The sequence below is a fragment of the Streptomyces sp. NPDC048718 genome, from assembly GCF_043198875.1.
Classification (GTDB): Bacteria; Actinomycetota; Actinomycetes; order Streptomycetales; family Streptomycetaceae; genus Streptomyces.
Genome location: NZ_JBICVG010000009.1, coordinates 18,528 through 133,870 on the forward strand (window position 1 = coordinate 18,528; position 115,343 = coordinate 133,870).

General features: G+C 72.2%; 92 protein-coding genes, 2 tRNA genes and 1 pseudogene. 33 read left to right on the top strand and 62 right to left on the bottom strand.

What is annotated here, in order from left to right:
- Window positions 1–162: 162 nt before the first annotated feature.
- Together ACGFRB_RS18475 and ACGFRB_RS18480 are read right to left on the bottom strand one after the other, a co-directional pair.
- Window positions 163–2,733, bottom strand: coding sequence for an ABC transporter permease (locus tag ACGFRB_RS18475; RefSeq protein WP_393244202.1), 2,571 nt, complete (start codon window positions 2,731–2,733; stop codon window positions 163–165).
- A complete protein-coding gene (locus ACGFRB_RS18480) occupies window positions 2,730–3,518 on the bottom strand; it encodes an ABC transporter ATP-binding protein (RefSeq protein ID WP_393244204.1) in 789 nt (262 codons plus the stop codon). The genes ACGFRB_RS18475 and ACGFRB_RS18480 overlap by 4 nt, the downstream gene beginning before the upstream one ends.
- Before the next feature lie 345 nt (window positions 3,519–3,863).
- Here ACGFRB_RS18480 and ACGFRB_RS18485 point away from each other — a divergent pair, with 345 nt between their 5' ends.
- Window positions 3,864–5,729, top strand: a complete 1,866-nt coding sequence (locus ACGFRB_RS18485) for an MFS transporter (RefSeq protein WP_393244206.1) — start codon at window positions 3,864–3,866, stop codon at window positions 5,727–5,729.
- Between the two features lie 45 nt (window positions 5,730–5,774).
- Window positions 5,775–6,044: a hypothetical protein gene (locus ACGFRB_RS18490; RefSeq protein WP_393244208.1), complete on the top strand. Its 270-nt coding sequence runs from the start codon at window positions 5,775–5,777 to the stop codon at window positions 6,042–6,044.
- A 28-nt stretch (window positions 6,045–6,072) separates the two neighbouring features.
- Here ACGFRB_RS18490 and ACGFRB_RS18495 read toward each other — a convergent pair whose 3' ends face one another.
- The 6 genes from ACGFRB_RS18495 to ACGFRB_RS18520 all read right to left on the bottom strand — a co-directional run bounded on the left by ACGFRB_RS18495 (window position 6,073) and on the right by ACGFRB_RS18520 (window position 12,872).
- Window positions 6,073–6,468, bottom strand: coding sequence for a VOC family protein (locus ACGFRB_RS18495; RefSeq protein WP_393244209.1), 396 nt, complete (start codon window positions 6,466–6,468; stop codon window positions 6,073–6,075).
- 123 nt (window positions 6,469–6,591) lie between these two features.
- Window positions 6,592–6,954, bottom strand: coding sequence for a hypothetical protein (locus ACGFRB_RS18500; RefSeq protein WP_363003104.1), 363 nt, complete (start codon window positions 6,952–6,954; stop codon window positions 6,592–6,594).
- 377 nt (window positions 6,955–7,331) lie between these two features.
- Window positions 7,332–7,799: a DUF5709 domain-containing protein gene (locus tag ACGFRB_RS18505; RefSeq protein ID WP_393244211.1), complete on the bottom strand. Its 468-nt coding sequence runs from the start codon at window positions 7,797–7,799 to the stop codon at window positions 7,332–7,334.
- A 96-nt stretch (window positions 7,800–7,895) separates the two neighbouring features.
- A complete protein-coding gene (locus ACGFRB_RS18510) occupies window positions 7,896–8,921 on the bottom strand; it encodes a cellulose-binding protein (protein WP_393244213.1) in 1,026 nt (341 codons plus the stop codon).
- 161 nt (window positions 8,922–9,082) lie between these two features.
- Window positions 9,083–11,863, bottom strand: a complete 2,781-nt coding sequence (locus tag ACGFRB_RS18515) for an SUKH-4 family immunity protein (RefSeq protein ID WP_393244215.1) — start codon at window positions 11,861–11,863, stop codon at window positions 9,083–9,085.
- Window positions 11,864–11,870: 7 nt separating this feature from the next.
- A complete protein-coding gene (locus ACGFRB_RS18520; protein ID WP_363003096.1) occupies window positions 11,871–12,872 on the bottom strand; it encodes an SMI1/KNR4 family protein in 1,002 nt (333 codons plus the stop codon).
- Between the two features lie 302 nt (window positions 12,873–13,174).
- Between ACGFRB_RS18520 and ACGFRB_RS18525 the strand changes: the two genes are divergently transcribed.
- Together ACGFRB_RS18525 and ACGFRB_RS18530 are read left to right on the top strand one after the other, a co-directional pair.
- The gene (locus ACGFRB_RS18525) at window positions 13,175–13,756 is read left to right on the top strand and encodes a YwqJ-related putative deaminase (RefSeq protein ID WP_393244217.1); all 582 of its coding nucleotides are present in this window, start codon (window positions 13,175–13,177) and stop codon (window positions 13,754–13,756) included.
- 10 nt (window positions 13,757–13,766) lie between these two features.
- Window positions 13,767–14,267: an SUKH-3 domain-containing protein gene (locus tag ACGFRB_RS18530; protein WP_393244219.1), complete on the top strand. Its 501-nt coding sequence runs from the start codon at window positions 13,767–13,769 to the stop codon at window positions 14,265–14,267.
- 70 nt (window positions 14,268–14,337) lie between these two features.
- On the opposite strand, the gene ACGFRB_RS18535 is transcribed toward ACGFRB_RS18530, so the two are convergent.
- Window positions 14,338–15,741 carry a sensor histidine kinase gene (locus ACGFRB_RS18535; RefSeq protein ID WP_393244221.1) on the bottom strand — a complete coding sequence of 468 codons (1,404 nt, stop codon included), beginning with the start codon at window positions 15,739–15,741 and terminating at the stop codon, window positions 14,338–14,340.
- Between the two features lie 155 nt (window positions 15,742–15,896).
- Between ACGFRB_RS18535 and ACGFRB_RS18540 the strand changes: the two are divergent.
- The 8 genes and pseudogenes from ACGFRB_RS18540 to ACGFRB_RS18575 all read left to right on the top strand — a co-directional run bounded on the left by ACGFRB_RS18540 (window position 15,897) and on the right by ACGFRB_RS18575 (window position 22,869).
- Window positions 15,897–16,809: pseudogene (locus ACGFRB_RS18540) on the top strand (hypothetical protein).
- Between the two features lie 12 nt (window positions 16,810–16,821).
- Window positions 16,822–16,895 (top strand) — tRNA-Gln (locus ACGFRB_RS18545).
- Between the two features lie 107 nt (window positions 16,896–17,002).
- On the top strand, window positions 17,003–18,451 hold the full coding sequence (gene glmU / locus ACGFRB_RS18550) for a bifunctional UDP-N-acetylglucosamine diphosphorylase/glucosamine-1-phosphate N-acetyltransferase GlmU (RefSeq protein ID WP_393244223.1): 1,449 nt from the start codon (window positions 17,003–17,005) through the stop codon (window positions 18,449–18,451).
- A 122-nt stretch (window positions 18,452–18,573) separates the two neighbouring features.
- The gene (locus ACGFRB_RS18555) at window positions 18,574–19,548 is read left to right on the top strand and encodes a ribose-phosphate diphosphokinase (RefSeq protein ID WP_361238375.1); all 975 of its coding nucleotides are present in this window, start codon (window positions 18,574–18,576) and stop codon (window positions 19,546–19,548) included.
- Window positions 19,549–19,942: 394 nt separating this feature from the next.
- Entirely contained in the window at window positions 19,943–20,524 is a 582-nt protein-coding gene (locus tag ACGFRB_RS18560; protein ID WP_393244225.1) for a 50S ribosomal protein L25/general stress protein Ctc, read from the top strand.
- A gap of 139 nt (window positions 20,525–20,663) precedes the next feature.
- A complete protein-coding gene (pth, locus tag ACGFRB_RS18565; RefSeq protein WP_363003082.1) occupies window positions 20,664–21,260 on the top strand; it encodes an aminoacyl-tRNA hydrolase in 597 nt (198 codons plus the stop codon).
- Between the two features lie 78 nt (window positions 21,261–21,338).
- On the top strand, window positions 21,339–21,779 hold the full coding sequence (locus tag ACGFRB_RS18570) for a hypothetical protein (protein ID WP_393244227.1): 441 nt from the start codon (window positions 21,339–21,341) through the stop codon (window positions 21,777–21,779).
- Window positions 21,780–22,032: 253 nt separating this feature from the next.
- Window positions 22,033–22,869, top strand: coding sequence for an LPXTG cell wall anchor domain-containing protein (locus ACGFRB_RS18575; protein ID WP_393244229.1), 837 nt, complete (start codon window positions 22,033–22,035; stop codon window positions 22,867–22,869).
- Window positions 22,870–23,082: 213 nt separating this feature from the next.
- Here ACGFRB_RS18575 and ppc read toward each other — a convergent pair whose 3' ends face one another.
- A complete protein-coding gene (ppc, locus tag ACGFRB_RS18580; RefSeq protein ID WP_363003076.1) occupies window positions 23,083–25,812 on the bottom strand; it encodes a phosphoenolpyruvate carboxylase in 2,730 nt (909 codons plus the stop codon).
- 243 nt (window positions 25,813–26,055) lie between these two features.
- Between ppc and ACGFRB_RS18585 the strand changes: the two genes are divergently transcribed.
- Both ACGFRB_RS18585 and ACGFRB_RS18590 read left to right on the top strand, forming a co-directional pair.
- Complete coding sequence (locus ACGFRB_RS18585) at window positions 26,056–27,048, top strand: fatty acid desaturase (protein WP_363003074.1); 993 nt, start codon at window positions 26,056–26,058, stop codon at window positions 27,046–27,048.
- Entirely contained in the window at window positions 27,048–27,725 is a 678-nt protein-coding gene (locus tag ACGFRB_RS18590; RefSeq protein ID WP_363003276.1) for a TetR/AcrR family transcriptional regulator, read from the top strand. Before ACGFRB_RS18585 ends, ACGFRB_RS18590 begins: the two co-directional genes overlap by 1 nt.
- Window positions 27,726–27,825: 100 nt before the next feature.
- Here ACGFRB_RS18590 and ACGFRB_RS18595 read toward each other — a convergent pair whose 3' ends face one another.
- Together ACGFRB_RS18595 and ACGFRB_RS18600 are read right to left on the bottom strand one after the other, a co-directional pair.
- Window positions 27,826–28,290 (bottom strand): glyoxalase, encoded by a 465-nt coding sequence (locus ACGFRB_RS18595; protein ID WP_363003072.1) that lies wholly within the window; start codon window positions 28,288–28,290, stop codon window positions 27,826–27,828.
- On the bottom strand, window positions 28,281–29,126 hold the full coding sequence (locus tag ACGFRB_RS18600; RefSeq protein WP_363003070.1) for a trans-aconitate 2-methyltransferase: 846 nt from the start codon (window positions 29,124–29,126) through the stop codon (window positions 28,281–28,283). The genes ACGFRB_RS18595 and ACGFRB_RS18600 overlap by 10 nt, the downstream gene beginning before the upstream one ends.
- Window positions 29,127–29,277: 151 nt before the next feature.
- On the opposite strand from ACGFRB_RS18600, the gene ACGFRB_RS18605 reads away from it, so the two are divergent.
- Window positions 29,278–29,775 (top strand): MarR family transcriptional regulator, encoded by a 498-nt coding sequence (locus ACGFRB_RS18605; RefSeq protein WP_363003068.1) that lies wholly within the window; start codon window positions 29,278–29,280, stop codon window positions 29,773–29,775.
- Between the two features lie 71 nt (window positions 29,776–29,846).
- On the opposite strand, the gene ACGFRB_RS18610 is transcribed toward ACGFRB_RS18605, so the two are convergent.
- The 8 genes from ACGFRB_RS18610 to ACGFRB_RS18645 form a co-directional block, all read right to left on the bottom strand.
- Window positions 29,847–30,530 (bottom strand): response regulator transcription factor, encoded by a 684-nt coding sequence (locus ACGFRB_RS18610; RefSeq protein WP_363003066.1) that lies wholly within the window; start codon window positions 30,528–30,530, stop codon window positions 29,847–29,849.
- A gap of 277 nt (window positions 30,531–30,807) precedes the next feature.
- Window positions 30,808–31,965, bottom strand: coding sequence for a galactokinase (gene galK, locus ACGFRB_RS18615; protein WP_393244233.1), 1,158 nt, complete (start codon window positions 31,963–31,965; stop codon window positions 30,808–30,810).
- A gap of 9 nt (window positions 31,966–31,974) precedes the next feature.
- On the bottom strand, window positions 31,975–32,943 hold the full coding sequence (gene galE, locus ACGFRB_RS18620; protein WP_393244235.1) for a UDP-glucose 4-epimerase GalE: 969 nt from the start codon (window positions 32,941–32,943) through the stop codon (window positions 31,975–31,977).
- Window positions 32,940–33,974: a galactose-1-phosphate uridylyltransferase gene (galT, locus tag ACGFRB_RS18625; RefSeq protein WP_393244237.1), complete on the bottom strand. Its 1,035-nt coding sequence runs from the start codon at window positions 33,972–33,974 to the stop codon at window positions 32,940–32,942. Before galT ends, galE begins: the two co-directional genes overlap by 4 nt.
- 189 nt (window positions 33,975–34,163) lie before the next feature.
- Window positions 34,164–34,955: a response regulator transcription factor gene (locus tag ACGFRB_RS18630; protein WP_363003058.1), complete on the bottom strand. Its 792-nt coding sequence runs from the start codon at window positions 34,953–34,955 to the stop codon at window positions 34,164–34,166.
- Window positions 34,956–35,157: 202 nt separating this feature from the next.
- Window positions 35,158–37,008, bottom strand: a complete 1,851-nt coding sequence (locus ACGFRB_RS18635; protein WP_393244239.1) for a hypothetical protein — start codon at window positions 37,006–37,008, stop codon at window positions 35,158–35,160.
- 248 nt (window positions 37,009–37,256) lie between these two features.
- Complete coding sequence (locus tag ACGFRB_RS18640) at window positions 37,257–39,275, bottom strand: hypothetical protein (RefSeq protein WP_393244240.1); 2,019 nt, start codon at window positions 39,273–39,275, stop codon at window positions 37,257–37,259.
- 186 nt (window positions 39,276–39,461) lie between these two features.
- Complete coding sequence (locus ACGFRB_RS18645) at window positions 39,462–41,288, bottom strand: ABC-F family ATP-binding cassette domain-containing protein (RefSeq protein ID WP_393244241.1); 1,827 nt, start codon at window positions 41,286–41,288, stop codon at window positions 39,462–39,464.
- Between the two features lie 270 nt (window positions 41,289–41,558).
- On the opposite strand from ACGFRB_RS18645, the gene ACGFRB_RS18650 reads away from it, so the two are divergent.
- The gene (locus tag ACGFRB_RS18650; protein ID WP_393244243.1) at window positions 41,559–42,089 is read left to right on the top strand and encodes a Uma2 family endonuclease; all 531 of its coding nucleotides are present in this window, start codon (window positions 41,559–41,561) and stop codon (window positions 42,087–42,089) included.
- Here ACGFRB_RS18650 and ACGFRB_RS18655 read toward each other — a convergent pair.
- The 8 genes from ACGFRB_RS18655 to rsmI all read right to left on the bottom strand — a co-directional run bounded on the left by ACGFRB_RS18655 (window position 42,086) and on the right by rsmI (window position 53,393).
- The gene (locus ACGFRB_RS18655; RefSeq protein ID WP_393244244.1) at window positions 42,086–43,387 is read right to left on the bottom strand and encodes an acyltransferase; all 1,302 of its coding nucleotides are present in this window, start codon (window positions 43,385–43,387) and stop codon (window positions 42,086–42,088) included. The genes ACGFRB_RS18650 and ACGFRB_RS18655 overlap by 4 nt on opposite strands.
- Before the next feature lie 212 nt (window positions 43,388–43,599).
- Window positions 43,600–47,067, bottom strand: coding sequence for a hypothetical protein (locus tag ACGFRB_RS18660; RefSeq protein WP_393244246.1), 3,468 nt, complete (start codon window positions 47,065–47,067; stop codon window positions 43,600–43,602).
- Between the two features lie 238 nt (window positions 47,068–47,305).
- A complete protein-coding gene (locus tag ACGFRB_RS18665; protein WP_393244248.1) occupies window positions 47,306–48,205 on the bottom strand; it encodes a 4-(cytidine 5'-diphospho)-2-C-methyl-D-erythritol kinase in 900 nt (299 codons plus the stop codon).
- A complete protein-coding gene (rsmA, locus tag ACGFRB_RS18670) occupies window positions 48,202–49,107 on the bottom strand; it encodes a 16S rRNA (adenine(1518)-N(6)/adenine(1519)-N(6))-dimethyltransferase RsmA (protein WP_393244250.1) in 906 nt (301 codons plus the stop codon). The genes ACGFRB_RS18665 and rsmA overlap by 4 nt, the downstream gene beginning before the upstream one ends.
- Window positions 49,108–49,550: 443 nt before the next feature.
- Window positions 49,551–50,699, bottom strand: a complete 1,149-nt coding sequence (locus ACGFRB_RS18675; protein WP_393244252.1) for a ubiquitin-like domain-containing protein — start codon at window positions 50,697–50,699, stop codon at window positions 49,551–49,553.
- Window positions 50,700–50,836: 137 nt separating this feature from the next.
- Window positions 50,837–51,706, bottom strand: a complete 870-nt coding sequence (locus ACGFRB_RS18680; RefSeq protein WP_393244254.1) for a TatD family hydrolase — start codon at window positions 51,704–51,706, stop codon at window positions 50,837–50,839.
- 156 nt (window positions 51,707–51,862) lie between these two features.
- Complete coding sequence (locus ACGFRB_RS18685) at window positions 51,863–52,300, bottom strand: hypothetical protein (protein ID WP_363003038.1); 438 nt, start codon at window positions 52,298–52,300, stop codon at window positions 51,863–51,865.
- A gap of 214 nt (window positions 52,301–52,514) precedes the next feature.
- Window positions 52,515–53,393 carry a 16S rRNA (cytidine(1402)-2'-O)-methyltransferase gene (gene rsmI, locus ACGFRB_RS18690; protein WP_393244256.1) on the bottom strand — a complete coding sequence of 293 codons (879 nt, stop codon included), beginning with the start codon at window positions 53,391–53,393 and terminating at the stop codon, window positions 52,515–52,517.
- 258 nt (window positions 53,394–53,651) lie between these two features.
- Here rsmI and ACGFRB_RS18695 point away from each other — a divergent pair, with 258 nt between their 5' ends.
- The 4 genes from ACGFRB_RS18695 to ACGFRB_RS18710 all read left to right on the top strand — a co-directional run bounded on the left by ACGFRB_RS18695 (window position 53,652) and on the right by ACGFRB_RS18710 (window position 59,052).
- Window positions 53,652–55,409, top strand: a complete 1,758-nt coding sequence (locus ACGFRB_RS18695; protein ID WP_393244258.1) for a dolichyl-phosphate-mannose--protein mannosyltransferase — start codon at window positions 53,652–53,654, stop codon at window positions 55,407–55,409.
- A gap of 323 nt (window positions 55,410–55,732) precedes the next feature.
- Entirely contained in the window at window positions 55,733–57,406 is a 1,674-nt protein-coding gene (locus ACGFRB_RS18700) for a penicillin-binding transpeptidase domain-containing protein (RefSeq protein WP_393244260.1), read from the top strand.
- 213 nt (window positions 57,407–57,619) lie between these two features.
- On the top strand, window positions 57,620–58,174 hold the full coding sequence (locus ACGFRB_RS18705; RefSeq protein WP_393244262.1) for a YbaK/EbsC family protein: 555 nt from the start codon (window positions 57,620–57,622) through the stop codon (window positions 58,172–58,174).
- On the top strand, window positions 58,171–59,052 hold the full coding sequence (locus tag ACGFRB_RS18710) for an EamA family transporter (protein WP_393244264.1): 882 nt from the start codon (window positions 58,171–58,173) through the stop codon (window positions 59,050–59,052). Before ACGFRB_RS18705 ends, ACGFRB_RS18710 begins: the two co-directional genes overlap by 4 nt.
- Window positions 59,053–59,145: 93 nt before the next feature.
- Here ACGFRB_RS18710 and ACGFRB_RS18715 read toward each other — a convergent pair whose 3' ends face one another.
- The 3 genes from ACGFRB_RS18715 to ACGFRB_RS18725 all read right to left on the bottom strand — a co-directional run bounded on the left by ACGFRB_RS18715 (window position 59,146) and on the right by ACGFRB_RS18725 (window position 64,492).
- On the bottom strand, window positions 59,146–60,141 hold the full coding sequence (locus ACGFRB_RS18715) for a formyltransferase family protein (RefSeq protein WP_393244266.1): 996 nt from the start codon (window positions 60,139–60,141) through the stop codon (window positions 59,146–59,148).
- Window positions 60,138–62,480, bottom strand: a complete 2,343-nt coding sequence (locus ACGFRB_RS18720) for an FAD-dependent oxidoreductase (protein WP_393244268.1) — start codon at window positions 62,478–62,480, stop codon at window positions 60,138–60,140. Before ACGFRB_RS18720 ends, ACGFRB_RS18715 begins: the two co-directional genes overlap by 4 nt.
- Window positions 62,481–62,740: 260 nt before the next feature.
- Entirely contained in the window at window positions 62,741–64,492 is a 1,752-nt protein-coding gene (locus ACGFRB_RS18725) for a hypothetical protein (RefSeq protein WP_393244270.1), read from the bottom strand.
- A 262-nt stretch (window positions 64,493–64,754) separates the two neighbouring features.
- On the opposite strand from ACGFRB_RS18725, the gene ACGFRB_RS18730 reads away from it, so the two are divergent.
- Window positions 64,755–65,411 (top strand): YdcF family protein, encoded by a 657-nt coding sequence (locus ACGFRB_RS18730; RefSeq protein ID WP_393244272.1) that lies wholly within the window; start codon window positions 64,755–64,757, stop codon window positions 65,409–65,411.
- 73 nt (window positions 65,412–65,484) lie between these two features.
- Here the strand turns inward: ACGFRB_RS18730 and ACGFRB_RS18735 are convergent, their stop codons facing one another.
- The 5 genes from ACGFRB_RS18735 to ACGFRB_RS18755 form a co-directional block, all read right to left on the bottom strand.
- On the bottom strand, window positions 65,485–66,282 hold the full coding sequence (locus ACGFRB_RS18735; protein ID WP_363003016.1) for an SDR family oxidoreductase: 798 nt from the start codon (window positions 66,280–66,282) through the stop codon (window positions 65,485–65,487).
- A 7-nt stretch (window positions 66,283–66,289) separates the two neighbouring features.
- Window positions 66,290–67,540 (bottom strand): serine hydrolase domain-containing protein, encoded by a 1,251-nt coding sequence (locus ACGFRB_RS18740; protein ID WP_393244274.1) that lies wholly within the window; start codon window positions 67,538–67,540, stop codon window positions 66,290–66,292.
- 194 nt (window positions 67,541–67,734) lie between these two features.
- Complete coding sequence (locus ACGFRB_RS18745; protein ID WP_393244276.1) at window positions 67,735–68,547, bottom strand: energy-coupling factor ABC transporter ATP-binding protein; 813 nt, start codon at window positions 68,545–68,547, stop codon at window positions 67,735–67,737.
- Window positions 68,544–69,305, bottom strand: a complete 762-nt coding sequence (cbiQ, locus tag ACGFRB_RS18750; protein WP_393244278.1) for a cobalt ECF transporter T component CbiQ — start codon at window positions 69,303–69,305, stop codon at window positions 68,544–68,546. The genes ACGFRB_RS18745 and cbiQ overlap by 4 nt, the downstream gene beginning before the upstream one ends.
- Window position 69,306: 1 nt before the next feature.
- Complete coding sequence (locus ACGFRB_RS18755; protein WP_393244280.1) at window positions 69,307–70,551, bottom strand: energy-coupling factor ABC transporter permease; 1,245 nt, start codon at window positions 70,549–70,551, stop codon at window positions 69,307–69,309.
- 161 nt (window positions 70,552–70,712) lie between these two features.
- On the opposite strand from ACGFRB_RS18755, the gene ACGFRB_RS18760 reads away from it, so the two are divergent.
- Window positions 70,713–71,282: an SsgA family sporulation/cell division regulator gene (locus ACGFRB_RS18760; protein ID WP_393244282.1), complete on the top strand. Its 570-nt coding sequence runs from the start codon at window positions 70,713–70,715 to the stop codon at window positions 71,280–71,282.
- A 135-nt stretch (window positions 71,283–71,417) separates the two neighbouring features.
- Here the strand turns inward: ACGFRB_RS18760 and ACGFRB_RS18765 are convergent, their stop codons facing one another.
- Together ACGFRB_RS18765 and ACGFRB_RS18770 are read right to left on the bottom strand one after the other, a co-directional pair.
- Window positions 71,418–73,694 carry an MMPL family transporter gene (locus ACGFRB_RS18765; protein WP_393244284.1) on the bottom strand — a complete coding sequence of 759 codons (2,277 nt, stop codon included), beginning with the start codon at window positions 73,692–73,694 and terminating at the stop codon, window positions 71,418–71,420.
- Window positions 73,695–73,875: 181 nt separating this feature from the next.
- Complete coding sequence (locus ACGFRB_RS18770; RefSeq protein WP_363003003.1) at window positions 73,876–74,448, bottom strand: TetR/AcrR family transcriptional regulator; 573 nt, start codon at window positions 74,446–74,448, stop codon at window positions 73,876–73,878.
- A 302-nt stretch (window positions 74,449–74,750) separates the two neighbouring features.
- Between ACGFRB_RS18770 and ACGFRB_RS18775 the strand changes: the two genes are divergently transcribed.
- Window positions 74,751–78,776, top strand: coding sequence for a S41 family peptidase (locus tag ACGFRB_RS18775; RefSeq protein WP_393244286.1), 4,026 nt, complete (start codon window positions 74,751–74,753; stop codon window positions 78,774–78,776).
- Here ACGFRB_RS18775 and ACGFRB_RS18780 read toward each other — a convergent pair.
- The 5 genes from ACGFRB_RS18780 to ACGFRB_RS18800 form a co-directional block, all read right to left on the bottom strand.
- Window positions 78,719–79,270 carry a GNAT family N-acetyltransferase gene (locus ACGFRB_RS18780; protein ID WP_363002999.1) on the bottom strand — a complete coding sequence of 184 codons (552 nt, stop codon included), beginning with the start codon at window positions 79,268–79,270 and terminating at the stop codon, window positions 78,719–78,721. The two genes, ACGFRB_RS18775 and ACGFRB_RS18780, sit on opposite strands and share 58 nt — an antisense overlap.
- Window positions 79,271–79,485: 215 nt before the next feature.
- A complete protein-coding gene (locus ACGFRB_RS18785; protein WP_393244614.1) occupies window positions 79,486–79,665 on the bottom strand; it encodes a hypothetical protein in 180 nt (59 codons plus the stop codon).
- Between the two features lie 279 nt (window positions 79,666–79,944).
- A complete protein-coding gene (locus ACGFRB_RS18790; RefSeq protein ID WP_363002995.1) occupies window positions 79,945–80,826 on the bottom strand; it encodes an SDR family oxidoreductase in 882 nt (293 codons plus the stop codon).
- Window positions 80,823–81,887, bottom strand: a complete 1,065-nt coding sequence (locus ACGFRB_RS18795; protein ID WP_393244288.1) for an alpha/beta fold hydrolase — start codon at window positions 81,885–81,887, stop codon at window positions 80,823–80,825. The genes ACGFRB_RS18790 and ACGFRB_RS18795 overlap by 4 nt, the downstream gene beginning before the upstream one ends.
- Window positions 81,884–83,443, bottom strand: coding sequence for a flavin-containing monooxygenase (locus tag ACGFRB_RS18800; protein ID WP_393244290.1), 1,560 nt, complete (start codon window positions 83,441–83,443; stop codon window positions 81,884–81,886). The genes ACGFRB_RS18795 and ACGFRB_RS18800 overlap by 4 nt, the downstream gene beginning before the upstream one ends.
- Before the next feature lie 327 nt (window positions 83,444–83,770).
- On the opposite strand from ACGFRB_RS18800, the gene ACGFRB_RS18805 reads away from it, so the two are divergent.
- A complete protein-coding gene (locus ACGFRB_RS18805) occupies window positions 83,771–84,385 on the top strand; it encodes a MerR family transcriptional regulator (RefSeq protein WP_361229853.1) in 615 nt (204 codons plus the stop codon).
- A gap of 110 nt (window positions 84,386–84,495) precedes the next feature.
- Here ACGFRB_RS18805 and ACGFRB_RS18810 read toward each other — a convergent pair whose 3' ends face one another.
- Window positions 84,496–85,299, bottom strand: a complete 804-nt coding sequence (locus ACGFRB_RS18810) for an exodeoxyribonuclease III (protein WP_363002989.1) — start codon at window positions 85,297–85,299, stop codon at window positions 84,496–84,498.
- 60 nt (window positions 85,300–85,359) lie between these two features.
- Here ACGFRB_RS18810 and ACGFRB_RS18815 point away from each other — a divergent pair, with 60 nt between their 5' ends.
- Window positions 85,360–85,854 (top strand): GNAT family N-acetyltransferase, encoded by a 495-nt coding sequence (locus tag ACGFRB_RS18815; protein WP_393244292.1) that lies wholly within the window; start codon window positions 85,360–85,362, stop codon window positions 85,852–85,854.
- A 78-nt stretch (window positions 85,855–85,932) separates the two neighbouring features.
- Here the strand turns inward: ACGFRB_RS18815 and ACGFRB_RS18820 are convergent, their stop codons facing one another.
- The 9 genes from ACGFRB_RS18820 to galU all read right to left on the bottom strand — a co-directional run bounded on the left by ACGFRB_RS18820 (window position 85,933) and on the right by galU (window position 93,700).
- Entirely contained in the window at window positions 85,933–87,132 is a 1,200-nt protein-coding gene (locus ACGFRB_RS18820) for an MFS transporter (RefSeq protein WP_393244294.1), read from the bottom strand.
- Between the two features lie 72 nt (window positions 87,133–87,204).
- The gene (locus ACGFRB_RS18825) at window positions 87,205–87,807 is read right to left on the bottom strand and encodes a TetR/AcrR family transcriptional regulator (RefSeq protein ID WP_363002983.1); all 603 of its coding nucleotides are present in this window, start codon (window positions 87,805–87,807) and stop codon (window positions 87,205–87,207) included.
- A gap of 279 nt (window positions 87,808–88,086) precedes the next feature.
- Window positions 88,087–88,160: transfer RNA gene (locus ACGFRB_RS18830), tRNA-Ala, on the bottom strand.
- Between the two features lie 95 nt (window positions 88,161–88,255).
- Entirely contained in the window at window positions 88,256–89,389 is a 1,134-nt protein-coding gene (gene glpR / locus ACGFRB_RS18835) for a gephyrin-like molybdotransferase receptor GlpR (RefSeq protein ID WP_393244296.1), read from the bottom strand.
- Window positions 89,390–89,535: 146 nt separating this feature from the next.
- On the bottom strand, window positions 89,536–90,159 hold the full coding sequence (locus ACGFRB_RS18840) for a GNAT family protein (RefSeq protein ID WP_363002979.1): 624 nt from the start codon (window positions 90,157–90,159) through the stop codon (window positions 89,536–89,538).
- On the bottom strand, window positions 90,156–90,731 hold the full coding sequence (locus tag ACGFRB_RS18845) for a molybdenum cofactor biosynthesis protein B (protein ID WP_393244616.1): 576 nt from the start codon (window positions 90,729–90,731) through the stop codon (window positions 90,156–90,158). Before ACGFRB_RS18845 ends, ACGFRB_RS18840 begins: the two co-directional genes overlap by 4 nt.
- A 65-nt stretch (window positions 90,732–90,796) precedes the next feature.
- Complete coding sequence (moaC, locus tag ACGFRB_RS18850) at window positions 90,797–91,282, bottom strand: cyclic pyranopterin monophosphate synthase MoaC (RefSeq protein ID WP_363002975.1); 486 nt, start codon at window positions 91,280–91,282, stop codon at window positions 90,797–90,799.
- A 57-nt stretch (window positions 91,283–91,339) separates the two neighbouring features.
- Window positions 91,340–92,623 carry a gephyrin-like molybdotransferase Glp gene (gene glp, locus ACGFRB_RS18855; RefSeq protein ID WP_393244618.1) on the bottom strand — a complete coding sequence of 428 codons (1,284 nt, stop codon included), beginning with the start codon at window positions 92,621–92,623 and terminating at the stop codon, window positions 91,340–91,342.
- 177 nt (window positions 92,624–92,800) lie between these two features.
- On the bottom strand, window positions 92,801–93,700 hold the full coding sequence (gene galU, locus ACGFRB_RS18860) for a UTP--glucose-1-phosphate uridylyltransferase GalU (RefSeq protein WP_393244299.1): 900 nt from the start codon (window positions 93,698–93,700) through the stop codon (window positions 92,801–92,803).
- Between the two features lie 226 nt (window positions 93,701–93,926).
- Here galU and ACGFRB_RS18865 point away from each other — a divergent pair, with 226 nt between their 5' ends.
- The gene (locus tag ACGFRB_RS18865; protein WP_393244619.1) at window positions 93,927–94,493 is read left to right on the top strand and encodes a 5-formyltetrahydrofolate cyclo-ligase; all 567 of its coding nucleotides are present in this window, start codon (window positions 93,927–93,929) and stop codon (window positions 94,491–94,493) included.
- A gap of 84 nt (window positions 94,494–94,577) precedes the next feature.
- Here ACGFRB_RS18865 and ACGFRB_RS18870 read toward each other — a convergent pair whose 3' ends face one another.
- The gene (locus tag ACGFRB_RS18870; RefSeq protein WP_393244301.1) at window positions 94,578–97,484 is read right to left on the bottom strand and encodes a penicillin acylase family protein; all 2,907 of its coding nucleotides are present in this window, start codon (window positions 97,482–97,484) and stop codon (window positions 94,578–94,580) included.
- Window positions 97,485–97,743: 259 nt separating this feature from the next.
- Here ACGFRB_RS18870 and ACGFRB_RS18875 point away from each other — a divergent pair, with 259 nt between their 5' ends.
- The 5 genes from ACGFRB_RS18875 (at window position 97,744) to ACGFRB_RS18895 (ending at window position 103,121) form a co-directional block, all read left to right on the top strand.
- Window positions 97,744–99,297 carry a potassium/proton antiporter gene (locus ACGFRB_RS18875; RefSeq protein WP_361229863.1) on the top strand — a complete coding sequence of 518 codons (1,554 nt, stop codon included), beginning with the start codon at window positions 97,744–97,746 and terminating at the stop codon, window positions 99,295–99,297.
- A 384-nt stretch (window positions 99,298–99,681) separates the two neighbouring features.
- Entirely contained in the window at window positions 99,682–100,989 is a 1,308-nt protein-coding gene (locus tag ACGFRB_RS18880; protein WP_363002969.1) for an MFS transporter, read from the top strand.
- A 68-nt stretch (window positions 100,990–101,057) separates the two neighbouring features.
- Window positions 101,058–101,366 (top strand): FmdB family zinc ribbon protein, encoded by a 309-nt coding sequence (locus ACGFRB_RS18885; protein ID WP_363002967.1) that lies wholly within the window; start codon window positions 101,058–101,060, stop codon window positions 101,364–101,366.
- A 140-nt stretch (window positions 101,367–101,506) separates the two neighbouring features.
- Window positions 101,507–102,367: an S-methyl-5'-thioadenosine phosphorylase gene (locus tag ACGFRB_RS18890; protein ID WP_363002965.1), complete on the top strand. Its 861-nt coding sequence runs from the start codon at window positions 101,507–101,509 to the stop codon at window positions 102,365–102,367.
- A 217-nt stretch (window positions 102,368–102,584) separates the two neighbouring features.
- On the top strand, window positions 102,585–103,121 hold the full coding sequence (locus ACGFRB_RS18895) for a hypothetical protein (protein ID WP_393244303.1): 537 nt from the start codon (window positions 102,585–102,587) through the stop codon (window positions 103,119–103,121).
- A 299-nt stretch (window positions 103,122–103,420) separates the two neighbouring features.
- Here ACGFRB_RS18895 and ACGFRB_RS18900 read toward each other — a convergent pair whose 3' ends face one another.
- The 8 genes from ACGFRB_RS18900 to pflB all read right to left on the bottom strand — a co-directional run bounded on the left by ACGFRB_RS18900 (window position 103,421) and on the right by pflB (window position 112,289).
- The gene (locus ACGFRB_RS18900) at window positions 103,421–103,636 is read right to left on the bottom strand and encodes a hypothetical protein (RefSeq protein WP_361229693.1); all 216 of its coding nucleotides are present in this window, start codon (window positions 103,634–103,636) and stop codon (window positions 103,421–103,423) included.
- A 57-nt stretch (window positions 103,637–103,693) separates the two neighbouring features.
- A complete protein-coding gene (locus ACGFRB_RS18905) occupies window positions 103,694–104,125 on the bottom strand; it encodes a hypothetical protein (protein WP_393244305.1) in 432 nt (143 codons plus the stop codon).
- Window positions 104,122–104,772: a Rieske (2Fe-2S) protein gene (locus tag ACGFRB_RS18910; protein WP_393244307.1), complete on the bottom strand. Its 651-nt coding sequence runs from the start codon at window positions 104,770–104,772 to the stop codon at window positions 104,122–104,124. The genes ACGFRB_RS18905 and ACGFRB_RS18910 overlap by 4 nt, the downstream gene beginning before the upstream one ends.
- Window positions 104,769–105,368 (bottom strand): 4Fe-4S dicluster domain-containing protein, encoded by a 600-nt coding sequence (locus tag ACGFRB_RS18915; protein ID WP_361229698.1) that lies wholly within the window; start codon window positions 105,366–105,368, stop codon window positions 104,769–104,771. Before ACGFRB_RS18915 ends, ACGFRB_RS18910 begins: the two co-directional genes overlap by 4 nt.
- An 8-nt stretch (window positions 105,369–105,376) precedes the next feature.
- Entirely contained in the window at window positions 105,377–107,674 is a 2,298-nt protein-coding gene (locus tag ACGFRB_RS18920; protein ID WP_393244309.1) for a molybdopterin oxidoreductase family protein, read from the bottom strand.
- Complete coding sequence (locus ACGFRB_RS18925; protein WP_393244311.1) at window positions 107,671–108,813, bottom strand: MFS transporter; 1,143 nt, start codon at window positions 108,811–108,813, stop codon at window positions 107,671–107,673. The genes ACGFRB_RS18920 and ACGFRB_RS18925 overlap by 4 nt, the downstream gene beginning before the upstream one ends.
- Before the next feature lie 68 nt (window positions 108,814–108,881).
- Window positions 108,882–109,691: a pyruvate formate-lyase-activating protein gene (pflA, locus tag ACGFRB_RS18930; RefSeq protein WP_393244313.1), complete on the bottom strand. Its 810-nt coding sequence runs from the start codon at window positions 109,689–109,691 to the stop codon at window positions 108,882–108,884.
- 348 nt (window positions 109,692–110,039) lie between these two features.
- A complete protein-coding gene (gene pflB / locus ACGFRB_RS18935) occupies window positions 110,040–112,289 on the bottom strand; it encodes a formate C-acetyltransferase (protein WP_393244621.1) in 2,250 nt (749 codons plus the stop codon).
- 964 nt (window positions 112,290–113,253) lie between these two features.
- Between pflB and ACGFRB_RS18940 the strand changes: the two genes are divergently transcribed.
- The gene (locus ACGFRB_RS18940; RefSeq protein ID WP_393244315.1) at window positions 113,254–114,453 is read left to right on the top strand and encodes a low temperature requirement protein A; all 1,200 of its coding nucleotides are present in this window, start codon (window positions 113,254–113,256) and stop codon (window positions 114,451–114,453) included.
- A 184-nt stretch (window positions 114,454–114,637) separates the two neighbouring features.
- A complete protein-coding gene (locus ACGFRB_RS18945; protein WP_393244317.1) occupies window positions 114,638–115,180 on the top strand; it encodes an SDR family oxidoreductase in 543 nt (180 codons plus the stop codon).
- Window positions 115,181–115,343 lie beyond the last annotated feature (163 nt).

Consider the following 115,343-nt stretch of genomic DNA (forward strand, 5'->3'; position numbering starts at 1 on the left):
TGCCCCGCCCCCCCCCCCCCCCGCCCCCCGCCCCCCCCCCCCCCCCCCCGGCCCCCGCCCCCCCGCCCCCCGCCGGGGGGGGGGGCGCGCGCCGGCGCCCCGCCCCCCCCCCCCCCCCCCCCCCCCCCCCCCCCTCACTCTCTTGGCCTCTCTTGGCCGAGGTCAGTCCGTGGCGATGGCCGTGAGGACGTTCAGGCGGCCCGCGCGGAAGGCGGGGATCAGGGCCGCGAGGAGGCCTACCAGGGCCGAGCCGGCGAAAACGGCGAGGATGGTGGGCCAGGGGATGTCGAGGACGCGCAGGCCCTCCAGGGCGAGGAGCTTCTGGGCCGCGACGCCCCAGCCCATGCCCAGGCCGAGGCCCAGGAGGGCGCCGAAGAGGGCGATGACGACGGATTCCAGGCGGATCATGCGGCGCAGCTGGCGGCGGGAGAGGCCGATGGCGCGCATAAGGCCGATTTCGCGAGTGCGTTCGACGACCGACAGGGCGAGAGTGTTCACGACGCCGAGGACGGCGACGATGATCGCGAGGGCGAGGAGCCCGTACACGATGTTGAGCAGCTGCCCGACCTGGTCCTGGAGGGTCTTCTTGTAGTCGGCCTGGTTGGCGACCTGGTACTGGGGATACGGCTTGAGCGACTTCTTCAGCGCCTGGTACGCCGCCTCCTCCTGGCCGTCCTTCGCCGCGGCGAAGAGGATCAGGCTGGGCATCGTCTCGGCGGACACGTACTTCCGCGCCGTGTCGATGCTGACGTACATCGCGCCCCGGTCGATGTTGTTCTCGTCGGACGTGATCGCCGCGATCCGCAGCTTCGTCCGCTTCCCGCCCGGGAAGTCGACGGTGAGGGTGTCGCCGACGGTGACGTGGTGATCGGCGGCGTACTTGCTGCCGACGGACATGGCGCCCGGACCGTACGCGTCGGCCAGCTTGCCCGCCGTGGTGTCACGGCGCAGGTCGGTCGCGTACGTCGGGTCGGCGGCGACGACACCGTTCTTCTCCGCCTTGCCGTGCGGGTCGGTGACGGTGGTCGCGACCGCCTTGTAGCGGGTGATGTGGTCGAGCCCGGCGGTCTTGGCGACGGCTGCCTCGGCCTGCGGCACCACCGGCTGGCCGTTGGTGGTCTGGATGATGAAGTCGGTGCCGACGGTCCGGTCGAGTTCCTCGGTGGCCGAGGCCACCATCGACGAGCCGACGACGGACAGGCCGGCCACCAGCGCGAGGCCGATCATCAGAGCCGCTCCGGTGGCTCCGGTGCGGCGCGGGTTGCGCAGGGCGTTGCGTTCGGCCATCCGGCCGATCGGGCCGAAGACCCGCAGGACGACCGCGCCGAGGACCCTGATCACGCCGCCCGCCAGAAGCGGGCCGACCACGACGAATCCGAGGAGGGAGAGGACCACACCGAGACCGAGGAGCCCCGAGCCCGGGCCGGCCTCTTCGGCGCGCGAGGCGAGCCACAGCAGGCCCCCGCCGGCGGCGGTCAGGAGCAGGCCGAGGACGGCGCGGACCCGGCCGGACCTGGCGTCGGCCGGAGTGCCGGCGTCACGCAGGGCGGCCATCGGGGAGACCTTCGCGGCCCGGCGGGCCGGGACGAAGGCGGCGAGGAGGGTGACGACGACGCCGAGGGTGAGGCCGATGACCGGGGTCGTCCAGCGGACGGTGAGATCGTCGGTCGACAGATCCATGCCGACGGAGGACATGATCTTCATCAGGCCGACGGCGAGACCGACACCCGCCGCGACACCGGCGACCGAGCCGACCACGCCGAGCAGCAGCGCCTCGACGAGCACGGAACGGTTGATCTGGCGGCGGCTGGAGCCGATGGCCCGCATCAGGCCGATCTCGCGGGTGCGCTGGGCCACCAGCATCGAGAACGTGTTGACGATGAGGAAGATGCCGACGAGGAACGCGATCCCGGCGAAGCCGAGCAGCGCGTACTTCATGACGTCGAGGAAGGAGCCCATGCTCTCGCGGCTCGCGTCGGCGGACTCGGCGGCCGTCTGGAGGCGGTAGCCGGAACCGACCTTCTCGGCGATCCGCTTCTTCAGCACGTCGTCGCTCACGCCGGGCGCGGATTCGGCGGTGATGTGGGTGAACACACCTTCCTTGCCGAGGAGTTCACGCTGTGCGGTGGCGCGGTCGTACCAGACGACGGCGGCACCGGGGTTGGTCACCTTGAACGCGGCGATACCGGAGATCTTCGCCGTGAAGTCGCCGGTGACGGCGATGGCGCGCAGCTCGTCACCGATCTTCAGGTGGTGCTTCTCGGCGGTCGTCTCGTCCACGACGACATCGCCCCGCCCGCGCGGCTCGTGGCCGGAGGCTATCTCGAACGAACGCAGGTCGTGCGACGACCAGTTGCCCGCGATGGTCGGCGCGCCGGAGGTCGGGCCGACGTTCTCGCCCTTGGAATCGACGAGGGTCACGGCCGTCGAGCTGACGACGCCCTCGACGTCACGGGCGCCCTCGGCGGCTCGGACCTTGTCGACGAGCGACGCGGGCAGCGTGTCGGGGCGGCCGGTGAGCCGGCTCGCGTCGTCGTCCTTCGACTTCCCCGGCTGGATGGTGACATCGGCGGCGACGGAGGCGAAGAGCTTGTCGAACGTGGTGTTCATGGTGTCGCTGAACACCAGCGTGCCCGACACGAACGCCACGGAGAGGAGGACGGCGACGGCGGACAGCGCCATGCGGCCCTTGTGCGCGAGGAAGTTGCGCAGCGAGGTCTTGAGTACGGTCACGACGTCCGCCCGCGCGCGTCGAAGTCCTTCATCCGGTCGAGCACCTGGTCGGCGGTCGGCGCGTACATCTCGTCGACGATCCGGCCGTCGGCGAGGTAGAGGACGCGGTCCGCGTACGAGGCGGCCACCGGATCGTGGGTGACCATGACGATCGTCTGGCCGAGCGCGTCGACGGACTGGCGCAGGAAGCCCAGCACCTCCGCCCCGGCACGCGAGTCGAGATTTCCGGTCGGCTCGTCGCCGAAAATGATCTCGGGGCGGGCGGCGAGCGCCCGGGCGACCGCCACCCGCTGCTGCTGACCGCCGGACAGCTGGTTGGGCCGGTGCTTCAGCCGCTCGGTCAGACCGACCGTCTCCACCACCTGCCGCAGCCACTCCGGATCCGGCTTGCGGCCCGCGATGTCCATGGGGAGCGTGATGTTCTCCAGGGCATTGAGCGTGGGCAGCAGATTGAACGCCTGGAAGATGAACCCGATCCGGTCCCGCCGGAGTTGGGTGAGCTTCTTGTCCTTCAGGCCGGTGATCTCGGTCTCGTCCAGGAAGATCTGGCCGCCGCTGACCGTGTCCAGACCCGCGAGGCAGTGCATGAGCGTGGACTTGCCGGAACCCGAGGGCCCCATGATGGCGGTGAAGCGGCCCCGGGCGATGTCCACGTCGACATGGTCGAGTGCGACCACCCGGGTCTCCCCCGAGCCGTACGCCTTCACGACCTGACGCGCCCGCGCGGCGACGGCCGTACTCTCTCCGCTTCCCCCGAGCCTGGGGATGGTCACAGCCGAAGTCACGGTCGTTCTCCTTGGGGGTGTCTTGGTCGGTGGTTTTGATCGGTGGTCTTGATCGGTGGTCTTGATCGGTGGTCTTGATCACGGCTTTTGACGGAGCGTCAAGAAGGCGTGTGCGGCGTGGGATGCGATGCGCTCACCACGTAAGAACAAGCTAAGGAGAGTGACCGGCCTCCCTCGTCCTCCGGCGGGACGAACGGCCCCTGGCCTTACTGGGGGAGCCACCCCTAGGGGTTCCTCAGCCCCTGGTACCGGTGAGAGGCTGCCCCTGCCCCTTTCGATGTACGAAGCACCGACCGGCGGCGTTCGGGCGGGATGCGGGGGCGGGGGCGGAAGGGGCGGCTGAGGATGTCCGGGGCGAGCACACCGGGACCGGGACCGGGACCTGCGATACGGCGTACGGGGCCCGGTGGCGGCGGAGGCGCCGCCGGCGACACGCGGCGCGGGCCCGTCGTCGCCGCCTTGATGCTGGGCATGGCACTCGCCGCCCTCGACGGCACCGTCGTCTCCACCGCCGTCCCCCAGATCGTCGGCGACCTCGGCGGACTGTCCGTCTTCTCCTGGCTGTTCTCCGGCTATCTGCTCGCCGTGACCGTCACCCTGCCGGTGTACGGGAAACTCAGCGACACCTTCGGCCGCAAACCCGTACTCGTCACCGGAATCGCCCTGTTCCTCGCCGGCTCCGTCCTGTGCGCGTCCGCCTGGGACATGGGCTCGCTCATCGCCTTCCGCGTCATCCAGGGCCTCGGCGGCGGCGCCCTCCAGGGCACGGTCCAGACGATCGCCGCCGACCTCTACCCACTGAAGGAACGCCCCAGGATCCAGGCCCGGCTCTCCACCGTGTGGGCCACCTCCGCCGTCGCCGGACCGGCGGCCGGCGGACTCCTCGCCGGATACGCGGACTGGCGCTGGATCTTCCTCGTCAACCTGCCGGTGGGCGGGGCGGCGCTCTGGCTGATCGTCCGATATCTGGTGGAACCGGGACGGATCGGAGTGGCGGGAGGGGTGAGAGCGGCGACCCTGAGAGGGGCCGTCGAACCCCTAGGGGTCGGGGGACGCGGAGAGGTCGAGGGGGAGGGGGAGGGGCCAGGTGGCGAAGGGACCGCGCCAGGGGCCGGCCCGGGAGCAGATCCGGGAGCGGGTCCGGGAGCGGGTCCGGGAGCGGGCAAGCTCGCAGGTGAGAAGCGGGGGTGGGCTCGCGGTCGCGGTCGGGCGCGGGTCTCCGTCGACTGGGCCGGGGCCCTCGGCGTCTTCGCCTCCGGGACCCTCCTCCTGACCGCCCTCGTCCAGGGCGGGGTCGCCTGGCCCTGGCTGTCCGTACCGTCCCTCGGCCTGTTCGGCGGAGCCGCCGTCCTCACCGCCGTGACCGTCGTCATCGAACGGCGCGCCACCGCCCCCATCATCCCCGGCTGGGTCTGGCGCCGCCGCACCATCGCCGCCGTCAACCTCGCCCTCGGCGCGCTCGGCCTCCTCATGGTCGCCCCGACCGTCTTCCTCCCCACGTACGCCCAGGCCGTCCTCGGCCTCGGACCGATCGCGGCCGGCTTCGTCCTGTCCGTGATGACCCTGAGCTGGCCGGTCAGCGCCGCCCTGTCCAACCGCGTCTACAACCGCATCGGCTTCCGCCGGACCGCCCTCCTCGGCATGACCCTGGCCCTGCTCGTCCTGCTCGCCTTCCCCCTCCTCCCGTTCCCCGGCGAACCCTGGCAGCCCGCCCTGCTCATGCTGTTGCTCGGCGGCGCGCTCGGACTCTTCCAACTGCCGCTGCTCGTCGGCGTCCAGTCGACCGTCCCGTACGAGGAACGCGGTACCACCACCGCGTCCGTCCTCTTCGTCCGCCAGATCGGCCAGAGCATCGGCGCCGCCCTCTTCGGGGCCATCGCCAACGGCGTACTGACCGCGCGGACCGGCGGCGCCGACCTCGACGGCCTCCTCCACTCCCTGAAGACCCCCGGCGCCCTCACCGCCCCGGCCGCCGACCACCTGCGGCGCGCGGTCGCCGCCGCCGTCGACTACGTCTACCTCGGCGCGGCGGGCGCCGCCGCCCTCGCCCTCCTGGTCCTCCTCACCCTCGCCCCGCGCCGCTTCCCCGTCCTGAAGGAGCACGAGGAAGAGAAGGGGGAAGAGGGGACGGGGGAAGAGGGGGAGGCGGCCGACGGGGAGGCTGCCGCCGGGGAGGTGCGGGTTCAGGAAGGGCCCGGGACGGTCCGGTAGGACATCGCCACCCGCTACGACAAGACCTCCGAGAATGGATGTGCCATGACCGACGCCTCGCTCTCGCGTTTCCTGCGCGTCGTCCTGCGGGCCGACTCCTTCGCGACGTCGTCGGCCGGGACGATCATCCTGAGCGCGGCCGTGTTCGCGCTCGTCGGCACCGACACCGTCGCGGGGATCGCCGCCGCCGTCGTCCTCTTTGCCGCCTGGGTCGCCGTCGGCTGGACCGGCCGCAGGCATCAGCGGCTCAGCACCTCGGCAGGAGGAACCGGATGGCTGAAGACCGATGACGTCCACGATGGGCCGTCCCATTGATCGCGACCGAAGACAGTCCCTGGTAGGGCTACTCGGGCACGGCCAGGGTGCGCAGGACGTCGAACTCGTTGCCCTCGGGGTCCGCCATGACCACCCAGCTCCGGCCCGGGCCCTGCCCCACGTCCACCGTGGTGGCGCCAAGGGCGAGCAGCCGCTCCACCTCCTCGTCCGTGCTGCGGTCGATCGGGCTGACATCGAGGTGGAGCCGGTTCTTCGCCGTCTTGCCCTCGGGCACCCGGATGAACACCAGGGTCGGCGGCATCTGCCGGGCCCGGACCGCCTCGACGGTCGGCACCCAGGAACCGATCTCTACCTTGTCCTCGCCCCGGTCGATCACCTCGAAGTCCAAAACCGCGCACCAGAAGGCCGCGAGGCGCTCCGGATCGTGGCAGTCGACGGTCAGTTCGGTGAAGCGGCTGGTCATGAATCCCCCGGATCGCGTGGACGGGCCCCCACCCTAGGGGTCCCCTCTCCCGCCCGGAAGATCATTGATCGGTGAGAGTTGATCGGTAATCGGTGATCGGTGATTCCTTGTCGCAGCGCGGCCCTACGCGGGGTCGCCGACCTCGAAGGAGCCCGCGTTGGGGTCCGGGTCCGCGTTCCGGCCGGGGCCGGGGTTCGGGCCCGGGCCGGACTCGAAGCTCGCGGCGAGGCGGCGGGCCACCGTGACCGGGCCGACGACCGTGAGCGGGATGCGCAACGCCTCGCAGAGCCGGCGGGTCCGGGACAGCGCGCCCAGGCTGGCGGGCGACGGATCGAATGTGGGGAGCTGGACCCTGACCCGCCGGGGACGGTGGACATGGACCAGGAGCTCGGTCTCCAGGGCCGCCACGGGCCGACCGGTGACGTCGAGATCATGCGGGAGCGACACGTGCAGGACGCCGTCCTCGAAGGAGTGGCGGATGAGCATGGCGATCGGTCTCCTTCCTCCGCTCGGCAAGGGCGCGGACCACCGCGCGCGAGAAACGGCGGGGGCACGGCCCATGCGATGGCGGGCGGATCTCCGGGCTCCGGAACGTACCGCCGAACAGCCCAAGGGCCGTCCGGGGGAACCTCACCGGCCTCGTACCGCCTCAGGCTAGGCAACCGTCCGGACTGATCGCACCCCGCTCCGGCCCGCCCCCGCCCCGCCCACCGGGCCCCGTACGGCCCCACATCACGGGCCTGCGGGGCCCGACGGCGTTGCGCCACTGGAGTGACGGCCGGACGGTGGCGAGAGCCGGAGCGACCGAGCGGGCGACGAGGAGACGGGCCGCGACCCGCCGGACAGGATCCGCCGGACAGGCTCTACGGACCATCGATGCCGGTGTCGCGGTGCATCGCGGCCTCCTCGGCCGGGGCCGTACCGTCGTCCGTCCCCACGTCCACGGCGCTGACGCCGTCGTCGGAACGCCAGGCCAGCCGTCCCGCCCGGCGGGCGCCGGACTCCTCGTCCAGCGGTTCGCCCTCGCCGCCCGGCAGATCGCCCATGCCGTCCCCGAGCCACGCGTCGCCCGGGTCTTCGGGGCGCTCCTCGGCAAGCCTGTCGTCGAGGGACGCGCGCTCGCGCTGCTCGCGGGCGGTCGTCCCGTGGCGGGCGACCCCGCGCGGCCGCTCGGGCGGGGAGTAGCCGGGTTCGGCCAGGTCCTCGGTCGGGTCGGTGTCGAGCGCGTTGCCGGGGTCGTACGGGCCGCTGGGCCGGTTCGCGCTGTCCGAGCCGGCCGGCTGGTAGACGTCGTCCCCGAACGCCTCCGCAGAGGGGGTGTTCTCGCTCATCTCCCCGTTCCTCTCGTATCCGCGCGTATGCCGCACCCACCCCCGCCGCCCACGCGACTACCCACGGAACGGGACCGCAGACATTCCCCCGCCGGATTACTCCTCGACCGCGCGCTCGGGACGCCCGGCCTCCTTCGCGTCCCCGGAGTCCTTCGCGTCCCCGGGCTCCGCCGCGCCGCCGGCCCCGGGCTCCGTGGCCTCCGCCGCGTCCCCGTCCTTCGCCGTGTCCTCCGCCGTGTCCTTCGCCCCGTCCTTCGCGCGGCGGCCCGGGCGGCCGCCCGTGAGGGCCGCCAGCGAGGCGCGGATGTGCTCCATGTGGGAGCGGATCTCCTCGCGCTCCTCCTCGTCCTCGCGCAGCACCCGTTCCGTCGTCCGCTCGACGCGCTCCTGCTCGACGCGCGCGGCGGCGAGGATTTCCGCTCCCCGCGCCTCCGCGTCCTCCTGCCCGTGGCGGGCGGCCTCCTCGGTCCTGGCGAGGGCGCGGCGGGCCTCCTCCAGGCGCTCCTCGGCGCGCGCGATCATCTCCTCGTGCCGGGCCCGCTGCGCGGCGAGGGCTGCCGTCTCCGCGCGGTCGGCCTCCTCCTCCGCCACCCGCTGCCGCTCGGCCTGATCGGCGAGGAGCGCCGCGGCCTCGCGTTCGGTGGTCTCGTAGGCCTGCCGGGCCTCGGCGCGCTGCTCGCGGGCGTCACGGCGGGCCTCCTCAAGCAGTGCGTCGGCCCGCTCACGGGCCGTCTTCAGGGTCTCGCGGGCCGCCTCATCGGCACCCGTACGGACCTCCTCGGCGTAGGTGGCGGCCGCGTCCGCCAGCTCCGCGACGGCCGCCTCCGTCGTCTCCGCGAGCGTCTGCGCCTCGGCCTCCGCCGCCCGTACCAGCGCCTCGTCCTCGGCCTCCGCGTCCGCCAGGATGCGCCGCGCGCGCTCGCTGAGGGAGTCGTAGCGCTGCGGGGGCAGCGTCGCGGCCAGCTCGCGCAGCCGGGCCGCCTCCGTCTCCATCTCCTTGGCCAGGACGGTCAGCCGCGCGGCCCGTTCCCAGGCGGCGTCGCGCTCCGCGGAGATGTCCGCCAGCCGGCGGTCGACCTGCTCCGGACGGTAACCACGCCCGCGACCCACGGAGAAAAACATCGACGCCCCTTCGACTGCTTTTGACATCAAAAATTAAGGATGCGCCATGTAAACGAACAAAAGGCGCCCGATGTGATCGCACATCGAGCGCCCTTTGTCACACCAGCTGAATCTTCACACGAATGCCCGCTCGGAACGGAACCCCGCGCGGGCCGTGTGGCCTACAGCAGGCCGTCCCACATCTGTTCGAGCAGGACCGACCACCAGTTCTCCGGCGACGACAGCGCCGCCGGGTCCAGCATCGCCAGCTGTGCCTGGAAGTCGACCGTCCAGCGGCCCGCCTGCTCCGGGTTCAGCCCGAACCGCAGCCGCCACATCCGCCCGAGCAGCGCCAGACAGCGCACGAACTCCGGCACCCCGGTGTTCACGAACTGCGGCGGCGCCGACTGCCCGCCCGGACCCGGCTCCACCGGCACGGCCACGATGTTCGCCGTCCCGTACTGCACACAGATCGCCCGGCCGAAGTCCGACCCCAGCACCAGATACGACCCCGCGTCCGACGCCGGCTGGATCTGCCGCTGCTGCGCCAGCTCCGCGAGCGTCGGCACCACCGGCATCGGCGGCTGCGCCCAGAAGAACGGACCGAAGTCGGCCGGCAGACCCGCCCACACGAGCGTCACCGCCACCAGCTCCGGCACCCCCTGCCGGGACACCGCGCGCTGGTCGAAGCGCAGGATGCCCGGGCCGAACGCCCCGGCCAGCTCCTGCGCCACCCCGTCCGGCGGCAGCGGCGGCGCGGGCTGCACCTGCGGCAGCGGCGCCCGCACCGGCGCGGGGCGCGCCGGGCCGTCCGCGACCTGATGCAACTCGCCCTGATGGGTGAGAAGTTGATGCATACCCTGACGGCGGCCCGCGTGCTCACGGCCGTACGGCGCGATGTTGGTGATACGCGCCTGCGGCCACGTCTCCCGGATCATCCGCGCGCAGTAACCGCCCGGCAGCTCGCACGACTCCAGCTCGGTGTGGAGTTCGAGCACCTGCTGCGGCGGCACGTTCATCGCCCGCAGCTCGTGCAGCATCTGCCACTCCGGGTGCGGGGTGCCCGGCGCGGAGCGGCGGATGAGCTGCTGCTCCGAACCGTCGGGCGCGCGGTAGCGCAGCACGGCCTGGTAGCCCGGGCCGACGGTCGGCTGACCGTTCGGCTGCGGGTAGCCGTACGCGCCACCGGGGCCCGCGGCGGGCCCGGGCGCGGGCGCGGGTCCCGGCGGCGGGGGCGGTCCGGCCGGGCCACCGGGGCCACCGGGGCCGGGCTGCGCCAGCATCGTCGCCGCGTGCGCGACACCACCGGGCGGGGTGCCGGGGACACCCGGCGGCGGAGGCGGGGGCGGCGGCGTGTTGCCGCCCTGGCTGGGCTGACCGGGCCGGCCCGGCTGACCCGGACCCATCTGGCCGGGGTGCGCCAGCATCGTCGCCGCGTGCGCGACACCGCCCGGAGGCGTGCCGGGGACACCCGGCGGCGGAGGCGGGGGCGGCGGCGTGTTGCCGCCCTGGCTCGGCTGACCGGGCTGCCCCGGGCCCATCTGTCCCGGACCCATCTGGCCCGGGTGCGCCAGCATCGTCGCCGCGTGCGCGACACCACCGGGCGGGGTGCCGGGGACACCGGGCGGACCGGGCGGGGCCGGCGCACCGGGAGGACCGGGCGGGCCGGGCGGGCCGGGCGGGGTCGGCGCACCGGGCGGGCCCGGGGGCCGCGAGCCGTCGGGGCTGTGCGGGGTCACCGGCCGCGTCGGCGAGTAACGGCCGGGCGGCGGCGTCGCCTTGCTCGTCGCGGCGTCGGCGATGTCCGCGGCCCCGGGCGCCCTCGACGGCGGCGTCGGCCCGCCCGACGCGGCGGGCGGCACCGGCGGACCCGGGGGCGTCTGCGGGACAGGCGGGCCCGGAGGCGCCTGCGGGACAGGCGGGCCCGGAGGCGCCTGCGGGGCAGGCGGCTGCGCGGGCGACGGGATCGGGGCCGGCGGCGGGGATACGGGCGGGGGCGAGGGCCGGGACGCCGGGTTCGACGCCGGGTTCACGGCGGGCGCGATCGCCGTCGAGGGCAGCGCGCTGCCCCCGTGCATCAGCGCGGTCGGCGCGTCCGCGCCCACCACCGGCGGCGGCGCGTCCTCGTCGTCCGCCCCCGACAGCGGCGGCGCGAACACCGTCGCCGGCAGCGGGACGGCACCGTCCGCACCGCCCGCGCTCGCGTTGGCGTCCGCCCACGGACCGTTCACGGGCACCCCGTCGGACGCCGTCGGCACATAGTCCTCCGGCATCTCGCCGTCGGAAGCGGACGCACCGGTGCCGGAGGGGGTGGCACCGGATACGGCCGCGGACGGCGCGGAAGCCGGGACGGAAGCGGGGGGCGCGGGCGCCGCCGCGGAAGGCGCCGGAGCGGCGGGCTCGGCAGGCTCCTCGCCCACGGCCGGACCACCCGGAGCAGCCGGGGCACTCGGGGCGTCCTGACCACTCGGAACACCTGGAGCACCCGAAGCGCCCGGTCCCGCCGACTCGTCCGACCCCGCCGGAGACGTCGTCTCCTGCGAGGCGTCCGCCGTCGCCTGCGACGCGTTCGACGCCACCGGCGGCAGCCCGATCTTGTCCGCCGCCTCCTGCAACCACTCCGGCGGACTCAGCAGGAACGACGTCTGGTTCAGATCGATCCGCGCCGCCGCCGGAGCCGCCTCCACGGGCGCCCCGTCCGCCACCGCGCCGTACTCCTCCTCGTACCGCCGGATCACCTCGCCCACCGGCAGCCCCGGCCACAGCGTCGCCTCACCGCTGTCCCGCGCGACGACCAGCCGCAGCCGGTCCCCGTCCGAGGTCGGCGCCTCCTCGCGGTCCTCGGCCCAGACCACGAACCCGAGCCCGAACTCCCGTACCCGCACCTCACGATGGAGATACGCCGGCACATCGCCGTTGATCCACTCCTCGGCGCGCTCCTGCGCCTGCGCGAACGTCACCACAACCAGTTCACTCCCCCACCGGGACCACGGGCACGGCACGCGCGAAGCCGCCGTCCACCATCAGATTCGCCACCGTCTCCAACTCCGGCGGACTGCCCGCGAGACGCTGGAGGAACGCGTCGAAATCCGCGCCACAGGGCAGCAGCAGCCGCTCCACCCGCTCGGCCACCGACCAGGCCGCCGCCTGCTCGCCGCCGTCCCGCGCGTCGTCGTACGCGCAGAACCACACCGACCCGACCGCCTCGCCCCGCACCTTCAGCGCCAGCAGGCCACCCTGGACGAAGGCCACCCCCAGGTAGTCCTTCGTCAGATGGTCGCGCAGGCACTTGTTGACATAGACCAGGTCGTTGATCCCCGCCTCCTCACGCACCGTGAAGAACGGCTGGTCGACCAGCAGCCCCAACTCCGCGTCCAGCGCCGTGCCCACCGGAGCGCAGCCGCCCGCCGCCTTCAGGAAGGACCGGTACGCGCCCGGCAGGCGGTACCCCAGATCCTCCTCGACGCCCTGCACCTGCTGCTCCGACACCGCGACCCCGCGCTTCGGCAGCCCGAAGTGCGCCGGCCGCGTCTCCTGCAGCGGACGCGTGCCCCGCTTCGACTGGTCCACCGACGCCGCCGTCACCACACCACCGTGATGCCGCAGCAGCGCCTTCACCTCGACCGGAATCAGCTCCAGCCGCCGCGAACCCACCACGTGATGCCACGTCCAGCCGTGCGGCGTCGCCACCGCCGGGATCGTGTCCCACAGCTCGTGCCCCGTCGCGGCCAGCGCCGCGTTCGCCGACACGTAATCCGTCAACCGCAGTTCGTCGACACCGAAACCGTCCGGCGGATCGGCGATCTCCGCCGCCGCGCGCGCGTACGAAGAGAAATCCGGGTAGCCGTGCTCGTCCATCCGCACCCCGCGGGGATGACGGGAGGCCCGGACCGGATCCGGGAAATGCACGACCTGCCCGGCGTACGCCGCGTTCGGCGGCACGGTGTGCTGGCCGAGCCGACCTGTCGTCATGGCGATTGCCCCCAAAGTGGCGTTCCGTGGCTTCTGCCGAGCTGCGGCCTCGTCCTGCGTCCGACCGGCCCGGGCCCACAGCCTAAGCGCTGCCACAAGACCCCTACCGGCCCGTCCCGGCCCCGGCCGACCGCCCCGCCCCCGCCTCGTTGCAGTGACGATCCGTCACCCAGGCGTCACCCCACTCACCCCCGTCACGACACACCCCCCACCGTTTGACCGCCCCAGCTTTCCCATCGGGCACCGCATTTGGCAGGCTGTTCACGCAACTCGGGGGGATTGCGGAGGGGAAGACCAGCGCCATGAACACACGAACCACACCGGCACCAGCGCCCACACAGGGTGACCCGCGTCTCGCCTGGGGCAACGACGCCGTCACCCAGCACGCGCCCACCCTGCGCCAGCGCCGCGACGGCATCCTGCCGACCGTCGGCGCCGCCCTCTCCGTCCGCGGCGAAACACTCACCTGCACCGCCGCCCGCGGCGAGACGGCACCCACCCTGCACCCACTGGTCCAGGACTTCCTCGACACCCTCACCAGCGGCCAGAGGGAACGCTTCACCGGCCGCTGCCCCGAGGCGATCCTGCTCTCCCGGCACCTGACCGCCACCGAGAACAGCCGTTCCAAGCGCGCCCAGCGCAAACCGCTCACCGCGAGCGAAGCCCGGCGCGCCCTCAAGCACGCCAAACTCACCGCGCGCCGCATCCGCGAGGACGGCGACCCCCTGCACGGCAGCTACGCCGCGCCCTGCCGCTCCTGCGCCGCCATGCTGGCCCACTTCGGCGTCCGTACGGTCGACCTCACCGCCCCCGGCGGCGCCACCGGCACCACGCGCACCACCGGCACCACCACGCGCCCCACGATCCCCACGCAGAACGGCTGAACGCGCCCGCATGCCCGACCTCACCAGCACCCGCTTCCCGGTCAACGTCGACGCCGCCCTCCGCGAGGCCGGCTGGCAGCCCGGCCGCTGGGACATCCAGCGCGCCGAACAATGGGCCGACACCCTCCGCGCCCACACCTCACCCGCGGGCCACCGGCACCACGTCTTCCCCGCCGTCGTCGAAGCCTGGGCCGAATTCGGCGGACTGCGCGTCACACCCCCCGGACACGGGCGGCAGATAGCCCCCGCCCCCCTGCTCTTCGACCCGCTCGCCGGACTCCACCTCGCCCGCACCCTCGGCGACCTCGGCCGCGCCCTCGGCACCGAACTCGCCCCCCTCGGCGAAGAAGGCGAGAACAGCGAACAGCGCGCCGTCCTCGCCATGGACACCGAAGGCCGCGTCTACAGCATCGACCACACCGGGGACTGGTACCTCGGCCGCGACATCGACGCCGCCCTCGCCACCCTCGTCACCGGCACCCAGCCCACCCGCCTGACCGCCGGCCCCTGAGAGCGCCGGCTCCTGAGAGCGAGGGACCACGGGGAGACCGAGGGGCCACGGGCCCCCGGCCTCAGGACACTCACACCCCCGTCGGCGCCGGCAGCACCGCGCTCACCCGGAAACCGCCCGCGTCCGTCGGACCCGACACGAACACCCCGCCCAGCCGGGTCACCCGCTCCCGCATCCCCACCAGACCATTGCCCCCGCTCGGCAGATCCGCGGCCGCCGCCGACGCGTCCGACGGACCGTTCTCCACCTGCATCGCCACCTCCGCCCCCCGATGCGCGAGCCGCACCACCACCTCGGCACCCGCCGCGTGCTTGTGCACGTTCGTCAACGCCTCCTGCACCACCCGGTACGCCGTCCGCTCCACCGCCGCCGCGTACACGCGCACCTCCCCCATCACCACGAACTCCACCACCGCACCCGCCTGACGCGACTGCTCCACCAACGCCTCCAGCGCGTCCAGCCGCGGCCCGTCGCCCGCCTCGGCCGAACCCTCCACAGCCCCCTCGGCACCCGGATCCCCCGGATACCCCTGCTCCACCGGAACCCCCGACACCGCCGCCTCCGCCGCCGCGGCGGCAGCCCGGCCCACCGCCTCCAACGGCGGCACCGCCGGACCCGCCACCGGGGCCTCCGCCCGCAGCACCCCCAACATCTCCCGCAGCTCCGTCAACGCCTGCCGGCCCATGTCCCCCACCAGCGCCGCGTTCCGCACCGCCTTCTGCGGATCCTTCAACGCCACCGCCTGCAACGCCGCCGCGTGCACCACCATCAACGACACCCGGTGCGCCACCACGTCGTGCATCTCCCGCGCGATCCGCCGCCGCTCCTCCTGCCGCGCCCACTGCGCCCGCTGCTCCGCCCGGTCCGCGAGCAACGACAGCTCCTGCTCCAGACTGTCCGCCCGCTCCCGCAACGACTCCATCAGCCGCCGGCGCGCACCTATGTAAAGGCCGAGCAGCACCGGCGGAGCGTTCAGGCCCAGCGTCATGAACAACGACACAACCGGCACGTACCAGCCGCTCGGATCGAAATCCCGCTGATCCAGATCCGCCTGCGCGACGTCCTCGCGCATCCGGGACACCATCACGACGAACATCGCGACCGTCGACATCACCGCCAGCGACGCCGTGAACCGCCGCGGCACCTCGGACGCGGCCAGCGTGTACAGACCGACGATCCCCATCAGGAAACCCATCTCGGCCGGCGCCATCGCCACCGAGAACAGCACGACCGTTATCGGCCACCGGCGCCGCACCACCAGCACGGACCCCACGGCGAGACCGATCAGCACGCCCAGCGGCACCGGCAACGACACCCGGTGCGCGAACGCGACCCCCTCCACCCCGCACTCCAGCGCCGACACCACGGCCAGCGCGAGATCCAGCGCCACACTGCGGCGCTTCCCCCACCACCACCAGCTGCGCGGGACGCCCCGGGCGCCCGTCACGTCCTGATCTGCCCCCGTTGCGGTCATGGCACCCACCCTACGGGCGGGTGCCACCGATTTTCCCCCCGCCGACGCGCCCTGGAACGGCACCCGTCAACCCCGTGCGCACACCCGTCCCTCGAACTAACGAATCGCCCGAATTTTCGACCCGGACCCCTACATTCCGGGCGAACCTGAGCCTCATGACCCCCCTGACACCCCCACCGCCCCCGACGCCCACACCACCCGGCCCCCGCCACCCCACCGACTTCGAAGACCTCCGCCGCCAAGCCGTCGCCCTGCGCCGCGAGGGCCTCAGCCTCCGCCAGATCCGCGACCGCCTGAAGATCCACAACAACGACCTCCTCAACCGCCTCGTCAAAGGCGAACCCCCACCCGACTGGACCCGCCGCCCCAACGCCAAGGACGACACTCCGCGAGCGCGCCCGCGCACTGCGCCTGGAGGGCAGGACCTACGACCAGATCCAGCTGGAGCTGGGCTGCTCGAAAAGCTCGATCTCGCTGTGGGTACGGGACCTGCCGAAACCGGAGCGGAAACGGACACGGGAGGAGGCGTCGGCGATCGCCAGGAAGGGGTGGGAGGCAAGGCTGCGACTGCGCGAGGACGAACGAAATCAAGCCAAACGAAGCGCGGCGGAGGAAGTGGGCGCGCTGTCGCCGCGCGAGCTCTTCTTGATCGGTGTGGCGCTCTACTGGGCGGAGGGAGCCAAGGACAAGCCGTACGCGCGCCGGGAGGACGTCCTCTTCGTCAACAGCGACCCGGGCATGATCCGCGTCTACCTCGCCTGGCTCGACCTGCTCGACGTCGCGCCCGCCCGCGTCCGCTACCGCGTCATGATCCACGCGACCGCCGACATCGAGGGCGCCGAGCGCTACTGGGCCGACCTCGTCGGGACGGAGGTCCACCGGCCCCAGAAGACCACCATCAAGAAGCACAACCCCAAGACCGTCCGGAAGAACGTGGGCGAGGACTACCGGGGCTGCCTGGTGATCCGCGTGACACAGTGCGCCGACATGTACCGTCGCATCGAAGGGGCTTGGTACGGCATAGTGGGTGCCGCTGGATCAACAGGGCAGGAGAAATGTCCGTATTGACCCAGAAAACTATCCCCTGTGGTGTAATGGCAGCACTGGGACCTTTGGAGTCCTATGTCCGGGTTCGAGTCCTGGCAGGGGAGCCACTCGGTAAGGGCCACGACCACTCCAGGTCGGGGCCCTTACTCATGCCCCGCCCAATACCCCCCGGTATCCTGCGGACGTCCGACACCCGAAGCCGAAGGGCATATCCGTGAGCGCCAATCGCCCGGCAGCCGTCGTCGTCCTCGCAGCGGGTGAGGGCACCCGCATGAAGTCGAAGACTCCCAAGGTCCTCCACGAGATCGCCGGGCGTTCGCTCGTCGGGCACGTCGTGTCCGCCGCCCGTGAACTGGAGCCCGAGGACCTGATCGTGGTCGTCGGGCACGCGCGGGAGCGGGTCGCCGCGCACCTGGAGGAGGGGTACCCGGGGACGCGTACCGCCGTACAGGACAAGCAGCTCGGCACCGGGCACGCGGTGCGGACCGCTCTGGAGGAGCTGGGCCGTACGCCCGAGGGGACCGTGGTCGTGGTGTGCGGTGACACGCCGCTGCTGTCCGGCCAGACCCTGAAGGCGCTGGCGGCGACGCACACGGCGGACGGCAACGCGGTGACGGTGCTGACGGCCGAGGTGCCGGACTCCACCGGGTACGGGCGGATCGTGCGCGACGCCGCGACGGGTGCCGTGACCGAGATCGTGGAGCACAAGGACGCGTCGGACGAGCAGCGGGCGATCCGGGAGATCAACTCCGGGGTGTTCGCGTTCGACGGGGCGCTGCTCGCGGACGCGCTGGGCAAGGTGCGGACGGACAACAGCCAGGGCGAGGAGTACCTCACCGATGTGCTGGGGATCCTGCGCGAGGCCGGTCACCGGGTGGGCGCGTCGGTCGCCGGCGATCGCCGGGAGATCCTTGGGATCAACAACCGGGTGCAGCTGTCCGAGGCGCGTCTGCTGCTGAACCGGCGCCTGCTGGAGCGGGCGATGCTCGCGGGTGTGACGGTGGTGGACCCGGCGTCGACGCATCTCGATGTGACGGTGACGTTCGAGCCGGATGTGACGGTGCTGCCGAACACGCTGCTGCTGGGTGCCACGCATCTCGGCGAGGACGCGGTGGTGGGCCCGAACACGCGGCTCACGGACACGACGGTGGGCCGCGGGGCGCGGGTGGACAACACGGTCGCGGATTCGGCCGTGGTGGGCGAGGGCGCCTCGGTGGGTCCGTACGCGTATCTGCGGCCGGGTACGGCGCTTGGCGCGAAGGCCAAGGCGGGTACGTATGTCGAGATGAAGAACGCGACGATCGGTGAGGGGACGAAGGTTCCGCACCTGTCGTACGTGGGTGACGCGACGATCGGCGAGTACACGAACATCGGTGCGGCGAGTGTCTTCGTGAACTACGACGGCGAGGCGAAGCACCACACGACGGTGGGGTCCCACTGCAAGACGGGGTCGGACAACATGTTTGTGGCTCCTGTCACTATCGGGGACGGTGCTTACACCGCCGCCGGGTCCGTGATCACGAAGGACGTGCCGGCCGGCGCGTTGGCCGTCGCCCGTGGCCAGCAGCGGAATATCGAGGGTTGGGTGGCCCGGAAGCGGCCGGGGAGCGCGGCCGCTCAGGCCGCTTCGACGGCCGGGGAGAAGGCCTCGGGCGAAAGCTGACCGGAAACGAGCGCGCCGGACACGGCGTACCGTGATACGTGCACATAAATTCGGCTGGCTCGCACACACGCGCATCGAGCGCGGGGATCAGCGGCCAGAGAACCCGTCGAGGAGACAGTGCTGTGACCGGGATCAAGACGACCGGCGAGAAGAAGCTCATGCTCTTCTCCGGCCGCGCCCACCCCGAGCTGGCCGAGGAGGTCGCGCACCAGCTGGGTGTCGATCTCGTTCCCACCAAGGCGTTCGACTTCGCCAACGGTGAGATCTACGTCCGCTTCCAGGAGTCCGCGCGCGGTGCGGACTGCTTCCTGATCCAGAGCCACACGGCTCCGATCAACAAGTGGATCATGGAGCAGCTCATCATGGTCGACGCGCTGAAGCGGGCTTCGGCCCGCAGCGTCACCGTGATCATCCCGTCCTACGGCTACGCCCGTCAGGACAAGAAGCACCGCGGTCGTGAGCCGATCTCGGCCCGCCTGATCGCCGACCTGATGAAGACGGCCGGTGCGGACCGCATCCTGACCGTGGACCTGCACACGGACCAGATCCAGGGCTTCTTCGACGGCCCGGTGGACCACCTGTCGGCGCTGCCGGTCCTCGCGGACTACGTGGGCACCAAGGTGGACCGCAAGAAGCTGACGATCGTGTCCCCGGACGCCGGCCGGGTCCGGGTCGCGGACCGCTGGTGCGACCGTCTGGACGCGCCGCTGGCGATCGTGCACAAGCGCCGTGACAAGGACGTCGCCAACCAGGTGACGGTCCACGAGGTCGTCGGTGACGTGAAGGGCCGCGTCTGTGTCCTGGTCGACGACATGGTCGACACGGGCGGCACGATCTGCGCCGCCGCGGACGCGCTGTTCGCGCACGGTGCGGAGGACGTCATCGTGACGGCCACGCACGGCATCCTGTCCGGTCCGGCCGCGGACCGGCTGAAGAACTCCAAGGTGAGCGAGTTCGTGTTCACGGACACGCTGCCGGACCCGGGTTCGCTGGAGCTGGACAAGATCACCGTGCTGTCGATCGCTCCGACGATCGCGCGCGCGGTGCGCGAGGTCTTCGAGGACGGTTCGGTGACGAGCCTCTTCGAGGAGCACTGAGCCTCCTCCGGATCGCCCGACGGTCTGATGGCCTGATCGTCTGATGGCCTGATCGTCCGATCCACAGGGTTCGAGCGTGGGGCCCGCTTCCTTCGTACGCGTCTTTTGTGCGCGCACGAAGGAAGCGGGCCCTTTCGCGTGGCCGCGGGCGGTTCCGCAGGCGGTGTCGCGGGCGGTGTCGCAGGGGGTTCCGAGCCTCCCCCGGGTGATCCATTTGGGCGGGTCGGAGGGGGACGGCTAGACTGTCGAGGTTGCTCGGCGAGGGAGGCCGGAGTCGTACGCGTGTCGTGCGAGGTTCCGGCGGTCCGTTATCGACGCGCTCTTCGTAGCAGGCCATCGTGCAGGTCGTGGCCGGGTGACAGTCGTATCCGTCACCTTTCTACGAGGAGTGCACATGTCCGACGTGAAGATCTCCGCCGCCCTCCGCACCGAGTTCGGCAAGGGCGCCGCCCGCAAGATCCGTCGTGCCGACCAGGTCCCCGCGGTCCTCTACGGCCACAAGACCGAGCCGGTCCACATCACCCTCCCGGCCCACGAGCTGACCATGGCGCTGCGTACGCCGAACGTCCTGCTCACCCTGGACATCGAGGGCAAGGGCTCCGAGCTCGCCATCCCGAAGGCCGCCCAGCGCGACCCGCTGAAGGGCTTCCTCGAGCACGTCGACCTGCTCCTGGTCAAGCGTGGCGAGAAGGTCACCGTCGAGGTCCCGGTCGTCGCCGAGGGCGAGCTGGCCGTCGGTGGCAACCTGCTGGAGCACGTGCTGAACACGCTCTCCGTCGAGGCCGAGGCCACCCACCTGCCCGAGGCCCTGACGGTCTCCATCGCGGGCCTGGAGGCCGGTGCCTCCATCCTGGCGAAGGACATCGCGCTGCCGAAGGGTGTCACCCTGGCGACCGAGGCCGACACCGTCGTCCTGCAGGTCCTGGCCGCGCAGGCCGAGGAGCCGGCCGCCGAGGCCGAGGGCGACGAGGCCTGAGCCGTAGGCTCTGCCTGACGTGACGGGGTGAGGGGCCCAGCGGGCCCGTCACCCCGTTTCTTTTGCCCCGCACGCACGACGGCATATGCCGGTGTGTGCGGGGTGCGCGCATTCGAGGACACGAGGAGACGAGACGCATATGACGGACGACGCGAACGCCCCCTGGCTGATCGTCGGCCTCGGCAACCCGGGCCCGGAGTACACGGGCAACCGGCACAACGTGGGCTTCATGGTGGCGGATCTGCTGGCCGGGCGGATCGGCGGGAGTTTCAAGCGGGCGCAGAAGGCGCAGGCGCAGGTCCTGGAGGGGCGGATCGGTCCGATGGGGCCGGGCAGCCGCCGGGTGGTGCTGGTCAAGCCGATGTCGTTCATGAATCTGTCGGGTGGTCCGGTGACGGCGCTGCGGGACTTCTACAAGGTGCCGACGGCGCGGGTGGTGGCGATCCACGACGAGCTGGACATCGACTACGGGGTGCTGCGGCTGAAGCTCGGCGGCGGGGACAACGGTCACAACGGTCTGAAGTCGATGACGAAGTCGATGGGGCCGGACTATCACCGGATGCGGTTCGGGATCGGGCGTCCGCCGGGCCGGATGCAGGTGGCGGACTTCGTGCTGAAGGACTTCTCGTCGACGGAACGCAAGGAGCTGGACTACTTCGTGGACCGGGCGGCGGACGCCGTGGAGTGCCTGGTGACGGAGGGTCTGGAGCGGGCGCAGTCGGCGTACAACGCGTAGCGGGTCCGGGATCCTTAAGGGTGCGGCCGCCGGTGGAGCGCCCGGGGCCTCGCGGGTACGACTGTACGATCGCGGGTCATGACGTTCGCTCGTAATACCGCTGTGGCCCTCGTCGTTCTGCTTCTGCTGGTGGCGGGGGCGTGGACCTCGTGGGGCTCGGCACAGCATGTGCTGTTGTCGGGACGTGAGCACGGGACGCTGACGGTGACCGGCTGTACCGAGGACGTGTGCAGTGGTCGTTTCGTGTCGGATGTCGCGGGGTCGTCGCTGCACGCGCTGACGATCGCTCATACGGTGGCGGCGGAGCGGGGCGAGACGCTGTCCGTGGTGGTGAAGCCGGGGACGGCCGAGGCGGTGCGGGCGGGCTGGGGCGGTGGTCTGCACGCGTGGCTGCCGTTCGGGGGCGCGTTGTTGCTGGCGGCTCCGCTGGTCGGGGGCGGGATGCGGCTGGTGCGGACGGCGTGGTCGTTCGCTGCCGCGGGTGCGGCGGTGCTGCTGGGGGCGTTCTTCCTGCTGTGAGGGGGCCGGCGGGGAGCGTTCGGAGAGCTTCCGGGGAGCGTTCCGCGGGCGTTTCGAAGGGCGTTGGGACGCGTTCCGGGGCCGGTGGGGCCGGTTTCACGCGCGTCGCCGGGGTGTTTCGCGGGCAATTGTGATCTTTTGACCGCTTGGTGAACGACCCTTGGGGTTAGCGTGACTTTATGTGATGGATAGGCTGCCCCCGCCGCCCCTCACGGCACCTCTCCCATTCGTCTCTCAGATGGACAGCAGCCCTATGCGACGCATCCTCATATCCGCCGCCACGGTGGTCAGCTCGGTCACCGCGGCTTCCCTGCTGCTCGCTCCGGTGGCCTCGGCCACCGGCAAGGCCAAGGGCGACAACGGCACCGTGAAGATCCACGATGCCAAGACCGGCGAAGAGCTCATGCAGAACGAGCCGCACGTCTGCGCGTTCTACCTCGACGGCTTCAAGTTCGACGCCGCCCAGAAGGTCTCCTGGTCGATCAAGGGCCAGGCCCCGACCAAGGACCTTCAGGGCACCTCGGGTTCGCTCACGATGGACGCCTCCGGCCACGGCCGCACCGACGACCTGAAGCTGCCCAACGGCCACTACAAGCTCACCTGGAACTTCGCGGGCGAGAACGGCAACGGCAAGCACAAGGCCTTCTGGGTCGACTGCGAGGACACCGAGCCGGGCGAGCCCGGTACGCCGGTCGAGCCGACCCCGGGCGAGACCCCCGGCACCCCGAGCGAGACCCCGAGCACCCCGGGCGAGACCCCCGGCACCCCGAGCGAGACCCCGAGCACCCCGGGCGAGACCCCCGGCACCCCGGGTGAGACCCCGGGCACCCCGGGCGAGACCCCCGGCACCCCCGGCACCCCGGGCGAGACCGCGGGCACCCCGTCGCCCTCCGCCACCACTCCCGCGACCGGCTCCACCGGTGGCGACAACGGCACGGGTTCCACCGGTGGCGAGAACGGCAGCACCGAGGGCGACCTGGCCCAGACCGGTTCCAGCGCCCCCGTCGGCATCATCGCCGGTGTCGCCGTGGTCCTCGCGGCCGCCGGCGCCTTCCTGGTGAGCCGTCGCCGCAAGGCCCAGCAGGGCTGAGTCCCGGCAGGAGCGGCGGTGATGGCGGCACATCACCCCGAAGATCCGGGATGACCCGTCGTCCGTCACCCGCCGCCCTTCGCTGAAAGAAAAGCCCCCGTGGAGCGATCCACGGGGGCATTTCTCGTATCCGTGAAGCGGCGTATCCGTGACGCGGCGCGGTCCGCAACACGCCCCGGCCCGTAACGCGCCCGGTCCGTAACGCGCCGGACGTCAGCCGGTGTTGCGCAGTCCGGCCGCCACTCCGTTGACGGTGAGCAGCAGGGCGCGGGCGAGCAGCGGGTCGGGTTCCGCTCCCGCCTCGGCGGCGGCGCGCTGCCGGTCGAGGAGGGCGACCTGGAGGTAGGAGATGGGATCCAGGTAGGCGTCGCGGATGGCGAAGGTCTGCTGGAGGACGGGGTTGGAGTCGAGCAGCCGCTCGCCGCCGGTCACCTTGAGCACCTCGGCGACGGTGCGGGCGTGTTCGGTCTCGATGGTCTCGAAGACGTGCCGCAGTTCGTCGGGGACGAGGGTATCGACGTAGTGGCGGGCGATCCGCAGGTCGGTCTTGGCCAGCGTCATCTCGACGTTGGAGATGAAGTTGCGGAAGAAGTGCCACTGTTCGTACATCTCGCCGAGGACGGCGTCGAGGCCGGCCTCGCGCAGGGCCTTCAGGCCGGAGCCCACGCCGTACCAGCCGGGGACGATCTGCCGGGACTGGGTCCAGCCGAACACCCAGGGGATGGCGCGCAGTCCGTCAAGTCCGGCGCCGGAGTCGGGGCGGCGGGAGGGGCGGGAGCCGAGGTGGAGGTCGGCGAGCTGGTCGACGGGGGTGGAGGCGAAGAAGTACGCGGGCAGGTCGGGGTCCTCGACGAGCCGCCGGTACGCGCCATGAGCGGCGTCGGAGACGGTGTCCATCGCGGCGTCCCAGCGGGCGAGGGCCTCGTCGGACTGGCGCGGCGCGGTGTGCAGGGCGGAGGCCTGGAGGGTGGCGGCGACGGTCAGTTCGAGGTTCTCGCGGGCGAGGGACGGGATGAGGTACTTGTCGGAGATGACCTCGCCCTGCTCGGTGACCTTGATCTCGCCCTCCAGGGTGCCCCAGGGCTGGGCGAGGATCGCGTCGTGGGAGGGGCCGCCGCCGCGGCCGACGGTGCCGCCGCGGCCGTGGAAGAGGCGCAGCCGTACGCCGTAGCGGTGGGCGACGTCGCGCAGCCGGCGCTGGGCGCGGTGGATCTCCCACTGGGAGGTGGTGATGCCGCCGAACTTCGAGGAGTCGGAGTAGCCGAGCATGACCTCCTGGACGTCGCCGCGCAGGGAGACGAGCCGGCGGTAGGAGGGGTCGGCCAGCATGTCGTTCAGGATGACGTCGGCGGCCCTGAGCTCGTCGGTGGTCTCCAGGAGGGGGACGATGCCGATCTTCGCCCAGCCGGCGTGCAGGTCGAGCAGGCCGGCCTCGCGGGCGAGGACGGTGGCGGCGAAGACGTCGTCGGCGCCCTGGCACATGGAGATGATGTACGACTCGATGACGTGGGGGCCGAAGACCTCCAGGGCACGGCCGACGGTCCCGAAGACGCCGAGGGTCTTTCGTCCGGCGGCGTCGAGCGGGGCCGGGGTGGGGGCGAGGGGGCGGCGCGAGCGGAGTTCCTTGGCGAGGAGCTTCTGCCGGTACTCGCGGGGCATGTCGGCGTAGCGCCAGGATTCCTCGCCGAGCCGGTCGAAGAGCTGGCCGAGGGCGTGGTGGTGGGCGTCGGCGTGTTCGCGGACGTCCATGGTGGCGAGCTGGAGGCCGAAGGCGGCGAGGGTGCGGATGGTGCGGTCCATCCGGCCGTCGGCGAACAGGCCGCCTCGGTGCTCGCGCAGGGAGGTCTGGACGAGGGTGAGGTCGCGCAGCAGCTCGTCGGTGCCGAGGTAGTCGCGGCCGTCCTGGTGGGGGGTGCCCTTGGCGAGGCGGTCGCGGGTGTTGAGGAGCTTCTGGCGGACGCAGGTGACCTTGAGCCGGTAGGGCTCCTCGGCGTTGAGGCGCTTGTAGCGGGGGCTGATCTCGGGGAGGCGTTCGAGGTCGGCCTGGAGCGATTCGAGGAGTTCCTCGGTGGCGCCCGCGTACCGGATGGAGTTGGAGAGCAGTCCGCGCAGGAAGTCGACGAGTTCGAGGGCGTCGGTGATGCCGTGCTCGTGCTGGAGGATCAGGACGTCCCAGGTGACCTGCGGGGTGACGTTGGGGTTGCCGTCGCGGTCGCCGCCGATCCAGGTGCCGAAGGTGAGGGGGCGGGTGCCGGCAGGCAGTTCGAAGCCGACGCGCTCCAGTTCGGCGGCCAGGTCCTCAAGGACGTCGCCGACGGCGTCGGCGTGCAGTTCGTCGAGGTAGTAGATGGCGTTGCGGGCCTCGTCGGAGGGCTCGGGGCGCACCACGCGGAGCTCGTCGGTCTGCCAGATGAGGTCGATGTTCTCGGCGAGCCGCAGGTCGTGGCGGCGCCGGTCGGCCTCGATGACGGGGGTGTCGAGGAGGGCGGCGATGCGGCGCAGCTTGTTGAGGACGGAGCGGCGGGCGGCCTCGGTGGGGTGGGCGGTGAAGACCGGCCGCACGTTGAGGTTGCGGATGGTGGCGCGTACGTGGTCGGCGTCGCCGTCCTTGAGCATGTCGGCCGTACGGGCGAGCAGTCCGCCCTCGGCGGCCCTCTTGTCGCGCAGTTCGCGGCCCCGGTGCACCTGTTCGGTGACGTTGGCGAGGTGGAAGTAGGTGGAGAACGCGCGCACGAGCTGGGCGGCGGTCTCCAGTTCGACTCCGCGCAGCAGCTCGGCGGCGGCGTCGCCGTCCTCGCGGGTGAGGCGGCGCACCTTCTCGACGAGTTCCAGGAGCGCGGGGCCCTCCTGGCGGACGAGGGTCTCGCCCAGCAGGTCGCCCAGTCGGCGGATGTCGGAGCGCAGCTCGGAGCTGGCGGTGGAGGTCTGGTCGGCACTGCTCACAGGTGTGGCTCCTTGCAGTGTTTGAGCACGTCTGGAGGGGTTCTGCAGGCTTGCGGACCGCGCTGTCCGGCGCACCCAGGATAGGTGTCCGGGTGTGCGGCACGGGCCATGCCCCGGTTTGCCGGTCTTGCCGGGCGGGAAGGCGCTGCCATACTTACGATGCCGTAGGTTACGGAGGCGTAGCCATGCCGCCGGACAGCCCCCAGGCACTCCCACCCCTCACTCTCTCCCCAAGGGACATCCATGACCACAACCTCCGAGGTGACCTCCGCGACCGAGCGGACCGCCCCGCCCGCTGCCGGCCAGGCCGGGCCGTCCGCCACGCTGGGCGGGGACAGCAAGCGTTCGATCGAGCAGATCACGCTGCTGCTGTTCATCTTGGTGCCCTTCCTCGCCCTGCTCGCGGCGGTGCCGCTGGCCTGGGGCTGGGGGGTGAGCTGGCTGGATCTGGGGCTGATGACGGCGATGTACTACATCGGCTGCCACGGCATCACGATCGGCTTCCACCGCTACTTCACGCACGGCGCGTTCAAGGCGAAGCGTCCGCTGCGGATCGCGCTGGCGATCATGGGGTCGCTGGCGGTCGAGGGCCCGGTCGTGCGCTGGGTGGCGGACCACCGCAAGCACCACCGATTCTCGGACGCCGAGGGCGATCCGCATTCGCCGTGGCGGTACGGCGAGACGGTGCCGGCGCTGATGAAGGGCCTGTGGTGGGCCCACGTCGGCTGGATGTTCGACGAGGAGCAGACGTCTCAGCAGAAGTACGCGCCCGATCTGATCAAGGACCCGGCGATCCGCCGTATCTCCCGCCAGTTCGTGATGTGGACGATCGTGTCGCTGCTGCTGCCGCCGCTGGTGGGCGGGCTGGTCACGATGTCGTGGTGGGGCGCGTTCACCGCGTTCTTCTGGGGCTCGCTGGTGCGGGTGGCGCTGCTGCACCACGTCACCTGGTCGATCAACTCGATCTGCCACGCGGTGGGCAAGCGTCCGTTCAAGTCGCGGGACCGTTCGGGCAACGTGTGGTGGCTGGCGGTGCTGTCGTGCGGCGAGTCCTGGCACAACCTGCACCACGCGGACCCGACGTCGGCGCGGCACGGGGTACTGCGCGGCCAGATCGACTCCAGCGCCCGGCTGATCCGCTGGTTCGAGCTGCTGGGCTGGGCGTCCGACGTGCGCTGGCCGGGTAAGGACCGGATCGACGCCCGGCGCCGGACACCTGCCGCAGACCCGGCATGATGGACGACGTGGCGATCGACGGCGGTACCAGCGGTACGAACGAGCAAAAGCCCCGGCGCGGCCGCCGGGTGAGGATGACGGGCGCGGAGCGCCGTGAACAGCTCCTCGACATCGGTCGCACGCTCTTCGCGGCGAAGGGCTTCGAGGGCACCTCGGTGGAGGAGATCGCGGCGAAGGCCGGGGTGTCCAAGCCGGTGGTGTACGAGCACTTCGGCGGCAAGGAGGGCCTGTACGCGGTCGTGGTCGACCGGGAGATGCGCCAGCTGCTCGACATGGTGACGGGGGCGCTGACCGCCGGGCATCCGCGCGAACTCCTCGAACAGGCGGCGTTCGCGCTGCTCGACTACATCGAGCGGTACACGGACGGTTTCCGGATCCTGGTGCGGGACTCGCCGGCGGGGCAGTCGACGGGCACGTTCGCGTCGCTGATCAGCGATATCGCCACCCAGGTGGAGGACATCCTGGGCCTGGAGTTCAAGGCCCGGGGCTTCGACCCGAAGCTGGCGCCGCTGTACGCGCAGGCGCTGGTGGGCAGTGTGGCGCTGACCGGTCAGTGGTGGCTGGACGTACGCAAGCCGAAGAAGGCGGAGGTCGCCGCGCATCTGGTGAACCTGGCCTGGCACGGGCTCGACGGTCTGGAGCAAAAACCCCGGCTGATAGGGCATCGCAAGAACTGAGCGTGGAGCGCCGGGCGCGGAAGCCGGGCGCGGAAGCCGGGCGCGGAAGCCGGGCGCGGAGGGGCGTCGCACCGAGAGAGGTGCGGCGCCCCTGGCCGTATCAGCGCACCGGTCCGGCGGGTTCGGGGGACGCGTCCGGCCCTTCCGGCGCTCCCTGCCCGTCCGGCTCGTGGGGCGCGACCGGCTCCAGGAACTCCAGCCGGTTGCCCACCGGGTCCTCGGAGTAGAACCGCCGGTGCCCGGGGAGGTTGTCGTCCCAGACGACGGCCCCGCCGTAGCGTGCGACACGCGCGGCGAGGTCGTCGATGTCACGGACCCGCAGCCCGGCGTGGGCCTTCCTGGCCGGCCGACAGTGACATTTTCCGCCTCCGGCGGGGGCGTGCTCCACCCCCACGTGCACCTGGACCGCGCCGCCGGCCGCCGCGAACCAGCAGCCGCCCCGGGCGGCGAGGACGGGCGGCTTCGGGATCTCGCTCATCCCGAGCACGCCCTCGTAGTAGGCGCGCAGGAGCGGCTCGCTGCCCGCGGGGGCGGCGAGCTGGACGTGGTCGAGCGCTACGAGCATGTCTGCGCGGCCTTCCGGACGAGGGCGAAGATCCTGCGGAACGGGAAGGCGGTGCCGTGCGGGCCCCGCGGATAGACCTCGCGCAGCCGCTCCCGGTACGCGCGGAGGAAGGCGTCGACCGCGGCCGGGTCGTCGCCGAGGGCGGTGAGCACGGGCCGCAGGGCGGTGCCCTTCACCCAGTCGAGGACGGCGTCCTCGCCGGACAGCATCTGGTGGTACGTGGTCTCCCACACGTCGACGCCGTCCCCGAGGTCCGACAGCCGGTGGAGGTACTCGTCGGGCTCCAGGATGTGGACGAACCGCCGGCCCTGGTCGCCGACCCGGCCGCGCCACTCGGGGGTCTCGCACAGCTCGCCGAGCAGGGCGTGGCTGGGCGCGGTGAAGTTGCCGGGGACCTGGAAGGCCAGCACTCCGCCGGGTCTGAGCCCGTCCATCCACAGCGGGAAGGACTCCGGGTGGTTGGGCACCCATTGGAGGGCGGCGTTGGAGATGATCAGGTCGTACGGCTCCTCGGGCGTCCAGTGCGCCGCGTCGGCCAACCGGAAGTCGAGCCAGCCGCCGCCGGCGGTGGTGCCGGACCAGTCCTTCTCTGCCTGCTCCAGCATCTCGGGCGACAGGTCGAAGCCGGTGATGTGGGCGTCGGGCCAGCGGTCGGCGAGCAGCGCGGTGACATTGCCGGGGCCGCACCCGATGTCGGCGATCCGGGCGGGCCGGTCATGGCTGGGCAGACGCGGTATTCGCGCGAGCAGATCGAGGAACGGACGGGTGCGGTGTTCCGCATGCCGCAGATACTGCTGCGGGTCCCACGTCGGTGCGGCGGAGTCCACGGAACGCATGGGTCGAAGCCCCCTCGCTGGAACGGATGACCGAAACGGAACGGGTAGTCCCGGCCCGGTCTCTTCCCCATAGCCCACCAGACTATATCTTGACATCAAGATACTCGACCTGAAGAGACTTTATATCAACAGACCCTCTACACTGATCGTCATGGAGGACGAGGTCGACCGACTGGTCGCTGCATGGCGCCGCGAGCGCCCCGACCTCGACGTGGAACCGCTCGAGGTGCTCAGCCGCGTCTCCCGCCTGGCCCGCCACCTCGACCGCGCCCGTCGGCTCGCCTTCTCCGAGCACCACCTGGAGCCCTGGGAGTTCGACGTCCTCACGTCGCTGCGCCGCGCGGGCGCCCCCTACCAGCTCTCCCCGGGCCAGCTACTTACCCAGACCCTGGTCACCTCGGGCACGATGACCAACAGGATCGACCGGCTCACCAAGAAGGGCCTGGTCGAACGGCTCCCCGACCCCAGCGACCGACGCGGCGTGCTGGTCCGCCTCACCGCCGAGGGCCGCGACCGCGCCGACCAGTCGCTGGCCGGCCTGCTCGCCCAGGAGCGCGCCATCCTGGCCCGCCTGTCCCCCACCGAACGCACCGAACTGGCCACCCTGCTCCGCCAGTTGACGGCCCCGTTCGACAACGTCCCCGGCTGAGCGCCCCGGACCGAACACCCCGGGCTGAGCCCGCGCACTTCGGCGCGGGACCGGCCACGGCGGACGACGGCCTACGAGGCGGCTTCCTCCACGGGCCCGACACCGGCCCGGCGGGCGAGCGCGACGGCGGCGAGGGTGGAGTGCACACCCAGCTTCCCCAGCACGTTCTGCATATGCGTCCGCACCGTGTGCGGGGACAGGAACAGCCGCTCCGCGACCGCCTTGCGCCCGAGCCCGGCCACCATGCAGCGCAGCACCTCCTGCTCGCGCGGGGTGAGCGACTCGACGAGCCGCTCACTCTCCGTACGGTGCCGGCGGGCCTCGGTCAGCTCCCGCAGCACCCCGGTGAGCAGGGCGGGCGGCAGATGCGTCTCGTCGCGCAGCACCCCGCGCACGACCGCGAGCAGCCGCTGGAGCGAGCAGTCCTTGGCGACCCAGCCGGACGCGCCGGCCTGGAGGGCGAGCGCGGCGCGCGGGGCGTCGTCCTTCTCGGCGAGCACCACCACCCGCAGCGCGGGCCGTCCCTCGCGCAGCTCCGCCACCAGCGCGACCCCGTCGGCGCCGCCCAGGTCGGCGTCGACCAGGAGGACGTCGAACCGCCGCCCTTCCGCCGCGGCCCGGTCCAGCGCCCGCCGCGCGGCGGCGCCGCTGCCCGCGGCGGCCACCTCGACATCGGGCTCCGCCGCGAGGGCGGCGGCCAGCGACTCGGCGAAGACGCGATGGTCGTCCACCACCAGAACCCGGATTCGGGCCAATGGAAACCCCCAAGAGTGGATGAGGCAGGCCCGGCGCGAGTACGGCGCCGGGGGGCGGGCCCGTCGACGCGCACGGCCGCCGCCGTGCCCTGACAGTTACCCCGCCCCGGGCGCCGTACCCGGCGGGTCTCGATACCCCTGATCGGCACCGGCCCCCACCGCTGCCACGAACCAACGTACAAGCAGCCCGCCCCCGCACGAGGCGAATTCCCCGAAGTCCCCCACCCCTCCCCCACATACCCCCCACCCCCACCCGTACCAAGAGGGGCAACCCACCTCAACCGACCCGCCGCGCCCCCGCAGACGCCACCGCCTCGAACACCCCCGGCACCCCGTACCCCGCCAAGCCGAACGCCTCCCCCACCGCCTTCGCGACCGCGTCCACCGCTTCGTCCTCCACCAGCACGACCGCCGAGCCCCCGAACCCGCCGCCCGTCATCCGCGCCCCGAGCGCCCCCGCGCCGACCGCCGTCTCCACCGCCAGGTCCAGTTCGGCACAGGACACCTTCATGTCGTCCCGCAGCGACGCGTGCCCTTCGACGAGGAGCGGCCCGACGGCGCGTGGGTCGCCGCCGTCCAGGATCCGGATGACGCGTGCGACGCGGTCGTTGTCGGTGACGACGTGCCGGACGTATCCGCGCACCGCGTCGGCGCCGTCCCCGATCGCGTCCAACTCGCGCAGCGCGTCGTCCAGTCGCGTCACGTCCACCTCGCGCAGCGTCCGCACTCCGAGCGCCCGCGCGCCCGCTTCGCACCCGGCGCGCCGCTCGGCGTACGCGCCGTCTCCGAGCGCGTGTCTCACGCGGGTGTCGACGACGAGGAGGCGCAGTCCGGCGGCGGCGAGGTCGAACGGGATCTGCCGGTACGACAGATCCCGGGTGTCGAGGAAGAGGGCGTGGCCTTCGGTCGCGCAGGCGGAGGTCATCTGGTCCATGACGCCGCAGGGCACGCCGACGAAGTCGTTCTCGGCGCGCTGGGCGAGGACGGCGAGTTCGGGCCGGGAGAGGCCGAGGCCGTAGAGGTCGTTGAGGGCGAGCGCGGTGACGACTTCGAGCGCGGCGGAGGAGGAGAGCCCGGCGCCGGTGGGCACGGTGGAGGCGAAACAGATATCGGCGCCGCCGACGGCGTGCCCGGCGTCGCGGAGCGCCCAGGCGACGCCGGCGGGGTACGCGGCCCAGCCGGGGACGCGCCCGGGGGCGAGACCGGCCAGGGCGACCCGCACCACGCCCCCGGTCGCGTCGCGGGAGTGCACCCGCAGCACGCCGTCGTCCCTGCGGGCGACGGCGGCCGCGGTGGTGTGCGGCAGAGCCAGCGGGAGCACGAAGCCCTCGTTGAAGTCGGTGTACTCACCGATGAGGTTGACGCGTCCGGGCGCGGCCCAGATCCCTTCGGGCCGGGCCCCGTACAGCGCGTCGAACTCCGCCGCGATCCTCATGCGTACTCCTTACTCCTGTTCGGCTTCCTTCTTCTGCGCGAACGCCCACGCATCCTCGACGATGGCCGCGAGGTCGGGGCGGGACGGGGTCCAGCCGAGCCGCTCGCGCGCGGCGTCGGCGGAGGCGACGAGGACGGCCGGGTCGCCGGCGCGGCGCTCGGCCATGACCTCGAGCACGGGGTGCCCGGTGACCTTGCGGACGGTCTCGACGACCTCGCGGACGGAGAAGCCGTTGCCGTTGCCGAGGTTGCAGATCTGGTGCTCGCCGGGCTTCATCGCGCCGAGCGCGGCGAGGTGGGCCTCGGCGAGGTCGGCGACGTGGATGTAGTCGCGCACGCAGGTGCCGTCGGGCGTCGGGTAGTCGTCGCCGTAGACATTGATGGCCGCGCGCTTGCCGAGGGCGACCTGGAGGACGAGCGGGATGAGGTGCGACTCGGGGTCGTGGCGCTCGCCGCACTCCTTGTAGGCCCCGGCGACGTTGAAGTAGCGCAGCGACACGGCGGCGAGGCCGTGGGCCGCGCACTCGCCGGTGATCATGTGGTCGACGGCGAGCTTGGTCGCGCCGTAGGGGTTGGTCGGCGCGGTGGGCGCGGACTCGGTGATCGGCACGGTCTTCGGCTCGCCGTAGGTGGCGGCGGTCGAGGAGAAGACGAGCTGCCGTACGCCGGCGTCGCGCATCGCGGCGATGAGGGCCATCGTGCCGCCGACGTTGTTGTCCCAGTACTTCTCGGGCTTGGCGACGGACTCGCCGACCTGCGAGAACGCGGCGAAGTGCAGGACTCCGTCATAGGAGGAGTCCAGCCAGCGCGCGGCGTCCTGGATACGGCCCTCGATGAACTTAGCGCCGGCGGGAACGCCTTCGCGGAAGCCGGTGGAGAGGTCGTCGAGGACGGTGACCTCGTGCCCCGCCTCCAGCAGGTGCGTGGCGACCGTGCTGCCCACGTAGCCGGCTCCACCCGTCACCAGGTACTTACTCAACTGCTTGCCACCTCTCGGAGTCTGTCGGCCGCGGACTCCGGGGAGACGTCGTTCATGAAGGCGCCCATCCCGGATTCGGTGCCCGCGAGATACTTCAGCTTGCCAGAGGCTCGGCGGACGGTGAAAAGCTCCAGGTGCAGGGCGAACTCGGCACGGCTGTCGGCGGGGGCCTGGTGCCAGGCGGCGATGTACGGGGTGGGTGGGGCGCCGGGGCCGAAGAGGCGGTCGAAGCGGCGCAGCAGTTCCAGGTAGAGGCCGGGGAGTTCGGCGCGGGCGGCGTCGCCGAGGGCCGTGAGGTCGGGGACGCGGGTGTGCGGGTAGAGGTGGACCTCGTACGGCCAGCGGGCGGCGTACGGCACGAACGCGGTCCAGTGCTCGCCGGCGAGGACGACCCGCTCGCCGGCCCGTTCGCGGGCGAGGACGTCGTCGAAGAGGTTCCGGCCGGTGCGGGCGCGGTGGGCGGCGGTGGTGCGCAGCATGGTGGCGGTGCGCGGGGCGGTGAAGGGGAAGGCGTAGATCTGGCCGTGGGGGTGGGCGAGGGTGACGCCGATCTCGGTGCCGCGGTTCTCGAAGCAGTAGACCTGCCGGACGCCGGGGCGGGCGGCGAGGGCGGCGGTGCGGTCGGTCCAGGCGGCGAGAACGAGGGCGGCGCGGTCCTCGGTGAGGTCCGCGAAGGACGCGGTGTGGTCGGAGGTGAAGCAGACGACCTCGCAGCGGCCCGTGTCGCCGGAGAGGGAGGGGAAGCGGTTCTCGAAGACGGCGACGTCGTAGGCGTCCGCGGGGATCTCGCCGTGCCGGTCGCCGGTGGCGGGGCAGAGCGGGCAGGAGTCGGCGGGCGGGTGGTACGTACGGCCCTGGCGGTGCGAGGCGATGGCCACGTGTTCGTCGAGGAGCGGGTCGTGACGGATCTCGGAGGCGGAGGCGACGGGCGCGAGGGGGCGCGGGTCGACGGCGGTGCGGACGGTGTCGTCACGGGCGTCGAAGTAGATGAGCTCGCGCCCGTCGGCGAGGCGGGTGACGGTCTTCTTCACGGCGGGGCCTCCATCGAACAGAACCCTTCACAAAAAACCACGATCCAACATCGCCGCGCAATACGTCCCGCCGTGGGTGTTCCGGGTGGGGCCCGCGTCGGGTGTTCCGTCCTGGCGGTCCCGTCCTGGCGGTCCCGTCCTCGGGGGGCCCGTCCTCGGGGGCCCTCGCGCGCGTGGCGCGGGCGCGGGTCAGCCGCGGGCGGCGCGGCCTAAGCCGAGGCCGGTTCCTCCGCCGGGGCCCGCGCCGGGCCGCGGACCGGCCCCGGGACCGAACACCCCGAACCCCGCGCCGGTCGCCATGCCGGCCGCCGTCCCCGGCGCCGGGACCCGGTCGAGCAGCCCCGTCCGCGCCGCCAGCGCCGCCGCTTCGAGACGCGAACCGACGCCCAGCTTCATCAGCACCCGCTGCACATGCGTACGGGCCGTGCTCGGCGCGATCGCCATGCCCGCCGCGATCCCCCGGGTGTCCTCCCCCTCCGCGACCCGGACCAGCACCTCCGCCTCACGCGGCGTCAGCAGCCGCAGCAGCCGCTGCCCCTCGTCGTCCGGCTGTGCCACCGGGTGCAGCAGCTCCGCGAAGGCGCCCTGGAGCAGCTGCGGCGCCACCGCCGCCTCGCCCGCCCGGGCCTTCACCAAGGCGCGCTCCACCCCCTCGATGCGCTCGTCGTGCCGGACGTACCCCGCCGCCCCGGCCGCGAACGCGGCCGCGATCCCGCGCGGCGACGGCACCGGGCCGAGCACCACCACGGCGGTCTGCGGGCGCTCGCGCCGGATCCGTACGACCGGATCGAAGACCCCCGGCTCGGCGGGCGAGGACGTGCCGAGCAGACAGACCTCCGGCGCCCGGCTCACCACCAGGTCCGCGACCCCCGAAACCGGCGCCGCCGCGGCGAGCACCCGGTGCCCGCGCAGCTTCAGCGCCGAGGCCAGCGCCTCCGCGTGCAGACGGTGGTCGTCGACCACCATGAGCCGAACCCCCATCGGTCTTCCTCCTTGCCCCGGCCAAGCCTCCCCCGGCCCTGGACCCGGCACGGTACACACTCCCCGGCCCTCCGCCGCCCTGTTCGCACGCATCGGCCGGACCTCGCCGGTGCGGGAAACGCGCGGGGCCCCTCCCGCCAGGGGAGGGGCCCCGAAACCGGCCTGCCGCCGCGTACGGGCGGCGGTACGGATGTGCGTACGGTCAGCCGGCCACCGAGAAGGCGACGACCAGGTATTCCCTGCCGATCGGCCGCTTGCTGATCAGCGTGTCCGACAGGAAGAAGCGCCCGTCGCCGTACAGGAACTCGGCGCCGGTCACGCTGAAGCCGGTCTCGATGTCCCGGATCGGCTTCTCGTCCGGGTTGCGCATCAGCACCGTCTGCTTCATCGAGCCGCCGTCGATGGACACGATCTGTCCGCCCTTGTTGTACGGGGGCAGCTTGTACGCGATGACGTCGCCGCCGTCCATGCGCAGCGGCATCAGGGTGTAGCCGTCGCCCGCGTCGGCCTTCTCCGGCGCGAGACGGCCGGTGTCCAGGTCGAAGGCGACGATTTCGTTGGTCTCGTCGCCGTACTCGCCGGTGCTGCCCTCGTGCTCCTCGGTCGGCACATACAGCTTGTTGTTGCCGACCGCGAGCTGCGTGCAGCCCTCGACCTTGCTGGAGGGGCAGCGGCCCGCGTAACGGGCCGGGTCGGCCGTGATCTTGGCCTTCAGCTTGCCGGTCTTCTCATCGATGGAGAAGAAGTCGGAGATACCGCTGCCGTCTCCCTCGACGTCGCCGACCTCCGCCGCGACGACGAGCGGCTTGACGGAGACGACCGACGCGAAGTCGACGCCGCGCGGCATCTTGTACTCCGACTTCGGCGCGCCCGACATCGGGTCGAGGGTCTGGATGCTGACGACCGGGTCGTCGTACGAGCCGCACCTGCGGACCGCGACCAGGCCGCCCTCACCGCCGCCGTAGCCCGCGTCCTCGCAGTTGTCCGCGTTGGCCTGCGGTTTCCAGCGGGGGTTGCCGTTGGCGATGTCGAAGCCCGCGCCGCCGTCGAGACCGCCGGCCGCGACGGTCCGGTCGTGCACGGTGACCCCGCTGAAGGTGGCCTTCTTGTCACCGGCGGTACCACCGGTGATCGAGGTGGACCACACCAGCTTGCCACTGGTGAGGTCGACCAGACCGACCTCGGTGCAGGGCTGGTAGTAGCGCGGCGCGACCCGCTTCGTGGCCTCGAAGAGGATCGGGACCTTGAAGTCGGCCGTCATGTGCGTGGAGGCGGCGCAGACCTGACCGGTCAGCGGCAGCGTCCACTTCGGCGTGCCCTTGTCCGGGTCGTAGCCGACGATCGAGTTGATGCCCACCTTCGCGTACGTGGTGTCGGTGAGCCAGGCACCGGGGGCGGTCGTGGTGTCCGGGACCTTGGGCAGGTCGACCTTGAACGCGAGCTTCGACTTCGGGTCGGCCGGGGCCTTCTCCTTGCCGGGCCCGTCCGCGGCGCCCGAACCGCCGCCCTTGCCGCCACCCGTGGCGCCGCCGGCCGTACTCGCGGGGCCGGCGGAGTCGTCACCGAGACCGGCGTAGACCAGACCGCCGCCGACCAGCAGGACGACCGCGGCGGCCGCCGCGATGACGATCTTCATCTGGGTGGACAGCTTCTTGCGCCCACCGGGCCCCCCGGGCGCCCCCGGCTGGCCGGGCTGCCCCGGCTGCATCGGCTGGGTGGGGAACTGCTGGTACGGCTGCGGCTGCGGCGGGCCCTGCGGGAAGCCGTACTGCTGCTGGGGCTGCGGCGGGCCCGGCGGATAGCCGTACGGCGGCGGCACCGGCGGCTGGCCGGGCTGCGCCTGCGGGAATCCGTACCCGGGCTGACCCGGCTGACCCGGCTGACCCGGCTGACCCGGCTGGCCGGGGTGGCCGGGCGGCGGCGGGGTGCCGAACGCGCCGGGCTGGGGCTCCTGCGGCGCGCCGAACCCGCCCGGCGGGGGGTCCTGCGGTGCCCCGAAGCCGCCCGGGGGCGGCCCGGGGGGCTGGTTCGGCGGGGGCGGCGGCTGCGTCATGGCGTACGTACCTCGGAAAGGTCGGGGCGGGAACGGCGGGAACGGCGGGAGAGGCGGGGCGGACGGAGCGGACAGTGCGTCATATGCACGGCTTCACGGGCGGGACTTCACAGGCCCGGGGGCCGGGTGGAACGGCATATGCCGAACGTCTCCACCCGTCCCCCGGGCCTCTCCCGCGGACGGCTCACCCGGGCGGTCCCCCGGGGACGGCCCCTCGGGACCGCCCGGGAGAACTCACCCTCGGCACGTCACTTGCCGTAGGCCATCATCGACTTGGTCTCCAGCTCCGCCTTGTCGTTGGAGCCGGAGATCCGGCCGGACGCGATCACGAACGTCCCGTTCGCGTACGCGTAGGCGGTGTTGTAGAAGGAGCTCTCGATCGAGGTCAGTCCGACCTGGCCCTTGAGCAGCACCTTCGGCGCGCCGCCCGTCGGGGCGATCGTCTCGAGCGCGCTGCCCTTGCCGTAGCGGGGCTCGACGTACACCAGCACCTCGGAGCCCTCCATGCGCAGCGGCTTCATGGACTGTTCGGCGGGCGCCTTGGAACGCCACTTGATCGCGCCGCTGTTCAGGTCGAAGGCGACGACCTCGTTCGACTTGCCGATGTCGGCTTCGGTGGCCATGTAGAAGGTGTTCGCGTCGGCGGCGACCCCGGTGCAGCCCTGGAGGTTCTTGCCGAAGATGATGATGCTGCCGCCGCAGCGCGGGGAGAAGCGGTCCGAGCCGCCCGCCTTCATCTGCGAGCGCAGCTTGCCGCCCGAGGTGAGCGAGAAGATCGACCACTTCTTCTGGGTGCTGTCCTCGTCGCGCTGGACCGTGGAGACCACCAGCGGGTCGACGGAGTAGACCCGGTCGATCTCCCAGGTCAGCGGGAGCTTGTAGGTCCACTTGGCCGCGCCGGTGGTGGGGTCGATCTCGCTGATCGCGTGCGACTCCTTCTTCACGTCCCCGGACGGGCACTTGGAGGCGGCGATCAGCTTGCTGCCGCCCGCGTACGCGTACGGCTTGCAGCCGCTGGTCGGCGAGGCGAAGAGCTGCTTGCCGTCGGTGAGGGAGAAACCGTAGGCGGAGCTGGTGCCCGACGCGGTCACCGTGTTCGCGCTGATGGCGAGGGTGTTGTCGGAGAAGGCGAACAGGCCGGTGGGCTTGGGGATGGACTTCTTCCAGCCCGCCTTGCCGGTCTTGAGGTCGACCTGCTGCATCTGGAGGCACTTGGCGCGGTCGCCCGCGCCGTCCTTGACGCCGAAGGCCATCAGGCCGTCGGCGGACGGCTCCGGCGGGGCGGCGCACAGCTCGAAGGGCACGTCGACATGCCACTTGGCGGAGCCGTCGGCGAGGCTGTAGCCGTCGATGCCCTTGTACATGGCCTTGACGACGGTGTCGCCGACGATCCACGGGCCGAACACGGTGGAGCCGTTGCGGGGCACGTCGACGTTGTTCTTGAGCAGCCACTCGACCTTGGCCTCGCCGCTCTCGCGCTGCGCGTTGAGGTTGTCCGCGCTGCCGTCGTCGCCGTCGCCCTTGCCGTCGCCCTTGTCGACCGAGGCGGTGGGCTTCGGGCCGACGGGGGACTCGGTCGGGTTCGCGACCGGCTTGCCGTCGTCGCCGCTGCCGAGCGCCAGCCAGGTGCCGCCGCCGATCACGAGCAGCGCGGCCGCCGCCGCGGCGACGATGACGCCGGGCTTGCCCTTGAACGGGTTCTTGCCGCCCCCGCCCCCGGCCCCGCCGTCGGCCGGACCGGTCAGGGGCATGCCCTGCATCGGGGCCTGCGCGGTCGGGTAGCCGGCGCCGCCGTAGGGGTTTTGCTGCTGGCCGTAGGCACCGGGCTGCTGAGCGTACGGTCCGGGCTGCTGCGGGTACCCGTAGGGGCCGCCGGGCTGAGCGGGCTGGTTGTAGGGGCTCGGCTGCTGCGGAGACCCGTAGGGGCCGGGCTGCTGGCTGTAGGGGCCCGGCTGCGCGGGCTGACCGTACGGACCGGGCTGCTGCGGGTACCCGTAGGGGCCGCCGGGCTGCGCGGGCTGACCCGGCTGCGCGGGCTGTCCGGGCTGTCCGGCCGGGGGTGTCGGGCCGGAGGCCGCGGGCGGCTGCTGCTGCGCGCCGGGCGGGGCCGCGGGCGGCTGCGGGGGCGTCGCGGGTGCAACGGGTGTGGCGGGCGCCGTGGGCGGTGCCGCGGGTGCCTGCGGCGGAGCCGGCGGCACGGGCGGCACATTGGAGTCCGGGTTCGGTGCGCCGAAGCCCGGCGGCTGGTTGCTCGGCGGCTGGGTCACAGCGCGGATCCCCCTTGAATATGAGCGGTTTTTCTTTCTACCACTCGGAGGATGGCTCAAAAGTGGCCGGTCCGCGCCTTGTTCCCAAGGGCGAACCGGCCTGTGATGCCGTCGTTACTCGACCTCTACGACTTCTCTACTTCTCCACGCCCACAGGGCTCGCGGAGAAGTGGACCCCGCGTCTTCCTACGCGTCCTCGGCCAGCTCCAGCCAGCGCATCTCCAGCTCCTCGCGCTCGGCCACCAGCCCGCGCAGTTCCGCGTCGAGCTTGGCCACCTTCTCGAAGTCCGTGGCGTTCTCCGCGATTTGGGTGTGCAGCGCGGACTCCTTGGCCGAGATCTTGTCCATCTGGCGCTCGACCTTCTGGAGTTCCTTCTTCGCGGCACGCGCGTCGGCGGCCGACACACCACCCGGCTTCTGACCGGCCGCGCCACCCGCCGAAGCGGCCGGGGCGGACGCCGGGGCGGCGGCCGGCTCGACCATCTTGCGGCGGCGCTCCAGGTACTCGTCGATCCCGCGCGGCAGCATCCGCAGCGTCTGGTCGCCGAGCAGCGCGAGGACCCGGTCGGTGGTGCGCTCCACGAAGAACCGGTCGTGGGAGATCACGATCATCGAGCCGGGCCAGCCGTCCAGCAGGTCCTCCAGCTGGGTCAGCGTCTCGATGTCGAGGTCGTTGGTGGGCTCGTCGAGGAAGAGGACGTTGGGCTCGTCCATGAGGAGCCGCAGCAGCTGGAGCCGGCGCCGCTCACCACCGGAGAGGTCGCCGACCGGCGTCCACTGCTTCTCCTTGCCGAAGCCGAACTGCTCGCACAGCTGCCCGGCGGTCATCTCCCGGCCCTTGCCGAGGTCGACCCGGTCGCGGATCTGCTGCACGGCCTCCAGGACGCGCAGCTCGGCGGGGAGCTCGGTGACGTCCTGCGAGAGGTACGCGAGCCGCACCGTCTTGCCGACGACGATCCGCCCCGCGGCGGGCTGCTGCTCGCCCTCGGAGGTGGCGGCGTCCGCGAGGGCGCGCAGCAGCGAGGTCTTGCCGGCGCCGTTGACGCCGACCAGACCGATCCGGTCGCCCGGGCCGAGCTGCCAGGTGAGGTGCTTGAGGAGGGTCTTCGGACCGGCGGTGACGGACACGTCCTCCAGGTCGAAGACGGTCTTGCCGAGGCGGGCGTTCGCGAACTTCATCAGCTCGCCGGTGTCGCGCGGCTCCGGCACGTCCGCGATGAGCGCGTTGGCGGCCTCGATCCGGAAGCGGGGCTTGGAGGTACGGGCCGGGGCGCCGCGGCGCAGCCAGGCCAGCTCCTTGCGGACCAGGTTCTGCCGCTTGACCTCCTCGGTGGCGGCGATCCGCTCCCGCTCGGCGCGGGCGAAGACGTAGTCGGAGTAGCCACCCTCGTACTCGTAGACGTCACCGCGCTGCACATCCCACATCCGGGTGCAGACCTGGTCGAGGAACCAGCGGTCGTGGGTGACGCAGACGAGCGCGGAACGGCGATTACGCAGGTGCTCGGCGAGCCAGGCGATGCCCTCGACGTCGAGGTGGTTGGTGGGCTCGTCGAGGACGACCAGGTCCTGGTCCTCGATGAGCAGCTTGGCGAGCGCGATGCGCCGCCGCTCGCCACCGGAGAGCGGGCCGATGACGGTGTCGAGGCCCTGCTCGAAGCCCGGCAGGTCGAGCCCGCCGAACAGCCCGGTAAGCACGTCGCGGATCTTGGCGCTGCCCGCCCACTCGTGGTCGGCCATCACGCCGATCACCTCGTGGCGGATGGTCGCCTTCGGGTCGAGCGAGTCGTGCTGGGTGAGCACGCCGAGCCGCAGCCCGCCACTGTGCGTGACCCGGCCGGTGTCGGCCTCCTCCAGCTTGGCGAGCATCCGGATGAGGGTGGTCTTGCCGTCGCCGTTGCGCCCGACGACACCGATCCGGTCCCCTTCGGAGACGCCGAGCGACACCCCGTCCAGCAGTGCACGGGTGCCGTACACCTTGCTGACGGACTCGACATTGACCAGGTTGACGGCCATTTCACTCCTGTACGGGATGGGTAGACGTTCAAGAGTAGACGGTGCGGGGTATGCCTCACTCTTTGTAATGACGCGGGCGGAAGCGGACGGCCGCCCGGGGATCCGCTCCGGAGAATCGGCCCCATGGGAGAAACCACGGGGCCCGGGCCGGCGGCCCACTCGTCCGCGGAGCCGGACACGGAGCCGGATCCGGCCTTTCTGCCCCCGGAGTCTGATCCGCCCTGGCCTGATCCGCCCTCCTGGCCGAGGCCGCCCGCCGGGGGCTGGACGGTGGACGACCTGATGACGCTGCCCGGCCTTCCGCGCCACACCGAGCTGATCGACGCGAGCCTGGTCTTCGCGGCGCGGCGGCGCCGCTTCGACGGCGTGATGGCCTCGCTCCTTGGTGAGGCGCTGCGCGCGAGCGCGCCGTGCGGGGTGCGGGTCTACACCTCGATGACCGTGGTCATCGACCGCGCGAACGCCCCCGAGCCGGACATCGTCGTGGTCCGCGAGGAGGTCGTCGGCGGTCTCGACCAGACCTCGTTCCCCGTCTCCGGCGTCGTCCTGGCCGTGGAGATCGTCTCGCCGGACTCGGAGTCCCGTGACCGCACCACCAAGCCGCACAAGTACGCGGCCTCCGGCATCGAGCACTTCTGGCTGGTCGAGATGGAGGGCGAGGAAGAGCGCCCGGTCGTACGGGTCTACGAGCGCGACCCGGTCACCGGGACCTACGTCCCCACCGGCGTCCACCGCGACCGGCTGAAGTCGGCCGTGCCGTTCCCTCTCGACATCGACCTGACCGCCGTCGACGAGCTCTAGGCACCCCCCGCCCGCCCCGCCCGCTCCACCAGGAACCAGCCCGCCAGCGCCATCGCCACGGCCGCCGGTGCGGTCACCCGGACGGCGATCAGGGCGGCGGTGTGGCCTTCGAGGAGGCCGCCGAAGCCGGTCATGGACAGGCCGAGGACGCCGAGCAGGGCGAGGGTGATGCCGAGGGCCGCGAGCGGGCCGCCCGTGCCGTCCGAGGGGGTCGGCGGGGCCGGGTGTTCGAAGCGGCGGAAGACGGCGACGAGCAGCGCGGTGAGCAGGACGGCGGCGCCGATCCGCAGCGGGACCTGGGCCCACCAGATGCCGGTCGCGGGTGCGGGGAGGCGGACGCCGAGGGCGAGCATCGCCCCGTACACGCCGAGCATGGCCGTCAGGTGCCACAGGAACGCGGTCATCGCGACGCCGTTCGCGGCGACGACCGCCCGCCAGACCCGGGCGCGGGCGGCGAGGCGGGTGCCGGGGCCCCTCAGCAGTTCGACCGCGCCGACCAGCCACAGGCCGTGGCAGAGCAGGGCCAGGGTGGGCGGGGCCATGTTGGAGATCTTCTCGCCCGGCATGCCGACCATGGACAGCGGATACGGCCCGAGGGCCACCAGCGACGCCGCGCCCGCGAGACCGGCGGCGGCGAGGACGGCGGGGCGGCGGATCAGGCCGTCGGCGCGCAGGAAGCCGAGCTGGTGGATCGCGAGCCAGACGAGGGCGAAGTTCAGGAACTCGACGTACGGCACACCGAAGGCGAACCGCAGCACGTCCACCAGGGCCGCGCCCAGCACGAGGCCGGCGAAGGCGCCCCAGCCGTACCGCCCGTGCAGTCGCAGCAGCGGCGGGGTGAAGGCGACCATGGCGAGGTAGACGCCGATGAACCACAGCGGCTGGGTGACCAGGCGCAGCGCCACCCCCGCGAGGCCGTGCCCGGCGCCGTCGGCGGCGAACAGCTGGAGGGCGAGCGCGAGCGCGCCCCAGACCGCGATGAAGACCATGGTCGGACGCAGCAGCCGTCGCAGCCGGGCCCGCAGGAAGCCCGCGTACTGCGGGCGTGAGCGGTGGGCGAGGGCGTGCGAGAAGCCGCCGACGAAGAAGAAGACCGGCATGACCTGGAGGGCCCAGGTCAGGAGCTGGAGGCCGGGGACGACGGCGAGGAGGTTGCCGACCTGCCCGTCGGGGGTGACGGCGGCCATCAGCCAGTGGCCGAGGACCACGACGGCGAGCGAGGCCACCCGCAGCAGGTCGATATAGCGGTCGCGCGACGCCGGGGTGGCGGCGGCGAGTTCCCGAGCGCTGATTCCCATGGGGGTACGGTGCCGGGCCGGGCGGGCTTGGGGGCAGCGCTCACGTACTCATCTCGCGCATGAGTACGAGCGGGGTGGGTGTACACGGAAAACGCCTCCGGCGCCGCCCCTTGCGGGACGGCGCCGGAGGTCTGTCCGAGCGGCTGCCGGTCTCGGCCGAGATCAATCGACTTCAATCGATCTCAACCGGCCTCAACCGGCCTCAACCGATCTCAGTGCCCGGCGGTGCTCTTCTCCTTCCCCTGGCCGCCCTTGCCCTTGGGCTCGGCCTTCTGCTCGTCCTTGCGCTCGCCGTCGCCGTAGTCGTGGCAGTCGCCGTAGTCGTCGCCGTACTCGCAGGGCTTCTTCACCAGGACGGTGATGTGGGCCTCGGCCGGCGGGCTGGTGATCTCGTGGCCCTCCGGGTCCGTGCCGGTCGCCCGGGCCACGTTGGTGATCACGCACTCCTTGCCGTGGCCACCGCCCTTGCCGCCCTTGCCGCCCTTGCCGCCCTTGGTCTCCTTGGTGCCCTTGGCTTCCTTGGCACCCTTGGCGTCCTTGCCCCGGTCGGCGCACCTGTCGAGGGATTCCTCGGTGACGGTGTACGTCCCGGTGCAGGTGGTGGAGGCGCCCGGCGCGAGCGTCGTCGACTCGCAGGTGACCTCGGAGATCAGGTCGTCACTCACCCGTACGTCCTCAAGGGGCGCGGTGCCGGAGTTGGTGACGGTGTAGCCGTACTCGACCTCCGAACCGACGTGGAACGGTCCGCGCGAGACGACCCGCTTGGTGACGGTGAGACCGCCCTGGCCGATCGGAACGGTGACGCTGGCCTCGCCGGGCTCGCTCGTGGCGTCCTCGCCGCGCGGGTCGGTACCGGTCGCCCGGGCCACGTTGGTGATGACACAGCTGGTGGTCGCGCCGGCCGCCTTGCACGCGTCGATGTCGGCCTGGGTGATCGTGTACGTGCCGTGGCAATAGGTGGAGGCGCCGGGGTCCAGATCGGTCTCGTCGCAGACGGCGTGCTGGATCCGGTCGTCGCTCACCCGCACGTTGTGCAGCGGTGCGGTGCCGGTGTTGGTGACGGTGTAGAGGTAGTCGACCGTCGATCCGACCTGGAACGGCCCTTCCGAGACGACCTGCTTGTTCAGGGAGATGCCCGGCTCCCCGATGAGGATCTCCACACTGGCCTGGTCGGGCTCGCTGACGACCGAGTCGCCCGACGGGTCCGTGCCGTTGGCCCGCGCCACGTTGGTGAGCACGCACGGCCGGGTGGTACCGCACGCGTCGGCGTCGGCCTGGGTGATGGCGTGCGTACCGGTGCACTCCGTGGAGGCCCCGGGCGCCAGCGTGGTCGCCGCACAGGTGATCGAGGCGACCTTGTCGTCGCTCACCTGCACGTTGGTCAGCTGGACGTTGCCGGTGTTGGTGACGGTGTAGCCGTACGTGACCGTCGACCCGACCTGATACGGGCCGGTCGAGGTCACCCGCTTGTTCACGGTGATGTGCGGCTCGGCGAGGGAGATGCCGACGCTGGCCTCGTCGGGCTCGCTGACGATCTCCTCACCCTGCGGGCTGGTGCCGCCGGCCTGGGCCACGTTGGTGATGACGCAGTCCGTGGTGCCGGCCTGTCGGCACTGGTCGATGTCGGCCTGGGTGATCGTGTACGACCCGGTGCAGGTGGTGGAGGCACCCGGCGCGAGCGTCGTCGCCGCGCAGCTGACGGAGGCGGCGTGATCGTCCAGCACCCGCACGCTGGTGAGGTTCGTGGTGCCGGTGTTGGTGACGGTGTACGAGTAGTCGACCCGCGACCCCACCTGGTACGGGCCGGTCGACGTCACCGACTTCGCGATGGTGATGTGAGGTGCCCCGATCGGCAGGGTCACCTCGGTCTCGGGAGAGGTGATCGTGTTCCCGTCCGAGGAACCCGTCGCCGTGACGGTGTTGGTGACGGAGCCTGCCGCGCCGTCCCCGCTGGTGATCACGTAGGTGCCGGTACAGGTGGTCGTGTCACCCGGCTCCTCGGCGGGGGCCAGTGTGGTCGACTCGCAGGTGATGCCGGTGACCTTGTCGTCGTGGACCATCACGTTGGTCAGTTCCGTGCCACCGACGTTGCGGACGGTGTAGCGGTAGGTGACCGTCTGCCCGACCGAGTAGGGCCCGGGGGTGTCCACGTTCTTCTCGATCTCGATGCCGGGAGGCCGCCGGAGCGGCACCCGTTCCGAGGAGGGTGGCGACTCGACCGGTTCACCGTCCGACGTACCCGACGCGATGGCGGTGTTGAGGATGGCGCCGGCGGCCACGTCGGCGGCGGTCACGGTGTACGTGCCGGAACAGGTGATGGTCTGTCCGACCGCGAGATCCGTCGTGGGACAGACCACCGGGCCGATCTTCGGGTCGGTGACGACCAGGTCGTTGATCGGAGTCGTCCCCGAGTTGGTCACGACGAAGTCGTACGGCACCTGCGAGCCCACGCCCAGGTCGCCGGGCAGCGGCAGCCTGGCCTGCTTGACGAGGTTCAGCTCGGGGAGTTCCTCGGCGGTGGTGACGACCACGTTGCGGATGAGGTGCACGTCGGTGTTCGCGCCGGTCGAGGACGCGAAGCCGAACTTGTACGTCAGAGGGAGGGGCGTCGGCGCGGGGGTGGACAGCACCTGCTGCGGGCCGTTGCCGTCGTTGAAGTCGACGGACACGGTGAGCTGGGGGTTGGCCCCGGCGGTGATGTGCACGTTCACCCGGCGCCGGTCGGCCTCCAGGATCGCCGCCGCCTCGGCGGGGGTGGAGCCCGCCGGGATCACGGTCGTCGGCCCCTGGAGCTGTCCCGGCAGGGTCGACGGCCACGGCGGGGTGGTGGTGAAGTTGTTCGTCGTGGCGGTCATGAAGCAGTAGCCGATGCCACCGTTGCCCGGACCGCGCAGGGTGATCATGTTGGGGGCCGGCGGCGGCCATGCCTCGAAGGTGGGCGAGCGCCGCTCGCAGCCGTTGCCGCGCGCCTCGCCGTCGCCGAAGTAGTTGCCGTAGACGTCGAGACCCACGCCGAGGTAGCCGTGGTCGACGCCCGGCTGCATGGGAAGCGACGGGTTGTTGCCCTCGCGGAGCTGGGCATAGCCGAGGCTGCCGCCGAAGGCCCCGGGGTGGGTCAGCGAGGCGGCGCCGTCGACCAGGAAGAAGGAGATCCCGTCGGCGGGGCGGGCCGGGGTCGTGCTGCCGTACTGGTACTGGTCGAAGGAGACGTCCAGACCGTGCCCGGCGGGGATGGCGTGGTTGTAGAGGACGGCCGCGCTCTGGAAGTGGCTGGCGTCGGTCAGCCGGAGGAAGCCGTCGGGCGCGGCGTTGAGCGGCGGCACCGGACCGACTTCGGCCGCCGGGCAGCCGCCCAGCGGGTGACCGGAGGACGGCGGCGCGGGGGCGGTCGGCGCTCCGGTGAGACACGCCGGCCCCACGCCGGTGAACTCCGGAGCCGTGACCCCGGTGAACGTCTCGTTGAGCAGCGGCGAGCCGACGGCCCGGGGCTTGGGCTGGGGCTTGGGCGCGGCACTCGCCCCCGGCTTCGGCTGGGGCTTCGGCTCGGCGCCGGCGGTGCCGGTCAGCGCGAGGGGCGTTCCCGCGCCGACCACGAGGGCCAGGGCCAACGCGGCGAAGCGGGAGGCGCGCCCGGGCGGTGTGGGCCGGCCGGGCGCGGAAGGGGGTCGTCTTTTCCTCATACATCGCATCAGACAGTCGCGACATAAATGTGACTACCTGACAAATAGCCACGTACCCCCAAAGACTGCCGCATTGGAGCCGAGTGCCGTAACGCTCATGGCCCGGGCGGGGCGGCGAGGAGTTTCTGAGGGGTCGTGACCCGGTCTCGACGCCGGGGGCCGGGGGTCGGAGAACCGTACCCCCGGCTGCCGGAGGGGACCCGAAACCCCCCCACCCGACCGCCGAAGAAAAAGGCTTCTAGAGGACGGTGGCTCCGGCCGCCGGGGAGGTCGCCACTCGTGCCGTACGGCAGGTACCCGAGGCGATCAGCGCGTCGGCGACCACGGCGGCGGCGTCCGCGTCCTTCACCAGGAACGCGGTGGTCGGCCCCGAACCGGACACCAGCGACGCCAGCGCGCCCGCCTCGGTGCCGGCCGCGAGCGTCGCGGCGAGCGAGGGGCGCAGCGACAGGGCGGCGGGCTGGAGGTCGTTGGCGAGAGCGCCCGCGAGCGCGGCGGTGTCGCCGGTGCGCAGCGCGTCGAGCAGGACCGCCGAGGCGGCCGGCTCCGGCACGTCGACGCCCTCGGCGAGGCGGTCGAACTCGCCGTATACCGCCGGGGTGGACAGACCACCGTCGGCGACCGCGAACACCCAGTGGAAGTCGCCGCCGACGGCAAGCTCCGTCAGCCGCTCGCCCCGCCCGACGCCGAGCGCCGCGCCGCCGACCAGACTGAACGGCACGTCACTGCCCAGCTCGGCGCAGATTTCAAGCAGCTCGGCGCGCGGCGTGGACAGACCCCACAGGGCGTCACACGCGAGCAGCGCGCCCGCGCCATCGGCGCTGCCGCCGGCCATGCCGCCGGCGACCGGGATGTCCTTCGCGATGTGCAGCCGCACGTCCGGGGAGATCCCGTGGCGGGCGGCGAGCAGCTCGGCGGCCCGCGCGGCCAGGTTCGTACGGTCCAGCGGCACCTTGTCGGCGTCGGGGCCGGCGCAGGTGACCGTCAGCGTGTCGGCGGGCGTCGCCGTCACCTCGTCGTACAGGGAGACGGCGAGAAAGACATTGGCGAGGTCGTGGAACCCGTCGGGGCGCGCGGCGCCGACCGCGAGCTGGACGTTGACCTTGGCCGGGACCCGTACGGTGACGCCGCCGCTCATGCCGTGGCTTCCTTCTCCCGCATCTCCTGCGCGGGCTTGTTCTCGGCGATCCGGGCGAACTCCTCGACCGTCAGCGCCTCGCCCCGCGCCTGCGGCGAGATCCCGGCCGCGACCAGGGCCTCCTCGGCGGCGGCGGGCGACCCCGCCCAGGTCGCGAGCGCGGCCCGCAGCGTCTTGCGGCGCTGCGCGAACGCGGCGTCGACGACGGCGAAGACCTCGCGCTTCGAGGCGGTGGTGGCGACCGGCTCGGCGCGTCGCACCAGGGAGACCAGACCCGAGTCGACGTTGGGCGCGGGCCAGAAGACGTTACGGCCGATGGAACCGGCCCGCTTGACCTCCGCGTACCAGTTGGCCTTCACCGACGGCACGCCGTACACCTTGTTGCCGGGCTTCGCGGCCAGCCGGTCGGCGACCTCGGCCTGCACCATGACGAGGGTGCGCTCGATGGTCGGGAAACGGTCCAGCATGTGCAGCAGGACCGGCACGGCGACGTTGTACGGCAGGTTGGCCACGAGCGCGGTCGGCGCGGGCCCGGGCAGCTCCCGGACCAGCATCGCGTCGGAGTGGACCAGCGCGAAACGGTCCTCGCGCTCCGGCATGCGCGCCGCGATCGTGGCGGGCAGGGCGGCGGCGAGGATGTCGTCGATCTCGACGGCCGTCACCCGGTCCGCGGCCTCCAGCAGCGCGAGGGTGAGGGAGCCGAGCCCGGGGCCCACCTCCACCACCACGTCGTCGGGCCGCACCTCGGCCGTGCGGACGATCCGCCGCACGGTGTTGGCGTCGATGACGAAATTCTGGCCCTTCTGCTTCGTGGGCCGGACGCCGAGGGCGGCGGCCAGCTCACGGATGTCGGCGGGGCCGAGGAGGGCGTCGGGGCTGTCGGGGCCGGTGGTGGTGCTCACCGGTACAGCGTAGGGCCTGTCGGCACGGACCCGCGGCGCGGAGCCCACGAGGACGCTCCCGTACCCCCCGAGATCGCCCTTCTTTCCCTCCCCCGTCTTTCTCTCCCCACCCCACCCCTCCCCCACAGCCGAAGGCGGACCCACCACGCGCACCCCCACCCACCTCCCACCCCACCCAAGCGGGAGGGGTGCGGGGCGGTGCGCCACGACGCGGACGGGAGCGGGGGCCGGGGAGGGGGTCGTGTTCGGAACGTAAAGCGTGATTTGTGGCGCGGAAACAGCAGCGCTTCACGCACTACAAAGGCGACCGCGCCGTAAATCATGCAGTGCAGAACGCGACCCCCGGACCGGCCCCCGCGCCCCCACCACGAACCCCAGCGCAGCGCCCCGCACCCCGACCGCGCCCCCACGCCCCGCCACCCCCACGCGCACAGCGCAGCGCCCTACCCGAACAACCGCGACCCGCAATGCGGCCACGGCGCCGCCCCCCTGCTCACGTACAACCGCTTCGCCCGGTACGTCTGCTCCGCCGCCGGCGCGTTCTGCGCCACCCCCGTCCCCCCGAGCGCCCGCCACGTCCCCGCGTCGAACTGGTACAGCCCCCCGTACGTCCCGGACGGATCCACCGCGTCGGCCCGCCCTCCCGACTCGCACGCGGCGAGCGCGCCCCAGTTCAGCCCGTCCGCTCCGGCGACGGAGCCGGGCAGCGGGCGGGTGCCGACGCGGATCCGTTCGGAGACGGGTTCGCGGACGGTCTCCTCACCGGTGGGGCGGGGTTTCTCCCGGACGCCGTTGACGGTGCGCACGGCGTACGTGACCCGTCGTACGCCCGGCACGCCTTGGCGTTCGACGACTTCGGTCCCGGCGAAGAGCGCGGGGTCGCGGGTCCGTTCGACGGCGAACGGCACGGGTTCCTCGCGGATCTCCTCGCGGCCGGTGATCCGCAGAACGCTGACGGTCTGGCCGTCGCGGGGGAAGGAGCCGGGCGGTACGGAGGTGGTGTCGTGGCCGGTGAGGACGATCCCGGCTTCGTCGACGGCTTCGCGGACGGTGGCCGCGTTGGTGCGGATGGTCCGCTCGCGGCCGTCCGCGAGGAAGGTGACGGTGCGCTCGGTGCGGACGTCGAGCGCGAGGCCCCGGCGGGAGATGGGCGCGGAGCGGGACACCGACAGGTAGGCGCCTTCGGCGCGGACGCCGAGCTGGCGCAGGGCGCCGTCGACGGTGGGGGCGGTGGTCCACACCTGGCGGCGCTGTCCGTCGAGGGTGAGGGTGACGGGGCGGCCGTAGCGGACGGCGACCTCGTCGCCGTCGAAGAGGGCGGCGCCGGGCGCGGGGGCGACGATGTCGTGCGCGCCGGCGTGAAGGCCCTGTTCGGCGAGGAGTTCGCCGATGTCGCCGGCGAAGGTGTGCAGGGTGCGCGGGACGCCGTCGACGGAGAGTTGGACGGTCTTGTCGTGGGCGACGAACGCGCTGGTGCCGCCGGCGAGGCAGGCGACGACGAGGGCCTGCGGGACGGCGCGGCGCAGTCCGTCGGCGGCGGGCGGGGGCGCCTTGCGGCGGCGGCCGGTGCCCGCGCCGGATCGAGTGCTCACGAGGCCGGGACCCTAGCCCCGGCGCCGGTCGCGCTCGATGACGGCGCGGCTACTCCACGCGATCGTTATGCGGTGGTGATGTGAGCCGGCGTCACCGGGGTCCGGTGAGTGCCCGGCGGCAGCGCCACCGGCGCCCGTCAGTAGTCGAACGCGCGCGCCGTGTTCACCGCGAGTGCCTCCGCCAGCTCTTCCTCCGCGATCCCGCGCACCGCCGCCATCGCGCGGACGGTCACCGGGATCAGGTACGGGGCGTTCGGGCGGCCCCGGTAGGGCGCGGGGGTCAGGAAGGGGGCGTCAGTCTCGACGAGGACGCGGTCCAGCGGGACGACGGCGAGCGCGTCGCGCAGCGGCTGGGCGTTCTTGAAGGTGACGTTGCCGGCGAACGACATGTAGTAGCCCTTCGCCGCGCAGATCTCCGCCATCTCGGCGTCGCCGGAGTAGCAGTGGAAGACTGTCCGCTCGGGAGCGCCCTCCTCGTCGAGGACGCGCAGCACGTCGGCGTGGGCCTCGCGGTCGTGGATGACCAGCGCCTTGCCCTGCCGCTTCGCGATCTCGATGTGGGCGCGGAAGGAACGCTCCTGCGCGGCCATGCCCTCGGGGCCCGTACGGAAGTAGTCGAGCCCGGTCTCGCCGACGGCCCGCACGTACGGGAGAGCGGCCAGCCGCTCGATCTCCGTGAGCGCGTCGTCCAGGGCGGCGTCGCCGCCCGCCTCGCGGGCGCCCTGGCGCGACCAGCCGTCCGGGTCCCCCAGGACGATCCGGGGGGCCTCGTTGGGGTGCAGGGCGACGGCGGCGTACACGTTCTCGTGCACGGCGGCGGTCTCGGCGGCCCACTGCGAGCCCTTGATGTCGCAGCCGACCTGGACGACGGTCGTGACGCCGACGGCGGCGGCCTTGGTCAGGGCCTCCTCGACGGTGCCGGACTGCATGTCGAGGTGGGTGTGCGAGTCCGCGACGGGGACGAGAAGGGGCTCGGGCAGGGGAGGCGGGGCGTCCTTGGCGGTCATGGGGTGATCGTAAGTGAGGACGTACCCCCGCCCCCTGTCCCCCGGTCACCTGTCCCCCGGTCACCCGCTTCCGGTCGTCCCGCACGCACCGCCCCACACCCCTCCCGCTCGAACGAGGAGAGAGGGGCGAGGGAGGTGGCGGGCCGGAACGAGGGGTTACCGGCGGGACCGGAAGGGGTGGAGCAGGTCGGACAGGTGCCAGTGGTGCGGCACCGGCGGGCGGTCGGCGCTCGCCGTGGTGTCCGTGTCGTCCGCGGTCAGTTCCTGGCCGATGGGGCCGGCCGGACCCACCGGGCGGGCGGCGTGGGCGCCGCGGTGGTGGCGCTCACGCGGGGCCATCAGGTCGAGGACCGAGGACACCTGCCCCGAGCGCATGATGCGCACGACGTGGCTTCCGCAGTTCATGCAGGTCGGCTTCGAAAGCGGGGAAGGGACCCGCTCTCCGTCGGCCTTGTAGACGACATACGCGTGTCCGCGGGCGTCGACGTGGTGCTCGATGACGTACGCCTGCTCCCATCCGTAACCACATCGCATGCAGGCGAAGGCGTAGGCCTCGTGGGCGACGGGCGTTCCGGTGCCGGTGATCTCACTCATTCCAGCTCCTCTCCACTGATCCAGTGGACGCCTTTTCGAGTCGGAACGCATCAGCGCCGGAACAACCATGGACGCGCTTTGGCGTTTCCTTGCCAAAAGGCCCCTCGCCCGGCCTATCCGCCGGGGCACCGCTTTGCTTTTCAGGTTATCCCTTTACCGTCCTCGGGGCCCGTGGCGGACGGTCAGCCGCGGTCCCCTCCCGGGGCGGGACGTGCTACGCGACGCCGTTCTTCCCCGCGCCGCTCTTCGCGTCGGCGTTCTTCGCGGCGACGACGGCGTCGAAGACCTCGCGCTTGGGCAGGCCCGCCTCGGCGGCCACCGCCGCGATGGCCTCCTTGCGGCGCTCGCCCGCCTCCTCGCGCACCCGCACCCGGCGCACCAGCTCGTCGGCGTCCAGCTCGGCCGGAGCGGCTTCCGGGGCGCCCTCGACGACGACGGTGATCTCGCCCCGCACGCCGTCCTTCGCCCAGACCGCCAGCTCGCCCAGCGGGCCGCGCTTGACCTCCTCGTACGTCTTGGTCAGCTCACGGCAGACGGCCGCCCGCCGGTCGGTACCGAAGACCTCGGCCATCGCGTCGAGGGTGTCGTCGAGGCGGTGCGGGGCCTCGAAGTAGACGAGGGTGCGGCGCTCGGCGGCGACCTCACGGAGCCGGGACAGCCGCTCGCCCGCCTTGCGGGGCAGGAAGCCCTCGAAGCAGAAGCGGTCCACGGGCAGACCGGACAGCGCGAGCGCCGTGAGCACGGCGGACGGGCCGGGGACGGCGGTGACCTTGATGTCCTGCTCGACGGCGGCCGCGACCAGGCGGTAGCCGGGGTCGGACACGGACGGCATCCCGGCGTCCGTGACGAGGAGCACCCGGGCCCCGCCGGCCAGCGCCTCGACGAGTTCGGGCGTACGGGCGGACTCGTTGCCCTCGAAGTACGACACGACACGGCCCTCGGTGTGCACGCCGAGGGCCCGGGTCAGGCCGCGCAGCCTGCGGGTGTCCTCGGCGGCCACGATGTCCGCGCGCGCCAGCTCGGTGGCGAGACGGGGCGGGGCGTCCGCGATGTCGCCGATGGGGGTCCCTGCGAGTACGAGCGTTCCAGTCACACGGGCCATCCTCCCAGCCCGGGCCCCGTTCCTCCCAGTCCGGCCGCTCCCCGGGCCGATCCGGCCGCTGCCCGGGCGCTTCCCGGGGGGCTTCCCGGCCGCTCCGAGCGGTCCAGTCCGGGCTCCTCCCGGGCCGGCCCGGGAGCCGCCGCAAAGCCGGCCCGGGCACCGCCGCCGGGCCGCGCCGGACGGCCCCGCGCGGGATCCGGCTCGTCCGGACAGGCGACCTGGCCGAGGCGCGTTCCCTACGATGGCGCGATGACCAGTACCGCGCCCGAGGCCCCGGAGGGTCCGCATCCCATGGCACCGACCGTGGCCGAGCCCTCTTCGTGGGCACACCGGCTGCGGCGCTTCGGCTACCGGCCGCCCACGACCGGCCCGCTCGCCCTCGGCCTGCGAGAACGCCTCGTCCCGCCGTACACCCGGCCCTCGCCCCGCCTGTGGGAGACGATCGGGGTCTCCCCGGCCGGCGCCGAGCGGATCGTGCGGCTGTCCGCCTGGGGCGGGCCGCTGCTCGTGGCGCTGGTCGCCGGCGTGCTGCGGTTCTGGAACCTGGGCAAACCGCACGCGGTGATATTCGACGAGACGTACTACGCCAAGGACTCCTGGGCCCTGATCAACCAGGGCTACGAGGGCGCCTGGCCGAAGGACATCGACAAGACGATCCTCACCGACCCCGGCTCGGTGCTCGTGCCGACCGACCCCGGGTACGTGGTCCACCCGCCCGTCGGGAAGTGGGTGATCGGCCTCGGCGAGAAGCTGTTCGGCTTCGAGCCCTTCGGCTGGCGCTTCATGGTGGCGCTGCTCGGCACCCTGTCCGTGCTGATGCTGTGCCGGATCGGCCGGCGGCTGTTCCGCTCCACCTTCCTCGGCTGCCTGGCGGGCCTGCTGCTCGCGGTGGACGGCCTGCACTTCGTGATGAGCCGCACCGCACTGCTCGACCTGGTGCTGATGTTCTTCGTGCTCGCCGCCTTCGGCGCGCTGGTGATCGACCGGGACCGGGCCCGCGCCCGGCTCGCCGGGGCGCTGCCGGCCGGCGAGGACGGGCGCCTGCGGCCCGACGACACGGTGGCCCGGACGCTGAACCTCGGCTGGCGGCCCTGGCGGCTCGCCGCCGGTGTGCTGCTCGGCCTGGCCGCCGGCACCAAGTGGAACGGCCTGTACGTCATGGTCGCGTTCGGCCTGATGACGGTGGTGTGGGACGTGGGCGCGCGCCGTACGGCCGGGGCGGTCCGCCCGTACGCGACGGTCGCCCGGCGCGATCTCGTCCCCGCGTTCGTGTCGGTGGTGCCGGTCGCGATCGCCACCTATGTGGCGTCCTGGACCGGCTGGCTGGCCACCGACAACGGCTACTTCCGGCACTGGGCCAAGCAGCAGGACCTGACCACCGGCGGTGGTGGCACGTGGGGCCGGCTGCCGGAGTGGCTGCGCAGCCTGTGGCACTACGAGACCGAGGTCTACGCGTTCCACGTGGGCCTGCACGAGCCGCACACGTACCAGTCCAACCCGTGGAGCTGGATCGTCCTCGGCCGCCCCGTCTCCTACTTCTACGAGTCCCCCGCCCCCGGCGTCAACGGCTGCCCCGCCGACGCGGGCGAGAAGTGCGCGCAGGAGGTACTGGCCCTCGGTACACCGCTCTTGTGGTGGGCCGCCTGCTTCGCGATCCTGTACGTGCTGTGGCGCTGGGTCTTCCGCCGCGACTGGCGTGCGGGCGCCATCGCCTGCGGCATCGCGGCCGGCTGGCTGCCCTGGTTCCTTTATCAGGAACGCACCATTTTCCTTTTCTACGCGGTGCTGTTCGTGCCGTTCCTGTGTCTCGCGGTCGCGATGATGATCGGTGCGATCGTGGGTCCGCCGGGTTCCTCGGAAAGGCGCCGGACTTTCGGCGTGGTGGGCGCGGGGGTACTCGTTCTGCTCATCGTCTGGAATTTCATCTATTTCTGGCCGCTGTACACCGGGACGCCGATTCCGCTGGACGCGTGGCGGCACCGGATGTGGCTCGACACCTGGGTCTGACGGGACGACAGACGAAAACGGAGAACCGGGAGAGGGCGTGGCCGTTCGGCCGCGCCCTCTTTCGCGTCGGTGGCCGCACCCCGGCCGTCTCGTACCGGGGCCGGGAGCGGGGCCGTTCCGGGCCTTGGAACCGGGGCCCGGCACGATCGCGTTCCCGTAACGATCACCACTCCCGCCCCGCCGTGTCGGAGCGTGCTCGTAGGGTGACGGCGGGGCGGGATCCGGCCGGTTCGGCCGGGTAACGGCCCCGAAGGCCCCGCGCGAGGCCGTGAAGGCCGCGCCCGGGGCCGTGTCCAAGGCCATACCTGGGGAGGGAGCGCGTCATGCGCAGTGGGGCCAAGGTCTCGATCGTCGGCGGGGTGTTCCTCGTCGTGGCGAGCGGGGTGGGGTACGGGGGCTACAACCTCTGGAACGCGATGGCGGGCGGGGGATCCGACACGGTCTCCACCGCGTCCGGGTCCGAAGCCGGGGACGGTGCGGGGCCGAAGAGGACGGGGCCGGTCACCCGCGAGGAGGTCGCGGAGGTCTCGAAGGACTTCCTCGCGGCCTGGGCCGGCGGGGAAGCCGACCGGGCGGCCCAGCTGACGAACAATCCGGGCGCGGCCGGTCCCGCGCTGAGCGGCTTCCAGGAGAACGCCAAGGTCTCCGCCGCGAAGATCACCCCCGGCCCGGCGGACGGGGCGACGGTGCCGTTCACGGTGAAGGCGACCGTCACCTACGGGGGCGTCAGCAAGGATCTGACGTACGGCTCCGAGCTCACCGTGGTGCGCGGGATCACGACGGGGCGGGCGCTGGTCGACTGGTACCCGACCGTGCTGCACCCGAAGCTGACGACGGCTTCGGCGACCCTGCGCACGGGCGAGTCGAAGACCGGCGCGATCCAGGCCGTCGACTACCAGGGGCGGGTGCTGACGGCGGAGAAGTACCCGTCGCTCGGGCCCGTCCTCGCACAACTGCGCGAGCGGTTCGGCTCCACGACGGGCGGGACGCCGGGCGTCGAGCTCGTCGTCGACTCCGGCGACCCGAACGTGCCGGACACCACGCTGCTCACGCTCTCCAAGGGCAAGGAGGGCAGGCTCCAGACGACCATCGACGCCGATGCGCAGGCGGCGGCCGAGCGTGAGGTACGGCGCTACTCCGAGGCGTCGGTGGTGGCGATCAAGCCGTCGACCGGTGCGGTACGGGCCGTCGCCAACAACCCGGCGACGGAGTTCAACGCGGCGTTCATGGGCCGCAAGATGCCCGGCTCCACGCTGAAGATCGTGACGGCGGCGCTGCTCCTGGAGAAGGGCCTGGTGAGCTCGGACCAGGCGGCGGAGTGTCCGAGCGAGGCGATGTACTTCGGCCGGACCATCCATAACCTCAACCGTTTCTCGCTGAGCGACGCGCCCTTCAAGGAGAGCTTCGCGCGCTCCTGTAACACCGCCTTCATCAAGAAGATCGACGACGTGAAGGCGATCGACGGCGACGACTTCGCGCTGGGGCGGGAGGCCAAGGAGGTCTTCGGCATCGGCCTGGAGTGGAAGACCGGCATCGGCTCCTTCGACGGCTCGGTCCCCGAGGCGACGGGCGGCGGCGCCGCCGAGCAGTACATCGGCCAGGGCACCGTCCAGATGAACCCGCTGAACATCGCCTCCATCACCGCCACCGCGAAGGCCGGCGTCTTCAAGCAGCCGTATCTGGTGCCGAGTTCGGTCGACGGGCGCCCCTTCGCCACCGCCCAGCGGCCGCTGTCGCCGTCGGCGGGCCGGCAGCTGCGGGACATGATGCGGCTCACGGCGACGGCCGGTTACGGCACGGGCACCCGGACGATGGCCTCGGTGAGCGGCGACAAGGGCGCCAAGACCGGTTCGGCCGAGGCCGACGGGCAGGCGACGTCGGACTCCTGGTTCACGGCGTTCGCGGACGACCTCGCGGCGGCGGCCTTCGTCCAGAGCGGCGGGCACGGCGGCGACGCGGCGGGGCCGCTGGTGGCCCAGGTCCTCAACGCGCGTTAGGAACACGGGAACAGCGGAGATCCCCGGCGCCGGTGCCGGTCCCGATTGCTGGTCCCGGTCCCGGTGCCGGTGCCGGTGCCGGTCCCGATTGCCGGTCCCGGTCCCGGTTCTGATCCCGGCCCTGATCCCGGCCCCGCCCCTCGTCGTCCCACGGGGCGGGACCGGGGTCGAAAACCGTCGCATGCCCTGTGCACGTACCGCTAGCGTGCGGCCATGACGACACCCGACTCCCCCGACACCACTTCCGCTCCCGCTTCCTCCGCCGCCTCCGCCGGTTCCCCGTCCGCCGGATCCGCCGAGGCCCACCCCCGGTTCGCCGCCGCGCTCGCGAAACTGGGCCTCGACGTCGAGGTACGGCGCTTCCCCGACGCGACCCGGACCGCCCAGCAGGCCGCCGACGCCATCGGCTGCCACGCCTCCGAGATCGTGAAGTCGCTGATCTTCGCAGCCGACGGGGAGCCGGTGCTCGTCCTCATGGACGGCGCGTCCCGGGTCGACGTGGAGCGGGTCCGGGCGGAGCTGGGCGCGGCGGCCGTGACCCGGGCGGACGCGACCGTGGTCCGGGACACGACGGGGTACGCGATCGGCGGCGTCCCGCCCTTCGGCCACCGCACCCGCACCCGGGTCCTCGCCGACCGGGGACTGCTCGACCACGCGGTGGTCTGGGCGGCGGCGGGCACCCCGCACACCGTGTTCGCGCTGGACCCGAAGTCGCTGATCGCCCACGCGGGCGGCACCCTGGTGGACGTCCGCGAGCGCACGGCGTGACACCGCTGGTCGTGGCGGCGGTACTGGCCGCCGCCGTGACGCACGCGAGCTGGAACGCGATCGCCGCGCGCATCCGCGAGCAGCTGTTCTCGTTCACCCTGATCACCGGCGGCGGCGCGCTGATCGGCGCGGTCGCCGCCTGCTTCGTCCCCTTCCCGGCGGCGGGCGCCTGGCCGTACCTCCTCGGCTCCGCCGCCCTGCACCTCGGCTACTACGCCCTGCTGATGCGGTGCTTCACGCTCGGCGACTTCGGCCAGGTGTACCCGGTCGCGCGCGGCACCGCGCCGCTGGTGGTGACGCTGATCGCCGCGCTGTTCGTCGGTGAGATCCCAGGCCCGGGGCAGCTCGCGGGCGTCGCGGTCGCCTGCGCGGGCCTGACCGGGCTCGCCCTGTGGGGCATCCGGGGCAAGAGCGACCCGGGCACGGGGCCCGATGGGGCACGGGCCCGGGCCGACTGGCCGGCGCTGATCGCGGCGGGCGCGACGGGCCTCGCGATCGCCGCGTACACCGTCGTCGACGGCCTCGGGGTGCGCGCGGCGGGCAGCCCGCTCGGCTACATCGCCTGGCTGATGCTCGTCCAGGGCCTGGCCGTCCCCGCCTACGCCATGGCGCGCCACCGCTCCGGGCTGTGGCCCGCCCTGCGCCCCGACGCCGTACGCGGTCTGCTCGCCGCCCTGCTGTCCGTGGCCGCGTACGCGCTCGTCCTGTGGGCTCAGACCCGCGCCCCGCTCGCGCCCGTGGCCGCGCTGCGCGAGTCGTCCATCATCGTCGGCGCGGCCATCGGCGCGGTCCTCTTCAAGGAACGCTTCGGCGGCCCGCGGATCGCCGCCGCCGGGCTCATGGTGGTGGGCATCGGGCTGATGTTGTACGCGAGTTGAGCCGGGCGAATCCGGAGCGGGCCGGGGCGGGGACGGGGGTGCGTACCGGCCCCGGGTCGGGAACGGCCCGGGGCCAGGGGGAACGGCCCCGGTTCAGGCACCGCCCCCGTCGCGGAAGGCCGATCGGACCGGGACCCGGTGGTGGCCCGCCCGGCGGCGCAGCCAGAGCAGCAGTTCCGCGCCGGGCGTACGGTCCCGGTGCCGGTAGGTGGTGCCCCGGTCGGGCTGCGGTACGGCGGTCAGGGGCGTGCCCTGCTCGTACGCCAGGGCCAGTTCGACCAGCCGGAGCGCGGCCAGTTGGCCGGCGCGCGCGGAGAGGCGTTCGTCGGTGTCGCCCGGCCGGGTCTCGGGCCGTACCCGGGCGAGCACCGGGCCCGTGTCGAGGGCCGGGTCCACGATGTGGAGGGTGGCGCCGACGCGTTCCCAGTCGCCCGCCTTGTAGGCGAAGTAGTAGCCGTGGTTGCCCCGGTACTCGGGCAGCCAGCCGCCGTGCAGATTGACGATGATCCCGGGGGTCGAGGCGAGCAGCCGGCGGCCGAGGATCATCGTGCCGCAGACCACGGTGAGTTCGGGCGCCAGCTCCGCGACCAGCGCGCGGGCCTCCGGGTCGTTGACGGACTCGACGGTGTGGCTGGGGCTCTCGACGGCCGGCAGCCCCTCCGCGAGCCGGTCGAAGAACCGGGCCCGGCGGCTCGAACGCCCGGTGAGACGGCTGCGCCACTCCTGATAGCGGCGAGCCGCGAGATCGCGGTAACGGCGTTTGCGCAGTTGCCGCCGCCGCTGCGCGTCGCCGGGCTCCACAAGGGTCGCCACCAGGTCGAGACGGGCGGCGAGCAGGCTGCGCAGATACCGGTGGAGCGGGTCGTCCGAGCAGAGCAGCACCACCCGGAGCCGGGTGCCGGCGCCGCCCGGGGCGGGGACGGCCCGGCGGTATTCCAGGGTGGCGGGGCCGGGCTCACGGTCCGGGTCGGGGTCGAACTCAGGGGTGCGGTCGGGGTCGAACTCAGGGGTACGGCCGGGGGTGCCGCCGGGGGTGCGGTCGGGGTCGAACCGGGGTGCCGCGCCCGGTCGTTCGTTGGTGGACGTCACTGACTGGCCTGCCTCTCGCGCGGGTCCGGGGCCGGCGGGCCGAGCACCCGGTGGCCTCGGTCCGGGTGGTAGAACGTGTGCATCGGGTGGTACCGGCCGCGCAGCGCGCTCAGCACCGCCTCGGCGATCACCGGCGCCTGGGCGAACCCGCCGGTGTTGTGTCCGCCCGTCAGGACAAGCACCCCGTCCTCGGCGGGGGCGAGGTCGAACAGGCCCAGGTTCGACGCGGTCCACGGCCGTACGCAGTGTTTACGGGACGCCATCAGGCCCGCCTCGCCGCCCGCCGCCTCGTACGCCGCCGGGAACAGCCGGCGCGCGGTGTCGGCGAGAGCGGCCTGCACCAAATCCAGATGCCGTTCGTCGATGTTGTCCGGGTCGCCGCCCGTCCAGCCGTAGCCGGAGCCGACGATGAGCACCCGGTCGCCGGTCTCGTCGCGGCCGAGGGTGACATTGGCGTCCTCGGTGAGATGGCCGCGCCGGCCCACCTTCAGGGAGTGGCCGAGCCCCGGGGCGAGGTCGGGCAGCGAGGCCCAGCAGCCGAGCACCCCCTGGACCTGCCCGAGCGCGCCCGCGTCCCGGGTCAGCGTCCCGCCCGTGACCCCCGGGGACACCACGTAGTGGGTGGCGCGGTGCACCCCGTAGGGGGTGAGCACCCCGCTGACCTCGCCATGCCGGGTGCGCAGGATCCGGTCGGCGCGGCGGCCGAAGTGCAGCCGCGCGCCGCCCGCTTCGAGCGAGGTCAGCAGGGCCGACATGAAGTCGTGCACGGTCACGGTGAAACCGCGGACCATGATGCCGCCCGCGTACGCGTCCGGCACCGCCCCGGCGAGCGCGGGGAACCGTTCGCGGATCTCGTCGGGGCCGTAGCGGGCGAGGGTCGCCCCCACCTCGTCCTGCCGCCGTGCGGACTCCTCCAGATGGGCGGGGTCCTCGTACAGCCGCAGGATGCCGTGGCTCAGCCGTACGTCCGCGAACAGGTCCGGCCGGGTCTCCATCCACCGCTGCCACAGACGTTCGCTGCGGCGGTTGAGGGCGAAGATGTCCTCGTTGTAGGTGCGGGCGAGCCACGGGGGCACGCTCTTGAAGTCGCGTACCCACGCCGTTTCGGCGTCGGCGCGGGCGGCGGCTCCGGGGGAATGCGCGGCGGGGGCGGCGGCGGACGGGGTGGGCGCGGTGGCGGACGGGGTGGGCTCGACGTGGGCCGGGCCGGGCCGGCTCGCTCCGGGACGGGCCGCTTCCGGGCGGAGGGTGTCGATACGGACCGGGTCGGGACGGGTTCCGCCGGGCCGCGCGGCGGGGTCCGGCGGCTCGTCCGGATGACGGCGGACGTCCCAGCCGCAGTCGTCGGGAGTCCGGTCGAAGACGGACGGACTGACCGTGTCGGACGGGGACTTCGCGTGGTAGTCGTCCATCTCGGTGAGCGTGAACATCCGCGCGTTGCCGCCGCCCCGGGAGGTCCCGTACAGCCGCCAGGGCGCGCCCGCGCGCGGATCGGGGCCGGCGTCGACGACCGCCACCTCGTAACCGGCGCTCTGGAGCCGCTGCGCGGTGACCAGGTTGACGATGCCCGCGCCGACCAGCAGAACCGATTCCGGACCGGCGGGCACGGGAGTGCGGGCACGGGTGCGGGTGTGGGGGTGGGCGCGGGGGTCGAGCTGGGCGCGGCTGTGGGTCGGAGAGGGGCCGGGGTGGTGGGGCGGGGGCCCCGGTGGTCCGGCGCTCCTGACCTGTCGCTGGAGAAAGCGCTCGGCCGCGCCCAACGCTCTGACCAGCGTCTCTTCGGTGATCCCGGGGAGTGGCGGGCCCGCTGTCGCGTCGGGGCCGCACTCAGGGGACCGGCCGGGGATGGCCTCGGGGGCCGACTCGGGGAATCCCTCGGGGGCTGACTCAGGGAGGGTCTCAGGGATCGTCTCAGGGGCGCTCTCGGAGATCGCCTCGGAGGTTCTCTCGGAGATCCGCGCGCCGGTCGCGTCGAGGATCGGGGCGCCCGTCGCGTCGGGCAGCGGCGCTCCGGCCGGGGCGCCGGTCCCGGCGGGGACCGGCGGGGCGGCGACGGTGATCGCGGGGACGCCGGGCGCCGCCATCTCCCGTCCGGTCAGATCCCGCGCCGGGCCGCACCGGACGACCACGACGGGGTCGTCCGGCATCGCCCGCCGCCATTCCCGCAGCGGCAGAGGGCCGAGCGCGCGGTCGGTGACGACGGCGTTCGGGCGTTCCGAGCGCAGTGCGTCCGCCAGGGTGACGTCGTCGGCCGCGCCCAGATCCGGCCGGTAGAGCACCGGCCCGCCCAGAACGCCCTCCGGCGACTCGGCGGCCGGGCAGATGATGAGAAAACGCATGGTGACCCGTCCCATCGAACGTAGTGCCGACAGTCCTCGTGGTCTTGCCCGTGCGGGACGGGACTGTAGTCACGCGTGAGGCGGGGGGACAAGACCGCTTCCGGTTGCCCCCACGCGCCCACGTGCGGGAACGCACTCGCGAATCCGCGTGCGGACCCGGGCGTACATCGGTGTGCGGACCCGTGTCCGCGTCCCGCGTCCCGCTTCCCGCTTCCCCGTGGACCGTCGGCGGCCGGCGCCGGTGCCCGGCGCCGGAGACCTCAGCGCCGGGGCGCGGGCCGGATCAGTCCGGCCTCGGTCCAGGCGTCGTGCCAGGCGGCCATCCGCGCCCCGGCCTCCAGTGGGGTGTCGGCGGCGACGGCGAGCATGCCCCAGCGGCCCGGGATCGAGCTGATGACCTCCGACCAGGGCGGCCGGTCCTCGCCATGGGCGCGCAGCGCCGCCAGGTCCAGGACCGGGTTGACCACCTGGGTGACGGCGCAGCCGGGCCCGCCCCGGTCGAGCGTCCGGTCGCGGAACAGGCGCAGGTACTCGGCGCCGTGGGAGGAGAGATTGGGGTCCTGGAGGACCACCTGGGTCTCGTCCCCGAAGCGGCCGCCGAGCCGTCCGACGGCGAAGTCGAATCCGGCCGTGACCAGGCTCAGTCCGTGTCCGTCGAACCCGTCGCGCAGTTCGGCGAGGGCGTCACGGACGGAGCGGTACGCGGCGGTGGACAGACCGAGCTGCCGCGCGTGCTCCTCCTCGAAGTACACGTTGCCCTGCCAGGAGGTGCCGTTCGTCAGCTGGAGGGTCAGCCCGGGGGCGAGATGACCGTCCCTGACGTGCCCGGACGGCGAGAGGAACACCCCGGGCGCGAGCGGCGATTCGAGGTAGTCGACATGGGCCTCCAGGACGAAGGTCTCCTGGGCCCGCCACACCCGTTCCGCCTGCCGGGAGAGCGTGTCGGGGTCGGTGAGGTCGAGACCGGCCACGATCCGCGCGCCGGCGCCGCCACCGGACGGTTTCAGACAGCCTCGTACGATCCCGTACCGCTCGGCGAGCAGCCGGCCGGCCGCGACCAGTTCGTCCCGGACGGTGGCGGTGTCCGGGGTCCGCCCGTCGACGGCGTACCCGGGCACGACCGGGCAGGTGACCCCGAGCCGGCGGCCGAGCGGCGCCACGGCCGCCTCGGCCCGCATGATCTCGTGCGGGCCGAGACCGGCCACGGACAGGGCGGCCGCGTCGGGGACCGACGGGTGCAGCGGGGCCTTGGTGTTCCAGTAGCTGCCCACCTCGTGGCTGTTCGCGTCGGTCAGCAGGGCCGGGACGCCGGCGGCGCGCTTGAGGTAGAGCAGGAAGATCTGGATCTCCAGGTCGACGGCGTACAGCCGGACCAGGGTCTCCGGCCGCTTCCGTACGGCCTCGATCAGCCGCGCGAGAGCCGGGGCCCGTTCGCCCTCGGTGACCGCGAGCCGCAGCAGCGCGTGCGACAGGTAGTAGTACTCGATCCCGGGGACCTCCACGACCCCGACCCCGTCCGCCCTGGCGGCGAGCCGGGCGGCCTCCCGCCACGGCCGGGTCCGGCCCACGACCAGATCGCCGGGCCCGGCGAGGCTGACCGCCCGGGTCTCGACGTAGGTGGCGACATCATCGGCGACCCGCCCGTTGGCGGTGTCGTCGAGATCTGCCTCCAGCGAGTTCAGCATCGGGGTCGCGGAGTGCAGTACGAGGGAACGGACCGGCGAGCCGTCCGACACGTACGGCCGCAGCTCGCGTCCGGTGGCGGCCGGCACCTCCTCGGGGCCGATGTCGAGCAGCGCGCGGCAGATGCCGTCGATCTCGTCCGCGTCCAGCCGGAGCGGGCCCTCGTAGAAGCCCTTCCAGGTCACCTCGCCGACTCCGGGCACCACGACGTCCCAGGTCCCGGGGAACTCCGGTTCGGCCGGTCCAGCAGGCTGGACCGGCTGGACCGGCTGGACCGGCTGGACCGGGCTCTCGGCCCCGCTTTGCTCCGGCACTTCGACCGCGCTCACGTACTACACCTGCCCGTCTTGGTCGCTGTCATGCCCAGGCGTACCTTCCCCATGCCCACGCCCCCGCACCATGACCCGCCCGGCCGCCCCCGCCCGGCCCACCCGATTCACCCGAACCGCTTGACGCACGCGACGCGGCGGACGGGGCGGGGACGCCGGGGCGGGTCCGTCTCTCCTTCCGTCGCGGGCACCCCGGTCCTGGCACTGTGGTGGACTCGGACATCGGACACCGGACCCAGACACCGAGCAAGGAGGCGACGCGGTGATCTCCGCACAGGACCGGGCCGACGCGCGAGTGCTGTGGGACTTCCAGCGCATGGGGCACACGCCCCGGCCCTGCTCGGTCGGCATCGGGCTCGGCAGCCACGACCTGGGGGTGGCGGAGGTGACCGCCGGGCTGTACCGGCGTGGTCTGCTGCCGCTCGTCGTCTTCACCGGCGCCACCAGCCGCACCACGGCGGAGCGGATGCCGCGCGGCGAGGCCGAGCACTACCGGGAGCGGGCGCTGGAGCTGGGCGTGCCCGCGGCGGCGGTGCTGGTGGAGCCCCGGGCGCGGAACACCGGCGAGAACATCCGCTTCTCCCGCGCGCTGCTCGCCGAGCGGGGCATCGAGGTGTCGTCGGTCCTGCTGGTGAGCAAGCCGTACGAGGAACGCCGGGCCTACGCCACGGCCCGCCGGCTCTGGCCCGAGGTCGAGGTGGTCAGCGCCTCGTCGCCCCTGACCTTCGACGCGTACACCGACTCGATCGGAGATCCCCGGCTCGTCCTCGACATGCTCGTCGGCGCGGTCCAGCGCCTCATGGTCTATCCCGCGCGCGGCTTCATGATCGAGCAGGAGATCCCCGGCCCGGTCGCCGCCGCGTACGAGCGGCTGCGGGCCGGGGGCTTCACCGGCCGGCTCGTGCCGGACACCTCGTGACGCCGGGCACCGGCCCCGGTGTCCGACATCACGAGGCGTCCGGCGCGCGACAGCCGGTCGGAGAGCCGGCCGATCAGTCCTCGGAGCCGAGAATCTCGGAGAAGCGGGTCGGAACGGCGAGCAGGCCGCCGTCGACGCGCAGCGTGATGCCGGTGATCCAGGACGCGTCGGCCGAGGCCAGGAACGCGACGGCCGCCGCGATGTCCTCCGGCGTACCGACCCGGCCCAGCGGGTAGACGCGCTCGCCGAGACGCGCGAGGTCCTTCTCGCGGCCGGCCCAGGCGGGGGTGGCGATGGTGCCCGGGTGGATCGTGTTGACGCGGACCCCGCGCGGCGCCGCGTCGCCCGCGAGCGTACGGGTGAGGGAGCCGAGGCCCGCCTTCGCGGCGCTGTAGGCGTGGCTGCCGAAGTCGGCCTCGGCGTTGACCGAACCGATCGTGACGATCGCCCCGCGCCCGCCCGCCGCCTCCAGCAGCGGCAGCGCGGCCCGCGCGCAGCGGAACGCCCCCATGAACGTCACCTCGAACTGCCGCCGGAAACCGTCCTCCGGCTCGTCCTCGAAGCGCTCGGTGTCGGCCGGATTGTGCGCGAAGGCGTTGTTGACGAGGACGTCCAGGCCGCCGAAGGACTCGGCGGCGTACGCGACCGCCGCGTCCACCGACGCCTGGTCGCCGACGTCGCAGCGCAGGGCGAGCGCGCCCGGGATGCCCTCGGCGGTGCGCCGGGCGCCGTCCTCGTCGATGTCGGTGACCAGGACCCGGGCGCCCTCGCTCGCGAGCCTGCGGGCGATGGCCGCCCCGATCCCTCGGGCGGCGCCGGTGACCAGCGCCGCGTGACCTTCGAACCGCTCGCGTATCAGTGACGGTGTCATGCGGCGATCACAGCACCGAACGCACCGCCCGCACCAGAGCCTGGGCGCGCGGATCGGCCGTGACCGTCTTGCGCATGCCGTTGGTGACATAGCCGAACGCGACCCCCGTCTCGGGGTCGGCGAAGCCGAGCGAACCGCCCCGGCCCGGGTGGCCGAAGGAACCGGCGCCGAGGAACGGCGCGGCGGCGCCGTGCAGCATGTAGCCGAGGCCGAAGCGGGTGCCGACGACCAGCACCCGGTCGGGGCCCGCCGACTCCTCCGTACGCGCCAGGGCCAGGGTCTCCGGGTCGAACAGGCGGGCGCCGCCGCCGTCGACCGGGCCGAGCGTGGCGGCGTAGAAACGGGCCAGCGCGCGGGCCGTGGCGACCCCGGCCGAGCCGGGCAGCTCGGCGGCCAGATACGCCGGATCGTTCTCGTCGGGACGGGTCTCGATGACGTCGAAGGCCCGGCGGGTCAGCGACTCGGGGTCGCCGTACGCGGCGGTGACCGCCGGCTTCGGCCGGATCTTGAGCGCCGGGCTGTCGGCCGGTTCGGTCTCCGGGGCCACACCGACCCGGCCGACCCGGTGGGTCTGCTCCGGGGGCAGCCCTATCCACAGCTCCAGGCCGAGCGGGTCGGCGATCTCCTCGGCGACCCAGCGGCCGATGGTGCGGCCGGTGACCTGGTGGACCAGGCCGGACAGCAGCCAGCTGAAGGTGTGGGCGTGGTAGCCGTGCGCCGTGCCCGGCTCCCAGATCGGGGCCTGCGCGGCGATCGCGCGCGTGGAGGCGCCGAGGTCGATCGCCTCGGCGAGGGTCAGCCGGCGGTCGAGGACCGGCACGCCCGCGCGGTGCGCGAGCATCTGCCGTACGGTCACCCGGTCCTTGCCCGCCGCCTTGAAGTCCGGCCAGTACGTGGCGACCGGGGCGTCCAGGTCGAGCAGACCGCGCTGGTGGAGCAGCAGGGGGACGGCGGCGGCGACGCCCTTGGTCGCGGAACGGACGACCTGCGCGGTGTCCGCCGTCCAGGGGGTGGGGCCGGTGGTGCCGCTGTTACCGCTGTCGTCTCCGTCACCGCTGACGCTGTCGCTGCCGCTGTCGGTGCTGTCCGTGCTGTCCGTGCTGTCGGCGTGCTTGGCGCCCGCCCACAGGTCGACGACCTTGGTGCCGTCGCGGTAGACGGAGACGGCCGCGCCCGCCTCGCCCCGTTGCTCGAAGTTGCGCCGGAACGCTTCCCTGACCGGCTCGAAGCCCGCCGCCACCGTGCCCTGGACGTCCATCCGGCCCACGCTTCCTCTCGTCCGTACGACCCTCCATGGTGCAACGGAGTGGGCCGTCCGCCGAATTCCGGTCCCTGGGGGCGGGAGGTCGGGAGAGCACGGACGTCGGGAGAGCACGGAGGCCGAGAGGTCTCGGAGGCCGGGAGGTCACGGCCCCCGGGTGGGCCTCGGGTCCGCGACGGCCCCCGGCCGGGTCAGACGACCGAGCTCGGCACGAACCCGTACGGCAGCTCCAGCCGGTGCCGCGCCATCAGCTCCTCGTCCGTCAGGATGTCCGCCGTCCGCCCGTCCGCCGCGATCACGCCCTCGCTGAGGATCACCGAGCGCGGGCACAGTTCGAGCGCGTACGGCAGATCGTGGGTGACCATGAGGACGGTGACGTCCAGGGTGCGCAGGATGTCGGCGAGTTCGCGGCGCGAGGCCGGGTCCAGGTTGGACGAGGGCTCGTCGAGGACCAGGATCTCCGGCTCCATCGCGAGCACGGTGGCCACCGCCACCCGGCGCCGCTGCCCGAAGGAGAGATGGTGCGGCGGCCGGTCAGCGAACTCCGCCATGCCCACCCGGGCCAGTGCCTTCGCCACCACCGCCTCCAGTTCGGCGCCGCGTACGCCGGCCGCCGCCGGGCCGAAGGCGACGTCCTCGCGGACGGTCGGCATGAACAGCTGGTCGTCGGGGTCCTGGAAGACGATGCCGACCCGGCGCCGGATCTCGGCCAGGTTCCGCTTCTCCACCGGCAGCCCGGCGACGGTGACGCCGCCCGCGCCGCCGGTCAGGATGCCGTTGAGGTGCAGGACGAGGGTGGTCTTGCCGGCGCCGTTGGGGCCGAGCAGGGCGACCCGTTCGCCGCGCCCGACGGTGAGGTTCACCCCGAAGAGAGCCTGATGGCCGTCCGGGTAGGCATATGCCAGACCGCGTACGTCGAGGGAGGGCAGGTCCGAGGCCGGATCCGAGGCATAGTCCGACGGACGGCCCGAGAGACGGTCCGAGGAACGAGAGGAGGAGGTCATAGCGTCCATCCGAGGAGGCAGATCAGCAGGGCGGTGAGCGGGAGCGCGGCGGCGTACCGCCACTGGGCGGCGGTCGCGGTGGCCTCGTCGATGACCGGGATGCTGCCCGTGTAGCCGCGGCTGACCATGGCGAGATGGACCCGTTCGCCGCGCTCGTAGGAGCGGATGAAGAGCGCGCCGGCGGACTTGGCGAGGACGCCCCAGTGCCGTACTCCGCTCGCCTCGAAGCCGCGCGAGCGGCGGGCGATGGACATCCGTCGCATCTCGTCGGTGATCACGTCCCCGTAGCGGATCATGAACGACGCGATCTGGACGAGCAGCGACGGCAGCCGGAGCCGCTGGAGGCCGAGGAGCAGGGCGCGCAGTTCGGTCGTGGCGGCGAGGAGGACGGAGGCGGCGACGCCGAGGGTGCCCTTGGCGAGGACGTTCCAGGCGCCCCAGAGGCCGGGGACGGAGAGCGACACCCCGAGGACGGTGGTCTGCTCGCCGGGCACCACGAACGGCATGAGCACGGCGAAGGCCACGAACGGCACCTCGATGAGCAGCCGTTTCAGCACGAAGCCGGCCGGGACGCGGGCGCACGCGGCGACCACGCCGAGCAGCACCGCGTACAGCGCGAAGGCCCACATCGCCTCGCGGGGCGTGGCGACGACCACGGCGACGAAGGCGAAGACGGCGGCGAGCTTGGTGTGCGGGGGCAGGCCGTGGACCGGGGAGCGGCCCCGCCGGTAGAGCTTGTGCGCGTGTCCGGCGCCCATGTCAGGCGGCTTTCCCGGCCGAGCCGGAGGTGGAGGCGGAGGCGGACGCGGAGGCGGAGGCGGAGGCGGAGGCGGAGGCGGAGGCGGAGGCGGAGGCGGAGGCGGAGGCGGAGGCGGACGCGGAGGCGGAGGCGGAGGCGGACGCGGGGGCCGTACGGCCGGTGCCCCGGCGGCGGACGATCCAGAACGCGCCGGTGCCGACGGCCAGGGTCGCGCCCACGCCGATCACCCCGGCGAGACCGCCGGAGAGGCGGGCGTCGGAGACGTCCTTCACGCCGTAGTCGGCGAGCGGGGAGTCCGCCGCGGCGTGCGGCTTGGCCTCGGCGTCGATGCCCTTGTCGGCGGCCACCTTCTCCAGGCCGTCGGGGCTCGCGGAGGCGTAGAAGGAGACGAAGCCGGCGAGGACGAGGGCGGTGACAACGCCGGTGATCCACAGCTTCCGGGACGATCGGACGGCTGGGGCGGTGGCCGGGGTGGCGACCGGGGTGGCGGCACCGGCGGCCGGAGCGGCAGCGGTCGGAGCGGCGTCGACGAGTTCGCCGTCGACGCGCAGCTTGAGCGGGGTGGTCAGGCCCCGGGCGCCGTACACGAGGTCGGGGCGGACGGCGATGACCGCGCCGACGGTCAGCATGGTGATGACGGCCTCGCCGACCCCGATGAGGACATGGACGCCGACCATCGCGGTCAGGACCTTGCCGATCGGCACGTCGGTGGTGCCGCCGAGCGCGTAGATGGCGGTGAAGACGGTGGCGGCGGCCGGCACGGACACCAGCGCGGCGACGAAGGAGGCCACGGTGACCGAGCGGCGGGTGCGCGGGAGGACGAGGACCAGGCCGCGGAAGAGGCCGTACGCGACGACGACTGTGACGACGCCCATCACGGTGATGTTCACGCCGAGCGCGGTCAGACCGCCGTCGGCGAACAGGACACCCTGCATGAGCAGCACGACGGCGACGCACAGGACACCGGTGTACGGCCCGACGAGGATGGCCGCGAGCGCGCCGCCGAGGAGATGGCCGCTGGTGCCGGCGGCGACGGGGAAGTTGAGCATCTGGACGGCGAAGATGAAGGCGGCGACGAGTCCGGCCAGCGGGGCCGTCCGCTCCCCGCCGTGACCCCCGTCGCCGGTGGCCGTGCCGCCGAGTTCCCTACGGGCCCCGCGCAGGGCGACGGCGACCGCACCGGCGGCGACGACACCGGCGGCGGCCGATACGGGGGCGTTGATAAATCCGTCAGGTACATGCACAACCGGCATGATAGAGCGCTCCTGCGAATGGTTTGCAAGAGCACGTACCGGACAGGAGCGAACGGAAGACCCCACTCCGTTCACGCGCGCGTTCGGGCTTGCGTTCGAGCGAAGCGGGGTACCCGTTACTGATGACGCGTACGAGTGTGAGGAGTCGTCCCATGCCCCGCATACCCCGCGCCGCACACACACCGGGAGCCGCCGACCCGGGGCTCCCCGGAGCCACCGGGCCGCCGCACGAAACGGCCGGAGTACCCGGGACGCCCGGGAACACGGCCACCACAGGCCCCCCTGGCCTGCCCGACACCACCGGACCCACCGGAATTGCAGGCCCCACCGGACCTACCGGAATCGCAGGCCCCACCGGACCCACCAGCCCCGCCGAGTTCCGCGAGATCGCCGACCAGGCCCAGGGGCAGATCGTCGGCGACAACCCGCTGACCCGATCCGTACCGGTCCGGCTGCGCTACGACCCCGGCACCGATCCCGCGACCGTGCGCTTCGGCTTCCCCGACGACATCGAGTGGGCCTTCCCCCGCACCCTCCTGGAGACCGGGCTGCGCACCCCGGCCCGGGGCGGGGACATCGAGGTGTGGCCGTGCGGGCGGGTCCAGACGGTGGTCGAGTTCCACACGGCCGACGGCGTCGAGGTGGTGCAGTTCGAAACGACCGCGCTCACCCGATTCCTCAGACACACGTACGCCGCCGGCGCACCGTTCCCGGCGCACTGACGGCGTACGACCGCACCGTGTCCCCGTCCCCACGGGCCCGGCGCGAGACCGGAGCCGGCCGCCCGCTCGTGCGGCGGCCCCGGAGCCGAGTTGTTCCGCGAGACGCCCCGGGATGGCTCCCGGGGCGCACGCGCGTCATCGGCGGTTCGTGACGAGCTCCATGTCGGTCTCGGTCTCGGTCCCGGTCTCGGCACCGGCGCCGGCACCGGGCGTGGTCGCTCCGGCCGCAGCACCCTCCGCCGCCAGGCCCTCGCCCTCGACGTCCACGTTGGGGAGCACGCGGCCGAGCCACTTCGGCAGCCACCAGGCGGTGTGGCCGAGGAGCGCGAGCACGGCCGGGACGATGGCCATCCGGACGATGAACGCGTCGAACAGGACGGCGACGGCCAGACCGAAGCCGATCATCTTGACCATCTGCTCGCTGGAGCCGATGAAGCCGGAGAAGACCGCGATCATGATCACCGCGGCGGCGCCGACCACCCGGGCACCGTGCCGGAAGCCGTCGACGATCGCCTCGCCGGGGCGCGCCCCGTGGACGTACGCCTCGCGCATCCGCGTGACCAGGAAGACCTCGTAGTCCATGGCGAGACCGAAGACGACACCCACCATGAAGATCGGCATCATCGACATGATCGGGCCGGTCTGCTCGACCCCGAACAGGCCGCCGAGCCAGCCCCACTGGAAGACCGCGACGACCGCGCCGAGGGCGGCGACGACGGAGAGCAGGAAGCCGAGGGCCGCCTTCAGCGGGACGAGGACCGAGCGGAAGACCACCATGAGCAGCAGGAAGGCGAGTCCGACGACGAGTGCCAGGTAGGGCAGCAGGGCGTCGTTCATCTTCTGCGAGAAGTCGACGTTCATCGCGGTGGCGCCGGTGACCAGGACGTGGTCGCCGGTGGCGTCACGGATGTCGTGGACGAGCTGCTCGGTCGCCACGGAGGACGGGCGGTCCTTCGGGACGACCGTGATCATCGAGGTGTCGCCGGCCTTGTTGGGGGTCGGCGGGGTGACGGCCGCGACGCCGTCCAGGCCCTTGACCGCGGAGACGGCCTTGTCGGCGGCGGCCTTGTCGCCGTCGACGACGAGGAGCAGCGGACCGTTGAACCCGGGGCCGAAGCCGTCGGACAGCAGGTCGTAGGCGCGGCGCTCGGTGGTGGAGGTGGGCTTCACACCGTCGTCGGGCAGGCCCATCTCCAGGGAGGCGGCCGGTACGGCGATCGCGCCGAGGCCGAGGACGCCGACGAGCAGGACGAGCAGCGGGCGGCGGATGACGAACCGGGCCCAGCGGGTGCCGGCGTTCGGCTTGCCCTCCGGCCGGACCGTCGCGCCGGCGCCGTCGGCACCATGGGCACCCTCGCCGCCCTCGGCGGCGGCCTGGGCCTTGAGCTGCTTGCGCGCCTTGCGGCCGACGACCTTGTCGCCGGCGAAGCCGAGCAGGGCCGGGATGAGGGTGAGCGCGATGAGGACGGCGATCACGACCGTGCCGGCCGCGGCGACACCCATCTTGGTGAGCATCGGGATGTTGACGACGGCCAGGCCCACCAGGGCGATGACCACCGTCAGACCGGCGAAGACGACGGCGGAACCGGCGGTGCCGACCGCTCGCCCGGCGGCCTCTTCCTTGGCTCGGCCCTCGGCGAGCTCCGCGCGGTAGCGGGAGACGATGAACAGCGCGTAGTCGATGCCGACCGCGAGGCCGATCATCATCGCGAGGGTGGAGGTGGTGGAGCCGAGGTCGAGCACACTGGCGAGCGCGGTGATCGTGGAGACACCGATGCCCACACCGATGATCGCGGTGAGCAGCGGCAGCCCGGCCGCGACGAGCGAGCCGAAGGTGACGACGAGCACGAAGCCCGCGATGACCACACCGACGACCTCGCCGGGGCCGGTCTCCGGCATGCTCTGCAGCGCGTCGCCGCCGATCTCGACGGTCAGGCCCTGGCCCTGCGCCTTCGCGCCGGTCTCCTTGAGCGCGTCACGGCTCGCGTCCGACAGCTCCATCGCGTTGACCTTGTACGCGACGGAGACGTAGGCGGTCCTGCCGTCCTGGGAGACCGCGTTCACCGCGAACGGGTCGACGACCTGGGCGATCTCCTTCGAACCGGCCTTCAGGTCGGCGACCGTGCGCTCGACCTTGGCCTTGTTCGCCGGATCCGTCATCTTCTGACCGGCCGGGGCCTGGTAGACGACGCGCGCGGTGGCGCCGTCGGCGCTGGCGCCGGGGAAGCGTTCTTCGAGCAGGTCGAAGGCGCGCTGGGCCTCGGTGCCGGGTATGGAGAAGGAGCTGGAGGTCGCGGTCGGCGCGGTGGCGGCGCCGACTCCGGCGATCGCCAGCAGCGCCACCCAGAGCAGGGCGACGAGCCGGCGGCGCCGGAAGGCGGACCGGCCGAGCTTGTAGAGGAACGTGGCCACGGGGGCGTACTCCCGGTATCGAGGGGTCAGGGCATGGGGAGCCGGCCCGACGGCGTGAGCGGTGCGACGTCAGGGTTTTCGGGGGCAGGGTCTGCGGGGGTGTTACGGAGGGTGCAGAACCTACGGGTCAGGGCTTGCGGGACTTGCGGGGCCTACGAGGTTCACGGGGTTCACGGGGGTGTCAGGCGCCGAGCGAAGGGAGCACGACGGCGTCGACGTAGGACCGGAGAAACTCCAGGTCCACCGGTTGCCCATCGATCAGCGGGCGGGTGATGAACGCGCCGATCATCATGTGGGGAACGAGTTTCAGCGCCGGGTTGCCGGCGTCGATCTCGCCTCTGCGGACGGCCCGCCCGAGCATCTCGTCGAGCCCGGTGATCTCGGGTTCGATGAGCAGTTCGTGCAGCGCCTGGAGCAGTTCGGGGTTGTGGTGGACCGCGTGGATCAGGCCCCGCATCAGGGCGGAGTCCTCTTCCAGCCGGCAGTCGTCCGACGCCTCCAGGCCCGCCATGAGGTCACCGCGCAGGGTGCCGGTGTCGATCCCGGCGAGCGCGACCGGCTTGCCGCGGCGCAGGGCCCTCGCGACCAGTTCGGGCTTTCCGCCCCACTGGCGATAGAGGGTGGCCTTGCTGCAGTGGGTACGGGCGGCGACGGCGTCCATGGTGAGCGCGTCGTACCCGACTTCCCGCAGCAGATCGAGCACGGCCGCGTACAGCTCGGTCTCCCGCTCGGGAGTGAGCCTGCTGCGTGCCATGTCCGGCCTCCTGGTCCGTACTCGGTGTCCGGGTGTCGCGCCCGTCGTCCACACCCGTCGACAAGACAGGACGGGTGGTACCGGGCGTGTGGGATGGGTGCCGAGTCCGAGCCGCGCCGGCATCAAGGGATGGGGACGGCCAAGATGAACGAAACGGTTTCGTACTCGTGCCCCTCGACGATACCCCCGGGTTCTCAGCGAAACGAAACCGTTTCGTACGTGTCCTGGGCCACAGCCGGAACGGGAACGATGGGACTGACGTACGAGTTGCCGCACCCCCCTCGCGCGGAAAGCATGAAAACGTGAGTGACGACCGCGCCTACCTCCGCTTCCCGCACCTCCACGGCGAGCTGCTGTGCTTTGCAGCCGAGGACGACCTCTGGGTCGCGCCACTCGTCCCCGAGGGCCACCGGCCGGACCGGGCCTGGCGGATCACCGTCGACCGCACCCGGATCGGCCACCCGCGCTTCTCCCCCGACGGGCGCCACATCGCCTATACCAGCTGGCGCAGCCTCGACCCCGAGATCCATCTCGCCCCCGTGGACGGCGGGCCATCCAGGCGGCTCACCTACTGGGGCTCCACGGACACCCGGGTCTGCGGATGGTCCCCGGACGGGGACATCCTCGCCGTCTCCTCGCACAACCAGCCGTTCTCCTACTACTCCTGGGCCTACACCGTGCCCACCGACGGCTCCCCCGGCGGCCGCATGCCCTGGGGGCCGGTCTCCGACATCGCCGTCGCCGACCTCGACGGCCGGCGGCGCACCCTGCTCCTCTCCGGCACGCCCCCGCACGAGCCCGCGTCCTGGAAGCGCTACCGCGGCGGCGCCATGGGGCGGCTGTGGCTGCACGGCGAACGGCTCCTCCCCCACCTCGGCGGCCACCTCGAAGCCCCCCTGTTCGTCGCCGCGCCCGACGGCGAACCCGGCGGGACCCGGATCGCGTTCCTCTCCGACCACGAAGGCATCGGCAACCTCTACTCCTGCCTCCCGGACGGCACCGACCTGCGCCGCCACACCGACCACGACGAGTTCTACGCCCGGGCCGCGTCCAGCGACGGGCGGCGGGTGGTCTACCAGTGCGCCGGCGAACTGTGGATCGTCGACGACCTGACCGCCGGCGCCCGGCCGCGCCGCATCGACGTACGCCTCGGCGGACCGCGCACCGGGCGACGCCCCTACCAGGTGCCCACCGCCCACCACGTCGACGGCCTGTCCGTCGACGAGACCGGCCGGGCCAGCGCCGTCACCGTGCGCGGCAGCCTCTACTGGCTCACCCACCGCGACGGCCCGGCCCGCACCATCGCCGACACCCCCGGTGTACGGGTCCGGCTGCCCGAGATGCTGGGCAGCAGCGGACAGGTCGCCTACGTCACCGACGCCGACGGCGAGGACGCCGTCGAGATCGCCTACCTGCCGCGCGCCAGCGGCGGCCGCGCACCCCGCCGGCTGGCGTCGGGTGTCCTCGGCCGGGTCGAGGAGATGGTCTCCGACCCCGACGGCGAACGCCTCGCCATCGCCTCCAACGACGGCCGCCTCCTCCTCATCGACCTCACCGAGGAACCCGGCACCGCTCCTCTCGCCCTCACCGACGTACTCCCCTCCGCACCCCTGGACCCCCTCACCGCCACCCCGCTCCCCCTGACGGAACCCCTCACCACTTCGCCGCTGGGCAGCCACGGCACTGTTGCTGCTCCCGGGGCCGAGGACGCTTCGGGGGGCGGCGCGAGGACGGATGCGGTGGCGGGGGCGGGGGCGGGGGCAGACGCGGACACGAGTGCGGGGAGGGCGACTGAAACCGAGGTAACCGAGGGGGACGGCGGGCCGGCGGGGACCGCGGGGGCAACGGAGGCCGAGGGGCCCGCAGGGGCCGGGAAATCCGAGGAAACCGAAGGGGCGGGGGGCCCCTCCCCCTCCCCCTCCCCTCCCACCCCACCCCCACCCACCGCCACCACCAGCCCGCCCACGCCCGCCGGCCCCCCGGCAGGCACCGGGACCACCGGGACCACCGGGACCACCGAGGGCAACAACGGCTCCGGCGACGCGTCACCTCCCGAGGCCCCCGCCACTCCCGCCGCCGCCGAGACTTCCGCCACCTCCAAGGCCGGCGAAACCCCCGGGGCCACGGGAACTCCGGCCGGCTCGGGCACCCCAAGCCCGGGTGCCCCAGACAGCTCGAACGGCTCGGACGGCTCGACCGGCCCAGGCGGCTCCGGTGCCCCCGCCGGCTCCGACAGCCCCACCAGCCCCACCGACGGAACCGACGCCGAAGCCTCCGGTGGTTCCTCGGACACCGGCGCCGGACAGGTCACCGAACTGATCCGCTCCGTCAACGGCCCCGTCCGCGACCTCGCCTTCTCCCCCGACGGCGCCTGGCTCACCTGGTCCCACCCCGGTATCGGCCGCTCGCTGCGCTCCATCAAGATGGCCCGCATCTCCGGCACCGGGGCCGGTGTCGTCGTGGACGTCACCAACGGGCGCTTCGAGGACGAGAACCCGGTCTTCACACGTGACGGCCGCTATCTCGCCTTCCTCTCCTGGCGCGGCTTCGACCCGGTGTACGACGTGCACACCGGCGACCTGTCCTTCCCGCTGGGCTGCCGTCCCTATCTCGTACCGCTGTCCTCCGCGACTCCCTCTCCCTTCGCGCTGCTCCCCGACGGGCGGCCCGCCGGCGGCGGTATGGACCCCGCCGACGAGGAGGCCGGCGCCGGAGACGGCACGGTCACCGTCGAGGTCGAGGGACTGCCCGACCGGGTCACGCCCTTCCCCGTGACCGCCTCCAAGTACTCCGCTCTCCAGCCCGTCGCCGGCGGCGGCCTGGTGTGGCTGCGCTGGCCGATCTCCGGCGCGCTCGGCGAGACCTTCGCCAATCCGTCCGATCCCTCCCCCCGCCCCACGCTGGAGCACTACAACATCCCCAAGGCCCGCAAGACCGAACTCGTGGGCCACCTCGACTGGTTCGCCGTCAGCGGCGACGGTTCCCGGCTCGTCGTGGTCGACGAGGGCGACCTGCGGGCGGTGCCCGCCGCCGAGATGGGCGACGCCGACTCCACCGTCTACCTCGATCTGCGGCGCATCGTGCACGAGGTGGACCCGGCCGCCGAGTGGCGACAGGCGTTCGACGAGGCGGGCCGGATCATCCGCGCCTACTTCTGGGAACCGGACATGGGCGGCGTCGACTGGACGGCCGTGCTCGACCAGTACCGGCCCCTGGTCGAACGGGTCGCCTCACCCGACGAGTTCGCCGACCTCCTGCGCGAGGTCCTCGGCGAGCTGGGCACCTCCCACGCGTACGTCACTCCGGCGCGGCGCAACGAGGGGCCGCCCCAGTACCAGCGCCCGCAGGGCCTGCTCGGTGTCAACCTCCTTCCCCGGGACGGCAACTGGACGGTCAAGCGGATCCTGCCCGGCGACTCCTCCGACTCCAAGGCCCGTTCGCCGCTCGCCGGCACCGGCATCCGTGAGGGAGCGGCCCTCACCCATGTCGACGGCCGCCCCGTCGACCCCGTCGCCGGCCCCTACCCCCTCCTCTCCGGAACGGGCGGCACCACCGTCGAACTCACCTTCAGCCCCGCCGAGGGCGAGGGTCCCCCCCGGCGGATCGCCGTCGTCCCCCTCATCGACGAACGGCCCCTGCGCTACCAGGACTGGGTGGCCAAACGGCGGGCCGTCGTCCGGGAACTCAGCGGCGGCCGCTGCGGCTACCTCCACATCCCCGACATGGGCGGCTCCGGCTGGGCCCAGTTCAACCGCGACCTGCGCATGGAGGTTTCCCGGCCGGCTCTCATCGTGGACGTCCGGGGCAATGCCGGCGGCCACATCAGCGAGCTGGTGATAGAGAAACTCACCCGCAGGATCCTGGGCTGGGACCTCACCCGTAACGCCCAGCCCGTCTCGTACACCTCCAACGCTCCGCGCGGCCCCGTCGTCGCCCTGGCCGACGAGGCCACCTCCTCCGACGGCGACATGATCACCGCCGCTTTCAAGCTGCTCCGGCTCGGCCCCGTCGTCGGCCAGCGCACCTGGGGCGGTGTCGTCGGCATGACGGGCCGCCATCTGCTGGGCGACGGCACCCAGATCACCGTCCCCATGAACGCGGCCTGGTTCCCCGAGTACGGCTGGTCCATCGAGAACCACGGCGTGTCGCCGGACCTCGCGGCCCTGCGCACCCCGCTCGACTGGGCCGAGGGCCGGCACGCCCAGCTCGACGACGCCGTCGTCGTGGCACTGGCCCTGCTGGAGGAGAACCCGGCCGCGAGCCCGCCCGGCTACGAGGCCGTGCCGGATCTCTCCAGGCCCAGACTGCCGCCGAGGTCCAGCTCGTAGGCGATCCCCGGCTGGTCCCCGCCGTCACCGCCCGCGCCCGGGAGGGTCACCCCTCCGACGGCACCGAACCCGACCCGGGTCAGCACCGCCCGGGACGGCCCGTTGTCGAGGGTGGTGACGGCGGTCAGCCGGCTCAGCCCGTACTCCTCCCGGGCCAGGCGGCACAACTCCCGTATCCCCGCGGTCGCCACCCCGCGCCCGGTGGCCTTCTCGGCCACCCGGTAGCCCAGTTCAGCGCTCCCGTCGGCCAGATCGACGAGATTGAACCGCCCGACTATCTCCCCGTCGTCCCCCACCAGTACGTGGAAGGCGATGGTCCCGCTCTCCTGTTCGTCGAGCAGGGCCTGGTGCCGGGCGTCGAACCCGGCGAAGTACGCGTCCCCGCGATCGGGCACGAACGCGGAGAAGTAGGCCCGGTTGTCCCGCTCGAAGGCGAGCAGGGCGGGCGCGTGGTCGGATCGCAGTCGCTCAAGGGCGAGTTCTGTGACGGACATGTGGATCACCGTACGTACCCGGCCGGTTCCGTGCAGCAAGTTATCCACAGGACTTCTTCAAACTCGGATTGTCGTACTACGACTCCGCCATGTCCCCACCCCGGACCCGCCCCCAGGCCTGGCCCCAGGCCCCGTCCCGGACACGCGAAGGCGCACCCGGCGTCCCGGGTGCGCCTCCACGCAAGGCCAGGGTCAGACCCGACCACAGACCAGGGTCAGGGCCGACGACCCTGCGGCTCGTCCTGACCGCCCTGGGGCTTGTTCCGGCCCTGCCGCGCACGGTCCTTGGCCTGTGCCGCGCGCTCGGACGCCTCGTCCTTCGCGCTGCCCATCTGCTGCCTGCCGCGGCTCTGGAGCTCCTGCTCCTTGTCCTGGAACTGGTCCTTGATGCCCATGAACGTCACTCCTAGACGGGGGTGGGGAGGCCCGGAGTTCGTACCCCTCGGGCCTCGACCAGACTGACACGGCCCACCACGCTGCGCATGTCGATCAGACACGCACGGTCACGGCCGCGCCGACGCCCTCCGGCCCCGCACCGCCGCGCCCCGCACCCCGTACTCAGCCCGTCATCAGGGGGTCCTCAGCTCAGTCCGCTCGGTCCGTCCTCGGCCGGCTCCAGCCCGTCCTCAGTCGGTCCGCGCCCCGCCCTCGCCCCGCTCTCGACAGCGGGCCCGTCACACCCGTTCGGAGCGGGTCTGTTCATCGGCCACTCCGCCCGCGCCGACCAGCCCCTTCGAAACCGACCCGAGGCGCGGCTCGAAGCGCCGCATCTCGCGCTGCCCGACCCCGGCGATGAGGCCCGGCAGATAGCCGCGGCTCGACTGCATGCCGCGCAGCCACCACTGCGCGTACACATGGGCCGAGCGGCGCTCGACCCCCGCGACGATCCGGTCCACGGCCGGCCCGAGCGGATACGTGCGGTTCGCCGGCCACGGCAGCCGGGACCGCAACTCCCGCATGACGTCGTCCTGATCGGCCCCGCGCACCATGTCGGTGTCGGTCCACGACAGATAACCGACCCCGACCTTCACCCCCTTGTACGCGACCTCGGCGCGCAGACTGTGCGCGAACGCCTCGACGCCCGACTTCGAGGCGCAGTACGCCGTCATCATCGGCGCCGGTGTCATCGCGGCCAGCGAGGCGATCTGGAGGAAGTAGCCGCGCGACTCCATCAGTACGGGCAGGAACGCCCGCGCGGTCACGGCGCCGCCGATCAGATTGACCTCGATGACCCGCCGCCACGCGACCGGGTCGGAGTCCACGAACGGACCGCCCGCCGCGACACCGGCGTTGGCGACGACGACATCGACCTTGCCGAACCGCTCCTTCACCTCGGCCGCCACCCGCGCCATCGCCTCGTGGTCGGTGACGTCGGCGTGCCACCAGTCGGCCTCGGTGTGCAGCCGCCCGGCGACATCCTTCAGCAGCTCCGGCTCCAGACCGACCAGCGCGATCTTCGCGCCGCGCGCGGAGAGTTTCCGCGCGAGGAGCTCGCCGACACCGCGGGCGCCACCGGTGACGACCGCGACCTGTCCTTCGAGGTTCATCCTGCTCATGCCCCTGCCTCCTCGTTCTCGCGTCCGTCTCCGTCTCCGCCGGCGTCGACCACCGCCGCGGCCGCGCCGCTCCGCTCGTCCCGCTCGCCCGGCTCCACCCGCTCGCCCTGCTTCACTCCCAGGTATGTGAGGGTCAGCTCGCGGATCTGCCCTGTGATGGCCTCCGGCGCCTCCACGGGTGTCATATGCCCCATGCCCGGAAGCACCGTCAGGCCCGTGCAGTGCGGCAGTGCGGCGGCCAGGCGGCGGGCGTGGACGGGCGGGGTGAGCCGGTCGTCGCTGCCGACGACCACGGACACCGGCAGCCGCAGCTCCCGTACCTCGGCGTCGAGATCGAGCGTCGCCAGCACCTGCGACCAGCCGTGCCGGGCCCCGCGCGGGCACGCGTGCACGAGGCGCGCGCAGGCGTCGACCCGCTCGGGCGGGCTGGCCGGGCCCATCGTGGCGTACTTGAGGATCCGCCGGGACACCGGTGTGACCGGCCCGAGCGGCGCCTTCGCGCCGAGCACGGCGCCGGTGAGACGGGTCCGCAGTCCGCCCGGCCCGAGCGGTACGACGAGTGCCTCGGCGGTCAGCCGCGCGGGCCCTGTCGAGCAGAGCAGCGCGGCGGCCGCGTGCTGCCGCAGAAGGGGCCGGCGGGCGGCGGCCATGATGGTCATGCCGCCCATGGAGTGGCCGACCAGGACGGCGCGTTCGCCAGGGCCGAGGGTGACCGCGAGCACGGCCTCCAGGTCGTCGGCGAGCGCCTCGGTCGAGTAGCCCCGGCCGGCCGTACCGACCCCCGCCGCCCCGGATCCGATGCCGGAGCCAACCCCAGCCGGGGCCGGGGCCGGGGAGGCGCCGTGCCCCCGCTGGTCGTACACGACGACCCGGTGATCGGCGGCCAGGTCCCGTATCTGCGCGTCCCAGAAACGGGTGCTGCAGGTCCAGCCATGCGCGAGGACGACGACCGGCGCGCCGGCCGGCCCGTACTCCTCGACATGGATGGCCGCCCCGTCGGCGGAGGTCACCATCGACGTACGCACGGGCGGGATCTTCGCCGCCCCGGCCACGCGGCTCACTGGACCGCCTCCTTCGCGCGCGTGGAGCCGGCCGCCGGCGCCCCGGCCGACCCGGCCGACCCCGCTTCGGAGTTCTCGGAGGCTTCGGGGGCGCGCAGCACCTCGTACTCGGAGAGGTCGACGGACCGCGTCTCCCGCCGGAACTCGGAGGTCGTGCCCGGCCACAGCGTGGTGTTGCGTCCGTTGGCGTCCAGGTACCAGCTGTCGCAGCCGCCCGCCTTCCACACCGTCCGCTGCATCCGGGACTGCACCCGGCGGTTCCAGACGCCGACGGCGGAGGGGCGGGCGTCGAGGGCCGAACGCCCGCCGAGCGTGTTCAGCTGGCGCAGATAGTCGGCCATGTAGTTCAGCTGGGACTCGATCATGAGGATCATCGAGGAGTTCCCGAGGCCGGTGTTGGGGCCGATGATCGTCATGAAGTTGGGGAACCCGGCGGCGGTGGCGCCGCGCAGCGCCTCCATGCCGCCCTTCCACTGCTCGGCGAGCGTGCGGCCGTCCGCGCCGACGACCCGCTCCGCGATCGGCATGTCGGTGACGTGGAAGCCGGTGCCGAAGACGATCGCGTCGACCTCGGTCTCCGTACCGTCGGCGGCGACCACGGTGTTCCCCCGGACCTCCTTGAGGCCGGAGGCGACGACATCGACGTTGGGGCGGGTGAGCGCCGGGTAGTACGCGTTGGACAGCAGGATGCGCTTGCAGCCAAGGCGGTACGAGGGGGTCAGCTTGGCCCGCAGGGCCGGGTCCTTGACCGCCCGGGCGATGTTCGCCTTGGCGAGCCGCTCGATCAGGCCCAGCTCGTCGGGGCGCTTGGTGAACGCGCTGACCTGCAGCTCTCGAATGCCCCACAGCAGGCCTCGGCGGGCGGCCGTGGTGAACGGCAGCTGCCGGTGCAGCCAGCGCTCTGGGGCGCTGATGGCGCGGTCCACGCGGGGCATGACCCACGGGGGTGTGCGCTGGAAGACGGTGAGACGGCTCACCCGGGGCTGGATCGAGGGGACGATCTGAATGGCGGAGGCGCCGGTTCCGACCATGGCGACCCGCTTGCCCGTGAGGTCGTAGTCGTGGTCCCACTGGGCGGAGTGGAAGATCTTGCCGGTGAAGTCGGCGAGCCCCGGGATGTCGGGAATCTTCGGGTCGGAGAGCGGGCCGGTGGCGGAGACGACGACGTCGGCGGAGAAGGTGCCGCGGCTGGTCTCGATGTCCCAGCGCAGTTCGTCCGCGTTCCAGACCGCCCGCACGACCTCGTGCCCCAGGCGCAGATGCGGCCGGATCCCGAAGGTGTCGGTGACGTGTTCCAGGTACGCGCGGATGTGGCGCTGCCCGGAGAAGGTGCGCGGCCAGTCGGGGTTGGGCGCGAAGGAGAAGGAGTAGAGGTGGGAGGGGACGTCGCAGGCGCAGCCGGGGTAGCTGTTGTCCCGCCATGTACCGCCCACGGAGTCGGCCCGTTCCAGGACGACGAAGTCGGTGATCCCCTCGCGGCGCAGCCGGACGGCGGCTCCGAGTCCGCCGAATCCCGATCCGATCACCGCCACTCGTACGTGCTCGTGCTTCGCCACGCCGCCTCCCGCGCACCCGGCCAAGATTCCGCCAGCGATCACTGGCACGATTGGACTGTAGGGCACCCACATACCAAGCGGTAGGGGTTGAGCGAGGGAAAGTTACCGGCGGTACAACATAGGCTGGCGGCCGTGGCGAAACGATCGGGAGAACAGGCCCCAGGACGGACCCCGGGGCAGACCGCGGGGCAGACCCCGCCCGCGCCCGGCTCCGGCGGGACGCGGACGGACACGGGAACGGCGGGGACACCGGGGGCGGCGGGGCCTTCGGGAACGGCGGGGACGGCCGGGCCGGCGGGAACCCCTGGAGCGGTACGCGAGTACCGGATGGCCGACCTGGCCGCCGAGGCCGGCATCACCGTACGCACCCTGCGCTTCTACCGTGAACGCGGACTGATCCCGCCACCGCGCCGCGAGGGCCGGATCGCCTGGTACGACGACCACCATCTGGCCCGTCTGCGCACCATCGCCGCCCTCCTCGAACGCGGCCACACCCTCAACGGCATCGCCGACCTGACCGCCGCCTTCGAGTCCGGACGGAACGTCGGCGAGGTCCTCGAACTCGGCCCGCCCACCGAGGAGGAGCCGGTCCGCCTCACGCCCGAGGAACTGGCCGACCACTTCGCCGGCGAGGTCACCCCCGAGAACCTGGCCCTGGCCCTCGACCTCGGCTACCTCGCCACCGACGGCCAGGACATCGTCCACATCAGCCGCCGCCTCCTCGACGTCTCCGCCGCGCTCGTGCGCGAGGGCGTCCCGCTGGCCGCCGTCCTGAAGGCGGGCGGACGGGTGCGCGAGCACGTGGAGGAACTGGCGGACCTGTTCACCGAGCTGCTCGGCACCTACGCCGGCCCCGAGGACGCGCGCCGGCTGCGCCCGCTGGCCAAGAGCGTGGTGGAGGCGGAACTCTCCCTCGCCCTGGACCGACGCCTGCGCCCCTGACCCACCAGCCGGACAGCCGGGGAGCAGGGGCGCGAAAAGCCGGAGCGCGGGGAGCCGGGACATGGAGACGCGGGGCCCCTCCGGCGGCTGACCCCGGCTCGTACGTACGTCTACAGCTCGTAGACGACGGTGACGGGCGCGTGGTCGCTCCAGCGCTCCGCGTGCGTGGCGGCCCGCTCGACCTCCGCCTTGACGGCCTTGGCGGCGAGCCCGGGCGTCACCATCTGGTAGTCGATGCGCCAGCCGCTGTCGTTGTCGAAGGCCCGGCCCCGGTAGGACCACCAGGAGTACGGACCGTCCTGGTCGGGGTGGAGGGCGCGGAAGACGTCCACGTACCCGCCGTCGCCCTCGTCGAGGACCCGGCCGAGCCACGCCCGCTCCTCGGGGAGGAAGCCGGCGTTCTTCTGGTTGGCCTTCCAGTTCTTGAGGTCGGCCTCGTGGTGGGCGATGTTCCAGTCGCCGCAGACGACGACCTCGCGCCCGTCAGCGGCGGCACGCTCCCTGAGCCCCTTCAGGTAAGGCAGGAACTCGTCCATGAAGCGGATCTTCTCGTCCTGCCGCTCGGTGCCGACCTCGCCGGACGGCAGATAGAGGCTGGCGACGACGACACCCGGCAGATCGGCCTCGATGTAGCGACCGCTCCCGTCGAACTCCTCGGAGCCGAAGCCGACGCGCACGGCGTCGGGCTCGCGCCGCGTGTAGAGCGAGACCCCGGCGCGCCCCTTGGCGGCTGCGGGGGCATGGGTGACGAACCAGCCCTCCGGGGCGCCGGCCGCGGCGGGCAGCTGCGCCTCCTCGGCGCGCACCTCCTGGAGGCAGACCACGTCCGCGGAGGTGCCGGCCAGCCACTCGACGAAGCCCTTCTTGGCGGCGGCACGCAGACCATTGACATTCACGGAGGTCACAGTGAGCATCCCGGGAGAATACCGGCACCTCCACCCGAGCTCCGAACGAACAGAAGTGCGATTTACGGCATGCAGATCCGCCCGACCCCTTTCGATCACCCCGACGCGATCAAGCTCAACGACGCCGTCCAGCTGGAGTACGCGGAGCGCTACGCGGACGAGGACGAGGTCGGCGAGGGCGATCTCACTCCGCTCGACGCCACGATGTTCGTCCCGCCGCGGGGCCTGTACCTGCTGGCATATGACACATCCGACAGCCCGGTTGCCTCGGGCGGCTGGCGCACCCAGGACACCAACCCCGAGGGCTACTCCGACGGCGACGCCGAACTGAAGCGCATGTACGTCACCCCGGACGCCCGCGGCCTGGGCCTCGCCCGCCGCATCCTGGCCCTCCTGGAGGCCGACGCCCGCGCGGCCGGCCGCACCCGCATGGTCCTGGAGACGGGCACGGCCCAGCCCGAGGCCGTCGCCCTCTACACATCCAGCGGCTACACGCCCTCCCGCCCGAAGTTCGGCTACTACCGCGCGTACGACAGCAGCCTCTGCTTCGCGAAGCAGCTCTGAGCCGGCGCGGTGCGAGCCGGCCCCGTCACGGCACGACACCTTGCCGACATGCCCGGAACTCTCGGCTCCACCAGGAGCTCAGTCGTGCACTGGCTGGGGCTGAGGCTGAGACTGGGGCTCGGGCCGGGAAGCCCGCTTGGACCCGAGGGTCTGCACACCCAGCACAAGGGTGGCCAGGACAGCGAGAACGGCACCGGTCCACATGGCGGCGGACGAGGAGGTACCGCCGACAGAGCTGATGGTGAAGCCGCCGACAGCGCTGCCGAGCACGACGCCCAGGGTGATGACGGACGTGTGGACGGTGTTGACCAGATTGCCGGCCCCGGCCACTTCGAACACCCGGGCGACGAGTGCGGGGTTCATCGTGACACCGACGAGCCCGACAAGGAGCACGCCGGGCAGCGCGGCCCAGGGCAGGTGGGCGAAGAGGGCAAGAACCACCAGGGCCACGGTCAGGGCAAGGTGCCCGATACGCAGCAAGGGCACCGCGTGGCGGTCCGCGTAGCGGCCCACCAGGTTGTTGCCGATCACCGTGCACAAGCCGTAGCCGAAGAGGATCACCGTCGTCGTATTGGCGGAGAAGCCCGCGTCGTGCTCCAGCAGCGGGGTGAAGTAGGAGAACGCGCCGTAGGTCGCCCCGATGGTCAGCAGGCTGACGAGATACCGGCTCCACAGTCGCGGCGAGCGGAACTGTGCCACGTCGTCGGCGGAGGTCTGTGCCGAGACAGCGGGCAGCGCGGGGAGCGCGGGGACATCGAGAAGGGCGATGATCAGACCGGCGATGCCCAGGGCGACGAAGCTCGCCTGCCAATTCCACGTGGTGGAGATGGCGTGGCTGATGGGCAGACCGAGAACAGCGCCGAACATAAGGCCGTTCAGCACGATGGCGATCGAGGACGCGATGCGGTCGGGGCTGGGGGCGAGCCTGGCGGCCATGGTCAGGGTGAGGCCGAACACGGCACCCCCGAGGCTTCCGGTCAGCAGTCGAAGCGCGGCGACCCACCAGTAGTCGTGCACCAGCGGAACCGCGGCTTCGAGAATCGCGTACGTGATGACGACACCCAGGAGCGCGGACTTGGGCGCGGTCAGCCGCAGCGCCCAGGCGATCAGCGGACCACCGACGGCCATGCCGAAGGAGTAGATGGAGATCAGGGCGCCGACCTTGGCGGTCGAGGCGCCGAGACCGCGCGCCATTTCGGGCAGCATGCCCATCGTCTGCAGCTCGCTCATGGCAACGAGAAGCAGGGTGAGCATCAGCCAGTAGAGAGGTCGCTTCACGACACGGATACCCTTTCTGTATTCTAAAATCCAAAATTTGGGCAGCGCGAGGCCGGACCGACGTCCCTGCGCTCAGCCCAGCAGGGAACGGAGCCCGTCGAAAGCAACCCTGCTCAGCACCTCCGGGGGGACCCCGGCCTGGGCCGTCACGCGGAGACCGGAAACAAGGGTGTTGACGAGGAGCGCACCCTCGGCGACATCGGGGCCGCCAGGAATGCTGCCGTCCGCCCGCCCGACCCGGATGACGTCCTCGAGCAGGCCGAGCCGCTCCCGTAGATCCCGCTCGAGGATCTGCGCGATGCGTTCGTCGCGCGCCCGCAAGTCGGGGTTCATCAGCGCGTGCACGCCCATGCAGCCGGCCGCATGCCCTTCGTCGCGAGCGACGCGCTCCTCGTCGACGATGGCATCGATCAGCTTCCGGAGCCGTTCGGCACCACTGAAGGAAGCATCGGACAGGATCGCCGCCTGACGCGCCCTCATGGTGGACGCGTAGTGCTCCAGCGCCCGCACGAACAGCTCGTCCTTGGACGTGAACGCGTTGTACAGACTGCTGCGCCGCACCCCGGCGGCCTCACAGAGTTGCTCAGTGGACGTGTCGGCGTAACCGTGGACACGGAACTGCGCCGCAGCCGCGTCAAGAACCGCCGTCTCGTCGAATGTGCGCGGTCTGGCCATGCGTACAAGCTACTACGTTCTGTACTCCAAAATCCATAACTTGCCCTCAGGGCCTCTCGTCACGGTCACCCTTGGAAGGCTGACGCCATGACGGGTCTTGGATCGACATCGCCGGCGGAGCGGCCGACGCGACGAGCCCTGACGCCGACTGCGACTCCCTCCACCCCGGCGCCCCCTCATCCGATCTCGGGGACGCCTGAGGGGTGCCGCCGGGTGGAACGACCTCAAACGACAAGAATCCCGCCCGATCAGATGATCGGGCGGGATTCTTGGTGTCTGTGGACCTGAGGGGATTCGAACCCCTGACCCCCTCGATGCGAACGAGGTGCGCTACCAGACTGCGCCACAGGCCCTTGCGACGTGTGAAACATTAGCATCCCGAGTGGCGGACTCGGAAATCCACTCCCTCCCTGGTCAGCCGGGGCTGACGCGGGCCCGGGCCGCCGGGTCATTCGTTGGCCGCGCGGGGGCGGTCGTCGTCCGCGTACTGGTCGAAGAGCGGGGTGCGGCCGTGGTCGCGGCGCGGGCGGTGGGGACCGCCGCGGCGGCGCGGGACCGGTGCCGGGGTGGGCTCGGGGGCCGCCGCGGAGGATCGGGCGGCACTCCAGGTCTCCGGGTCCGTCACGTCCACGCCGCCCGGCGCGCGCGGGGCGACCGGGGCGGTGACGTACGTGGGGAGCGGGACCGGCACCGGGTTCCAGCTGTCACCGCGGGCCGGACCGCGCTCACGCTGCTGGTCGACCCACTCCGCGTGGTCGGTCTGCTCCACCAGCGCGCGCCGATCCGCCTCCTGCGGGGAGACCGACGGCTCGGGCGCCAAAGGCGCCGCCGGGGCGGGTTCCGGCTCGGGAATCGGAGCGGGGCGGCGGCTCTCGCGCAGCCGGGCCGCGGCGGCCTCGGCGTTGCGGCGGTCCATCACGTAGACGAAGCGCCGCCGCTCCTGGACCCGCAGATAGACGATGTACGCGCTCAGCAGCAGAGCCGGGACCGCGGGGGCCCACAGGAAGGCGAGACCGCCGACGGCCGCGACGATCGCGCCGATCGTGAACGCGAAGAAGAGGCTCACCGTGGTGCGCCGGCGACGGGCCAGGACTTTGCCGCGGCGGGCTCGCTCGGCCGCTGCCGCGTGCGGCTTCGCTCCCCGGGCGGACTTCGCCGGTCCCGACGGCCCCGCAGGCTTCGGCGCCGGGGCCGGGCCGTCCGCGGACGACGGGGACGGAGACGAGGAGGAGACCGCCGGGGCCCCCTTGGTCGCGGGCCCCGTCCCCGGGACCTCCAGACGGGCTTCCGTCCTGGCCGCGGGCGCGCAGAAGCCCCGGACGTCGACCGAGCTCAAATGCTCCGTCGCCGCGTCCGGGTCCACCTCGGACACCGTGCCGTCCGCCGCCTTTTCCCGGTCCCGAAGCTCCTTGGCGTAACGACGCTCCATGCCCGCCCGTCCGGACAGCAGCCGGATGGCGGTGCTGAAGCGTTCCGTCGGACGAGCCTCGTTCAGCTCGTCCTGCCTGCGGAGCCACATCGGCACCAGGTAGGCGGCCCAGGCTCCGACGATGACTGCGTAGATGAGGCCGCTGCTGCTCACGCCTCACACGGTAGAGGGGTTCGGGTGAGAGGATCGCCCAATTGGGCCGGTGTGTCGCACGATCTGGCTGATATCACTGAACTTTTTTCAGATTATTCAGTTCGACCGGCCGTCAATCGCCCCTGGAATTCGAACATTTATTTGAATTACTGATGCTGGCGGCGCTTCTGCCTCTGATGCCAACGGCGCAGCAGACCCTCCGGCACCTCCTCCGCCGTCAGCGCGAAGACCAGATGGTCCCGCCAGGCGCCGTCGATGTGCAGATAGCGGGGCCGCAGCCCCTCCTCCCGGAACCCCAGCTTCTCCACGACCCGCCGTGAAGGCCCGTTCTCCGGCCGGATACAGACCTCGACGCGGTGCAGCCCGACCGTACGGAAGCAGTGGTCGACGGCGAGCGCGACCGCCGTCGGCATGACACCCCGACCGGCCACCGCGCTGTCGACCCAATAACCCACGTGCCCCGAACACATCGAGCCCCAGGTGATGCCCGCGACCGTCAACTGGCCGACCAGATTCCCCTGGTATTCGATGACGAACGGCATCATCCGGCCGGCGTTCGCCTCCGCCCGCAAATGGCGCACCATCTGACGGTACGTGGGACGCTGGGCCACCGGGCCACCCGGACCGGGCGGCGGGACGGTCGCCTCCCAGGGGCGCAGCCATTCGCGGTTGCGCCGGTTCACCTCGCGCCAGGCCCGCTGGTCACGCATCTTCATCGGACGGAGCAGCACGTCCCCGTCCACAAGGACCACGGGCCAGGACGGCATCATGACGCCGGGCCCGCTTCCGCCGCCGGTCTCGGGTGGTCGCCGCCGCGGATCTGGTCCACGGCGTGGACGAGGAGCGGCTCCAGGACGGCGAGCCCGTCCCGTACCCCGCCCGTCGACCCCGGCAGATTGACGATCAGCGTGGTCCGCGCGACGCCGGCGAGACCGCGCGAGAGCGCCGCCGTGGGCACCTTGTCCCGGCCGTAGGCCCGGATCGCCTCCGCGATGCCCGGGATCTCCCGGTCGAGCAGGCTCCGGGTCACCTCGGGGGTCTCGTCGGTGGGCGAGATGCCCGTGCCGCCCGTCGTGACGATCACGTCGTAACCGGCCTCGATCCCGGCGCGCAGCGCCGCCGCGACCGGCGCGCCGTCGGGCACCACCCGCGGGCCGTCCACGGCGAAGCCCGTCCGGCGCAGGCCGTCGGCGATCAGCGGACCGCCCTTGTCCTCGTACACCCCGGCCGCCGCCCGATTGGAGGCGGTGACGACGAGGGCGGTGTACGGGGCGCGCGGAGCGCCGCCGGCCGGGTCCGCGCCCGGCTCCGCCGCGGCGTGCGCCCCGTGCTTCGCCCGCACCCCGGCGCCCGCGTCCTGTCCGTGCGCCTGGCCCTGGCCCCGGTCCGCGCCCTGGTCCGCGCCGGTCACGCCTCGCTCCTCGTCCAGTGGCCGGACTTGCCGCCGGTCTTCTCCTCCACCCGTACGTCGGAGATGACCGCGCCCTTGTCGACCGCCTTCACCATGTCGACGACGGTCAGGGCCGCCACCGACACCGCCGTCAGGGCCTCCATCTCGACGCCCGTACGGTCCGTGGTCTTCACCGTCGCGAGGATCTCCACCGCGTCGTCCGCGACCGCCAGGTCCAGCGTCACGCCCGAGACCGCCAGCGGGTGGCAGAGCGGGATCAGGTCCGAGGTCCGCTTCGCGCCCATGATCCCGGCGATCCGGGCCGTGGCGAGCGCGTCGCCCTTGGGCACGCCCTCTCCCCGCAGCAGCTCGACCACACGCGGTGACACCAGGACACGCCCGCTGGCGCGGGCGGTGCGGGCCGTGACGTCCTTCGCGGAGACGTCGACCATGCGGGCCGCCCCCGCCTCGTCGATGTGGGTGAGTCCTTGCTGCGTACTCATGGCGGTGACACTCCCGGTCGCTGGATGGGACGACACCGTACCCCCACGATGCGCCCCTCAGCCGAGGAGGACCACTTCGAGCTCCGTTCCCGGCTTCACATCCGTCACCTCCTCGGGCACGACGAGCAACGCGTCGGCGTGCGCGAGCGCGGCGACCAGGTGGGAGCCGGCACCGCCCACCGGCGTCACCGTGCCCGACCCGGCGTCGTACGTCCCCCTCAGGAACTGCCGCCGACCGGCCGGCGAGGACAGCACCCGGTCCCCCGCCAGGGCGGCCCGCAGCCACGGCCGTCGCTCGTCCGGCCGGTCCGCGAGGCCCATGAGGGCGCGGATCGCGGGCCGTACGAACAGCTCGAAGGAGACGTACGAGGAGACCGGGTTGCCCGGCAGCGCGAGCAGCGGGGTGTGATCGGGGCCGATCATGCCGAAGCCCTGCGGCTTGCCCGGCTGCATCGCCAGCCGGCGGAAGTCGACCTCGCCGTCCGCCGTCAGCGCCTCCTTCACCACGTCATATGCCCCGACGCTGACCCCGCCCGTGGTGACGATCAGGTCCGCCCGGACCAACTGGTCCTCGATGGCGGCGCGCAGCGACTCGGCGTCGTCGGCGACCGCGCCGACCCGGAAGGAGAGGGCTCCGGCGTCGCGGGCGGCGGCGGCCAGCGCGAAGCTGTTGGAGTCGTAGATCTGTCCTTCCGCCAGCGGCTCGCCGGGCTGGGCCAGTTCACTTCCGGTGGACAGGACCACCACGCGCGGACGCGGGTGGACCCGTACGCGGCCGCGGCCGATCGCCGCGAGCAGACCGAGCTGCGGCGGGCCGAGGAGCGTTCCGGCCGCGAGGGCCAGCTCGCCCGCCTTCACGTCGCTGCCGCGCGCCCGGACATGGGCGCGGGCCTCGGCGGGGCGGTGCACGCGGACCTCGCCGGCCGCGCCCTCCGGGGCGGCGCTCGCCGGGCGCATGGTGCCCGTCGCGCCCGCGTCCGCGCCCGTACCGCCGTCGGTCCACTCGACCGGGACGACGGCCTCGGCGCCGGGCGGCAGCGGGGCGCCGGTCATGATCCGGGCGGCCTGGCCGGGGCCGACCTCGGGCAGCCCGCCCGCGCCCGCCGCGACGTCGCCGATCACGGTCAGGACGGCCGGGAACTCCTCGCTCGCCCCGGCCACATCGGCGACGCGGACGGCGTAGCCGTCCATGGAACTGTTGTCGAAGGGCGGCAGCGCGACCGGCACCGTGACGTCCTCGACGAGGACGCAGCCCTGGGCGTCGGGCAGTTGCAGCTCGATGGGCTCCAGCGGGGAGAGCGCGGCCAGGATGTCGGCGAGGTGTTCGTCGACGGTCCACAGGTCCCGGGCCGGGCCCGCGCAGGGGTCGCCGGCCGGCCCGGGCCCGCCGGATGCCCCGGCGCCGTTGCTGCCGGTGGTGCCCGCGGCGCCTGTGGCCGTGGTGTCGTCGCCGGCCGAGCCGTTGGGAGCGCCGTCGCCAGGGCCGTGGCCCGACGATGCCGTGGTGCTGCTCAAGTGCTACATCTCCTCGCTGACGTAACCGCGGAGCCAGGTACGGAAGTCCGGTCCCAGATCATCACGTTCGCACGCCAGTCTGACAATGGCGCGCAGATAGTCCCCTCGATCGCCGGTGTCGTAGCGGCGGCCCTTGAAGACGACCCCGTGGACCGGGCCGCCGGCCCGCTCGTCCTGGACGAGCTTCTGCAGCGCGTCCGTCAGCTGGATCTCGCCGCCGCGGCCCGGCTCGGTCTCCCGCAGTATCCCGAAGACGGCCGGGTCGAGGACGTACCGGCCGATGATCGCGAGGTTGCTGGGCGCGTCGGCCCGCTCCGGCTTCTCCACCAAGTCCGTCACCTTCACGACGTCCGCTTCACCGGTGGGGGCGACGGCGGCGCAGCCGTAGAGATGGATCTGGGACGGGTCGACCTCCAGCAGCGCGATCACGCTGCCGCCGAACCGCTCGCGCACCTCGACCATGCGGGCGAGCAGCGGGTCGCGCGGGTCGATGAGGTCGTCGCCGAGGAGGACCGCGAAGGGCTGGTCGCCGACGTGCGGCGCGGCGCAGAGCACGGCGTGGCCGAGGCCGCGCGGGGCGCCCTGGCGGACGTAGTGCATGGTGGCCAGATCGCTGGATTCCCGGACCCGGGCGAGGCGTTGGCCGTCGCCCTTGCGGGCCAGGGCCTCCTCCAGCTCGTAGTTGCGGTCGAAGTGGTCCTCGAGTGGGCGCTTGTTGCGGCCGGTGATCATCAGGACGTCGGAGAGGCCCGCGGCGACGGCCTCCTCCACGACGTACTGGATGGCCGGCTTGTCGACGACCGGCAGCATCTCCTTCGGCGTCGCCTTGGTGGCCGGCAGGAACCGGGTGCCAAGGCCGGCGGCCGGGATGACAGCCTTGGTGAGAGAAGGCGTCTGAGTCATGCGGAGCACCCTAGCCGTTCGGTATGGGCGGAAGGCGGGGCTCCCATGAGCTTTCCCGGCGCTCGTACCACTACCGTCCGATTTCAGACGAACCGAGGGAAAGGAACACGCCTCCGCTGTGAACAGCGTCGACCCCTCCGCCGAATCCGCCGCCGATTCCACCGCCGCCACGCCTGCCGGTACGCCCTCGGACGCCGCGCCCGAACTCGCCGCCCGGAAGGCATCGCTGCGGCGTGCCCTGCTCGACGCCCGTGCGGGACTGGACGCCGGCGACCGTGACCGCCATGCCGCGGCTCTGGCGGAACACGCCCTGGAACTCCCCGAACTCACCGACCCCGGCACCACCGTCGCCGCCTATGTCTCGGTGGGACGCGAACCGGGCACGCGCGCGCTCCTCGACGCGCTGCGCGCTCGGGGCGTACGGGTCTTGCTGCCGGTCCTGCTGCCGGACAACGACCTCGACTGGGCCGCGTACGAGGGCGCCGACCGCCTCGCGAAGGCCGGCCGCGGGCTGCTCGAACCGGTCGGCGAGCGGCTCGGCCCCGAGGCGGTATGCGAGGCCGGCGCGGTGCTGCTGCCCGGGCTCGCGGTCGACGCGCGCGGCATGCGGCTGGGGCGGGGCGGCGGTTCGTACGACCGGGTCCTCGCCCGGCTCGCACGCGCCGGATCGGATCCGGCGCTCGTCGTGCTCCTCTACGCGAACGAGGTGGTCGCGCGGGTCCCGGAGGAACCGCACGACCACCCCGTGCACGCGGTGGTGACCCCGGAGGGGGTCCGGCGTTTCAGGCCGTAGGCCCTGAGGCCGTCAGGCTTGAGGCCGTCGGACTCGGGCCCGGAACCATCAGGCCCGGGCCCGGGCCCGTCGGGCCGTGAGCCCTCAGGGCTCCAGCCGCAGGGTGTCCTGGGTGGCGGCGCCGACCGCCGCCTTCCCGTACGCCCAGTCGAGCATCTCGCCCTTGGCCCACTTGTCCGTCTGGTCGGTGTAGTGGGCGTTGAAGGCGTGACCGGAGGCACCGCTGAGATTTATCCAGCGGGACTTGTCCCAGTCGCCGACGTTCACGACCATCCGCATCGACGGGACCCAGATGACGTCGTACCCGCCGGCCGCGTTCCAGCCGGTCGCGTTGACGGCCGCCTCGCCACCGCCCAGGTTCCACGGGCCGCGGTTGAGCAGGGCCTGGACGACGCTGGGGCCGGCGGTGCCGAGGGTCTGGTTCTTCAGGGTCAGCTGGTGCAGCCGGCCCCAGCTCCAGCTGGAGACGTCCTTGCCGAGCTTGGCGGTCAGCTCCCAGCGGGCGTCCTTCATGGCCTGCGCGAGCAGCTGGTCACGGGTCTCGGTGGGGGAGTTGAGCCGGTCGCCCGGCGTCTTCCACCAGGAGTTCTTCTCCTGCTTGAGCAGCGGGCGGACCACCTCGAACCAGCGGTCGCCGCCGTCCGGCTGCGCCGAGGTCGCATCGCGCCGGCCGCACTCGCGGACCAGCTTGTTCTGCTTGTCGACCGGACCGGTCGCGTCGGCGACCCGGACGTTGATGCACTCGCCCTGGACGCGCAGTTCCTTGGGCAGCTTGTCGCCGAAGGCGAGCTTGAGGACGTTGCGCCAGACCGCGTTGAAGTACGCGGCGGGCGCCGAGTCCGGCTCCTGGGTGTAGTCCCAGCCTTCGAGGAGCTTCTGGGCCTCGCGGACCTGCGGGTCGGCGATGTCGATCTTCAACAGGAGCGGGTTGAGCAGGGTCGCGATCTCGCTGCGGTTGTCCATCTGCAGGGAGACCATGTCGGCGGGCGACACCTTGCCGCCGTCCTTGATCTTCGACTCGATGAGGTCGTTGATCCGCTGGCTGCGCGAGCCGAAGCCCCAGTCACGGGTGAGGAGGTAGGGGTACTTCTTCTCGTCTATGACGGACTGGTTGGCGGTGACGATGTAGCCGCGCGCCGGGTCGTACTCGTAGGGCAGCTCGTCGAAGGGGATGTAGCCCTTCCAGTCGTACGCGGAGTTCCAGCCCGGTGCGGGCAGGGTGCCGTCGTAGCCCTTGGCGTCGCTGCGGACCGGGATCTTGCCGGGCGACTGGTAGCCGATGTGGCCGGCGGTGTCGGCGTAGACGAGGTTCTGGGACGGGACCTCGAAGTGCTTGGCCGCGGCCCGGAAGCTCTTGAAGTCCTTGGCGCGGTTGAGCTCGAAGACGGCGTCCATCGACTTGCCGGGCTCCAGCGCCGTCCAGCGCAGGGAGACGCCGTAGCCGGTTCCGCGGTCCGGCGCGGCGTTGCCGACGGGAGCGGTCTTGCCGACCTGCTCCAGTTCGGAGGAGCGGTCGGAGACGAGCGGGCCGTGCTCGGTGGAGCGGACGGTGATCTTGCGGTCCGAGCCGCCGGCGACCTTGATGGTCTCCTCGCGGGACGTGAACGGCTTGGTCTTGCCGTCGACCACGTATCCCTCGGGGCCGATCTTCTCCAGGTAGAGGTCGGTGACGTCCGCGCCGAGGTTGGTGAAGCCCCAGGCGATGGAGTCGTTGTGGCCGATGATGACGCCGGGCATTCCGGAGAAGGTGTAGCCGGCGACGTCGTAGCGGCAGGTGGCCGACACGGAACGGCAGTGCAGGCCCATCTGGTACCAGAGGGACGGCAGCATCGGGGCGAGGTGCGGGTCGTTGGCGAGCAGCGGCTTGCCGGACGTCGTGTACTTGCCGGAGACGACCCAGGAGTTCGAGCCGATGCCGTTGCCGTTCGGGCCGAGCAGAGCCGGGATCTGGTCGAGGGCGTCGGAGAGGCCGGAGAGCTGGGACTGGACGCCCTGCGTGCCCGTACCGGTGCCGGTTCCGGCGCCGGTGGAGGCGGTGCCGGCTCCCGTCCCGGTCCCGGTCCCGACGGTGCCCGTGCCAGTGCCGACGGTGCCGGTACCGACACCCGTGCCGGTACCGACGCCCGTGCCGGTGTCGGTGGTGCCGGTACCGACGCCCGTGCCGGTGTCGGTGGTGCCGGTGCCGGGGCCGGTGCTGCCGGTGTCCTGGGTCGTCGGCTCGGCCTTGGGGTCGAACGTACGGGTGACCGGGTCGACGGCGCCCTTGCCGACGATCGGCTGGTGCAGCCCGTACGGGTAGTCCGGGTACAGCTGCGCGATCTCGTCCGTCCCCAGACGGCTGGCCATCAGGGAGCGGTCGATCTCGTCCTGCATGTTGCCGCGCAGGTCCCAGGCCATGGCCTTGAGCCAGGCCACCGAGTCGACCGGGGTCCAGGGCTCGATGGCGTAGTCGTTGGTGAGGGCCAGCGCCGCGTACTCGACGGAGATGTCGGACGGGGCACGGTCCTTGAGGTACGCGTTGACACCCTCGGCGTAGGACTGGAGGTTCTTCTTGGTGTCCGCCGACAGGACCTTGTCGTATTCCTCCTGGGCGACCCGGCGCCAGCCCAGGGTGCGGAGGAAGGCGTCGGTGTCGACCTGGCTCTTGCCGAACATCTCGGACAGTCGACCGGCCGTCATGTGGCGGCGGACGTCCATCTCGTAAAAGCGGTCCTGCGCCTGGACGTAGCCCTGGGCGCGGAAGAGGTCGGCCTCGTTGTCGGCGTAGATCTGCGGGACCCCGTAGGAGTCGCGCTTGACCTCGACGGGGGCGGAGAGCTTGTCGAGCCTGAGGGTGCCGGTGGTCTGCGGGTACGAGCCCCGGACGGTGTCGACGCCCCAGTACGCGCCGTACCCGACGCCCGCGACCAGCGCGAGAACCAGGGCGAGAACGATCAGACGGGCGCGCCGCCCCTTCTTCTTGGCAGGGGGCGCGGTCGTGTTGGAGGGCATCGCTGTCCTTCGAGGGGCAGGGTGGTCCTGGAGTACAGGGTGGTCCTGGAGTACGGGAGCAACCTTAGGCGCAGCGCCGGGAGGCCCCGGACGCGGTATCAGGAAGAGAACCGTACTCACCGGTACTGATGTGCGATCAGCCATCGGGAAGGCATCAAGAAGGCGTTAAAGTTTAGGTAAGGTAACGAAGTACCCGTCCCTGGCGCCGGAGGAACGATCCGGCGGAGGCCGGGCTGCGCCCGAGGGGAAGGAACGGCCACTGACTGTCCACCAGCTCAATGAACTCCTGCTCATCTGCTCGCTCGTGCTGCTCATCGCTGTCGCGGCGGTGCGGATCTCGTCCCGGAGCGGGCTGCCCAGCCTGCTGCTCTACCTCGGGATCGGGGTCGCCATGGGGCAGGACGGCATCGGCAACGTCGCCTTCGACAACGCCGAACTGACCCAGGTGATCGGCTACGCCGCACTCGTGGTGATCCTGGCCGAGGGCGGTCTGGGCACCAAGTGGAAGGAGATCAAGCCCGCGTTGCCCGCGGCGGTCATGCTGTCGACCGTCGGCGTCGCGGTGAGCGTGGGCATCACGGCGACGGCCGCGCACTATCTCGTCGGCCTGGACTGGCAGCCGGCCCTCATCATCGGCGCCGTCGTCTCCTCCACCGATGCCGCCGCCGTCTTCTCCGTTCTGCGCAAGGTCCCTCTGCCCACCCGCGTCACCGGCGTCCTGGAGGCCGAGTCCGGCTTCAACGACGCCCCTGTCGTCATCCTCGTCGTCGCCTTCTCCACCGTCGGACCCATCACCTCCTGGTACGTCCTCGTCGGCGAGATCGCCCTGGAACTGGCCATCGGCGCCGCCATCGGCCTGGCCGTCGGCATCATCGGAGCCTTCGGACTGCGCCGTATCGCCCTGCCGGCCTCGGGCCTCTACCCGATCGCCGTCATGGCCATCGCCATCACCGCGTACGCCGCCGGAGCCATCGCCCATGGTTCGGGCTTCCTGGCCGTCTATCTGGCCTCGATGGTGCTCGGCAACGCCAAGCTGCCGCACGCCCCCGCCAACCGCGGCTTCGCCGAGGGCCTCGGCTGGATCGCCCAGATCGGCATGTTCGTCCTGCTCGGTCTGCTCGTCGCCCCGCACGAGCTGATCAACGACTTCTGGCCGGCCATCATCATCGGTCTCGTCCTCACCATGCTCGCGCGGCCCATGGAGGTCTTCGTCAGCCTCCTTCCCTTCCGTATCCCCTGGCAGGAGCAGGCCCTGATGTCCTGGGCCGGCCTGCGCGGAGCCGTTCCGATCATCCTCGCCACCATTCCGATGGTGTCCGGGGTCGCGGGCAGCGAGCGGATCTTCAACATCGTCTTCGTACTGGTCGTCGTCTACACCCTGATCCAGGGCCCGACCCTGCCCTGGCTGGCCAAGGCCCTCAAGCTCGGCCGCCGGGCCGACGCCGCCGACCTCGGCGTCGAGTCCGCGCCCCTGGAGCGGCTGCGCGGCCACCTGCTGTCCGTCGCGATCCCGGAGGGCTCCCGGATGCACGGCGTCGAGATCTCCGAACTCCGGCTGCCCGCGGGCGCCGCCGTCACCCTGGTCGTCCGCGACGAGAAGAGCTTCGTCCCCGCCACCGACACCATGCTGCGCCGGGGCGACGAACTGCTCGTCGTCGCCACCGACCCGGTCCGCGACGCCGCCGAGAACCGGCTGCGCGCGGTCGACCAGGGCGGCAAGCTCGCCGGCTGGCTCGGCACCAGCGGGGCCACCGCGCTCACCATCCAGGAACACGAGGGCCCCTTCCGGAACCCGCTCCGAAAGGCCGGCTGACCCCGGACAGCCGACCTCGGACAGCTCTCCGGACGCCCCCGGGGTGCCTGTCGTATGAAGCCCTCTCGCGGGTCTTCACACGGCAGTCGCCCCGGTCCGGTGAGAACCGGCCCCGCACGTCCCGGTCCCCGAGCGGACGGTGCCGTCCGCCGGGTACGGCCTTGAACGCTTTCCCCTCTCGGGGACCCCTCCCGGCTGTACCATGCAAGCAACACCTGATCGAACCAACTCTGCCTGACGCAGAGCTGGCGCGACCGTATGGCGGCCGAGGCGTCTCCACCGTGGAGCCCGGTATCTACCGCAGTTCCGCGCAAGAGGACAGCTCTCGGCGAGCCCGCGCCACGCGTGCACGGACCGCTACCAGGCGGCAGAAAGGCATGGACCGTGGCGTCCACGGTCGTCTCCGAGAAGCGGCCCGGTTACGGGCAGCTGCTGCGCACTCCCGGCGCACTCTCCTTCCTGCTCCCCGGCTTCGCCGCCCGGCAGCCGTTCGCGATGCTGACCATCGGCATCGTGCTACTCGTCCAGCACACCACCGGCTCCTACGGCAGCGCCGGTGCCGTCGCCGCCGTGACCGGCGTCTCCATGGCGCTGTTCGCCCCGCAGAGCGGCAAGCTGGCCGACCGTTTCGGCCAGCGGGCCGTGCTCCTCCCCGGTGTGCTCGTCCACGCCGCCTCCGTCTCCCTTCTCGTCGCACTCGCGCTCGCCGGCGCCCCGCTGTGGGGCCTGTTCCTCGCGGCCGTGCCCGCCGGCGCCTCGGTGCCCCAGGTCGGACCGATGGTCCGGGCCCGCTGGGCGGCCGTCCTCGGAGGAACCGCCCCGGGGGAAACCTCCGGAAAGGGCATGTCACTGCTTCCGACGGCCGCCGCCTTCGAGTCGGTGACCGACGAGTTCACCTTCGTCATCGGCCCTGTCCTCGCCACCGCCCTGTGCACCGGCGTCCACCCGGCCGCCGGTCTCGTCACCGAGGCCTCGCTCACCCTGGTCGGCGGTCTGCTCTTCGCCGCCCAGCGCGCCACCCAGCCCCCGCACGGCCTCACCCTCGCCGGCCAGGGTGACGCCGAGCCGCGCCGCTCGGCCCTCTCGGTGCCGGGTGTTCGTGTTCTCGCCATCGCCTTCCTGGGAATCGGCTCGGTCTTCGGCGGCATGCAGGTGTCCGTCACCGCCTTCGCCGGCGAGATCGGCAACCCGGGCATCAACGGTGTGCTCTACGGCGTCTTCGCCGCCGGCAACATGCTCGCCGGCATCGCCATGGGCGCCATCGCCTGGAACGTCGGCCCGCGCCGCCGACTGCTCCTCGGCTACACCGGTCTGGCCATCACCGCCTCCCTTCTCTGGTCCGCGCACTCGGCCCCGCTGCTCGGCGCGCTCGGTCTGGTCGTGGGTCTCTTCATCGCCCCGGCCCTGATCAGTGGCTTCACGATCATCGAGACCCTGGTCCCGGCCTCCGCCCGCACCGAGGCCTTCACCTGGCTGACCGGCGCCGTGGCACTGGGCCAGGCCGGTGCCGTCACCGTCGCCGGACAGCTCGCCGACGCCCACGGCGCGAGCACCGGGTTCCTGGTGCCGATGGCGGGCACACTGCTCGCCCTCGCCACCCTGGTCGCCCTCCGCTCGCACCTGGAACCCCGGGAATCGGGGCGGGTCACGGCACGTGGCATCGGTCACCGAGTCCCGGTGTCGGTGGACTGAACCGACGGAATACGTCACTATGGATCGTCGTTAGCACTCGATGAGTGTGAGTGCCAGGAGGAAGACAAGTGCCGACCTACCAGTACCAGTGCACCGAGTGCGGCGAGGGCCTCGAGGCGGTGCAGAAGTTCACGGATGACGCTCTGACCGAGTGCCCGAACTGCAAGGGACGCCTGAAGAAGGTGTTCTCCGCGGTCGGCATCGTGTTCAAGGGTTCCGGCTTCTACCGCAACGACAGCCGCGGCTCGTCGTCCAGCAGCACGCCGGCCTCGTCGAAGTCCACCTCTTCGACCTCGTCGTCCACCTCCACGTCGTCGACGTCTTCCTCGTCCTCGGACTCGAAGCCCGCGACCTCGTCGAGCACCTCGGCGGCCTGACCCGCCGCTCGCCCGATCCATCCGATGCCCTGCCGCCTCGCGCGGTGGGGCGTTCGGCATTCCCGCGGTCCTGTCCGATTCCGGTTCCCGGCCCGCCGGAAACACGGCACCGTCTCCCGGACCCCGCCTAGGGTGACCGCATGACGACGCAGACGGCGGACTCGTTCGCGGACATCGGTGTGATCGGCGGCTCAGGGTTCTACTCCTTCCTGGACGATGTGACGGAGGTGTCGGTCGACACCCCGTACGGCAGTCCCAGCGACTCCCTCTTCCTCGGCGAGCTCGCCGGCAGACGGGTCGCCTTCCTGCCCCGGCACGGCCGCGACCACCGCGTGCCACCGCACCGGATCAACTACCGCGCCAACCTCTGGGCCCTGCGCTCCGTGGGCGTGCGCCAAGTCCTCGGGCCGTGCGCGGTGGGCGGACTGCGCGAGGAACACGGTCCCGGCACCCTCGTCGTACCCGACCAGCTCGTCGACCGGACGAAGAGCCGCGAGCAGACCTATTTCGACGGCGCACCGCTTCCGGCGGCCTGGGGCGGGGCCGTACCGAACGTGGTGCACGTGACCTTCGCCGACCCCTACTGCCCGGATGGGCGCCAGGTGGCCCTGAAAGCCGCCCGGGGGCGAGGCTGGGACCCGGTGGACGGCGGCACACTGGTCGTCGTCGAAGGACCCCGCTTCTCCACACGCGCCGAGTCGCGGTGGCACGCGGCCGCGGGCTGGTCGGTGGTCGGCATGACCGGCCACCCCGAGGCCGTACTCGCCCGGGAACTGGGACTCTGCTACACCTCCCTCGCTCTTGTGACGGACCTGGACGCGGGCGCGGAGACGGGGGACGGCGTCTCGCACGCCGAGGTGCTTCGCGTGTTCGGCGAGAACATGGGCCGGCTGCGCGAGGTGCTCTTCGACGCGGTCGGAGCACTGCCCGCGACCGTCGACCGGGACTGCCTGTGCACACGGGCACACGACGGATGGGACCTGGGCATCGAACTGCCGTGATCACGCGGGCCGGGATTCGAGCCGGCCCGCGGGAACCGGACTGGCTCAAGCGTCACCGATCCCGCCTCGCGTCGGCAATCGCTCGCCAGGGTGAGGAAGTTATCCACAATCGCGTGGTCGTCCACAGGCCCGAGCGGGATCTCGACGAATGCGGGACGGTGAGTGCGGTTCGCCGGAGATTCCGGTGAACGGCTCGTCCACGACAGGCGGTTGCGCGATGACCACGGACTCCTGCTTCCCTCACACCGGTACCTCGGTGCCCGCGCCCCTCGGGGTGCCGCCCTTCGATCCGCTGCGGGTACGCGGCACGCGGCTCCGGCTGAACCGGGCGCTACGGCGCCGGCGCCGGGCTTCCGCCACGGTACTGGCGGTGACCGCGGCCGCCCTCGCCGCCACCGGCGCGACCGGCGCCGAGGGCCTGGCCCCGCGGTCCACTCCCCCACCCGTGCGCGAGCGGCACCGGACGGTCCCGGTGCCGCTGGTGTCCGCCCCGGTGCGGATCGCCGACGCCGAGACCGTCCGGCTGCTGCGGCCGGGCGACCGGGTGGACGTGATCGCCGCGCCCGCCGGGCCGATGGGAGGCGAGGGCGAGGCCCGGGTCGTGGCCTCGGGCGCCCGGGTGACCGAAGTGCCGCGGGCGGGTGGGGCCCGTCCGGACGGCGGGGCGCTGATCGTCCTCTCCGTTCCACGGACGACGGCGGCCGCGCTCGCCGGGGCGGGCATCACCTCTTCATTGGCGGTGACACTGTGCTGACTCACGCCGGCCGCAGGCCGCACGATCGTCCCGTGTGCACGGACCGGACGCCGCCGCGCCGGTCGCGGTCCCACGGCTCCGCGTGCCGGTGGGCACATGACGCAAGGCCTCGTGCGGGCCGGGAGGAAGGAAAAGGTGCCGGGAGGCTGCCATGCCTTCCTGACGTGCGGGAACGTGAGCGACCTGGTCGCGCGCCCCGGTCACGCGTACCGGCCCCGGCGGTGATGGCGGCGACTGGAGTGGCCCCGATGGGGACACAGGGACGCACCCCACCTCGTGACCGGCGGCTCGCGTCGGCGTCAGAGGTGGTGCGGCGGCTTCTCGTCGAGGAAGCGCGCGAGGTCGGCGGCGCCTGCGTCGCCGGCCGGAGGCCGCTCGCCCCACCCGCGGTCCGTATCGTCCGCGGACTGCTGGTCCAGCGGATCGTCGAAGATCAGTTTCGGCTTCGGCCGCGATGCGGGAGCGGAGCCGGTCCGATTCTCTGCTCGCGGACCGTGTGCGGGGGCGGTGCTCATGTACTCAGGGTACGCCGGACCGCCCGGCCCGCCCCGGCCCGATCCGGATGCTTCCGGTCACCGGTCCTTGGGGTCGAGCAGCCACAGGCCGAGGACCATGAGGAACGACAGAACGAGGAAACCGGCCCCCCACCAGGCCGTACCGGTGTTTCCGATCATCCATTCGTCGACAAGGATCGTCAGGCCCCACAGCTGTCCGACGACCACGGTGAGGGCGAGGGTCAGGCGGGCGGAGAGCTTCGCGGAACGCTCGGGTTCCTGCTCGAATCCGGCGCCGGGGCCCGGGCCGGTGTGCCGGATCCTCGGGTCTCCGTATCCGCTGGTGGGCCGGATCTGGGGGTAGCGCTCGCGGACCGGCCGGTTCAGCCGGGGCTGGGCGCTGCCGGGGGTGTACGCGGGGCTCGGCGCGATGTCGCCCGGGGATACACGCGGCGGCTCGGGGACAGGTTCGGGGGCACCCGGGTCCTTGGGGAAGGGGGTGTCGGTCACGTCCGCTCGCTCCTCTCGGTTCGGGCGGCACCCGGACAGAAGCGGAAGGCGTTGTCCTGCTCGCGGCACAGACCCTCCTCGACGCTCTCGCCGGACCGCGCGGTGCCGATGGCCCACACGCTGCCGTCGGCCTGTTCGAGCAGGACGACCTTCGGCAGTGGTCGCGGCGGCGGGCCGGCGGCGACTTCCCCCGTACGGGCGTCGAAGATCCCCTCGTGGCAGGGACAGTACAGCTCGCCCTCGCTGCCCCGGTCCTCGCGCCACAGGACCGCGCACGCCAGGTGGGTGCAGACGGCGGAATAGCCCTTGAGGGTGCCGTCGGTCATCCGGAAGGCGATGGCCCGGTCCTCGTCGCCGGGGTAGCGGAAGGCGAGGGATTCACCGGGCAGGAGACGGTCGGTCACCTTCTTGGGTTCGGGTCGGGTCTCACTGTCGCCGTGCCGGTGGAGGACGCCGGAGGCGACGGCGATCCCGCCGACGGCCAGGCCGCCGGAGACGGTGGCGACGATGCGCAGGTAGTCGCGGCGGGTGGAGAGGGAGTCGGCGGAGATCCGGTCGCGCAGGGCCTGCCGGGCCGTGTCGGTTCGCTCCGTACCGGTGCCGGATCCCGGGCCGGGGTCGGCGGGCGGCTGTTCGGTGGCGCTCATCGGACATCCACTCCGTTGACTTCGACGATGGGCAGACCTCCGGGCACGGGCCACTGGACCTTGTCGGCGGGGACGACCATCGCCACTCCGGTGGAGACGGTCGAGGCTCCGAAGGTGAAGGAGTCGGCGACCTGCACACCGGGTCGTTCGGAGCGGAGTTCGTCGAGGGTCCCGTAGAAGAGGGCGCCAGTGGGGCAGACGGTGGCACACATGGGGGCGAGACCGTGGGCGGTGCGGTCGTAGCAGAGGTTGCACTTCATCTGGAGCTTCGCCTGGAGGTCGATCTTCGGGACCCCGAAGGGGCAGGCGTTGACGCAGTTGGCGCAGCCGATGCAGCGGGTGGTGTCGGCCTGCTGCACCACGCCGTCGGCGGTCACCAGGATCGCGTCGGCGGGACAGACCTCGGCACAGGGGGCGACCGGGTCCTCGCAGTGCATACAGACGGTGGGAAGGGAGGCGACGGAGCGCCCTTCGTCGGTGTAGTCGAGATGGATCATCGACTTGCCGCGGTGGGAGTCGCATTCGCGGCAGGCGGAGACACAGGCCTGACAGCCGATGCAGCGGCCCGGGTCGATGAAGATCGTGCGGCCCATCATGTGCGGCGTCAGCTCCTCTCCGAGGTGCCACGGCCCTGGGAGGACGTGGGCGGCAGGGGGTCGTCGCGGGAGACCTGGGCCTCGGGGTAGGCGACCTGGCCGGGGCCGGTGGGCGGTTCGGGGACAAAATCGACCCGCTCGGCGGCTTCGATGCGGGCGGCGCAGACCTTGTACTCGGGGATCTTGGAGCGGGGGTCGAGGGCGTCGATGGTCAGCGCGTTGGCGGAGGTGGGCACGGGCCAGTGGTAGGGGATGAAGACGGTATCGGGCCGGATCGCCTCGGTGACCAGGGCGGGGAAGACCTCGCTGCCCCGGCGGGTGACGACGCGGACCGGGTCGCCGTTGCGGAAGCCGTGGGCGGGGTGGACCTCGACCCAGGGGCGGGGGGTCTGTTCGACGAGGGCGCCCAGGCGGCGGGTCTGGTTGCCGGAGAGGTAGTGGGCGACGGTGCGTCCGGTGGTGAGGGAGAGGGGGTACTCCTCGCTGTACGGGTCCATGGGCGGGTGCCATTCGACGACCTGCATATGGATCTTGCCGTCGGGGTGGTAGGAGCGGCCGTCCTCGAAGAGGCGGGGTGTGCCGGGGTGGTCGAGGGACGGGCAGGGCCAGACCATGCCGCCGGTCTCCTCCAGGCGTTCGTAGGTGATGCCGAAGTAGTCGTTGACCGTGCCGGCGGAGGCGGTGCGCAGCTCGTCGAAGAGGGTGCGGGAGTCGGGGAAGTCGAACTTGTCGCCGGAGCCGAGCCGTCTGGCCAGCTCGCACATGACCCAGGTGTCGGTGCGGACTCCGGCGGGGGGTTCCTGGGCCTTGTTGTGCTTGACGACCCGGGCTTCGGCGTTGGCCATGACGCCGTCGTCCTCGGCCCAGACGGTGACGGGGAAGACGACGTGCGCGTTGGCGGCGGTCTCGGAGAGGAAGAAGTCGAATTGAGCGTGGAACTCGAGGGTGTCGTATCCGTCCTTCACGGTGGCGTAGTGAGGGAGGGACACGAAGGGGTTGTTGCAGATGCCGATGAGGCCGCGGATCTCCTGGCGCTGCATCTGCCACACCATTTCCATCATGGAGGTGCCGGCGGGCGGGAGTTCGGATTCCTCGATGCCCCAGATCTCGCAGATCTGGCGGCGGTGTTCGGGGTTGGTGATGGAGCGGCCGCCGGGCAGCAGGTCGGCCTTCTGGCCGTGCTCGCGCCCGCCCTGGCCGTTGCCCTGGCCGGTGAGGGTGCCGTAGCCGGCGCCGGGGCGGCCGATGTTCCCGGTGGCGACGCACAGGTTGATGATCGACAGGCAGTTCTCGACGCCCTGGGAGTGGTGTTCGACGCCTCGGGCGTGCCAGGCCATGGCGCGGTCGACGCTCCCGAAGGCGCGGGCGACCTGGACGATCTGTTCTTCGGGGACACCGCAGATCTCGGCGGCGCGAGAGGGCGGGTACGCGGCGACGGTCCGCTTCACCTCCTCCCAGCCGGTGGTGTGGGCGGCCAGGTACGCCTCATCGGTGAGGCCCTCGGCGACGATGACGTGCAGGACGGAGTTGAAGAAGGCGGAGTCGGTGCCGGGCTTGAGCGCCACATGGATGTCGGCGGTGCGGGCGACGGCCGTCTCGCGGGGGTCGACGATGATCAGCGTCGCGCCGCGGTCCCGGGCTCCCCACACGTACTGGGTCATCACGGGGAAGCACTCGCCGACGTTGGAGCCGGCGATGAGCAGGCACTCGGTGCGGAGCATGTCGGAGAACGGGTTGCCGGCCCGGTCGATGCCGAAGGCGAGTTTGTTGGCTCCGGCGGCGGAGACCATGCACAGCCGGCCGTTGTAGTCGACGTGCCGGGTCTTGAGGGCGACCCGGCCGAACTTGCCGACCAGGTAGGTCTTCTCGGAGAAGAGGCTGGCCCCGCCGAGCAGCCCGAAGGCGTCGTTGCCGTGCGCGGACTGGATGCGGCGGATCTCGGAGACGGTGAAGTCGAGCGCCTCGTCCCAGCCGACCTCACGGAAGGGCTGGTCGCGGCTTGGCCGCAGCAGCGGGGAGGTGAGCCGGTCGGGGTGGTTGACCTGCTGGTAGGCGTTGATGCCCTTGGGGCAGAGGCGCATCCGGTTGATGTCGTGGTTGCGCGGTTCGACGCCGAAGACCTTCCCGCCGCTGTCGACGCGGAGATACATGCCGCACTGCACGCCGCAGAAGCAGCAGTGGGTGGGGACGAGGGTCTCGCCGTTCTGGTCGGCATGCCAGCGGTCGGCGGGGATGCCGCCGGCCTCGCGGAAGTCCCGGGTGCCGGGTGGCGCGACGGACGGGCCGAGAGGGGGCGGGGAGTTCACTTGTAGCCCTCCTTGACGTGGGAGAGGTAGGCGCCGCCCCGCAGGACGCGCTTGCAGCGGGGGCAGTACTCGGCCCATTCGTCGAAGTCGAGCCGCAGGTCACGCATGGTGCCTCGGAGGTTCTCGACGTAGGGGGCGGTGTCGATGGGTTCGCCGCAGCGGCGGCAGGAGAGGAGCCCGGCGCCGGTCTCGTCGGCGATGAGCGTGCCGTCCTTGGTGTGGGCGGTGTACTTGAACAGCTGCATGCCCACGGCCGCCGGGCGCTGGACAATGTGGAAGAACTTCCCGAAGGGGATGTAGATGAGGGTGAAAACCACCGCCACCATGTGCAGGATCGCCAGGACCTGGTAGCCGCCGCCGTGCAGGAAGATCGCGGAGAAGGTGAGCAGCAGTCCGGTGACGGCGATGACGATGAGAGCGATGAGGGGGACCATGTCGTACGCGAAGCGCTGGCCGGTGATGGCGCCGCGGTCCTTCATACGGCGCCACAGGAAGTAGCAGGCGCCGGGGATGACGAGGACGGCGGCGATGTCCAGGCCGTGGAACATGAGCCAGCCGACGACGCTCAGCGAGTCGAAGCCGATGATCTTGAAGCCCCAGATCCGCATCTCGTAGCCGGGCCCCGCTCCGGTGGACGAGGTGAAGGTGAACCAGCCCCAGGTCAGCGGGAAGGTGATCAGGGCGGCCAGGACGCAGCCCCAGAAGATCAGCTGGTGGGCGGCCCAGCGGGCGTGGGAGCGGGCACCGAGGAACTTCTGGAAGCCGAGGTAGGTGGCGATCATCCTGGGCAGCGCGGTGGGCGCCTTGCGGAAGTTCCGGGCCGAGAAGAGGGCGCGCCAGCCCTGGGTGAACAGCCGCCGGGCGCCCGGGGCAAAGACCCAGACGGTGTAGCGGTAGGCCACCCCGAAGGCGAGGAAGACGGTGGCGACCGCGTACGGAAGGAGGGCGGAGTCGAAGTCGCTGAGCAGCCGGCTGCCGAAGACGATCGCGAGGATCAGCAGGACGGCGACGGCGGCTCCGGCGAGGACGGCCCGGCGGCGCACGTGCACGGGGGTCCGCGGTGGCCGGTCCCCGTGGGCGGGCGGGGATTCGGCCGGGGTGGGCGGGGGGTCCGAGGGGGCCTGCTGTGGCTCGGTCACACAGCCACACTAGGGCGATAGATCACTCTTTCGCCCGTTTTGAGGTGCGGGCGAGTGAGCGGAGGTGCTCAGACGGCGTAGAGCCCGTGTGACTGGAAGACGGCACGCGCGGTGCTCAGTTGCGCCGGAGTCGGCGACGGAATGTTACGGAGGGGAAAAGGTCTGGCGAGTGCTCGCCATTTCGCCTCACCGAGCTTGTGAAAGGGCAGAATGTCCACACGGGAGACATTTCCGAGGGCGCTCGCGAAGGCGGCGATTCCCTCGAGGTTGGCGGCGGCGTCGGTCAGTCCGGGTACGAGGACGAAGCGGACGTGGATCTCCTTGCCGAGACCGGCGAGACGGCGTGCGAAGTCCAGGGTCGGCTGGACCGGCCGGCCGGTGATCTTCTTGTACGTGTCCGGGTCCCAGGACTTGATGTCGAGAAGCACCAGGTCGGTGTCGCGCAGCAGGGCGTCGGTGGCACGGGCGCCGAGGAAGCCCGAGGTGTCGAGGGCGGTGTGCAGTCCGAGTTCGTGCTTCAGCCGGTGCAGAAGTTCGCCGGTGAAGACGGGCTGGAGCAGGGGTTCGCCGCCCGAGACGGTGGCCCCGCCGCCGGAGGCCGCGATGAAGCGGGTGTACTTGCCCGCTTCGGCGATCACGTCGTCGGCGGAGGTGCGGGTGCCGTCGCGCATCCGCCAGGTGTCGGGGTTGTGGCAGTACAGGCAGGTCAGTGGACAGCCGGAGAGAAAGGTGACGAAGCGGGTGCCGGGACCGTCGACGCCTGTGGACAGGTCCCAGGAATGGAGGAATCCCGAGGAGGTCCGGTGGGTCGCGGCGGCGGCCGGGGTCGCCGGCGTCGCTGGGAGGGGTGGCAGGTCCGAGCCGGTCAGTGCGGTCATGGCAGGGCCTCCTGTCCAGAGAGGAGCGAAGAGACGTGAAGGACGAGGACGTGCGGGATGTGACGGGGAGGTCCGCGCGGCTCCGGGGGCAGGGTGAGGGGCGGGACATACGGGCCTCGGAGTCGCACGGGCGGGCTGGGGGCCGGCCGGTGTGAGGGCCGGCCCGGGCACCTTGGGGTGCCAGGCCGGCCGTGCCGTCCGGGCCGGATCAGGGAGCGGGGTCCTGGTGCTCCGGGTCCCAGGCGGCGAAGGGGGACCGGCACGCGGCCGGGGCGGCCGGTGACGAGACCGGCGGCCGGGGGCCGTGGCGCCGGGAGCCCGGTGTGATCGGCATGGTGTCGTCCGGGATCACAGGGAGCCGTGGAAGGTGCGGTTCAGGACGTCGAGCTGCTGCTCGCGGGTGAGCCGGACGAAGTTCACCGCGTATCCGGAGACCCGGATGGTGAGCTGCGGATACTTCTCCGGGTGTTCCATGGCGTCCGTCAGCACCTCGCGGTCGAGGACGTTGACGTTCATATGGAAGCCGTCGGCCGCCGTGTAGCCGTCGAGGATGCCGACGAGGTTGGCGATCCGTTCCTCGGGTGTGCGGCCGAGGCCGTCCGGGGTGACGGTGCTGGTCAGCGAGATGCCGTCCTCGGCGTGCTCGTAGGGAAGCTTGGCGACGGACAGGGCCGAGGCGACCCAGCCGTGGGTGTCGCGGCCGTTCATCGGGTTGGCGCCCGGGGAGAACGGCTCGCCGGCGCGGCGCCCGTCGGGGGTGTTCCCCGTCTTCTTGCCGTAGACGACATTGGAGGTGATGGTCAGGACGGATTGGGTGTGTTCGGCGTTCCGGTAGGCCGGGTGCTTGCGGATCTTCCGCATGAACTCCTCGACCAGCCGGACCGCGATCTCGTCGGCGCGTTCGTCGTTGTTGCCGTATGCCGGGTAGTCGCCCTGGATGTCGTAGTCGGTGACCAGGCCGGTCTCGTCGCGCAAGGCGGTGACCCGGGCGTACTTGATGGCGGACAGGGAGTCGACGGCCACCGAGAGGCCGGCGATCCCGCAGGCCATGGTGCGGCGTACGTCGCGGTCGTGGAGCGCCATCTCGAGCCGCTCGTAGGCGTACTTGTCGTGCATGTAGTGGATGACGTTGAGCGCGTGGACGTACACGCCGGCCAGCCACTCCATCTGCGCGTCGAACTTGCGCAGCACCTCTTCGTGGTCGAGCACGTCGGAGGTGACGGCGCCGGTGTCGGGGCCGACCTGGAGGCCGGACCGTTCGTCGCGGCCGCCGTTGATCGCGTAGAGGAGGGACTTGGCGAGGTTCACCCGGGCGCCGAAGAACTGCATCTGCTTGCCGACGGGCATCGCGGAGACGCAGCAGGCGATGGCGGTGTCGTCGCCGAAGCGGGGCCGCATCAGCTCGTCCGACTCGTACTGCACGGAGGAGGTGTCGATGGAGACCCGGGCGCAGAACTCCTTGAAGCCCCGGGGAAGTCGGGGCGACCAGAAGACGGTCATGTTCGGCTCGGGGGCCGGGCCGAGGTTGTACAGGGTCTGCAGATAGCGGAAGGAGGTCCGGGTGACCAGAGGACGGCCGTCCTGGCCGAGGCCGGCGAGGGACTCGGTGACCCAGGTCGGGTCGCCGGAGAAGAGCTCGTCGTACTCGGGGGTGCGCAGGAAGCGGACGATACGCAGTCTGATGATGAAGTCGTCGACGAGTTCCTGGGCCTGCTCCTCGGTGAGGCGGCCGGCGTCGAGATCACGCTGGAGATAGACATCGAGGAAGGTGGAGGTGCGGCCCAGGGACATCGCGGCGCCGTTCTGCTCCTTCACGGCGGCGAGGTAGGCGAAGTAGAGCCACTGGATGGCTTCGCGGCCGGTCGTGGCGGGGCCGGAGATGTCGTGGCCGTACGCGGCGGCCATGGTCTTCAGCTCGCCGAGGGCGCGGATCTGTTCGGCCAGTTCCTCGCGCAGCCGGAGAGTCTCCTCCAGTGAACGGCCGTCGGCGGGAGGGGAGTCGAGTTCCGCCTTCTCCTCGCACTTCACCTCGATGAGGCGGTCGACGCCGTAGAGCGCGACGCGGCGGTAGTCGCCGATGATGCGGCCTCGGCCGTAGGCATCGGGGAGTCCGGTGACGATGCCCGCTTTGCGGGCGGCGCGGATCTCGGGGGTGTAGGCGTCGAAGACGCCGGCGTTGTGGGTCTTGCGGTACTCGGTGAAGACCTTCTCCAGTTGTTCGGAGACCGGGTAGCCGTAGGTCCGCAGGGCGCCGGCGACCAGGCGCCAGCCGCCGTTCGGCATGATCGCGCGCTTGAGCGGGGCGTCCGTCTGGAGGCCGACGATCAGTTCCTTGTCGCGATCGATGTATCCGGGAGCGTGGGCGGTGATGGTGGAAGGGATGTCGTACGCGATGTCGAAGACGCCCTTGGCCCGTTCTTCCGGGAACTTGTCCGTGATCGTCTTCCAGACGGCGGTGGTCCGCTCGGTGGGCCCGGCGAGGAAGGAGGAATCGCCTTCGTAGGGGGTGTAGTTCTGCTGGATGAAGTCGCGTATGTCGATGGCGTCCCGCCACAGACCGCCCTTGAAGCCTTTCCAGGCCCGCTCGTTCACCGTCATCGCCGCAGGGGTCGCAGTCACTGCCCGCACCGCCTTCTCGCTCTCGATCGCCGTCGCGTCGTCGTGTCGCCCGCCGCCCGGTCGGTGCCCGAGAGCGCCGGCGGGCAATGGCCGGTGCCCGCACGAGTGCGGTGCGCACGGGTGCGGGCACTGGTGCGAGGACGTTCGCTCCGGCTCGTTGCCTGGGTCCATTGCACTCCGTTCGATCGATCGGAGAAGGTCGGCAATGGTCACCAGTGGATGGCCGTTGGTCCTGTCCCGGGCCTGCGCGAAGGCCCCGCTCGGGTGGGGCCGTTCGCGGACCTTCGCCAGGTCGTACGGCAGGACGGCCCGGGACGCGGTGCGCGGACCGCTCCGGGGACGGGCCGGCCGGCCCTGGCGGGCGTGGGGAGCGGTGTCGCTGTCGGCGCGTGCCGCGCGCGCCTCTCACGGCGGGTTCGCGCGGGCCCCCTCGCCCCGCCCGGAGCGGAGGCGGGGCGACGGCGGCGCGAGAGCGGGACCGGAGCGGGCGAGAGCAGGGCGAAGTCAGGGTGCCGACGGGGTGCGGGTGCCGGGCTCGGGTACGTAAGGGCCCCCGGGGAAAGGGACTTGTGGCCCTGCGGGGAGGGCCTAGCGGCGGGGGCGGCGGCCGGTGGGGCGGGCGTAACGTGAAACGTGGCACGGGGGGCCGTGGCGCCGTACGACACCGGCGTCACGGCCCCAGGCCACAGCCCCGGCGAGGGAGGGGAGTCGCACTCCTCGACCGTGGGATTCCAAGGCCCGTGCGGCAGGTACCGGCAGTCAGATGCCACATCTCTCAGGCACTCGGCCGGCCGGGTCGGATGGGTTTGGTTTGGACAGGGCCGGATCGGACTGGGCCAGGCCAGGCCAGGCCAGGCCAGGGAGTCGGTGGACGGGACCCGAGACCGTGAAACGCCGATCCCACAGGTGAGGGGCCCGGGCGGCTCTGATGTTCCATAGGGGAATGACGTTTCCGCCCTTGCTTCCCCTCACCGCCCGGCCTCGCGACGAGGCACACCGGGTCTCCACTCCGCTGGAGCTGATCTTCGACCTCTGTTTCGTGGTCGCCGTCGCGCAGGCCGGGGTCGAACTCGTCCACGCGGTCGCCGAGGGGCACGCCGGGTCCGGGATCGGCAATTACGTGATGATCTTCTGGGGCATCTGGTGGGCCTGGATGAACTTCACCTGGTTCGCCTCCGCGTACGACAACGACGATGTCGTCTACCGCCTCGTCACCCTCGTCCAGATCGCCGGTGTCCTCGTCTTCGCCGCCGGAGTGCCGAGCGCCTTCGAGTCGCACGACTTCCTCGTCGTCTACATCGGCTATGTGATCATGCGGCTAGCTCTCGCCTCCCAGTGGCTGCGGGCCGCGCGTCATGCCGTCGATCCCGCCGAACGGAGGCTGTGCCGCCGTTACGTGACCGGTGTCCTCGCCTGTCAGGTCGGCTGGACGGGGCTCGTACTGGCCCCGGTCGGCGCGCGGCCATGGGTGTTCCTGGTGATGGCGCTCGCCGAGATGGCCGTACCGGTGTACGCGGAGAAGGATCTGCCCAGCCAGTGGCATCCGCACCACATCGCCGAGCGCTACGGCCTGTTCACGATCATCGTGCTCGGCGAGACGATCGCGGCGGCGACCGTCGCCGTGAAGTCGGGCGTACGGGAGCACGACGCCCTCGGCGAGGTCCTGCCGATCGCCGTCGGCGGGCTACTGCTGGTCTTCGCCGCCTGGTGGATCTACTTCGTCGTCCCCGCCCATGACCGGCTCACCTCCAGTCGGCAGGGATTCCTGTGGGGGTACGGCCACTTCCTGATCTTCGCCTCCGCAGCCGCCATCGGCGCGGGCATCGAGGTCACGGTCGAGCAGGCCGTCGGCGGGACGCGTCTGTCGGCCCTCGCCGCGGCCGCCGCGGTGACGATCCCGTCGGCTCTTTTCCTCCTCTGCGTATGGCTCCTGCACGCCCGCTACTTCAAGAAGGGCTTCGCCGAGCAGGCCGTTCTGCCGGCCGCCGCGTGCGCGATCCTGCTGTGTACGTTCGCCGGGCGCTGGGCCGTGCTCGCCGCGGGGCTCGTCGCCGCGGCGGCCGTCGCGCTGGGCGTCTGGCTGACCGCGTCCGGGGCCTCGTCCGGGTCCGCCGCCGGCTCCGTTTCCCGTACCCCCTCCTGAGGGGCGGGGCGTCGGCGAGAACGCCGCGCATGATGTTCCGACCGCTGGGTCCGCTCACCGTTTCGGGGTCCCCCGTCGCCGGCGGGCGGGCGGGCGTTCACGGTGGGGGCCGATCTGGCGGCGTACGACGGGGTGACGGCGCTCGTGGAGGGCGTACGGTCCGGGTTCGCCGCCCACGCCGGGCGTGCGGCGGACGGCGCCCCGCTCTTTCTCGTGCAGCAGCTCCTGCCGGCGCTGCGGGACGGGGGGAAGCACCGTCGACATCGGCTCGGGTGTCACCCGGATCGCGCTCGCCGACGAGCCGGCGTACGCCATGACGAAGGGTGTGAGGGAGACCTTCACCCGCACGCTCGCGAACGTCGTCGGCGGCCGGCGGATCACCGTCGACACGGTCGTGCCGGGACCCACGGAGACCGCCGGGCTCACGGCACGGCCGGCCGCGTCGCCGGAACCGGAGCGGATGCCGCTCGCCGGGCAGGCGCTGCCGTGGGTGGGGCAGCTGGAGGGCATCGCCGACCCGGGGGCGTTCCTGGCCTCGCCGGACGGGCGCTGGATCACCGGTACCGTGATCCAGCGCCTCGGGCGGTACATATCTGGGGCCCAAGTTCTGACATCTCCGTACGCGAATGGCATGACCGGGCATCCGCACGATGACGGACTCGAAGGTGGACCAAAAATCGGTCCCGGGAGTAGCCGGCGAGCGGACCCGGGAGTGGCCCCGGAGTGAACCGGCGGACGCGGCCGGCCTTCGGGTCGGCCAGGCGCGCGGGGCGCGACACGGAGCCGGACGCGGGGTAGGGGTCGGGCACGGAGGCGGGGCCGGAATCGGCGCACGGGGAGGGCCACCGCGCACCCCGGCGCGAGGCGGGGGCCCGCGCACAGGCGCAGAA

Excerpts from the sequence above, each read along its gene's own strand:
- ACGFRB_RS18590 (WP_363003276.1), top strand. The coding sequence starts at position 27,048 with ATGGACGACGTGGCGATCGACGGCGGTACCAGCGGTACGAACGAGCAA.
- ACGFRB_RS18645 (WP_393244241.1), bottom strand. The coding sequence starts at position 41,288 with ATGGCCGTCAACCTGGTCAATGTCGAGTCCGTCAGCAAGGTGTACGGC.
- ACGFRB_RS18785 (WP_393244614.1), bottom strand. The coding sequence starts at position 79,665 with ATGGGCATCAAGGACCAGTTCCAGGACAAGGAGCAGGAGCTCCAGAGC.
- ACGFRB_RS18840 (WP_363002979.1), bottom strand. The coding sequence starts at position 90,159 with ATGATGCCGTCCTGGCCCGTGGTCCTTGTGGACGGGGACGTGCTGCTC.
- ACGFRB_RS18635 (WP_393244239.1), bottom strand. The coding sequence starts at position 37,008 with ATGACGCAGCCGCCGCCCCCGCCGAACCAGCCCCCCGGGCCGCCCCCG.
- ACGFRB_RS18505 (WP_393244211.1), bottom strand. The coding sequence starts at position 7,799 with ATGAGCGAGAACACCCCCTCTGCGGAGGCGTTCGGGGACGACGTCTAC.
- ACGFRB_RS18535 (WP_393244221.1), bottom strand. The coding sequence starts at position 15,741 with ATGACCGCAACGGGGGCAGATCAGGACGTGACGGGCGCCCGGGGCGTC.
- ACGFRB_RS18790 (WP_363002995.1), bottom strand. The coding sequence starts at position 80,826 with ATGAGCAGGATGAACCTCGAAGGACAGGTCGCGGTCGTCACCGGTGGC.
- ACGFRB_RS18490 (WP_393244208.1), top strand. The coding sequence starts at position 5,775 with ATGACCGACGCCTCGCTCTCGCGTTTCCTGCGCGTCGTCCTGCGGGCC.
- ACGFRB_RS18600 (WP_363003070.1), bottom strand. The coding sequence starts at position 29,126 with ATGCGTTCCGTGGACTCCGCCGCACCGACGTGGGACCCGCAGCAGTAT.
- ACGFRB_RS18910 (WP_393244307.1), bottom strand. The coding sequence starts at position 104,772 with ATGAGCGCCACCGAACAGCCGCCCGCCGACCCCGGCCCGGGATCCGGC.
- pth (WP_363003082.1), top strand. The coding sequence starts at position 20,664 with ATGACGGACGACGCGAACGCCCCCTGGCTGATCGTCGGCCTCGGCAAC.
- ACGFRB_RS18560 (WP_393244225.1), top strand. The coding sequence starts at position 19,943 with ATGTCCGACGTGAAGATCTCCGCCGCCCTCCGCACCGAGTTCGGCAAG.
- ACGFRB_RS18770 (WP_363003003.1), bottom strand. The coding sequence starts at position 74,448 with ATGGCACGCAGCAGGCTCACTCCCGAGCGGGAGACCGAGCTGTACGCG.
- ACGFRB_RS18695 (WP_393244258.1), top strand. The coding sequence starts at position 53,652 with ATGACCAGTACCGCGCCCGAGGCCCCGGAGGGTCCGCATCCCATGGCA.
- ACGFRB_RS18760 (WP_393244282.1), top strand. The coding sequence starts at position 70,713 with ATGCCCCGCATACCCCGCGCCGCACACACACCGGGAGCCGCCGACCCG.
- ACGFRB_RS18745 (WP_393244276.1), bottom strand. The coding sequence starts at position 68,547 with ATGACCTCCTCCTCTCGTTCCTCGGACCGTCTCTCGGGCCGTCCGTCG.
- ACGFRB_RS18810 (WP_363002989.1), bottom strand. The coding sequence starts at position 85,299 with ATGCTCACTGTGACCTCCGTGAATGTCAATGGTCTGCGTGCCGCCGCC.
- ACGFRB_RS18485 (WP_393244206.1), top strand. The coding sequence starts at position 3,864 with ATGTCCGGGGCGAGCACACCGGGACCGGGACCGGGACCTGCGATACGG.
- ACGFRB_RS18740 (WP_393244274.1), bottom strand. The coding sequence starts at position 67,540 with ATGGACGTCCAGGGCACGGTGGCGGCGGGCTTCGAGCCGGTCAGGGAA.
- ACGFRB_RS18630 (WP_363003058.1), bottom strand. The coding sequence starts at position 34,955 with ATGGGGGTTCGGCTCATGGTGGTCGACGACCACCGTCTGCACGCGGAG.
- ACGFRB_RS18720 (WP_393244268.1), bottom strand. The coding sequence starts at position 62,480 with ATGCGTTTTCTCATCATCTGCCCGGCCGCCGAGTCGCCGGAGGGCGTT.
- ACGFRB_RS18500 (WP_363003104.1), bottom strand. The coding sequence starts at position 6,954 with ATGCTCATCCGCCACTCCTTCGAGGACGGCGTCCTGCACGTGTCGCTC.
- ACGFRB_RS18705 (WP_393244262.1), top strand. The coding sequence starts at position 57,620 with ATGACGACACCCGACTCCCCCGACACCACTTCCGCTCCCGCTTCCTCC.
- ACGFRB_RS18665 (WP_393244248.1), bottom strand. The coding sequence starts at position 48,205 with ATGAGCGGCGGCGTCACCGTACGGGTCCCGGCCAAGGTCAACGTCCAG.
- ACGFRB_RS18680 (WP_393244254.1), bottom strand. The coding sequence starts at position 51,706 with ATGACCGCCAAGGACGCCCCGCCTCCCCTGCCCGAGCCCCTTCTCGTC.
- ACGFRB_RS18815 (WP_393244292.1), top strand. The coding sequence starts at position 85,360 with ATGCAGATCCGCCCGACCCCTTTCGATCACCCCGACGCGATCAAGCTC.
- ACGFRB_RS18570 (WP_393244227.1), top strand. The coding sequence starts at position 21,339 with ATGACGTTCGCTCGTAATACCGCTGTGGCCCTCGTCGTTCTGCTTCTG.
- galK (WP_393244233.1), bottom strand. The coding sequence starts at position 31,965 with ATGAGGATCGCGGCGGAGTTCGACGCGCTGTACGGGGCCCGGCCCGAA.
- ACGFRB_RS18780 (WP_363002999.1), bottom strand. The coding sequence starts at position 79,270 with ATGTCCGTCACAGAACTCGCCCTTGAGCGACTGCGATCCGACCACGCG.
- ACGFRB_RS18700 (WP_393244260.1), top strand. The coding sequence starts at position 55,733 with ATGCGCAGTGGGGCCAAGGTCTCGATCGTCGGCGGGGTGTTCCTCGTC.
- ACGFRB_RS18940 (WP_393244315.1), top strand. The coding sequence starts at position 113,254 with ATGACGTTTCCGCCCTTGCTTCCCCTCACCGCCCGGCCTCGCGACGAG.
- pflA (WP_393244313.1), bottom strand. The coding sequence starts at position 109,691 with ATGACCGCACTGACCGGCTCGGACCTGCCACCCCTCCCAGCGACGCCG.
- galU (WP_393244299.1), bottom strand. The coding sequence starts at position 93,700 with ATGACTCAGACGCCTTCTCTCACCAAGGCTGTCATCCCGGCCGCCGGC.
- ACGFRB_RS18900 (WP_361229693.1), bottom strand. The coding sequence starts at position 103,636 with ATGAGCACCGCCCCCGCACACGGTCCGCGAGCAGAGAATCGGACCGGC.
- pflB (WP_393244621.1), bottom strand. The coding sequence starts at position 112,289 with ATGACGGTGAACGAGCGGGCCTGGAAAGGCTTCAAGGGCGGTCTGTGG.
- ACGFRB_RS18530 (WP_393244219.1), top strand. The coding sequence starts at position 13,767 with ATGCCCGACCTCACCAGCACCCGCTTCCCGGTCAACGTCGACGCCGCC.
- ACGFRB_RS18520 (WP_363003096.1), bottom strand. The coding sequence starts at position 12,872 with ATGACGACAGGTCGGCTCGGCCAGCACACCGTGCCGCCGAACGCGGCG.
- ACGFRB_RS18895 (WP_393244303.1), top strand. The coding sequence starts at position 102,585 with ATGACCACGGACTCCTGCTTCCCTCACACCGGTACCTCGGTGCCCGCG.
- ACGFRB_RS18575 (WP_393244229.1), top strand. The coding sequence starts at position 22,033 with ATGCGACGCATCCTCATATCCGCCGCCACGGTGGTCAGCTCGGTCACC.
- ACGFRB_RS18660 (WP_393244246.1), bottom strand. The coding sequence starts at position 47,067 with ATGAGGAAAAGACGACCCCCTTCCGCGCCCGGCCGGCCCACACCGCCC.
- ACGFRB_RS18735 (WP_363003016.1), bottom strand. The coding sequence starts at position 66,282 with ATGACACCGTCACTGATACGCGAGCGGTTCGAAGGTCACGCGGCGCTG.
- ACGFRB_RS18595 (WP_363003072.1), bottom strand. The coding sequence starts at position 28,290 with ATGCTCGTAGCGCTCGACCACGTCCAGCTCGCCGCCCCCGCGGGCAGC.
- ACGFRB_RS18605 (WP_363003068.1), top strand. The coding sequence starts at position 29,278 with ATGGAGGACGAGGTCGACCGACTGGTCGCTGCATGGCGCCGCGAGCGC.
- cbiQ (WP_393244278.1), bottom strand. The coding sequence starts at position 69,305 with ATGGGCGCCGGACACGCGCACAAGCTCTACCGGCGGGGCCGCTCCCCG.
- ACGFRB_RS18685 (WP_363003038.1), bottom strand. The coding sequence starts at position 52,300 with ATGAGTGAGATCACCGGCACCGGAACGCCCGTCGCCCACGAGGCCTAC.
- ACGFRB_RS18585 (WP_363003074.1), top strand. The coding sequence starts at position 26,056 with ATGACCACAACCTCCGAGGTGACCTCCGCGACCGAGCGGACCGCCCCG.
- ACGFRB_RS18655 (WP_393244244.1), bottom strand. The coding sequence starts at position 43,387 with ATGGGAATCAGCGCTCGGGAACTCGCCGCCGCCACCCCGGCGTCGCGC.
- ACGFRB_RS18495 (WP_393244209.1), bottom strand. The coding sequence starts at position 6,468 with ATGACCAGCCGCTTCACCGAACTGACCGTCGACTGCCACGATCCGGAG.
- ACGFRB_RS18915 (WP_361229698.1), bottom strand. The coding sequence starts at position 105,368 with ATGATGGGCCGCACGATCTTCATCGACCCGGGCCGCTGCATCGGCTGT.
- ACGFRB_RS18870 (WP_393244301.1), bottom strand. The coding sequence starts at position 97,484 with ATGCCCTCCAACACGACCGCGCCCCCTGCCAAGAAGAAGGGGCGGCGC.
- ACGFRB_RS18890 (WP_363002965.1), top strand. The coding sequence starts at position 101,507 with ATGACGACGCAGACGGCGGACTCGTTCGCGGACATCGGTGTGATCGGC.
- ACGFRB_RS18825 (WP_363002983.1), bottom strand. The coding sequence starts at position 87,807 with ATGGCCAGACCGCGCACATTCGACGAGACGGCGGTTCTTGACGCGGCT.
- ACGFRB_RS18805 (WP_361229853.1), top strand. The coding sequence starts at position 83,771 with ATGGCCGACCTGGCCGCCGAGGCCGGCATCACCGTACGCACCCTGCGC.
- ACGFRB_RS18525 (WP_393244217.1), top strand. The coding sequence starts at position 13,175 with ATGAACACACGAACCACACCGGCACCAGCGCCCACACAGGGTGACCCG.
- ACGFRB_RS18510 (WP_393244213.1), bottom strand. The coding sequence starts at position 8,921 with ATGTTTTTCTCCGTGGGTCGCGGGCGTGGTTACCGTCCGGAGCAGGTC.
- moaC (WP_363002975.1), bottom strand. The coding sequence starts at position 91,282 with ATGAGTACGCAGCAAGGACTCACCCACATCGACGAGGCGGGGGCGGCC.